103 protein-coding genes, 1 pseudogene and 1 riboswitch (1 of these 105 running past the window's edge) are annotated in these 115,343 nt (G+C 44.1%); of the genes and pseudogenes, 50 read left to right on the top strand and 54 right to left on the bottom strand.

The features are described 5' to 3' along the window. From PL85_RS03975 to pabB, 3 genes are all read right to left on the bottom strand, one after another. Nucleotides 1-1,126 carry the 5' portion of an aromatic amino acid transport family protein gene (locus PL85_RS03975; protein ID WP_064625282.1) on the bottom strand. It extends 128 nt beyond the left edge of the window, so 1,126 of the gene's 1,254 nt are visible here — the first part of the coding sequence; its start codon is at nucleotides 1,124-1,126; its stop codon lies beyond the left edge, outside the window. 299 nt (nucleotides 1,127-1,425) lie between these two features. Next, complete coding sequence (locus tag PL85_RS03970; RefSeq protein WP_064625280.1) at nucleotides 1,426-2,055, bottom strand: CoA pyrophosphatase; 630 nt, start codon at nucleotides 2,053-2,055, stop codon at nucleotides 1,426-1,428. A gap of 65 nt (nucleotides 2,056-2,120) precedes the next feature. Further along, entirely contained in the window at nucleotides 2,121-3,512 is a 1,392-nt protein-coding gene (pabB, locus tag PL85_RS03965; RefSeq protein ID WP_115339823.1) for an aminodeoxychorismate synthase component I, read from the bottom strand. Between the two features lie 176 nt (nucleotides 3,513-3,688). Between pabB and PL85_RS03960 the strand changes: the two genes are divergently transcribed. The 8 genes from PL85_RS03960 (at nucleotide 3,689) to PL85_RS03925 (ending at nucleotide 11,957) form a co-directional block, all read left to right on the top strand. Next, a complete protein-coding gene (locus tag PL85_RS03960; RefSeq protein WP_010320695.1) occupies nucleotides 3,689-5,209 on the top strand; it encodes a fumarate hydratase in 1,521 nt (506 codons plus the stop codon). A gap of 103 nt (nucleotides 5,210-5,312) precedes the next feature. Beyond that, nucleotides 5,313-5,498 (top strand): hypothetical protein, encoded by a 186-nt coding sequence (locus PL85_RS03955; RefSeq protein WP_010320694.1) that lies wholly within the window; start codon nucleotides 5,313-5,315, stop codon nucleotides 5,496-5,498. Nucleotides 5,499-5,643: 145 nt separating this feature from the next. Continuing rightward, nucleotides 5,644-7,023, top strand: coding sequence for a YcjX family GTP-binding protein (locus tag PL85_RS03950; RefSeq protein WP_115339822.1), 1,380 nt, complete (start codon nucleotides 5,644-5,646; stop codon nucleotides 7,021-7,023). Beyond that, nucleotides 7,020-8,045 (top strand): YcjF family protein, encoded by a 1,026-nt coding sequence (locus tag PL85_RS03945; RefSeq protein ID WP_115339821.1) that lies wholly within the window; start codon nucleotides 7,020-7,022, stop codon nucleotides 8,043-8,045. The genes PL85_RS03950 and PL85_RS03945 overlap by 4 nt, the downstream gene beginning before the upstream one ends. A 122-nt stretch (nucleotides 8,046-8,167) precedes the next feature. Continuing rightward, nucleotides 8,168-9,712: a transcriptional regulator TyrR gene (gene tyrR, locus PL85_RS03940; RefSeq protein ID WP_017043611.1), complete on the top strand. Its 1,545-nt coding sequence runs from the start codon at nucleotides 8,168-8,170 to the stop codon at nucleotides 9,710-9,712. Next, nucleotides 9,709-10,290, top strand: a complete 582-nt coding sequence (gene rimJ / locus PL85_RS03935) for a ribosomal protein S5-alanine N-acetyltransferase (RefSeq protein ID WP_017043610.1) — start codon at nucleotides 9,709-9,711, stop codon at nucleotides 10,288-10,290. The genes tyrR and rimJ overlap by 4 nt, the downstream gene beginning before the upstream one ends. 65 nt (nucleotides 10,291-10,355) lie before the next feature. Then, complete coding sequence (locus PL85_RS03930) at nucleotides 10,356-10,829, top strand: DUF2947 domain-containing protein (RefSeq protein ID WP_010320690.1); 474 nt, start codon at nucleotides 10,356-10,358, stop codon at nucleotides 10,827-10,829. Between the two features lie 141 nt (nucleotides 10,830-10,970). Next, nucleotides 10,971-11,957: a GGDEF domain-containing protein gene (locus PL85_RS03925; protein WP_094131948.1), complete on the top strand. Its 987-nt coding sequence runs from the start codon at nucleotides 10,971-10,973 to the stop codon at nucleotides 11,955-11,957. A gap of 10 nt (nucleotides 11,958-11,967) precedes the next feature. Here the strand turns inward: PL85_RS03925 and PL85_RS03920 are convergent, their stop codons facing one another. The 3 genes from PL85_RS03920 to PL85_RS03910 form a co-directional block, all read right to left on the bottom strand. Beyond that, a complete protein-coding gene (locus tag PL85_RS03920) occupies nucleotides 11,968-12,822 on the bottom strand; it encodes an EamA family transporter (protein ID WP_115339820.1) in 855 nt (284 codons plus the stop codon). Between the two features lie 143 nt (nucleotides 12,823-12,965). After that, entirely contained in the window at nucleotides 12,966-14,189 is a 1,224-nt protein-coding gene (gene alr, locus PL85_RS03915; RefSeq protein ID WP_013856786.1) for an alanine racemase, read from the bottom strand. Between the two features lie 54 nt (nucleotides 14,190-14,243). Continuing rightward, on the bottom strand, nucleotides 14,244-15,875 hold the full coding sequence (locus tag PL85_RS03910; protein WP_026027984.1) for a methyl-accepting chemotaxis protein: 1,632 nt from the start codon (nucleotides 15,873-15,875) through the stop codon (nucleotides 14,244-14,246). A gap of 400 nt (nucleotides 15,876-16,275) precedes the next feature. On the opposite strand from PL85_RS03910, the gene PL85_RS03905 reads away from it, so the two are divergent. The 3 genes from PL85_RS03905 to PL85_RS03895 are packed head-to-tail and all read left to right on the top strand — an operon-like array spanning nucleotide 16,276 to nucleotide 19,500. Beyond that, a complete protein-coding gene (locus tag PL85_RS03905; protein ID WP_174223853.1) occupies nucleotides 16,276-17,694 on the top strand; it encodes an SLC13 family permease in 1,419 nt (472 codons plus the stop codon). Between the two features lie 8 nt (nucleotides 17,695-17,702). Then, the gene (locus tag PL85_RS03900; RefSeq protein WP_017044755.1) at nucleotides 17,703-19,040 is read left to right on the top strand and encodes an ATP-binding protein; all 1,338 of its coding nucleotides are present in this window, start codon (nucleotides 17,703-17,705) and stop codon (nucleotides 19,038-19,040) included. Further along, nucleotides 19,027-19,500: a response regulator gene (locus tag PL85_RS03895; RefSeq protein WP_010317964.1), complete on the top strand. Its 474-nt coding sequence runs from the start codon at nucleotides 19,027-19,029 to the stop codon at nucleotides 19,498-19,500. The genes PL85_RS03900 and PL85_RS03895 overlap by 14 nt, the downstream gene beginning before the upstream one ends. Before the next feature lie 50 nt (nucleotides 19,501-19,550). Here PL85_RS03895 and PL85_RS18805 read toward each other — a convergent pair whose 3' ends face one another. After that, a complete protein-coding gene (locus PL85_RS18805; RefSeq protein WP_115339818.1) occupies nucleotides 19,551-19,760 on the bottom strand; it encodes a hypothetical protein in 210 nt (69 codons plus the stop codon). A 279-nt stretch (nucleotides 19,761-20,039) separates the two neighbouring features. Then, a complete protein-coding gene (cspE, locus tag PL85_RS03890) occupies nucleotides 20,040-20,252 on the bottom strand; it encodes a transcription antiterminator/RNA stability regulator CspE (RefSeq protein WP_010317961.1) in 213 nt (70 codons plus the stop codon). 566 nt (nucleotides 20,253-20,818) lie between these two features. Here cspE and PL85_RS03885 point away from each other — a divergent pair. Beyond that, complete coding sequence (locus tag PL85_RS03885; RefSeq protein WP_017044754.1) at nucleotides 20,819-21,913, top strand: NapC/NirT family cytochrome c; 1,095 nt, start codon at nucleotides 20,819-20,821, stop codon at nucleotides 21,911-21,913. Between the two features lie 22 nt (nucleotides 21,914-21,935). Further along, nucleotides 21,936-24,383 carry a trimethylamine-N-oxide reductase 2 gene (locus PL85_RS03880; RefSeq protein ID WP_094149376.1) on the top strand — a complete coding sequence of 816 codons (2,448 nt, stop codon included), beginning with the start codon at nucleotides 21,936-21,938 and terminating at the stop codon, nucleotides 24,381-24,383. A gap of 69 nt (nucleotides 24,384-24,452) precedes the next feature. Here PL85_RS03880 and PL85_RS03875 read toward each other — a convergent pair whose 3' ends face one another. Next, nucleotides 24,453-25,850 carry a DEAD/DEAH box helicase gene (locus tag PL85_RS03875; RefSeq protein ID WP_459559268.1) on the bottom strand — a complete coding sequence of 466 codons (1,398 nt, stop codon included), beginning with the start codon at nucleotides 25,848-25,850 and terminating at the stop codon, nucleotides 24,453-24,455. A gap of 339 nt (nucleotides 25,851-26,189) precedes the next feature. Between PL85_RS03875 and PL85_RS03870 the strand changes: the two genes are divergently transcribed. The 3 genes from PL85_RS03870 (at nucleotide 26,190) to PL85_RS03860 (ending at nucleotide 29,103) form a co-directional block, all read left to right on the top strand. Beyond that, nucleotides 26,190-27,632 (top strand): 6-phospho-beta-glucosidase, encoded by a 1,443-nt coding sequence (locus PL85_RS03870; protein ID WP_115339917.1) that lies wholly within the window; start codon nucleotides 26,190-26,192, stop codon nucleotides 27,630-27,632. Nucleotides 27,633-27,739: 107 nt separating this feature from the next. Further along, nucleotides 27,740-28,744: a LacI family DNA-binding transcriptional regulator gene (locus PL85_RS03865; RefSeq protein ID WP_115339816.1), complete on the top strand. Its 1,005-nt coding sequence runs from the start codon at nucleotides 27,740-27,742 to the stop codon at nucleotides 28,742-28,744. 137 nt (nucleotides 28,745-28,881) lie between these two features. After that, nucleotides 28,882-29,103 (top strand): hypothetical protein, encoded by a 222-nt coding sequence (locus PL85_RS03860; protein ID WP_010319365.1) that lies wholly within the window; start codon nucleotides 28,882-28,884, stop codon nucleotides 29,101-29,103. Nucleotides 29,104-29,234: 131 nt separating this feature from the next. Here PL85_RS03860 and PL85_RS03855 read toward each other — a convergent pair whose 3' ends face one another. Further along, nucleotides 29,235-31,616, bottom strand: coding sequence for a glycoside hydrolase family 2 protein (locus PL85_RS03855; RefSeq protein WP_115339815.1), 2,382 nt, complete (start codon nucleotides 31,614-31,616; stop codon nucleotides 29,235-29,237). Between the two features lie 330 nt (nucleotides 31,617-31,946). Between PL85_RS03855 and PL85_RS03850 the strand changes: the two genes are divergently transcribed. Then, entirely contained in the window at nucleotides 31,947-32,285 is a 339-nt protein-coding gene (locus tag PL85_RS03850) for a YggL 50S ribosome-binding family protein (protein ID WP_026028717.1), read from the top strand. A gap of 109 nt (nucleotides 32,286-32,394) precedes the next feature. Here the strand turns inward: PL85_RS03850 and PL85_RS03845 are convergent, their stop codons facing one another. After that, entirely contained in the window at nucleotides 32,395-33,027 is a 633-nt protein-coding gene (locus PL85_RS03845) for an MSHA operon transcriptional regulator (protein WP_013856799.1), read from the bottom strand. 253 nt (nucleotides 33,028-33,280) lie between these two features. Here PL85_RS03845 and PL85_RS03840 point away from each other — a divergent pair, with 253 nt between their 5' ends. After that, entirely contained in the window at nucleotides 33,281-34,483 is a 1,203-nt protein-coding gene (locus tag PL85_RS03840; protein ID WP_017042476.1) for an iron-containing alcohol dehydrogenase, read from the top strand. 68 nt (nucleotides 34,484-34,551) lie between these two features. On the opposite strand, the gene PL85_RS03835 is transcribed toward PL85_RS03840, so the two are convergent. Genes PL85_RS03835 through PL85_RS03825 form a run of 3 tightly spaced genes read right to left on the bottom strand, consistent with a single transcriptional unit; the run spans nucleotide 34,552 to nucleotide 39,935 of the window. Then, nucleotides 34,552-37,356, bottom strand: a complete 2,805-nt coding sequence (locus PL85_RS03835) for an Hsp70 family protein (RefSeq protein ID WP_115339814.1) — start codon at nucleotides 37,354-37,356, stop codon at nucleotides 34,552-34,554. Nucleotides 37,357-37,404: 48 nt separating this feature from the next. Continuing rightward, nucleotides 37,405-39,303 carry an Hsp70 family protein gene (locus tag PL85_RS03830; protein WP_115339813.1) on the bottom strand — a complete coding sequence of 633 codons (1,899 nt, stop codon included), beginning with the start codon at nucleotides 39,301-39,303 and terminating at the stop codon, nucleotides 37,405-37,407. Beyond that, nucleotides 39,303-39,935, bottom strand: coding sequence for a DUF2760 domain-containing protein (locus tag PL85_RS03825; protein WP_088732478.1), 633 nt, complete (start codon nucleotides 39,933-39,935; stop codon nucleotides 39,303-39,305). Before PL85_RS03825 ends, PL85_RS03830 begins: the two co-directional genes overlap by 1 nt. Before the next feature lie 322 nt (nucleotides 39,936-40,257). Here PL85_RS03825 and PL85_RS03820 point away from each other — a divergent pair, with 322 nt between their 5' ends. Further along, nucleotides 40,258-41,781 carry a sensor domain-containing diguanylate cyclase gene (locus PL85_RS03820; protein ID WP_115339812.1) on the top strand — a complete coding sequence of 508 codons (1,524 nt, stop codon included), beginning with the start codon at nucleotides 40,258-40,260 and terminating at the stop codon, nucleotides 41,779-41,781. A 94-nt stretch (nucleotides 41,782-41,875) separates the two neighbouring features. Beyond that, nucleotides 41,876-42,406, top strand: coding sequence for a 3'-5' exonuclease (locus PL85_RS03815; protein WP_017042481.1), 531 nt, complete (start codon nucleotides 41,876-41,878; stop codon nucleotides 42,404-42,406). A gap of 6 nt (nucleotides 42,407-42,412) precedes the next feature. Here PL85_RS03815 and PL85_RS03810 read toward each other — a convergent pair whose 3' ends face one another. Beyond that, nucleotides 42,413-42,856, bottom strand: coding sequence for a tellurite resistance TerB family protein (locus tag PL85_RS03810; protein ID WP_174223835.1), 444 nt, complete (start codon nucleotides 42,854-42,856; stop codon nucleotides 42,413-42,415). An 84-nt stretch (nucleotides 42,857-42,940) separates the two neighbouring features. After that, complete coding sequence (locus PL85_RS03805; protein WP_017042483.1) at nucleotides 42,941-43,345, bottom strand: VC1380 family protein; 405 nt, start codon at nucleotides 43,343-43,345, stop codon at nucleotides 42,941-42,943. Nucleotides 43,346-43,585: 240 nt separating this feature from the next. On the opposite strand from PL85_RS03805, the gene hrpA reads away from it, so the two are divergent. Together hrpA and PL85_RS03795 are read left to right on the top strand one after the other, a co-directional pair. Then, nucleotides 43,586-47,521, top strand: coding sequence for an ATP-dependent RNA helicase HrpA (hrpA, locus tag PL85_RS03800; RefSeq protein ID WP_115339810.1), 3,936 nt, complete (start codon nucleotides 43,586-43,588; stop codon nucleotides 47,519-47,521). Between the two features lie 103 nt (nucleotides 47,522-47,624). Next, entirely contained in the window at nucleotides 47,625-48,107 is a 483-nt protein-coding gene (locus PL85_RS03795) for a porin family protein (protein ID WP_013856810.1), read from the top strand. Between the two features lie 89 nt (nucleotides 48,108-48,196). On the opposite strand, the gene PL85_RS03790 is transcribed toward PL85_RS03795, so the two are convergent. After that, on the bottom strand, nucleotides 48,197-49,108 hold the full coding sequence (locus PL85_RS03790; RefSeq protein ID WP_115339809.1) for a LysR family transcriptional regulator: 912 nt from the start codon (nucleotides 49,106-49,108) through the stop codon (nucleotides 48,197-48,199). Nucleotides 49,109-49,206: 98 nt separating this feature from the next. Between PL85_RS03790 and PL85_RS03785 the strand changes: the two genes are divergently transcribed. Then, on the top strand, nucleotides 49,207-50,610 hold the full coding sequence (locus tag PL85_RS03785) for an MDR family MFS transporter (RefSeq protein ID WP_115339808.1): 1,404 nt from the start codon (nucleotides 49,207-49,209) through the stop codon (nucleotides 50,608-50,610). Nucleotides 50,611-50,682: 72 nt separating this feature from the next. On the opposite strand, the gene PL85_RS03780 is transcribed toward PL85_RS03785, so the two are convergent. Then, nucleotides 50,683-52,164 (bottom strand): carboxypeptidase M32, encoded by a 1,482-nt coding sequence (locus tag PL85_RS03780; RefSeq protein ID WP_115339807.1) that lies wholly within the window; start codon nucleotides 52,162-52,164, stop codon nucleotides 50,683-50,685. Between the two features lie 220 nt (nucleotides 52,165-52,384). On the opposite strand from PL85_RS03780, the gene PL85_RS03775 reads away from it, so the two are divergent. Continuing rightward, complete coding sequence (locus tag PL85_RS03775; RefSeq protein WP_115339806.1) at nucleotides 52,385-53,023, top strand: LysE family translocator; 639 nt, start codon at nucleotides 52,385-52,387, stop codon at nucleotides 53,021-53,023. A 67-nt stretch (nucleotides 53,024-53,090) separates the two neighbouring features. Here the strand turns inward: PL85_RS03775 and PL85_RS03770 are convergent, their stop codons facing one another. Next, on the bottom strand, nucleotides 53,091-54,470 hold the full coding sequence (locus tag PL85_RS03770) for an alanine/glycine:cation symporter family protein (RefSeq protein WP_115339805.1): 1,380 nt from the start codon (nucleotides 54,468-54,470) through the stop codon (nucleotides 53,091-53,093). Between the two features lie 123 nt (nucleotides 54,471-54,593). Next, nucleotides 54,594-54,687, bottom strand: a riboswitch (glycine riboswitch). A 358-nt stretch (nucleotides 54,688-55,045) separates the two neighbouring features. Between PL85_RS03770 and PL85_RS03765 the strand changes: the two genes are divergently transcribed. Together PL85_RS03765 and PL85_RS03760 are read left to right on the top strand one after the other, a co-directional pair. Next, on the top strand, nucleotides 55,046-55,204 hold the full coding sequence (locus PL85_RS03765; RefSeq protein WP_010319274.1) for a hypothetical protein: 159 nt from the start codon (nucleotides 55,046-55,048) through the stop codon (nucleotides 55,202-55,204). A 19-nt stretch (nucleotides 55,205-55,223) separates the two neighbouring features. Further along, nucleotides 55,224-55,958: a chromosome partitioning protein ParA gene (locus PL85_RS03760; RefSeq protein WP_115339804.1), complete on the top strand. Its 735-nt coding sequence runs from the start codon at nucleotides 55,224-55,226 to the stop codon at nucleotides 55,956-55,958. A gap of 68 nt (nucleotides 55,959-56,026) precedes the next feature. Here the strand turns inward: PL85_RS03760 and PL85_RS03755 are convergent, their stop codons facing one another. Beyond that, nucleotides 56,027-57,133 carry a M20/M25/M40 family metallo-hydrolase gene (locus PL85_RS03755; RefSeq protein WP_115339803.1) on the bottom strand — a complete coding sequence of 369 codons (1,107 nt, stop codon included), beginning with the start codon at nucleotides 57,131-57,133 and terminating at the stop codon, nucleotides 56,027-56,029. A gap of 559 nt (nucleotides 57,134-57,692) precedes the next feature. Between PL85_RS03755 and hppD the strand changes: the two genes are divergently transcribed. The 4 genes from hppD to maiA are packed head-to-tail and all read left to right on the top strand — an operon-like array spanning nucleotide 57,693 to nucleotide 61,568. Continuing rightward, complete coding sequence (gene hppD, locus PL85_RS03750; protein ID WP_013856844.1) at nucleotides 57,693-58,766, top strand: 4-hydroxyphenylpyruvate dioxygenase; 1,074 nt, start codon at nucleotides 57,693-57,695, stop codon at nucleotides 58,764-58,766. Next, nucleotides 58,759-59,889 carry a homogentisate 1,2-dioxygenase gene (locus PL85_RS03745; RefSeq protein ID WP_115339802.1) on the top strand — a complete coding sequence of 377 codons (1,131 nt, stop codon included), beginning with the start codon at nucleotides 58,759-58,761 and terminating at the stop codon, nucleotides 59,887-59,889. The genes hppD and PL85_RS03745 overlap by 8 nt, the downstream gene beginning before the upstream one ends. 18 nt (nucleotides 59,890-59,907) lie before the next feature. Beyond that, nucleotides 59,908-60,921: a fumarylacetoacetate hydrolase family protein gene (locus PL85_RS03740; protein ID WP_115339801.1), complete on the top strand. Its 1,014-nt coding sequence runs from the start codon at nucleotides 59,908-59,910 to the stop codon at nucleotides 60,919-60,921. Then, nucleotides 60,918-61,568 (top strand): maleylacetoacetate isomerase, encoded by a 651-nt coding sequence (maiA, locus tag PL85_RS03735; protein ID WP_115339800.1) that lies wholly within the window; start codon nucleotides 60,918-60,920, stop codon nucleotides 61,566-61,568. The genes PL85_RS03740 and maiA overlap by 4 nt, the downstream gene beginning before the upstream one ends. Nucleotides 61,569-61,608: 40 nt before the next feature. On the opposite strand, the gene PL85_RS03730 is transcribed toward maiA, so the two are convergent. The 3 genes from PL85_RS03730 to PL85_RS03720 form a co-directional block, all read right to left on the bottom strand. Next, nucleotides 61,609-63,120 carry a M28 family metallopeptidase gene (locus tag PL85_RS03730; RefSeq protein ID WP_115339799.1) on the bottom strand — a complete coding sequence of 504 codons (1,512 nt, stop codon included), beginning with the start codon at nucleotides 63,118-63,120 and terminating at the stop codon, nucleotides 61,609-61,611. 189 nt (nucleotides 63,121-63,309) lie between these two features. Next, a complete protein-coding gene (locus PL85_RS03725; protein ID WP_115339798.1) occupies nucleotides 63,310-64,143 on the bottom strand; it encodes a CPBP family intramembrane glutamic endopeptidase in 834 nt (277 codons plus the stop codon). A 118-nt stretch (nucleotides 64,144-64,261) separates the two neighbouring features. Continuing rightward, complete coding sequence (locus PL85_RS03720; RefSeq protein ID WP_115339797.1) at nucleotides 64,262-64,969, bottom strand: glycerophosphoryl diester phosphodiesterase; 708 nt, start codon at nucleotides 64,967-64,969, stop codon at nucleotides 64,262-64,264. A gap of 165 nt (nucleotides 64,970-65,134) precedes the next feature. On the opposite strand from PL85_RS03720, the gene PL85_RS03715 reads away from it, so the two are divergent. From PL85_RS03715 to PL85_RS03675, 9 genes are all read left to right on the top strand, one after another. Then, complete coding sequence (locus PL85_RS03715) at nucleotides 65,135-65,911, top strand: MBL fold metallo-hydrolase (protein ID WP_115339916.1); 777 nt, start codon at nucleotides 65,135-65,137, stop codon at nucleotides 65,909-65,911. A gap of 155 nt (nucleotides 65,912-66,066) precedes the next feature. Next, a complete protein-coding gene (locus PL85_RS03710; protein ID WP_115339796.1) occupies nucleotides 66,067-66,840 on the top strand; it encodes a DUF3450 domain-containing protein in 774 nt (257 codons plus the stop codon). Continuing rightward, a complete protein-coding gene (locus PL85_RS03705) occupies nucleotides 66,837-68,177 on the top strand; it encodes a MotA/TolQ/ExbB proton channel family protein (protein WP_115339795.1) in 1,341 nt (446 codons plus the stop codon). Before PL85_RS03710 ends, PL85_RS03705 begins: the two co-directional genes overlap by 4 nt. Further along, on the top strand, nucleotides 68,177-68,725 hold the full coding sequence (locus PL85_RS03700) for a MotA/TolQ/ExbB proton channel family protein (protein ID WP_017047623.1): 549 nt from the start codon (nucleotides 68,177-68,179) through the stop codon (nucleotides 68,723-68,725). Before PL85_RS03705 ends, PL85_RS03700 begins: the two co-directional genes overlap by 1 nt. Then, the gene (locus PL85_RS03695; protein ID WP_013856855.1) at nucleotides 68,722-69,126 is read left to right on the top strand and encodes an ExbD/TolR family protein; all 405 of its coding nucleotides are present in this window, start codon (nucleotides 68,722-68,724) and stop codon (nucleotides 69,124-69,126) included. Before PL85_RS03700 ends, PL85_RS03695 begins: the two co-directional genes overlap by 4 nt. After that, complete coding sequence (locus PL85_RS03690) at nucleotides 69,126-69,746, top strand: energy transducer TonB (protein ID WP_115339794.1); 621 nt, start codon at nucleotides 69,126-69,128, stop codon at nucleotides 69,744-69,746. The genes PL85_RS03695 and PL85_RS03690 overlap by 1 nt, the downstream gene beginning before the upstream one ends. After that, a complete protein-coding gene (locus tag PL85_RS03685; RefSeq protein WP_115339793.1) occupies nucleotides 69,743-70,927 on the top strand; it encodes a tetratricopeptide repeat protein in 1,185 nt (394 codons plus the stop codon). The genes PL85_RS03690 and PL85_RS03685 overlap by 4 nt, the downstream gene beginning before the upstream one ends. A 158-nt stretch (nucleotides 70,928-71,085) precedes the next feature. Continuing rightward, nucleotides 71,086-71,949 carry a patatin-like phospholipase family protein gene (locus PL85_RS03680; RefSeq protein ID WP_115339792.1) on the top strand — a complete coding sequence of 288 codons (864 nt, stop codon included), beginning with the start codon at nucleotides 71,086-71,088 and terminating at the stop codon, nucleotides 71,947-71,949. Nucleotides 71,950-72,135: 186 nt separating this feature from the next. After that, nucleotides 72,136-72,978 carry a DNA ligase gene (locus PL85_RS03675; RefSeq protein WP_445285853.1) on the top strand — a complete coding sequence of 281 codons (843 nt, stop codon included), beginning with the start codon at nucleotides 72,136-72,138 and terminating at the stop codon, nucleotides 72,976-72,978. A 78-nt stretch (nucleotides 72,979-73,056) separates the two neighbouring features. On the opposite strand, the gene PL85_RS03670 is transcribed toward PL85_RS03675, so the two are convergent. The 3 genes from PL85_RS03670 to PL85_RS03660 form a co-directional block, all read right to left on the bottom strand. After that, nucleotides 73,057-74,427 (bottom strand): MATE family efflux transporter, encoded by a 1,371-nt coding sequence (locus PL85_RS03670; RefSeq protein ID WP_026027236.1) that lies wholly within the window; start codon nucleotides 74,425-74,427, stop codon nucleotides 73,057-73,059. Nucleotides 74,428-74,679: 252 nt separating this feature from the next. Further along, complete coding sequence (locus PL85_RS03665; protein ID WP_010320526.1) at nucleotides 74,680-74,883, bottom strand: CPXCG motif-containing cysteine-rich protein; 204 nt, start codon at nucleotides 74,881-74,883, stop codon at nucleotides 74,680-74,682. Nucleotides 74,884-75,040: 157 nt separating this feature from the next. After that, entirely contained in the window at nucleotides 75,041-75,907 is an 867-nt protein-coding gene (locus tag PL85_RS03660) for a fructosamine kinase family protein (RefSeq protein WP_017042505.1), read from the bottom strand. Nucleotides 75,908-76,311: 404 nt separating this feature from the next. On the opposite strand from PL85_RS03660, the gene PL85_RS03655 reads away from it, so the two are divergent. Then, the gene (locus PL85_RS03655) at nucleotides 76,312-76,653 is read left to right on the top strand and encodes a DUF3802 family protein (protein WP_026027237.1); all 342 of its coding nucleotides are present in this window, start codon (nucleotides 76,312-76,314) and stop codon (nucleotides 76,651-76,653) included. A gap of 11 nt (nucleotides 76,654-76,664) precedes the next feature. Here the strand turns inward: PL85_RS03655 and PL85_RS03650 are convergent, their stop codons facing one another. Next, nucleotides 76,665-77,177 (bottom strand): C40 family peptidase, encoded by a 513-nt coding sequence (locus PL85_RS03650; RefSeq protein WP_019282160.1) that lies wholly within the window; start codon nucleotides 77,175-77,177, stop codon nucleotides 76,665-76,667. 58 nt (nucleotides 77,178-77,235) lie between these two features. On the opposite strand from PL85_RS03650, the gene PL85_RS03645 reads away from it, so the two are divergent. After that, nucleotides 77,236-79,311, top strand: coding sequence for a methyl-accepting chemotaxis protein (locus tag PL85_RS03645; RefSeq protein ID WP_019282161.1), 2,076 nt, complete (start codon nucleotides 77,236-77,238; stop codon nucleotides 79,309-79,311). Nucleotides 79,312-79,348: 37 nt separating this feature from the next. Here the strand turns inward: PL85_RS03645 and PL85_RS03640 are convergent, their stop codons facing one another. After that, the gene (locus PL85_RS03640) at nucleotides 79,349-80,140 is read right to left on the bottom strand and encodes a sterol desaturase family protein (protein WP_096036395.1); all 792 of its coding nucleotides are present in this window, start codon (nucleotides 80,138-80,140) and stop codon (nucleotides 79,349-79,351) included. A gap of 92 nt (nucleotides 80,141-80,232) precedes the next feature. Between PL85_RS03640 and PL85_RS03635 the strand changes: the two genes are divergently transcribed. Both PL85_RS03635 and nagK read left to right on the top strand, forming a co-directional pair. Then, the gene (locus PL85_RS03635) at nucleotides 80,233-80,964 is read left to right on the top strand and encodes a tRNA-uridine aminocarboxypropyltransferase (RefSeq protein ID WP_017042509.1); all 732 of its coding nucleotides are present in this window, start codon (nucleotides 80,233-80,235) and stop codon (nucleotides 80,962-80,964) included. A gap of 156 nt (nucleotides 80,965-81,120) precedes the next feature. Next, complete coding sequence (gene nagK, locus PL85_RS03630) at nucleotides 81,121-82,032, top strand: N-acetylglucosamine kinase (protein ID WP_115339790.1); 912 nt, start codon at nucleotides 81,121-81,123, stop codon at nucleotides 82,030-82,032. A gap of 79 nt (nucleotides 82,033-82,111) precedes the next feature. Here the strand turns inward: nagK and PL85_RS03625 are convergent, their stop codons facing one another. From PL85_RS03625 to PL85_RS03585, 9 genes and pseudogenes are all read right to left on the bottom strand, one after another. Further along, nucleotides 82,112-82,387: a DUF2960 domain-containing protein gene (locus tag PL85_RS03625; protein ID WP_026027239.1), complete on the bottom strand. Its 276-nt coding sequence runs from the start codon at nucleotides 82,385-82,387 to the stop codon at nucleotides 82,112-82,114. A gap of 198 nt (nucleotides 82,388-82,585) precedes the next feature. Next, nucleotides 82,586-83,098: pseudogene (gene mobB, locus PL85_RS03620) on the bottom strand (molybdopterin-guanine dinucleotide biosynthesis protein B); the annotation flags it as partial. Then, nucleotides 83,095-83,682 (bottom strand): molybdenum cofactor guanylyltransferase MobA, encoded by a 588-nt coding sequence (gene mobA, locus PL85_RS03615; RefSeq protein ID WP_174223834.1) that lies wholly within the window; start codon nucleotides 83,680-83,682, stop codon nucleotides 83,095-83,097. The pseudogene mobB and the gene mobA, both read right to left, overlap by 4 nt. Nucleotides 83,683-83,950: 268 nt before the next feature. After that, nucleotides 83,951-85,006, bottom strand: a complete 1,056-nt coding sequence (gene fbpC / locus PL85_RS03610; protein ID WP_017044718.1) for a ferric ABC transporter ATP-binding protein — start codon at nucleotides 85,004-85,006, stop codon at nucleotides 83,951-83,953. A 17-nt stretch (nucleotides 85,007-85,023) separates the two neighbouring features. Next, nucleotides 85,024-87,120 carry an ABC transporter permease gene (locus PL85_RS03605; RefSeq protein WP_029388220.1) on the bottom strand — a complete coding sequence of 699 codons (2,097 nt, stop codon included), beginning with the start codon at nucleotides 87,118-87,120 and terminating at the stop codon, nucleotides 85,024-85,026. Nucleotides 87,121-87,229: 109 nt separating this feature from the next. After that, nucleotides 87,230-88,264: an ABC transporter substrate-binding protein gene (locus tag PL85_RS03600; protein ID WP_013856874.1), complete on the bottom strand. Its 1,035-nt coding sequence runs from the start codon at nucleotides 88,262-88,264 to the stop codon at nucleotides 87,230-87,232. Between the two features lie 124 nt (nucleotides 88,265-88,388). Continuing rightward, nucleotides 88,389-89,720: an MFS transporter family glucose-6-phosphate receptor UhpC gene (gene uhpC / locus PL85_RS03595; RefSeq protein ID WP_115339788.1), complete on the bottom strand. Its 1,332-nt coding sequence runs from the start codon at nucleotides 89,718-89,720 to the stop codon at nucleotides 88,389-88,391. A gap of 87 nt (nucleotides 89,721-89,807) precedes the next feature. After that, on the bottom strand, nucleotides 89,808-91,427 hold the full coding sequence (locus PL85_RS03590; RefSeq protein WP_115339787.1) for an MASE1 domain-containing sensor histidine kinase: 1,620 nt from the start codon (nucleotides 91,425-91,427) through the stop codon (nucleotides 89,808-89,810). An 8-nt stretch (nucleotides 91,428-91,435) separates the two neighbouring features. After that, complete coding sequence (locus tag PL85_RS03585) at nucleotides 91,436-92,071, bottom strand: response regulator (RefSeq protein ID WP_013856877.1); 636 nt, start codon at nucleotides 92,069-92,071, stop codon at nucleotides 91,436-91,438. 236 nt (nucleotides 92,072-92,307) lie between these two features. Between PL85_RS03585 and PL85_RS03580 the strand changes: the two genes are divergently transcribed. The 3 genes from PL85_RS03580 (at nucleotide 92,308) to cobB (ending at nucleotide 96,371) form a co-directional block, all read left to right on the top strand. Next, on the top strand, nucleotides 92,308-93,897 hold the full coding sequence (locus PL85_RS03580) for an ABC-F family ATPase (RefSeq protein WP_017042874.1): 1,590 nt from the start codon (nucleotides 92,308-92,310) through the stop codon (nucleotides 93,895-93,897). Nucleotides 93,898-94,243: 346 nt separating this feature from the next. Next, entirely contained in the window at nucleotides 94,244-95,464 is a 1,221-nt protein-coding gene (locus PL85_RS03575; protein WP_115339786.1) for an ammonium transporter, read from the top strand. Nucleotides 95,465-95,633: 169 nt separating this feature from the next. After that, a complete protein-coding gene (gene cobB, locus PL85_RS03570; RefSeq protein WP_064625196.1) occupies nucleotides 95,634-96,371 on the top strand; it encodes a Sir2 family NAD+-dependent deacetylase in 738 nt (245 codons plus the stop codon). A 31-nt stretch (nucleotides 96,372-96,402) separates the two neighbouring features. On the opposite strand, the gene PL85_RS03565 is transcribed toward cobB, so the two are convergent. The 5 genes from PL85_RS03565 to potA all read right to left on the bottom strand — a co-directional run bounded on the left by PL85_RS03565 (nucleotide 96,403) and on the right by potA (nucleotide 101,454). Continuing rightward, nucleotides 96,403-97,440 carry an extracellular solute-binding protein gene (locus tag PL85_RS03565; RefSeq protein WP_013856881.1) on the bottom strand — a complete coding sequence of 346 codons (1,038 nt, stop codon included), beginning with the start codon at nucleotides 97,438-97,440 and terminating at the stop codon, nucleotides 96,403-96,405. A gap of 125 nt (nucleotides 97,441-97,565) precedes the next feature. Next, nucleotides 97,566-98,600 carry an extracellular solute-binding protein gene (locus tag PL85_RS03560; RefSeq protein WP_026027330.1) on the bottom strand — a complete coding sequence of 345 codons (1,035 nt, stop codon included), beginning with the start codon at nucleotides 98,598-98,600 and terminating at the stop codon, nucleotides 97,566-97,568. Between the two features lie 106 nt (nucleotides 98,601-98,706). Beyond that, the gene (gene potC / locus PL85_RS03555) at nucleotides 98,707-99,477 is read right to left on the bottom strand and encodes a spermidine/putrescine ABC transporter permease PotC (RefSeq protein WP_013856883.1); all 771 of its coding nucleotides are present in this window, start codon (nucleotides 99,475-99,477) and stop codon (nucleotides 98,707-98,709) included. Then, nucleotides 99,477-100,334 (bottom strand): spermidine/putrescine ABC transporter permease PotB, encoded by an 858-nt coding sequence (gene potB / locus PL85_RS03550; RefSeq protein ID WP_174223851.1) that lies wholly within the window; start codon nucleotides 100,332-100,334, stop codon nucleotides 99,477-99,479. The genes potC and potB overlap by 1 nt, the downstream gene beginning before the upstream one ends. Next, complete coding sequence (gene potA / locus PL85_RS03545) at nucleotides 100,318-101,454, bottom strand: spermidine/putrescine ABC transporter ATP-binding protein PotA (RefSeq protein ID WP_010320264.1); 1,137 nt, start codon at nucleotides 101,452-101,454, stop codon at nucleotides 100,318-100,320. Before potA ends, potB begins: the two co-directional genes overlap by 17 nt. A gap of 323 nt (nucleotides 101,455-101,777) precedes the next feature. Here potA and PL85_RS03540 point away from each other — a divergent pair, with 323 nt between their 5' ends. The 3 genes from PL85_RS03540 to PL85_RS03530 are packed head-to-tail and all read left to right on the top strand — an operon-like array spanning nucleotide 101,778 to nucleotide 104,033. After that, complete coding sequence (locus PL85_RS03540) at nucleotides 101,778-102,569, top strand: DUF2189 domain-containing protein (protein ID WP_026028002.1); 792 nt, start codon at nucleotides 101,778-101,780, stop codon at nucleotides 102,567-102,569. After that, entirely contained in the window at nucleotides 102,562-103,368 is an 807-nt protein-coding gene (locus PL85_RS03535; protein WP_017044710.1) for a glucosaminidase domain-containing protein, read from the top strand. The genes PL85_RS03540 and PL85_RS03535 overlap by 8 nt, the downstream gene beginning before the upstream one ends. Nucleotides 103,369-103,370: 2 nt before the next feature. Continuing rightward, the gene (locus tag PL85_RS03530; protein ID WP_115339784.1) at nucleotides 103,371-104,033 is read left to right on the top strand and encodes a DUF2987 domain-containing protein; all 663 of its coding nucleotides are present in this window, start codon (nucleotides 103,371-103,373) and stop codon (nucleotides 104,031-104,033) included. A gap of 66 nt (nucleotides 104,034-104,099) precedes the next feature. Here the strand turns inward: PL85_RS03530 and ttcA are convergent, their stop codons facing one another. The 11 genes from ttcA to ccoN form a co-directional block, all read right to left on the bottom strand. After that, nucleotides 104,100-105,032, bottom strand: a complete 933-nt coding sequence (gene ttcA / locus PL85_RS03525; RefSeq protein WP_013856889.1) for a tRNA 2-thiocytidine(32) synthetase TtcA — start codon at nucleotides 105,030-105,032, stop codon at nucleotides 104,100-104,102. A 142-nt stretch (nucleotides 105,033-105,174) separates the two neighbouring features. Continuing rightward, nucleotides 105,175-106,122 (bottom strand): universal stress protein UspE, encoded by a 948-nt coding sequence (gene uspE, locus PL85_RS03520; RefSeq protein WP_094134124.1) that lies wholly within the window; start codon nucleotides 106,120-106,122, stop codon nucleotides 105,175-105,177. A gap of 127 nt (nucleotides 106,123-106,249) precedes the next feature. Beyond that, complete coding sequence (locus PL85_RS03515) at nucleotides 106,250-107,002, bottom strand: FNR family transcription factor (protein WP_010320258.1); 753 nt, start codon at nucleotides 107,000-107,002, stop codon at nucleotides 106,250-106,252. 88 nt (nucleotides 107,003-107,090) lie between these two features. Beyond that, nucleotides 107,091-107,771, bottom strand: coding sequence for a sulfite exporter TauE/SafE family protein (locus PL85_RS03510; RefSeq protein ID WP_064625189.1), 681 nt, complete (start codon nucleotides 107,769-107,771; stop codon nucleotides 107,091-107,093). Continuing rightward, on the bottom strand, nucleotides 107,768-107,938 hold the full coding sequence (gene ccoS / locus PL85_RS03505) for a cbb3-type cytochrome oxidase assembly protein CcoS (RefSeq protein ID WP_013856892.1): 171 nt from the start codon (nucleotides 107,936-107,938) through the stop codon (nucleotides 107,768-107,770). The genes PL85_RS03510 and ccoS overlap by 4 nt, the downstream gene beginning before the upstream one ends. Continuing rightward, nucleotides 107,939-110,311: a heavy metal translocating P-type ATPase gene (locus PL85_RS03500; RefSeq protein WP_115339783.1), complete on the bottom strand. Its 2,373-nt coding sequence runs from the start codon at nucleotides 110,309-110,311 to the stop codon at nucleotides 107,939-107,941. A gap of 3 nt (nucleotides 110,312-110,314) precedes the next feature. Then, the gene (locus tag PL85_RS03495) at nucleotides 110,315-110,794 is read right to left on the bottom strand and encodes a FixH family protein (RefSeq protein ID WP_017042885.1); all 480 of its coding nucleotides are present in this window, start codon (nucleotides 110,792-110,794) and stop codon (nucleotides 110,315-110,317) included. Between the two features lie 86 nt (nucleotides 110,795-110,880). Next, nucleotides 110,881-111,858, bottom strand: coding sequence for a cytochrome-c oxidase, cbb3-type subunit III (ccoP, locus tag PL85_RS03490; protein ID WP_013856895.1), 978 nt, complete (start codon nucleotides 111,856-111,858; stop codon nucleotides 110,881-110,883). Further along, nucleotides 111,855-112,031 carry a CcoQ/FixQ family Cbb3-type cytochrome c oxidase assembly chaperone gene (locus tag PL85_RS03485; RefSeq protein WP_010320252.1) on the bottom strand — a complete coding sequence of 59 codons (177 nt, stop codon included), beginning with the start codon at nucleotides 112,029-112,031 and terminating at the stop codon, nucleotides 111,855-111,857. Before PL85_RS03485 ends, ccoP begins: the two co-directional genes overlap by 4 nt. Before the next feature lie 9 nt (nucleotides 112,032-112,040). Further along, the gene (gene ccoO, locus PL85_RS03480; protein ID WP_013856896.1) at nucleotides 112,041-112,655 is read right to left on the bottom strand and encodes a cytochrome-c oxidase, cbb3-type subunit II; all 615 of its coding nucleotides are present in this window, start codon (nucleotides 112,653-112,655) and stop codon (nucleotides 112,041-112,043) included. 12 nt (nucleotides 112,656-112,667) lie between these two features. Next, nucleotides 112,668-114,095 carry a cytochrome-c oxidase, cbb3-type subunit I gene (ccoN, locus tag PL85_RS03475; protein ID WP_026027333.1) on the bottom strand — a complete coding sequence of 476 codons (1,428 nt, stop codon included), beginning with the start codon at nucleotides 114,093-114,095 and terminating at the stop codon, nucleotides 112,668-112,670. A gap of 258 nt (nucleotides 114,096-114,353) precedes the next feature. Here ccoN and PL85_RS18800 point away from each other — a divergent pair, with 258 nt between their 5' ends. Continuing rightward, nucleotides 114,354-114,695, top strand: coding sequence for a hypothetical protein (locus PL85_RS18800; RefSeq protein WP_013856898.1), 342 nt, complete (start codon nucleotides 114,354-114,356; stop codon nucleotides 114,693-114,695). A 151-nt stretch (nucleotides 114,696-114,846) separates the two neighbouring features. Here the strand turns inward: PL85_RS18800 and PL85_RS03470 are convergent, their stop codons facing one another. Beyond that, entirely contained in the window at nucleotides 114,847-115,215 is a 369-nt protein-coding gene (locus tag PL85_RS03470; RefSeq protein WP_115339782.1) for a DUF3693 domain-containing protein, read from the bottom strand. Nucleotides 115,216-115,343: the final 128 nt, after the last annotated feature.

The following is a 115,343-nucleotide window of genomic DNA, read 5'->3' as shown; positions in this document are numbered from 1 at the left end:
GGAACAAGATACCAGCAATCATCGGTGCACCCATGGTTTCAATCATGCCTAGAATGCTTGGGTTTACAATCGCTACAATCCAAGTAGTCAACACGATGAAAATCAGTGACATCTTTTCAATCTTGCTTACTGAGCTATTTGAGCGAGATTTAATCAAACCAACTAGGCCTTCATGCGCCCCTAAAAAGTGACCAAAGTAACTAGAGGTAATCGCTGCAAAGGCAACAAGAGGACCCATGTAAGAGATGATTGGTGATTCATGAATGTTTGCTAGATAAGAAAGCACAGAAATGTTTTGCTCTTTTGCTAACGCGAGCTGCTCTGGCGACAGAGACAGCACAACAGAGAACACGAAGAACATCACAAAACCCATCAGCATCATGGCCGCGCCACCAGTGATCATATCTGTTTTCTTTACCGCATTGTCACCGTATTGTAGGCGTTGTTCTTTAGAGAACTGGCTGATGATTGGGCTGTGGTTGAAAGAAAACACGATGATAGGAATAGCAAGCCAAACGATGGTTGGCATGGCAGACCAATCAGGCGCTACTTCCATCATTGAAGTGTTCCAATCTGGGATAAGGTAGAAAGAAAGAGCTAATAAAATGAAAACCAGCGGATACACCATGGCAGACGTCGCTTTTAGCATCAGCTCTTTACCAAATACTACGCCAGCCGTCATTGCCACAATCAGCGCACCAGAAAGTAACCAACGAGGAATCGATTCCATGCCAACTTGGTTAACAAGGAAGGAATCAACGGTGTTTGTGATACCAACGCCGTAGATAAGAACGATAGGGTAGATGGCGAAAAAGTATGCGAACGTAATAAGGTTTGCGCCAGTTTTACCAAAATGCTCTTCTACTGTGTCAGTAATATCAGAATCAACATTTTTTGAAGAAAGAACAAAGCGAGCTAAGCCTTTATGTGCGAACCAAGTCATTGGCGCCGCAATTAGGGCTAACATTACTAATGGCCAAAAACCACCCGCACCAGCTTTAATTGGAAGGAAAAGTACACCGGCACCAACGGCTGTACCAAAAAGTGAAAGACACCAAGTGAAATCTTTATAAGTCCACTTGCTAGAGGATTGTACGGCAGATGCCGACGAAGTTGTTGTGTTCATATTGTATTACTCATTTTTTGGAACAGGAAATAAGTCGAGCGCATTTTGCATAATTTTCTCATTCGAAAACTAGATCTAAATCATGTAACGTTCTGGCTTATTGAATGATATGTCAAAAACCCATTTTTGATCACGAAAATGGCGTGCTACATGTGAGTAATGTTAATGATTTGGATTAGTAAAAGTTATCAATATAATGCTTCGATTAACATTTATTCATGCCAAACGTTTGCTTTTGGACGGGATAAGGAAAAATAATCATCCGTGTTATTTAAACTTATGGTTGAATAGTTTGAATATTAATGAGGTTGAATAACTTGTTTTTGCAAAACATGAATGATCTGCGCTGTCATCCCCCAAATAAAATGATGTTGATAAGGGATGGCGAAAACGCGATGTCGTTGATTTTTTACTTGAAATAATTCGCTATAGAGTTTGTTTCGATCAAACAGGTGGTGGGCGGGAACTTCAAATATTTCGTCCACTTCATTGGTATCAATAATGGCCTTGTAATTGGGGTTGATAAAAGCAAGAAAGGGCGTCACTACAAATTTACTGACGGTAACCAATTCAGGCAGTTGCCCAAAAATAGTAATGTCGTTTGCTAGAATTCCAATTTCTTCTCTTACTTCACGAAGCGCAGTGATCTGCAGCGAGCCATCGACTTCCTCATATTTCCCGCCAGGAAAACTGATTTGTCCCGGATGATGTTTAAGGTTCGCAGCTCTTTTGGTTAATACTACGTTTAGGCCATTTGGCCTCTCAACAAAACCAATTAACACCGAAGCCTTACGCAAGGTTTGAGGAGCAAGGTGTGCCACACGACGGATAGATTCTTCATGATAAGGCTCAGGTTGTTGCAACTGAAAGCGCTGGATAAGCCGATCTTTTGTCAAGGGGGTCGCAGTCTGTACGCTGTTTCTCTTCATTTTCGTTACCTATTCGGATTTTGCGTCTACCTCTTTTTAGCCTAGTTCAATAAACCTTGGAAAGGTTAACGAGATTGTTCGAGCACAGGTAAAATTCGGCTCAGTTTATCCAGTGTCTCCTGATATTCAAGCTCACACTGACTATCGGCAACAATACCGCCACCAGCCCAAACGTGCAGTTGTTGCTTCTCTGCCACCAAAGTTCGGATAGCAATACTGCTGTCCATTATCCCGTGGCGGCTAATATAGCCGATACTGCCACAGTAAGCGCTACGGCGGTGAGGCTCTAACTCCTCAATAATTTCCATTGCACGTACTTTTGGTGCGCCAGTAATTGAGCCTCCGGGGAAGCTGGCTCTTAATAGATCGGCCGCGCAATAGGCAGAATCAAGTTCTGCGCGAATGGTACTCACAAGGTGATGCACGGCAGGAAAACTTTCAATATCGAACAGCTTAGGCACATGTACAGACCCCGGTTTTGCCACACGGCCAACATCGTTTCGTAATAGGTCAACGATCATCAAGTTTTCTGCTTGATCTTTTTCTGCGCAAGCAAGGTCTGCCGCGTTAGCGGCGTCAATGCTGGGGTTATCGCTTCTTGGTCGGGTGCCTTTTATCGGCTTAGTTTCGATAATGTTGTGTTTGACCTGCATAAAACGTTCGGGAGAGACACTCAAAATCGCTGACTTCTCTAAGCGAATAAAAGCCGAAAATGGTGCGCAATTAAACGCTTCCAGTTTTTGATAAGCTTGCCATTCACTGCCTTCATAATGCGCTTGAAAACGCTGTGCAAGGTTGATTTGATAACAATCACCACTGAGCAAATAGTGCTGGATTTGCTCAAATTTCCGTTGGTAGCTCTCTTTACTCATGTTGGATTGCCAATCAGAGCGTAATGCAAAATGGCCGTTGTTTTTTGGATTCTGGGTGTTGAGCCATTGCCATGCCTCATCAATATGATTGCCTACCACATAGGCGGCTTGGTGCAAATGATCAACGACCACAGCCCATTGATAGAGACCAATCGCCATATCAGGTGTGGATAGATCGTGCTCAGCAAGCGTTGGAATTCGTTCTATCTGCCGCCCTAAGTCATAGGCAAAATAACCGAGTGCACCGCCCACGAAAGGAAGGTCTATATCGCTTTGAACATCGGGCAAATACTGCTGCTGCAACTGTTTGAGCAGTTGGAATGGGTCTACCTGAGAATCATAACGAGACTGCGGTTCGCATACCGTCGTTTTATCCCCTTGTGTCACTAAGGTGACCAGTGGTTCAGCGACTAAAATATCAAAACGGCTATCGATATGCGTCTTAGAGGCGGAGCGCAACAGCATAGCCCACGGGCAGTCTTCGATTTTAGAAAACAATTGGTGAGCGAGTTCGACATGGTAAGTCAGTGCGTTAACTTGGATATGATTGAATTCGTTGTTGTTCATTTGCGTAATTTGTGACAAAGAGACCGATCACTGCATGGCGTGTTGAGTAAAGCAAGAGTATCATAAAATGCAAATTAAAAGCTGCTACTTGATTGAATCACATCAATAAGTTGATTTTTTGCTGAGAAGCTTACCGCTTATTGAATGAGGAACACGCAACAGTCAAGGGAAGCATAACAATAACGAGGCACGCAATGACGGTAATTCGCAAGCAGGATGTGATCAGCAGTGTCGCTGACGCTCTTCAATATATCTCTTACTACCACCCTCTGGACTTCATTCAAGCGCTAGAAAAGGCTTATCATCGAGAAGAGAGCCAAGCTGCGAAAGATGCGATCGCACAAATTCTCATTAACTCGCGCATGTCAGCAGAAGGGCATCGACCCATTTGCCAAGATACCGGCATCGTAACCTGTTTTGTTAACATTGGTATGAATGTGCAGTGGGAGTCTGATCTCACGGTGCAAGAAATGATTGATGAAGGAGTTCGTCAAGCGTACACCAATCCAGATAACCCATTGCGCGCTTCTATATTAATGGATCCTGCTGGTAAGCGTATTAATACTAAAGACAATACGCCTGCTGTCGTTCATATCAATATGGTGCCAGGAAATAAAGTCGACATCCAAATCGCAGCCAAAGGCGGCGGCAGTGAGAACAAAACCAAGATGGTAATGCTCAATCCTTCCGATGACATTGCTGAATGGGTAGAAAAAACCGTACCCTTGATGGGGGCGGGTTGGTGTCCTCCGGGTATGCTCGGCATTGGTATTGGCGGCACCGCGGAAAAGGCGGCTGTGCTTGCTAAAGAATCACTGATGGAGCATATCGATATTCAAGAACTGATTGATCGTGGTCCACAAAATGCGGAAGAAGAACTGCGGTTAGATATTTTTAACCGCGTGAACCGTTTAGGCATTGGTGCGCAAGGGCTTGGTGGCTTAACCACCGTTGTGGATGTAAAAATCAAAACAGCGCCGACTCACGCCGCGTCTAAACCTGTTTGTATGATCCCTAACTGTGCGGCGACCCGCCATGTTCACTTTACGCTAGACGGTACGGGCCCTGCTGAACTTACACCACCAAAGCTAGAAGATTGGCCACAAATTGTGTGGGACGCAGGAGCAAGCGCGCGCCGCGTCAACCTTGATGCGGTTACTAAAGAAGAGGTTCAAGAATGGAAAACCGGTGAAACACTGCTTCTTTCCGGTAAGATTTTAACGGGCCGCGATGCCGCACATAAACGACTCCAAGCAATGTTGCAAAATGGCGAAGGGCTGCCTAAAGGCGTCGATCTTAAAGGTAAATTTATCTATTACGTTGGCCCCGTTGATGCGGTGGGTGATGAAGTTGTTGGTCCAGCAGGCCCGACCACATCGACACGTATGGACAAATTTACCGACATGATGCTTGATGAAACGGGCATTATGGGGATGATAGGCAAAGCAGAGCGTGGACCTGCGACGGTGGAGTCAATCAAAAACCACAAAGCGGTCTACTTGATGGCGGTGGGTGGCGCGGCTTACTTAGTGGCGAAAGCGATTAAGAAAGCACGCGTGGTGGCATTCGAAGATTTAGGTATGGAAGCCATTTATGAATTCGAAGTTGAAGACATGCCAGTCACGGTTGCGGTGGACTCGCGTGGCGCGAATGCTCACCAAATAGGCCCAGACACATGGAAAGTGAAGATTGCCGAAGCTCAAAAGAAAGCTTAATCTGATCTCATCGCGTTCTCACGATAACTGCAGCTTAGGCTGCAGTTATCGTCTATAAATCAGTAGATAATTGAAATGCTCATTTGCAAAACTAGGAGGGTAGATGCCTCGTTTTATTAAAATATTACAAATTATTATCGCTATTGTGGTTGGGGTTTTCCTCGGCTATGACCTTATTCTACATGGCATCAGCATCTTCGATGATAAGTACGTCACAATCACCTGCGTGTTATGGGTGATGCTTGAGGCTGCATTGTTTGTGATTTATAAATTAATAGAAGATGATTGAGCCGATGTGAGCGGCTCAACACAGAACAGCGAATTTTTTGGCCAAAAAAGCCTAAGCCTCTGATTCTTGTCAGGGGCTTTTTGTTCATCTCTGATTAAGGTGAATACACATAAAGTAGCGTCATCAAATGAAGTGGAGTGAGTGAATGAAGCACATTCGTCGAGAAATGACTGATTTAATTAACCGTGGATTAGATTCGCACGTTCGAATTGCTGTCACGGGGTTATCGCGAGCGGGGAAAACGGCTTTTATTACCTCATTAGTGAACCAATTACTGCACACCTCTACCCATGATAATTTACCGCTATTTTCCGCAACGCGTGACCGACGCATTGTGGGTGCAAAACGTGTCCCTCAAACTAACTTAATGGTTCCACGCTTTGCTTACGATGAAGCGATGTCACAGTTACACAGCGAACCGCCACATTGGCCTGTGCCCACTCGTGACGTCAGCGAAATTCGCCTAGCGATCAAATACAAACCTAAAAAGCGCAGTAAAAAATTATTTGGTCATACGGCCACACTTTATCTCGATATCATCGACTATCCGGGGGAATGGCTGTTGGATCTGCCTCTGCTCGAAATGACCTATGAACAGTGGTCAGAACAGCAGTTTTCAGCGCTAAGTGAACTACGTTCCTCATTAGCCGAGCCGTGGCTTGAAGGGTTAGCTAAATTTGATGTAACACAAGACGCCAATGAGCAAAAGCTTGCTTCACTGTCGATGCTGTTTACGGAGTATTTGCACGCGTGTAAAAATGCCGGTTTACATTGGGTGCAACCGGGGCGTTTTGTGTTGCCGGGAGAGCTAGAAGGTGCGCCTGTTCTGCAATTTTTCCCATGCCGTAATCCGTACGGTGAAGACAAGCCGGCTCCCAATAGTAATTACAGCATGTTAAAAGCACGCTATGAAGAATACCAAAACAAGGTTGTGAAAGCTTTTTACAAAAATTATTTTGCCACGTTTGATCGGCAGATTGTGTTAGTCGATTGCTTATCTCCACTCAATGATGGCTACGGCTCCTTTTTGGATATGCGTCGTGCGCTTGAGCAGATTATGCATAGCTTTCGTTATGGTCGTAATGGCTTACTCAAGCGTCTGTTTGCACCCAAGATAGACAAAGTGCTGTTTGCCGCAACCAAAGCGGATCATGTCACCCCTGAACAACACCCGCATTTGGTGTCGTTACTGCAGCAGATGGTTCATCCTGCTTGGCAAAGCGCCGCCTATGAGAATATTGAGATGAGTTGCATCAGTATGGCATCGATACAGGCCACACAAGCGGGTTTTATTGATAGCGGTGAGCGCACCATTCCAGCCTTACAAGGTGTGACTCTCGATGGCGAAACCTTGACCATTTTTCCCGGCGATGTGCCGAAAAAGTTACCTAACAAAGAGTATTGGCAGCATCAAGGGTTTGAATTCACCAGTTTTAAACCAAGAGCATTTAGCTGTGATGAACCTTGCCCTCATATCCGTTTAGATAAAGCGTTGGAATATTTAATTGGAGATAAGCTGAAATGAGTGATTTAAAAACCAAGCAAATCTTTAATCAAAAATTAGAACCACAACAGAAGAGTACGCCAGAGCTTACGGCTCAACAGCAGTTTCAAAATAATGAAGCCTTCATTCCAATGCCGATCAGCAATGAAGAGAGTGCTGCGGAAAAAGAGTTGGAGCAAATCATTCGTCCACCACAAGGTCGGAAATGGCGAGCTGCGGCATTAGTTATAAGCTTTGCAGGTTTAATCGGTTGGCAAGCTATCGATTCAGTTATCACGGCGATTCAATCAGCGGACTGGTTAGCATTGGGCTGGGCGGGATTTATTGCTGGTTTGGCATCGTTAGGCTTAAGTACCTTAATCAAAGAGCTGTGGAAGTTACGAGCACTTCGCCATCATTTTAGTATTCAAGAGCAAAGCGAACAGCTTATGCAAACCGACAGCGTTGGTCATGGGCTCGCGTTCTGCCAAGCTCTAGCTAAACAAAGTGGCATAAAAACCGAAAGCCCAGCCTATGATCGTTGGTTAAACAGCGTTAATGCTTCACACAGCGATGCTGAAATACTCGATATGTACGATGCTATGGTGATGAGTGAACAAGATAAACAAGCAACCAAAATCGTCTCACAATATTCAACAGAAGCGGCAGCACTAGTGGCAATTAGCCCTTTAGCCATCGCAGATATGTTGTTAGTGGCATGGCGTAATTTTACTATGATTGATCAACTGGCAAAACTGTATGGAGTGCCATTGGGTTACTGGTCTCGTCTCTCTTTATTTAAGTCAGTATTGGTTAATATGGCAGAGGCAGGTGCCAGCGAACTCGCCATCGACGCCAGTATGGATCTCCTTTCTATGGATTTAGCCGGAAAAGTATCCGCGCGGGCAGGGCAAGGTTTAGGGGTGGGAATATTGACCGCTCGTCTTGGTTTGAAAGCCATGGCACTGCTCAGGCCGATGACATGGCAGCCAGACAGAAAAGTAAAATTAGGGGCGATTCGCAAACAGATCGTCGCAAGAATTGCCGCGCTTACGGTGAAATAAGCAACATTTATCAAATAATATGCCCGAATGTGAACCTCAAAACATGAGATAACTTGACGCCATACAAGGCTTGATAGAAACTACTGTCAACTTTTCCTGACACTTTTTATTAGGATTTTTAAGTGCGTCTTGAAGTCTCTTGTGAAGATAGACTCGGCTTAACCCGAGAACTGCTCGATATTCTTGCATCGAGAAACATTGATTTGCGTGGGATTGAAATCGATGTCATCGGCATTATTTACCTCAACTGCCCTGACATTGATTTTGAAACATTCAGTGAATTGATGGCTGAAATTCGCCGAATTTCTGGCGTAAAAGATGTTCGGAAAATTCAATTCATGCCCATGGAGCGGCATAACACCGAGTTAATTTCATTACTCAACAACGTGCCTGATGCGGTGCTGGCGATTGATCTGAAAGGGTTTGTTGATATGGCAAACTATTCAGCGTTATCGCTGTTTAACAAAACAGAGAAAGAGGTGATAGGGCAGCCGATTTCTGCATTATTACCTTTCTTTAACCTATCACGCTGGCTTGAAGGCAACAAAGCACGACAACGTGAGGAGATCGTGCACGATGGTCTCGATTATCTGATGGAGATGATGCCTGTTTATATTACGGGTGAGTCGAAAGAATCCACCTTGGCGAGTACCATGATGATGATTCGTTCTAAAAGCCCTAGCGGCGTCGTCGATGATGCTTTGCCCTTACACAATAACCTTGGTTTTGAACATTTTGTCGGAGTTTCTAACCGCCATAAAGCGCTCATTAGCCAAGCTAAGAAGCTGTCAATGCTTGATCAACCTTTGCTTATAGAAGGCGAAACCGGAACGGGTAAAGAGATGTTGGCCAAGGCTTGTCATAATCGCTCTCACCGTGCCTCCTTTCCTTTCTTAGTTCTGAGTTGTGCTTCAATGCCGGATGATGTTGCGGAAACGGAGTTGTTTGGTCATGCGCCAGGGTCATTTAATCATCAACAAGGCCATAAAGGTATTTTTGAACAGGCGAATGGCGGCACTGTTTTTCTCGATGAAATCGGGGAGATGAGCCCTCATTTACAAATTAAACTACTGCGCTTCTTGCAAGATGGTACATTCCGCCGCGTTGGTGAGGAGCATGAAGTTCATGTTAATGTTCGTGTGATTGCTTCGACGCGTCACAAGTTGGCAGATTTAGCCGAATCAGGCGCATTTCGTGAAGATCTTTTTTATCGTCTGAATGTGTTAACTCTCCGTATTCCTACTTTGCGTGAGCGGCCTAATGACATTCAACCATTGCTTGAACTATTCGTGGCGAAACACATTAAGAAAATGGGTATGGCCAAACCACTACTAGCGGAAGATTTGGCGGATCAGCTCTCTCATTACCAATGGCCAGGCAACGTACGACAGTTGGACAACATGGTGCTCAGGGCGCTAACGGAGATGTCTGATAATCAGTTAACAGTGGATCTCTTCCATCTGCCACAGCTTGAAACCGTTCATACTGGCAATACCCATGTCAATCTTGATGGCTCATTAGATGACATCATGAAAGAGTATGAATCTCAAATTTTGGAACGTTTATATCAGTCTTTCCCTTCAAGCCGTAAGTTGGCTAAGCGTTTAAACGTATCACACACCTCTATCGCCAATAAGCTACGCGACTACGGAATTAGGAAAAATTGATGCAGTCATGCAGCACCTTGTCCCAAGTGTATGAAGTGGACAATGATATTTTAGTGCGAACCGCAAAACTTGAAGATGCGGAGATGATCGCCGCCTATTTTACGAGTAATCGTGAACATTTACGGCCTTGGGAACCTAAGCGAGAAGCGGCGTTTTTTGAGGCTCACGGGTGGGCACAGCGGCTGATTAAACTTGGTGAGCTGCATAAAATGCAATTAGGCTATTATTTGCTCATCATCGATATTAACAGTGGTGACATGCTTGGCACCATTTCGTTTAGTAACCTCTCACGCTTTCCATTTTATGCTTGTAATCTCGGCTATTCGTTAGCGAAGAATGCACAAGGTAAAGGCATCATGGGCCGTGCATTAAAAATGGCGTGCCACTACATGTTTAAGGTACAAAACCTACACCGTATCATGGCTGGTTATATGCCAATCAACAAACGCAGTGAAGCGGTGTTGATGAAAATGGGCTTTCAGGCCGAAGGTCACGCTAAAAATTATTTGCTCATTGATGGCCAATGGGAAGATCACAACCTAACAGCATTGGTTAATGCTGATTGGCGCCCAAGCTAATGGGTTATCGTTTTAAAAGTAAAGCGGCTATATTCACAAGTCAGCTAAAACATTAAGGAAATTCAATGTCGTATTTGCCTTTGGATCAATACCAAAGAAAATGGATTTTCACTCACCAATCAATGCCAGTTCCTGAGCAAGATCTGGTGCATATTAAACCCATGTCTCAAGCCAGAGCGGCTCAGTTTTGGCTGGAAAATATCAGTGCTCAAAGCCCCGATTCAGAGAGGTTAAGTTCTCAAGATTGGCCTCGCAAAGCAGGCAGTTGGATCAATGAAATCAGTTGGATGAAAGAATGGGAAAGTGACGATGAATCATTACCCGTTGATATTTTGGCCCATATTGATTGGCAAAATGACGTGACCGTTTATTTTTGTTATGAAAAGTACAATATTATCGAAACCCAATGGTCGGTATTTAAAAAATACTGGAAAAATTTCTTATTTTACGATGATGGACCAATCTTATTGGGGCGTCGCCGTGCTCAAGCGTTATGGTTTGGTTCAAATGGTAAAGTCAAATTGGGTAATAGAAAGTAACGAATAAACGAATAAAAAGCAGCCTAGGCTGCTTTTTATTCGTTCTACAGTACTCGAGAGTTATTTAATTGATACAAACTTTATAACATCACGCTATCCATTCTTTCCTATACTGATCATAAGAGATGTTCGGGAGGGCGCATGGACGATAAAATTCTCCAATCTGTTGTTGAAATTACGGGGCAGAAAAATGCGGTGTCATTGGGTTATTGTGTCATCAGCGCTCTAGTCGAGATGTTGCCTCTGAAATCGGCCTGCTTAGAACATTATATTGGACCTCATTCCTATGTCATTGCAAAAGCTACTATCTGTAGCCGTATACCTGGAAAATTTGAAATTAACTGGGAATATGAGGGCGAGACGGTTCCAAGTTATGAACATAACCATTCTGATATCGAGCCCAAAATAGAAGATTTAGGTACAAACGGATACCATTGCATTTACCCTATTGCGATCAACGATAGTTTTTCTGCTAGGTTGTCTCTGATTCTAAAAGTTCCGCCCAAACAATATCGAATGCTCATTGAAGGCTTTGTTAAAATTTACCAAAATTACGTTTTATTATTGCATGAAAATGAGCGTGACAAACTGACAGGGTTGTTGAATCGAAGGACGTTAGAGGATAGGTTGCGCCTTAGCTTTGATGTGCTTCCTGAAACGACGACAGTAGGTTCAGTGATGCCTTGGGTTGCCATCATTGATCTCGACCATTTTAAACGGATCAATGATAATTTTGGCCATCTGATTGGCGATGAAGTTTTGCTCTTGGTGGCTCAGCAAATGCAGAATTTTTTTCTTAATCAAGAACAACTGTTTCGGTTTGGTGGAGAAGAGTTCGTCATTATTTTTCCTGCCAGTGAGTATGAGGTCGTGCTAAACAGAACCGAGAGGTTTAGACAGCACATAGAGCAGTTTCGTTTTCCTCAGGTTCAACATATCACGCTTAGCATTGGTATCTGCTCTATCTCGCCAAGAGAATATCTCTCAACGATTCTAGATAGAGCAGACAAAGCACTCTACTTCGCCAAAAACCACGGCCGCAATCAAGTACAATGTTATGAAGACTTGTTGCGTAGCGGTGTATTCATTGAAAACGAAGAGGGGGACAGTAGTGCCGAACTATTTTGAACGGTTCACCTTATTTCTTCGCCGATAGCGTGCTACCCATTGAGGCAGTGATGATCATCGTAATGGCGATCCATTGCGTTAAGCTTAATTGTTCTTGAAGAATAATTAATCCAGCTAATGCGGCGATGGCGGGCTCTAAGCTCATTAACACACTAAAGTGTTGTGTAGACAAACGCTTTAAAGCCGACATTTCTAGGCAATAAGGTACGGCGCTTGAAAGAATCGCGACAGATAACGCCATAGGCAGTATTGACCACGTAAAAATAGACGCCTCTGATAATACAACGCCGATTGGAAACGCAAACAGGGTCGCAATTGTCATCCCTATCGCAACGGTTGCGCCTCCAGAACCGACACTCCCCGCCCTTTGACCAAACCATATGTAGGCTGCCCAGCATCCGCCGGCCGCTAAAGCCAGTGCAACGCCAATCGGATCAAGTGCATCGACACCCGTTAGATCGGGCAATAAAAAAACAATGCCCAAAATAGCAAGCGCAACCCAAATCAGATCTTTTTTGCGTTTAGATGAGAGAAATGCAATGAGTAATGGCCCAGAAAACTCCAACGCAACCCCAATACCAAGAGGAATTCGTTCAATAGCAAAATAGAACATCAGTTGCATGCCACCTAGGCTTGCTCCGTAAATGATCATTGAGCGCCATTGTGAAAGAGAAAGTCGTAACTGCCATGGGCGAAAAATCATTAACAGTATTAATGCAGAGAGACCAACGCGCAGTGCAATTGTTCCACCTGGGCCAACAATAGGAAATAACTGCTTGGCTAGTGACGCGCCAGATTGAATGGTGGTCATGGCCAAGAGTAGAGTTAACACAGCCAAGAATATAGGGGATTTAATCGGTTGCATGCGCATCCATATGAAATAAAAGGAACGGGCCGATTATGCCTGAAAAATAAAGGGGTTAATAGGAACAACGAGCGGTGAATTAAAAGGGGATACCGTGAGTGCAAAACACTCACGGACCAAAAGATAAATTAAGTGGGCTTGGCTTAGTGGATGTAGAAACGAGGGTTTGCCGTTCCCCAAATCGTATACAGTTCAGGGAATATGAGCTCTGCATTTTCTTCCAGCTCACTGACAGTGATTCGGCCTTGCTTTTGCGCGCCAAACAAGGTGACTTCCTGATTAGGAAGGACGCCTTTCACATCGGTTACGTCAACCAATGTGGTGTTCATTGAGGTTACTCCAACCACCTTTGCTCGTTGACCGTTAATCAATACGTCACCGCGATTGCCCATTTTTCTTGGGTAACCATCTGAATAGCCAACAGGCAGATTTGCCAAAACACTCTCTTTGGTTACGCGGTATGTACTGTCATAGCCAACAGTGCTTCCTTTAGGAAGATGATGCAATGACGCAATACGTGTTTTGAATGAGACGATTGACGGATATTCCGGGTTAGTTGGTAAGTCGCCATATAGGACGCCGCCAGGACGTACCATATCAAGTTGTGCTTCCGGTACATTGAGAGCAGTGTAGGAGTTGGCAACATGCAAAATCAGTTCATCGCGTTTTAGGTTTGCTTGCTGAATCAACCAAGCTGAATTGGTATTAAAACTGGCCAACTTGCTGCGGATTTCGTCTGGGTTGTAATTGGGGAAATGCGTCATTATCCCAACAATTTGTATGCCACTTTGAGTAGCAATCGCAATCGATTCTTGTTTTCCTGCATCGGTTGACATATCGATACCATTGCGTCCCATACCGCCATCATTTAATGCCAAATGTACTCTTATCGTTTTACCTTTTTGCTGGCTTAGCTGAGCGAGTTGCTCAGCTTGTATTTTACTACCGATGAGCTCTTCGATATCTAACTCGACACTTTGTGCGATTTCATCAATGCTCGCAGAGCGAACACGCATCAACTGGCCTTTAAACCCGCTCTCACGTACGGCTCTAGCCTCTGCATTACTGGTAATTGCGATACAAGGGATCCCTTGCGCGAGAATAGTTGGCATTAAACCGCGAATACCGTTGCCGTAAGCATCAGCCTTCATCACGGCGCAAATTTTAGTTTGGCTGTTGATGTGGCTCTTAAACTGCTCAATATTTTGTTTGAATTGGCCAAGATCGATCTCAAGCCAAGTATTGGATTGCTGAATTTCTTGTATAGAAGGCTCACTGACGTTAAGGCTCAAAGGTGCAGAAGTCGCTGAAAAAGAGGGTAAAGCCATGGCAATTGACAGTGTAAGAAAAGAGGCTTTGAAATTCATTCTATCTCCTAGGTAAGTAAAAACAAGAAAGCCCCGTTAGGGGCTGACTCTATTTTAGTTAAGTTTGAAACGCCCCATTGCGTCTTGCAATGTGACCGATAATTGACTGAGTTCGTGGCAAGCTTGCGCCGTTTGTTCTGAACCCTGCGCGACTTCTTGTGAAGCCGTATGGATATTTTCAATGTTGCGGCTTAGTTCATCGGCAACGGAATCTTGTTCACTACAAGCACTGGCGATTTGTGTTCCCATATCCGCAATTTGAGCTACTGAGTTTTCAATTGAAACCATCAATTGCTGCGAGTGGGTTCCTTGAACGACGCAAGAGTCAATGCTGACGCGCGAACGTTCGGTTGCTTCTTTTGCTTCGCCTGCCATGGTTTGTAATTTTTCAATAATGGTTGTGATTTCGCCAGTTGAAGCTTGAGTTCTTCCCGCAAGGGTGCGCACTTCATCGGCAACAACAGCAAAGCCTCGGCCAGATTCACCAGCGCGGGCTGCTTCAATCGCAGCGTTCAGTGCCAATAGGTTTGTTTGCTCAGCGATGTTACGAATAACGTCAAGTACCACGTTAATTTGTGTGGATTGTTGTTCTAAATTTGCAACGGTTTCGCCAGCCTGACCAATAATTGTAGCCACTTGTTGAATGGAGCTCACCATCGCGGCATTGTCTGTCGCACCCTCTTTGGCTTTAGTGTTGGCACTACTTGCTTGTGATGCTGAGTCTTCCGTGTTGCGTGCTACATCGGCCACTGCGGCTTTCATTTGCGTCATCGCTGTTGCGACTTGTGTGATCTGATATTGCTGCTCTTTCATACCTTGAGCTGAGATATTGGAGATTTGACTCATCTCTTCCACAGCACTGCTCAGTTGTGTTACAGCGGAGATGATCTCTTCGATCAGTTGACGTAAATTGTTCTGCATCTTTTGTGAGGCATCGGCAAGTTCACCTAATTCGTCATTGCCAATAGCATTACGATCGATCTGTTTTGCTAAGTTACCTTCTGCAATCGCGTTTGCTTGGTCAACAACCAAACGCAAAGGCCCACAAATTATGCGAGTCAAGAAGAGGGTGATAATGACCATGACGACGATAATGGAAACATTACTGATACTTGATGAAGTGTTCAGTGTGTCAACTGCTTTAAGAATATAGCTTTTGTTGCCATCCATTGCTTTTTGCAAGATGCCAATCAGCGTTTTTATGTCGGCTTCAATTTTCGTGAAAGTTTCAAGCGATTGATTCAGTAGTTTGTGGGCATCGCTTTTATTATTGCTTTCTAAAGCCTGATTAAACTGAGTCACAATGTTTATATAACTATCCCAGTTACTCATCAGTTTTCTAAATGTCTGCTCTTCTTCGCCTGGCCAAACACTTTTACCATACTGTTTTAAACCTGCATCAACCTCTTGTTGTAATTGACGGCTAGTCACTAGGCGTTGTTTCACTTCGTTTATATCATCGGTGAGCAAGGAAGCAAACTGCGTACGACGCCAATAGGAGAGTTTATCTCCCATTGAATCTACGTGTTGTAGTGCAGGCAGTGTATCGTCGGCAAAATTCACCAACTGACTTTTGACTTCTTGGAGTTCGCTATATAAAAACCAAGCGAAGAGGATGTTGATTAAAGCGATGAGGCTAAATGAGCCTGCAATTTTCTGTCTGATGGATAGATTTTTTAAAAACATGAATGAGTTACCTTTGATTGTTTTTGTCAAAAGTCGCTTGAGCGAACAACATCCATTTACCGACAATGTGATCTACATCCTAATTGGTCGCGGATATTATCATGTTATCTATAAATTGACGATACCTATACTATTAAAGTAGCAGATGTTTGATTGTGCAAAGATAAAACGATTAATTTTAATGATGTGAGGGTGGTTGATTATTGGTTTAACACCTAAGAGTGGTGAGAGGATTTGCAAGCGACCCCTCATTCTGAGTATTTGCCTTAGTGGTAATCGTTGTTCATTGATCTAACACCAAACTTTTTGCTGAGTAACTGTAACATAATGGCAACGTTGTTCGAGATTCAAGTACACCTCTAATTATCGTTTCTATGAGTACTCAGGAAGAGTTTATATGGTGCGTCCTTACTTAAAATTTATCATCCCTATTTTAGTTCCATTACTTATTTTATTGTTGCCTATGACCGCTTTCCCTTTTGACGGGATGACCGTAATACAGCAGCGAGTGATTGCCATCTTTTTGCTCGCCGCTCTTTGTTGGGTATTTGAACCGATCCCAATCTATGCCACATCGGTAGTCGTGATCGTGCTAGAGCTCCTAATGGTATCGGATAAAGGTATCTGGTTTATGAGGCTTGCTGAGGGAGAAGCTCATTTTGGTGGCTTGCTAAAACATACTGATATCATGGCGACGTTTGCCAGCCCAATTATTATGTTGTTTTTGGGTGGCTTTTTCTTAGCCATGGCCGCCACTAAGTATCGCTTGGATATCAACCTTGCACGAGTGCTGCTCAAACCATTTGGCCAGAATCCCAAGTATGTCATGTTAGGCTTGATGTTAATTACTGGCATCTTCTCGATGTTTATGTCCAATACCGCAACAACAGCGATGATGCTTTCCATCTTAACGCCAGTCATCGCAGTGTTTGGCCCAAAAGATCCAGGGCGAATTGCTTTTGCTTTGTGTATTCCGGTCGCCGCTAATATTGGCGGTATAGGTACGCCAATAGGTACTCCTCCCAATGCGATCGCATTGAAATATCTGGTCGGTGAAAATTTAATTACCTTTGGTGAATGGATGGCCTTTGGGGTGCCGTTTGTGATCATAATGATGGCACTCGCATGGGTATTGATTAGCGCCATGTTTAAAGCAGAGCAACAAAAAATTGAATTGACCATTAAAGGTAAATTTTTAAAAACACCAAAAGCCATTATTGTGTATGTCACCTTTGCTCTGACCATTCTTCTTTGGTTGATGGGCTCAACCCATGGTATGAACTCTTATACTGTTGCACTGATACCCGTGGCTGTCTTTTCTCTTACTGGCATCATCAACAAAGAAGATCTAAAGAAAATTTCTTGGGATGTGCTGTGGTTAGTGTCTGGTGGTATTGCGCTAGGACTTGCATTAGACAAAACGGGGTTAGCGCAACTAGTGGTGAACAGCATTCCTTTTGCACAGTATTCACCTTACGTTGTTTTATTTGGTGCGGCATTTTTGTGTCTCATTATGGCCAATTTTATGTCACATACCGCCACCGCGAACTTATTAATGCCGATTATGGCCGCGCTTGGTGCTTCAATGACTTCGCTTACTCCATTAGGTGGAGAAATCACGTTGATTCTCGTGGTTACCTTTGCTGCATCACTTGGTATGTCATTACCTATCAGTACACCACCTAATGCGTTGGCGCATGCTACCGGGCACGTTCAAAGTAACCAAATGGCTAAAGTAGGGGTTGTCCTCGGTGTGATAGGGGTGCTGCTCAGTTTTGTTATGGTTTGGTTACTTCATGCGGTTGGTCATATCGGTTAGGTAGCATTATGTCGGATAAAAGACTTGTTGCACTCATTGATCGTTATTTTCGCCATCCTGAACGGATGGTGAAACTGCCTTCGGGAAGTATTGTCATTGAGCAAGAAGGTTATAATGATCGACTCTATTTCGTATGGTCGGGAGAATTGAGTGGCTATTACAACGAAAAAGGCGATAAACCGATAAAAGTTTTTTCAGCCGGTGCAGGTGCTTTTATTGGCGTACACAGTTTTTTTTCTGGTGAATGGATAGCTTCTTCAACAGTGGTGGCTGAATCTACGGTAGAGCTTGCCTGGATCGACCGAACTACGGCCGTCTTAGAAGAAGATCAATATGGACCTTTAACCGCCCAGTTTACCCCCGTTATTGTGAATGAATTATCCCGCCGTCAACGACGCGCAACTCAAGAATCAGTGGCAAAAGAAAAAGCATTAGAAAGGTTATATTCGGCTGAGCAAATGACGACCTTGGGCCAGTTAGCGGCGGGCATTGCCCATGAATTGAACAATGCCATCGGGGTAGTGAGTAGCAAATCTGAGCGATTAGAAGTACTGTTTATGGAGCTGCTCGAAGAGGTTCATCCTGAAGCGAGCCTCTTTTTCGATTTTGGCTTGATGTATGGTCAGAAAGTATCGTCAAACGAAGCTAGAAGGCGAGGTGCTCTTTTCGAAAAGCAATACGCCCTGCCTAAAAATGTGGCAAGAGATTTAGCAAAAGCGGTTCCAGAAGACTACTTATCTTCGCACTGGCTGAAAAATCCACATTTAGCTATCCGTTATTGGCAAATGGGCCGTGACTTGCATGATTTACGTTTGGCCTCTAAACATACTGTTGGCATTGTTAAATCAGTAAAACAACTGGGCCGAACTGAAATTACTCAAGATGAAGAGTTCGATATTAACGATACGATCAATCGAGCATTGGCACTATTACAGAGTGATTTACGACGTGTCAGTGTCCGTATTAGGCCTGCTGCATTACCCTTATTTAAAGGATCTCAGACAGAGCTGGTACAAATTTGGGTAAACATCATCAAAAATGCCTGTGATGCGATGGCTAACATAGCAGAGCCAATGATAGAGATACAAACCAAATTAAGTAAACAACGTATATTGGTAACCATTGCTAATAACGGTCCTGAAATTAACGAAGCCACTAGACGGAAAATATTCCAACCAAGCTTCACCACCAAAAAAGGAGGGTTGTCGTTTGGTTTGGGACTAGGGTTATCAATAGTGAAACGCATTGTTTCTGGGTATGGTGGAAATGTCGTACTCAAAAGTGACAATGAAAGAACAATATTTAGAATTAAATTACCCACGGAGAGCGATTATGGAGAAGCTTAATATCATTTGTGTCGATGATCAAAGGGAAGTATTAAGTGCGATACTGCAAGATCTTCAACCACTCACTTCTTGGCTGAATATTGAAGATTGTGAATCGGCTTATGAAGTATTGGATCTAATGGATGAGTTTGACGAACAAGGTGAGCATATTGCACTGCTGATGTCAGATCATGTGATGCCAGGAAAGACAGGAGTCGAATTATTAACCGAGGTCGCAGCAGATTCCAGATTTAAGAAAACAAAGAAAATTCTGTTAACAGGGCAAGCAACACACACAGATACGATCAATGCGATTAACACTGCAGGTGTAAATAGGTATTTTGAGAAACCATGGAATGCGAAAGAGCTGGTAGATTGTGTTCGCACTTTAGTGACAGAATTCATCTTTGAAGTAGGTTTAGATTATAAAGACTATCACAACGAATTAGATCAGAAAATAGTGCTAGCAAAACTGAGATAAGTGAATAATGCCCAAATAACTTTAACGGCGGCTATTAAAGTGTTTGGGTATTAATCGATGATATTAAAATGGCCAATAAGCTTGTCATCAGCATTCAATATTTGTCCTTGAGAAGATTCTTCATCATAAATAAAATTGAGATGAAGAGTGTCTAAATTGCAATTTATCTGACTTAATATATGACGTGTCAATATGTCACTATTAAGTTGATGAATAGTCGCATTCCAAGAGCAATGTTTAATATGAAAATGAATATTCATAGTGAGCGTAATTTTTGTGTTGCTTTAGATTTAGCAAACCAAAAACGCTTTCTACCAGTTGTACGAGACATAGTAGATCTCCTTTGTAAAAATGAAAATATTACATAGATAGAAATAGGATTGTCAAAACGGTTTATGCAAAAATGGCTGAATGTTCGAACGGGATAAGCAGAGGGAACGGAGCAGAAGTTTGAGCGATAACGTTGATAACTATAATTTATAATCTAGGTAAAAATAAGAGCGCTGGCGTGGTGCCAACGCTCACACATTCATGCGAAATTATTCAGCACGTACGTTAGCAGCTTGAGGACCTTTAGCACCTTGTTCTACAACAAAAGATACTTTTTGGCCTTCTGCTAAAGTTTTGAAACCTTCAGAAGCGATAGCGCGGAAGTGTACGAATACATCTGGACCGCCGTTGCTTTGAGAAATGAAACCAAAACCTTTAGTTTCGTTGAACCATTTTACAGTGCCAGTAGTAGTGTTAGACATGTTATGTCCCTTATAAAAATAAAAAATTTTAAAATACAGGTGTTGCTTTGAGACGAATTATTTAAATGAGACCATGAAACTAGAGGACACTTTGAATTGAATCTGAAAGGGAACTTTGGCTTACTTGTTACATTAATAACCCTGTTCAACAGAGCGGACACATAATCGCATGGTCCTCAATCAAAGTAAAGCATTTATTTTAAAATAATTGAGCATTAGGAATCTGAGCAGGTTATTCGTGATTTTTGTTACTTTTCAAACCATTTTTAGTCAACATTATCAGTGATAAGGCTCTGCCTATCTTTGGGGTTTTTGTCTTTTATTTTTAATATCAATCAGTTATGTTTCATGTGTTTTTAATTTCTATAATTTGTGTGGCTATTTATTTTCTATTTTATCAATTTATAGGAAAGGTGACATAGGTCACGCCTGTTCCTTGTCTAAATTGACTACTGTCAAGTTGACATCCCTCTTTGGGGGTATGATTTCCTTATGGAATACGATGCGCATCACATAAATGCAACGTGTTCTGTCAAAACCACATCCGTTGAGATTTGTGAGGAATAATGAATATTAAAAAAAGAATGATAGTGGGAGTTCTTGCTATTGGGGTGCTGCTCGGTTGGTTAAGCCTTGGAGGGACTCATGTCATCTTAGAAAAAACGTCGAGTACGGAATTTTGTCTCTCTTGTCATACTATGCAAGCACCCTTTCAGGAGTATCAAGGCTCGGTACACTTCAGCAATGCCAAAGGCATCCGCGCAGAATGTGCTGATTGCCATATCCCCACTGATACTATGGATTATTTAGTCACTAAAATCAGGGCGTCCAAAGATATCTATCATGAGTTCATTACCAAGAAGATCAGCACACCTGAAAAGTATGAAGCGCATCGAGCCGAGATGGCTGAAACTGTCTGGGCGCAATTAAAAGCGAACGATTCTGCGACCTGTCGTTCATGTCACAGTGAAGATGCGATGGAGATTTACGACCAAACGGTGCAAGCACAAAAAATGCATCAGTACGGTATCGACAATAATCAAACCTGTATTGATTGCCATAAAGGTGTGGCGCACATGCTTCCTGAAGTCAAAATGGACAGCCAAGCATTAGCCCATTTAGTCGAAGAGGCTAAGTTAACCCCTGTGGGCACTTCTATTGTTTATGCGATGCAATCTACGCCCATTTCTGATTTCGGAACGATCAATCCAGCGACGCCGCTGAAAGTATTGAATGAAAGCGATGGCAAACGCACCGTTGAATTGAGTGGTTATCAGATGCAAGGTGCAGAACAAGTCTTGTATATGGGTGAAGGTAAGCGTGCTGTGATTGCTATGTTAACTGAAGCAGGGCAAAAAGCATTGAGCGTAAAAGAGTATAACGAAGATGCCTACGGAAATCAGTGGCGTCAAGTAACACTTGCCGGGGACATCGACACGCCAGTGTTGGGTAAAATGGATTCGCTTTGGGCATACGCTGAGCAATTGGACAATGTTTACTGTTCAACATGTCATGCCAAAATTCCGAGTAACCATTTTACGGTTAACGCGTGGCCTTCTGTGGCAAAAAGTATGGGGGACCGTACCTCTATTTCCGCAGAGGATCTAGAAATCCTCACGAAATATTTCCAATACAATGCGAAAGATGTTGTTGCCCAATAAAAAATGAAATAAGGATTCAGTGATGACTACTCTCACACGTCGAAGTTTTCTAAAAAGCGCTGGTGCAACTGCAGGTGCGGTCGCTATTTTTTCGGTTAAACCCATGCCAGTTCTCGCTTCCGCACCGCGAGGAGCTGGTGTACTGACTGCTGGGCGTTGGGGCGCTATGCTGGTTGAAGTTAAGGATGGGAAAATTATTTCCTCAAAGAATGCATTGCCGCAAACCGTACCCAATAGTCTACAAACCTCAGCGCCAGATCAAGTGCATACTCAAGCTCGGGTCAAATACCCGATGGTGCGTAAAGGTTTTCTAGCAAATCCCCATATGCCAGATGGTAAACGAGGAGACGATGAGTTCGTCCGCGTTAGTTGGGAAAAAGCGCTGCAATTAATCCACCAACAGCATGCTCGTATTCGCACTGCTTATGGAGCCGAGTCAATTTTTGCGGGCTCTTACGGCTGGCGATCCAGTGGAATTTTACATAAAGCCCAAACCCTACTGCAACGCTATATGAGTATGGCGGGAGGCTATTCGGGTCATTTAGGTGATTATTCTACGGGGGCTGCGCAAGTCATCATGCCTTACGTTGTAGGCTCAATAGAAGTGTATGAACAACAAACAACTTACCCTGTTGTACTTGAAAGTAGTGATGTTGTGGTGCTTTGGGGGCTCAACCCTATTAATACACTGAAAATAGCATGGAGCAGTACCGACGGCGCGGGGCTTGAGTTTTTTAATCAACTCAAACATTCTAAAAAAACCATTATCGCTATCGATCCTATGCGTTCGGAAACCATCGAATTTTTTGGTGAAAACGCTCAGTGGATTGCACCGCATCCTGGTACTGACGTTGCGATGATGTTGGGGATCGCCCACTCACTAGTTGAAAAGGGCCAACATAACCTCGAATTTTTGAATAAATACACCGCTGGTTACGACAAGTTTGAAGCTTATCTGCTAGGTCATTCTGATGGCACGCCAAAGACAGCACAATGGGCTGAGGCAATTTGTGGCGTTCCTGCCAAACAACTAGAGCTATTGGCTGATATTTTTAGCAAAAATAGAACCATGATCATGGCTGGTTGGGGAATCCAACGTCAGCAATATGGTGAACAAAAACACTGGATGCTTGTCACTCTGGCTGCAATGCTAGGGCAGATCGGTTTACCCGGTGGTGGGTTTGGTTTTTCATATCACTATTCCAATGGCGGTAACCCAACGCGAACTGCGGGTGTTTTACCTGCTATATCAGCGGCTATTGATGGTGGTTCATCTGCGGGTAATGATTGGGCCGTTTCTGGAGCAGTAAATAGTTTTCCTGTGGCTCGTATTGTTGAAGCGTTGGAAAACCCATCCGGTCAATATCAACACAACGGGCATGAGAAAACATTTCCTAACATCAAAATGATCTGGTGGGCAGGCGGTGCAAACTTTACTCATCACCAAGATACCAACCGTTTGATTAAAGCGTGGCAAAAGCCGGAACTCATCGTTATCTCTGAGCCTTATTGGACTGCGGCCGCAAAACACGCTGATATTGTACTGCCCATCACGACGTCATTTGAGCGTAATGATCTCACCATGACAGGGGATTATAGCAATCAACATTTAGTGCCGATGAAACAAGCAATTGAGCCTCAATTTGAAGCGCGAAATGATTTTGATGTATTTGCTGATATGGCGGAGCTGTTAAAACCGGGCGGACGTGCAGTGTATACGGAAAATAAATCCGAAATGGAATGGTTGGCTGGTTTCTATAAAGGAGCTCAAGCTATCGGTCGCCAGAATCGGATTGCAATGCCTAACTTCAGCTATTTTTGGAAACAAAATCAGCTCATTGAGATGAAATGGAACGAAGCGAACGCGAAGTTTGTGCGTTATTCCTCTTTCAGAGAGGATCCTATCCTGAACCCTCTTGGTACACCAAGTGGCAAGATTGAGATCTTCTCCAAAACCATCGAAGGCTTCAAATATAGCGATTGCCCGCCACATCCTATGTGGATGCCGCCAACGGAGTGGGTAGGGAATGCTCAAGCCGATGAACTGCAATTGATGACATCGCATGCGGCTCATCGTCTCCATAGCCAGTTAAACTATGCGGCACTACGCGAGCAATATGCGATAGCAAACCGTGAACCGATCTGGATTCATCCAGAAGATGCAAAAGTTCGAGGGATCAAAGATGGCGATCTTGTCCGTGCTTATAATCAACGTGGCCAAGTCTTAGTTGGCGCGCTGATCACGGATGGAATTAAGCAAGGTTCGGTCTGTATTCATGAAGGGGCATGGCCCGATTTTGATAAACCTCATGGTTTATGTAAAAACGGTGGATGCAACGTACTGACCGCTGACATACCTACTTCAAGGTTAGCCAATGGCTGTGCTGGTAACTCTTCAATTGTGAAAATAGAGAAATATATAGGAGAGCCACTTCCTCTAACCGCATTCACACCGCCCAAAGGCGCGTAAAAGCAAAAAGGCCACTAGATGAGAGTGGCCTTTACTTTTTAATCAGAGAGTCGTAGTCAGTGAGTAATATCAGCTCGCCGCGATTTTGTTTGTTCTACGAGGTCTATTTTGTCCAGCCGATCCGCTTCTCGTGGGTTGGTTTGCACTTGGTTTGTTGCTGTTTGAACGAGTGGAATTGGCCGCTTTCGGCTTTCTGTCGTTAGTTTTGGTATTTGCGCTTATGCTGTGACCTTTTGCTACATCACCAGAGCGCTGTCCGTCATTATGTTCTGGTTTGTTCTTTTTCGGCTTTTTCGCTTTAATCGGTTGTAGCGAAGAAGATGCCGGTAATTTGTTCACTGGCGCAAAGCCTTCAACCTCAATTCGTTCTAGTAAATTTTGGGTAAGGCGCTCAATGGCAAACATGTCTTTTGCTTCATCGGCGCAGACCAAAGAGATCGCATTTCCTTCAGCGCCTGCGCGGCCTGTACGGCCAATTCGGTGAACATAATCTTCAGGGACGTTAGGCAATTCAAAGTTTACCACTTGTGGTAATTGGTCAATATCAATGCCGCGAGCGGCAATATCCGTTGCTACTAAAATGCGGATCTCACCACTTTTAAAATTGGCCAATGCCTTAGTACGTGCGCCTTGACTTTTGTTGCCATGAATCGCGGCGGCGCTGATGCCACTGCCTTCAAGTTGTGCGGTTAAGCGATTAGCGCCGTGTTTAGTTCGTGTAAATACCAACGCTTGTTGCCAATTATTTTCTTTGATTAGTTGAATCAATAGCGCTGGTTTTTTCGCTTTATCTACAGGATGCACCCACTGTTTGACGGTTTTGGCGGTACTATTGCGTGGCGTAACCGAAATCTCGACTGGGTTGTTAACTAACCCTTTCGCAAGTTGGCGAATTTCATCAGAGAAAGTGGCCGAAAAGAGTAGGTTTTGACGTTTTGCTGGCAGCAGTGCAAGGATCTTTTTAATGTCACGAATGAAGCCCATGTCTAACATGCGATCCGCTTCGTCTAAGACCAAAATTTCTAATTGGTTAAATTTAATCGCATTTTGGTTGTATAAATCCAGCAGTCGACCCGGTGTCGCGACCAAGATATCTACTCCACGACGCATTTTCATCATCTGTGGGTTAACTTTCACACCGCCAAAAATAACTTCAGAGCGTAGTGGAAGGTTTTGTCCGTAAGTTGCCACGTTGTCGGCAACTTGCGCGGCTAATTCACGTGTAGGCGTCAGAATTAATGCACGCACTTGGTTGGGGCCTACTTTTGGGCCTTTAACTAATAGATCCAAAATGGGCAGGGTAAATCCTGCTGTTTTCCCGGTACCTGTCTGGGCCGCTGCCATCACATCTTTGCCTTCAAGAACGGCTGGAATAGCTTGCGCCTGAATTGGCGATGGTGTTTCGTAACCTTGAGAAGCAACGGCTTTCAGGATGGCATGGGATAAACCCAGAGAGGCAAAACTCATTAAAATGTCTCGATATGTAAATAAGGAAGTGATCCGCATCACGTTGCGGAAAGGCGCAAGCATACAGTAGTCACAGCAAAAGTGCTACGGAATGTCTCTGTTTGCCACTTGTCAGTAACAAATAGTGCGTATTTTCTTCCGAGAACATTAAAATTAACAATTCTAATGTAACCGGTTTCCGAAACCGGTTACATTTTCCCGATAATCGTTTATGATGTCACGCAAAGTAGCAAAGCGATGATGGATTTCTATACCACGTGTCCACATGGCGTGAAATAGCATATTAGATCGACATATAAGGGTACATTGAGTCAGCAAATAAAGACGAGGTAGATGACGATGGCAACGAATGGTTTTCCAAAAGATTTTTTATGGGGTGGGGCTGTAGCAGCACATCAAGTTGAAGGTGGATGGAACCAAGGTGGAAAAGGAGTCAGCATTGTCGATGTGCTCTCAAAAGGAGCGCATGAAGTACCTAGGGTGATGACCTCCGGTGTGGATGCAAATTATTTCTATCCTAATCATGAAGCCGTTGATTTTTATAGTCATTACAAAGGTGACATTGCACTTTTTGCTGAGATGGGTTTTAAATGTTTTAGAACCTCAATTGCTTGGACTCGTATTTTTCCACAAGGTGACGAAGTCTCGCCCAATGAAGCAGGGCTACAATTTTATGATGATCTTTTTGATGAATTGCTGAAATACGGCATTGAGCCAGTTATTACGCTTTCGCATTTTGAGATGCCATTCCACCTTGTACAACAATACGGGGGATGGACAAATCGCAAGCTTGTGGATTTTTTCGTTAACTTTAGCCAAGTGGTGATGGAGCGTTATAAACAGAAAGTGAAATACTGGATTACCTTCAATGAGATCAATAACCAGCGAAATTGGGAATTCCCACTGTTTGGCTACTGTAACTCAGGGGTGATCTTCACTGAACATGACAACCCAGAGCAGGTGATGTACCAAGTCATGCATCACCAATTTATTGCCAGTGCTTTAGTGGTCGATCTCGGTCATAAGATCAACCCTCAATTTCAAATGGGTAGCATGATTCATATGATGCCGCTTTATCCCGCGTCGTGTCGTCCAGAAGATATGATCCGCTCTCAAGAAATGATGAGAGAGAAGTACTTGTTCAGCGATGTGCAAGTTCGTGGCTATTACCCAAGCTATATTTGGCGTGAATGGGAGCGAAAATCGATAACCGTTGATATGCTCGATGGCGATGAAGCGATACTGCGTAAGGGTTGTGCCGACTACCTTGCGATCAGCTATTACATGACGAATATTGTCTCTGATGATCGCAACGCTGAAGGCGAAACAACCAGTTTATTCAAACAAAGTCGCTTAAACCCTTATCTCACCGCGTCTGATTGGGGATGGCAAATTGACCCGGTAGGGCTTCGCTACGCGCTTTCTGAACTGCATGAACGCTACCAGAAACCGATTTTTATTGTCGAAAATGGTTTTGGGGCGATCGATGAAGTCGATGAGCAAGGCCAAGGCCAAGTGCAAGATGATTATCGGATTGAGTATTTACAAGCACATATACGAGAAGTGAAGAATGCCATTGCTATAGACGGCGTTGATGTCATGGGCTACACCCCTTGGGGCTGCATCGATTGTGTGTCGTTCACCACTGGTGAATATAAAAAACGTTACGGTTTCATCTATGTAGACAAACACGATGATGGTTCTGGTTCAATGGCTCGCAGTAAAAAGAAAAGCTTTTACTGGTATCAGTCTGTGATCAAAACCAATGGCGAACAATTATAAACGTAGAATAACAATAATAATTGTTGATTGAGAACGTTCATCCAGCTTAGGAAATTAGGTAACCTCCCTCGGCTTCCAAGAGTCGGGGGTTTTTATTAGGAGTCACCATGGCGACAATCAATGACGTTTGTAAAGCTGCGGGCGTGTCTAAAGCCACCGTATCGCGCGTACTCAATCAAACTGGCCAAGTAAAAGCAAGTACGCGAGAAGCCGTTTTACAAGCCATGTCCACCTTGGGTTATCAACCTAATGTGTTGGCGCAAGCATTAGCCACAAACAGTGCAAATGCGATTGGGCTGATACTTCCTCAGTTTCAAGGGAGTTATTTTGGCAGCTTATTGCATCAAGCAGCACAAGGTGCCGAGCAAGCACGTAAGACCTTACTTGTCATGGACAGTCACGATAATGCGACAGGCGAATTAGCAGCAGTGCGCTCATTGCTCACTCAGCGTTGTGACGCCATCATGCTTTACAGCCGCCATTTGTCGAATCATGAGCTGGCATCATTGCAATCTGATGTTTCAGTGCCACTGATTGTACTCAATCGAACCTTGGAAGAAGTCGGTTTACATAGTTTTGGTTTTGAGCAGCATCAAGCCGCTTCTTTAGCGATTAATCACTTGCTTGAACTTGGCCATCGCCGCATTGCTTGCATCACTAGCCCTTTGGACAGTGATACAGGACAACAGCGATTTGCTGCTTACCAGTCAGGCTTGCAGCAGACTGGTATTAAGCTCAATCAAACGCTCGTTGTTGAAGGTGATAATTCTATGCTGGCGGGTTATGTCGCGGTTCAACGGTTATTAGAACAACAGAGTGAGTTCAGCGCTATTTTTGCCTGTAACGATGATATGGCACTAGGAGCAATGCGCGCACTTTACGAACATGCCATTTTGGTACCTAATCAGGTCTCTGTGATGGGGATTGATGATGAGCCTGCGGCTGCGTATTCGGTGCCCAATCTCTCAACAATATCGCTTCCCATTGAGCAACTGACGAAGGACGCAGTAGCCTTGGCCCTACAATTGGCTGAAGGGAAGGGCTCGGATGATGCCAAGATACATCGCTATCTAGGTAAGCTGGTGCTTCGAGAATCAACGTGCGCACCTTAAGAGGCCTCGCAGATTAATGACTCATTGAAATAATGAGCATTTATTTTAATTAACTGTATAAATCCACAGTTAATTGCTTGACATTATGTCACTCTTTACTAAGCTGTATGTATGCACAGTGAAGTTGGAGGTGAAATATGTTGTGGGAAACGCTAGAACGAGTTAACCGCCTTCGCCAAGAAGCGTTAGCCAACCCAGACTTTGTCCAATCCGCGCAAGACCATGAAGAGACATTGAAGCAGGTCGAGCAATACTTTGAACCAACGAAACGACGCAAGGCAGCAAAACGTGCAAAAACCCTTGCAGATATTTATCAACAGACTGAATTTGGTGAAAATCCATCTGGTGTTCAACATTAGTCAGTGTTTGACATGAGCCAATGTTTAACATGCATTAGCAAAAATGGTTTAGCTTGCAAAGAGCTGCTTGATGCGCAGCTCTTTTTCGTTTCCTTCTTTAAGGCTGAGCGTTTGTCTTTATTCGGCTCAGTTCATTCAGCCAGTTGATAAATAGTACAGTTTAAGTCAGATTTATCGTCTGATCTAAAGGCGATTGTCCGCATTTGGTTGGGGAGCAAAAAGAAGCTGGAGTCAGAAAATTGTAGTACGTTGTCATGTTCTAGGTGAACGTAAAGTGCAGGTCGGTCAGTGGTCAAACAGAGACTGCCCGCACGATATTCACACAATATGCGAGCCGATTTTAAGGGCAAACGTTTTGGTACATCCGGCAGCCAAAAATTATCCCGTTGGCCATCCGTACTGACAAAGTAGATCGCGCCTTTTTCTGGTGTGAAATCCCTTATTGTGTGTTGCCACACGATTTGGTTACTCTCTTGGGGCAGTCGTTCATTGATTGACCAATGCTTTCGCAATTCTCCTTCCCATCCAAACCAATATATGTCACCCACAAGGTATTGCTCACCGGGCGCATCATTAATGGCTCTCAGTGATAGGTGTTTCTCATCTTCAGAAAAACAGGCCAAAAGCGGGTTATAAAACCGTTTGGCGTGATAATGTAATTGCTTCCAGCGTCCAGAATACTCAATGCTTGACCAAGACGCGACGGGCCAGTTGTCATTGAGTTGCCAATATAATATGCCACGGCAAATCGGTGAGGTTGCCCGCCACGCTTCGACAGCCGTTTTAATTGCCATGGCTTGCTGAACTTGGCTCAAATAAAGCATCTGCTGGAAGCCATTCGGGAAACGGAAATAGCGAGTAAACATTTCGGTGATGATGCTATTACCACGACCATTCTTTTGGTGATGTTCAAAATGAGGCGCACTGATATTCCAGTCGCTTGCTGGGATAATTTGCTTCACTTCACTAAATGAAGGCCAAGACTGATAACCGAATTCCGAACAAAACCGTGGGGATATTGAATGGTAAGCGTCAAAGGATTTACCTGAATGCCATACATCCCAAAAATGCATGTCACCTTTATTATCATCATGCCAAGCGTCACCAAAATCTAACTCACCATTGCAAGGTGAGCTTGCCCAAAAGCGGCGATTTGGATCTTGTTCATTGACGAGGATTTCTAAAAAACGATTGAGTCGGTCGTAATTGACTAAGTATTTTTCACGGTTTTCTCGAGATTCTGGATACCAAGTTAGTGAACCAATCACCTCATTATCACCACACCAAATGGCAAGGCAAGCATGGTGCTTCAAACGCTGTATTTGTTGTGTGACTTCTTGCTTTACCTCTTCTAAGAAACTCGGTGTTGAAGGGTATTGCGCGCAGGAAAACATCAGATCTTGCCAGACTAATAATCCGAGTTGGTCGCAAAGTTGATAGAAATGATCGTGTTCATAATCACCTCCTCCCCACACACGAATCATATTCATGTGAGCTTCTTGTGCGGCTCGTAACAGCTGTTGATAACGGGAAAAATTGACTTTGCTTGGCATGGCATCCATTGGTATCCAATTCGCGCCCTTCACTGATATCGAGACCTCATTCACGATAAAGGTCATTTCACTGCCGATGGAATCTTGCTCAGTGCGCAACGTGAGACGTCTTAAGCCAACTTGGCGGCTGATCTGCTGCTGTGCCATGGCAATAGACAGTGTGTATAAATAAGGGTCACCGTAACCGTTTGGCCACCAGAGATGCGGATGGTGGACATCAATATCCACACTGCTTTGGTTGCAAAAAGCCTCACTATCGATCGTAATGGTTTGATCGCCAAAAGTAAGTGTGATGGGGGTTGAGAGCGATTCGCTATGCCGTATTCTCACGTGCAGCGTAACGTGTGTTAAAGCATGCCAAACTTGTTCAATATCCACACCCAGCAGTGAATATTCTTGTACCGTTTTTAATTGCATTGGTGCGAAAACACCACAAACAGCAAGGCATATACCCCAATCCCAGCCACTGTGGCATTGAGGTTTTCGCACTGTGTTCATGTGAGGAAGTTGATTATTCCCTTGCGCCCAAGGAATGGGAAAGGGCAGCTCATCGGCTCTTTGCTTTGCTATCGTAGCGGCAGGTTCAAATCGCCATTCAAAATGATTTACGCCAATTTGCAGATAAGGGCGAATATTAACGGTATAGGTTTGAAAAGCATTATAGCACTGTAGAACCTTCTGTCCGTTGATCCATAGATCAGCAAACGTATCGACCTTATTCAGCTCCAGTAAGTGGTTCGGGCACTGGAGGTCTGCCGCATTTAAAGTGATCGCTTTTGTTAATACCCAATGACATAAACCAGCCCACTGAACTTGAGATTCATTAGATGCATAATAGGGATGAGGGATCAAACCCGCTTGCAGTAATGCATGATACTGGTCGCCGGGCAGTGTCATCGCGATTTTAATCTCGGGATACTCGGGTGAGCTCAATCGCCATTCACCGTTTAAATCAAACATAAATCCACCTCAAAAAATACGATTTACAAGGGCTAAATGAGCTGATTTAACCATGCACTATGAAATAAAAATGTGCATGGGTGGCAGGCTCAAAAGTTGTGCGAAGTTTTTAGATTAAGTTGCGAAGCAGTCAATAATTATGATTTTCTTGACTTTAATTTGACGTCACTAAGCTTGACGAGCGGCTTGTTTTAACTTGTTTTGCCTTGGCACATCTTGAAACAATTTGTTGTGAAAGTGTCCGCTTGTGGCGGTTTATATAAAGAATCATTTTGGAAATGGTGCTGAAAGGTGTATAAATGCCGCATTCAAACAGAGAGAGAAAATATGATGAAAATCGACAAGCTAGAAAATAAAAACCGCCGTATCCGTAAGAAACTGTTTTTAGGTGAATTTGCGATCCTCGGTTTTGAAGTTAGCTGTACAACGTCTATCAAAGACTTTGAACAATACGATCTCTTCGTTGATGAGTTTATTGATTACGTTGATAACATCGGTCTTTGTTTCGGTGGTGGTGGATTAGAGATTTTTGACGGCTTTGTGTGCGCAGCCGATCGCTACCGTTCAGCAACAGAAGAAGATAAAGCGTTGGTTGTAAAATGGTTAGAAAATCGTGCTGAAGTGAGCAAAGTTGTTGCTGGTGAATTAGTGGATGCCAATTACGCTTAATTGCTCTTCTATTCTACGTTATTCAGCCAGTGCTTTTCATTTGCGATGTCTGACAAAAAAGCCGGAGTGAAACCACTCTGGCTTTTTTATTACGCTAAATTTTATTACGTTAAAAATCAGCATGTTTAACAAAGTAAGGATTGTTGAATTTATTGGCGTGACCAACAATCGAAACCACTAAACGGTTCCATAGCGCTTTATCAAAAGGTTCTTTAGGAATGGCAGGATAAAGTGTTTCGACCTCTTCTCTGGCAAAGGCCATAAACTCTTTCTTTTTCCTCTTGTTATACTCTTGGGCGACATTATTGTAGTTGCGGATCCACTCTTTCTTAAAGCGAAGCAAGGCGGGCTCGGCTTTTTCTAAAGGTAGCCGAGAGAGATAAACGCGCTTATATGAGATTTTACGATCAATCATCGTTCGCATACTGGTTTGAATGTAGGTACCGTGCTGCGTAATGGAAATATCGCTCTCATCAAACAGATTCACACACCAGCCCTTAGGCCAAAAGTCAGCCTGTTTATACTGATTATTTCTAGCAGTTAATACTTGATGAAGCACTAAATCAGAAGTGCCTTTAAAGGTTTGCTGCCATGTGGCTATGCGAATTTGCAATGAACCAGGCAAGCGATAGACATTGGTAAACTTATCTTCGTTCATGACTTCTACAGTAATTGGTTGAATAAAATACAATTTTTGAATGCCATTTGAGTGCAGGGAATGCACCTCAAAGACGAAAGCCAAACGACGTGTCGATTATTTTATGACACATAAAATTATGTGCAGAGTACTCAGCTAATGATTTCAATTATAAGTATAAAAAGTGAGCGAGGTGGATTTTACAAGGTTTGCATTAAAATGCGAGCTTAAGTTGGCGTTAAATCTAATAATGATCAGCGATTATTTGCCTTATCTTGCAAAATTTGACTTTCTAGGTAGAGATAACTCGTTGTATTGCCTAGTCTAGCTAATAGAACTTCACAACTCGAGACCAATCATGGAGATCAAGTACCAGCAGTGGCAGCATAAGCTATACATGAAAGTGCTCAAATTGGCCGCAGCGATTCTGCCCATCTCCAAGCCAACCTTGTTTATTGGTAAAGAATCGCTCAAGCAACTCTGTTATTCGGTTTCTTTGATGGGTATTGAACGCGTGCTTGTCGTAACAGACCAAGGCATTGAAAAGCTTGGTTATGTAAAAAAACTAACCTTTGAGTTTGAGCGCGTTGGTGTCAGTTGTGTGGTGTTTAACCATGTATTGCCTGATCCTACTTATGATCAAGTTGAAGCCGGCCTCCATCAGTATCGATTGGAGAAGTGCCAAGGCGTTGTCGCTATTGGTGGCGGCTCTTCAATCGATTGTGCAAAAGTGATCGCCGCTTGTGCTACTAACCGCAAGTCGATCAAACGTTTAGTGGGGTTGTTAAAAGTATGGAAAACACCTGCGCCGCTGTTTGTGATCCCAACCACGGCAGGAACGGGCTCTGAAGTGACCGTCATTGCGGTGGTTTCTGACCCTCAAACTCAGCAAAAAACACCGATTACTGACCCGAAACTTGTGCCACTTATTGCAGCGTTAGATCCGATGCTGATGATGGCCTTGCCTACTCATATTACTGCGCAAACGGGGTTGGATGCACTCACGCATGCAGTGGAAGCCTTTATATCGCGTAATGCTACGCCAGAGACTGATCGCTATGCTATCGCTGCGGTTAAACTGATCCACGATAACTTGGAAAAAGCGGCGTTCTTTGGCCAAAATTTGACGGCGAGACAAAACATGGCACTGGCCTCTTATTACGCTGGACTTGCTTTTACCAAAGCCAGTTTAGGGTATACACATGCCATCGCCCATGCGGTTGGGGCGAAATACCATTTCCCGCATGGCTTAGCGAATGCGGTTGTGTTGCCACATGTATTGGAATACTCCAAAGAGGCGGCGAAAGATAAGCTGGCTAAACTGGCCGACGTACTCAAAATAACCGATCCACATTTGACCGATTCAATGAAAGCGGACGCCTTCATTGGGTATGTGAAAGAGCTCAATCACACACTGCATATCCCTAAACAGTTACAGGGGGTCATGCCAGAGCATATTCCAGAATTGGCCAAACAAGCTTTTCGTGAAGCGTTTTGGAATTATCCTGCGCCAAAATATATGCAGCAAACGGATTGCGAAGCGATTTTTAGGAAATTGTAATCTACATTCAGCATTATTTTTGACCGCTCTCGTCATCACAGCAACGAGAGTGGTCAAATTAGGTCGATTCATTTTTTAAGCAGTATCAACCCACTTGGCAGAGTATCACCGAAAACACGTTTGGATTCTGTGTCAGACAGGTCATGCACTTCATTAACCAAAGTAAACCAAGTTTCTGGAACCTTACTTTGCTTTATCTTGGCTAAAACGAGCTGACGAACATCATTGCTAATATCAAAAAGACGATCTCCTGTCTTGCGGCACATCATTACCGCGGCAAAGGCAATCATCGGTTCTTTTTGCCAGTTTTGATCAAGCAACTTCGGTAACCATTGTTCCACTTGCGCTCTTGGGATGACTGAATGTTGACTACCATACAGTAGCGTCCGAGAGGTTAACCGCCCAACGGCCCACCAGTGTGCTTGTTCACATTGAGTTTGATTAATCGCTTTGTTCAAAAACCACGTTGCAAGTAATACTTTATCTTCCACTTCTAGATGTTCCAGCGAAGCGGCAAGCCGTACCATGGCTTCGTACCCTTTGTCGTGCGCTTCTTGAGCTGATTTTGGATTTTTGATTGCGCTAGGGTGAAGATACTTAGCGATATCCGCTAGAATCGTTTCTTGTTGCTCTTGACTCAGTCCGCCAGCCACACGCCGCCAAAATACCCACCAATCGCTCCAGCCTTGATGATTTTGGAATTGAATACCTTGTTGATACAGATTCCACATCTGTTCCATACGCCAAGGATCAGTTGGATCGCCAAATCCTGGTCGCAGGGCAAATCCAGCCAGACGCAACCAGTTTTTCTCGTGTTGCTCTGAGCGACGTCGACGTTTACGGCCTTGAGAAAATGCATCAAAGAGCGGTCGTAGCGTGGCGAAATCCCATTCATCACGTGGCCCTAAAAGCTTATCTAAATCTTTGCCAAGCGTTTTAATGGCTTGGTTATCAGAGGCTTTTTTATTGCCACTATAAAGGTGTGTGATGAGCGAAATCGCCTCTGACAAGCGAGGATGACGTTGGATTTCACTGTCTGACTCACTGTGCTTGCGAACTTCAAACTCAAGTTGCCATCGGTTTTTTTCGTCCTCAACACTGACACATTCAATCTTGAGCGTGCCGACTTCAGTTAATTGACAAGCCAGTTGAACTTCCACTCGTTGCTTTTGGTTAGCGTGCAATAGAGCATCATCATTTCCTTTTAACGCCGTTATATAAGGAGGCAGTGGCGTAAAAAGCTCATGTTCAACAGCCAATAACAGACCATTTTGAACGCGGCGATCAGCAAACATATCGTGAGTCGAGGTCAGGATGTTGAAGCGTACTGGTTCACCTAACGTCAGTGAAAATCGACGGCTGGTTAAGCGTATCTCTTGTCCTTCTTCGGTGCCTTTAGCCAAGACACACAGAGCATGTCCCGCACTGTTTTTTTCAGGCAGGTGTAAAAAATAAGAGCGTGCCGATCCGCCGCCGATTTTAAGCTGTGCACCTTGGCGAGCTTTACCATACGCGACAGCACCGAGTGCGACTGCCCAATCAGGATGAGGATTATCAAGCAGGGTGATCGGTGAACCGCGCCAATCGGTCAATAATTGAGTGATGCGCTTTGTGATAAGCTCACTATTAAATACGCCGCCATTAAGTAGTAATCCAACTGGAATGGCCGTTGCGTTTGACTCTTGCTTGAGCGCAAGGCGAGAAACGGCTTGGTGTTCAGCTAAAAATTCAGCGATATGTTTACTCACGGCAGGGTCGGCTGCGTAGGGCAAACCGAATTCCACCACTGCACTGCGGCGTTTATTTGGACGTTCTTGTACCGAGCAAAGTGGGAAAAAGCCTTCCAGTGCAATCTCATGCACCTCTTGTTTCGTCAGGGAAATGCTTTTTGCTGCGCCTAATAGCTTTGAACCACTGCCAAGGAGCGTAATTTTTAGCTGCTCTGGGGCTTGGTTTGATAAGAGTTGCTCTTTGACTTGGCGAGTTTGCTGAATTAGTTTGCTCAAACTGGCGGCGGTTAATTTTTTCGAACCGTCAAAGCGTTGCTCAGCTAGATGAGCTAATGCTAAATCAAGGTTGTCACCTCCGAGCATTAAGTGCTCGCCCACGCCAATTCGGTCAAGAGAAAGTTGGTTGTCTGCGCTGTGTTTTGCTTCAATTAAACTGAGGTCTGTCGTACCTCCGCCCACATCACAAACCAAGATCAAAGGGAGTGATTGCAGTTGCTGTGAGGCACAATGGCGGTGACGTGCGTACCAGTTATAGCAAACGGCTTGTGGCTCTTCAAGTAGTACAATTGAACTTAATCCCGCCAGCGTTGCAGCTTCGATGGTGAGCTTACGAGCCGTTTCATCAAATGATGCCGGCACGGTGATAATGACATTTTGATCTTCAAGTCGATGACTTGGATGACGGTGGTTCCATGCTTGCCGGATGTGATTGAGATAACTGGCGCTGGCAATGACAGGGGATACTTTCGCTACATCGTGAGCACCAGCCCACGGTAAGATGGCTTGCTTGCGATCAACCCCTTGATGGGAGAGCCAACTTTTCGCGCTGGATACTTGTCGCCCTTCTACTTTTGCACCTAAATCTCTTGCCCATTGGCCAATAATTATCTCTTTGCTATCGCCCATAACCGGTTCAATTTGCCAAGGGAGCGATAGGGCATCAGGTGCGATCTGCCCGTTGGCTGGGTGATAACGAAATGACGGAAGGAGTGGTTTTCGAACCACTTCACCGGGGCCAATCAATTGGTCGACCTCAAAAAGATGCACGGGTGAGTCTTCTAGCGATTCGGTGATTTCACAAAATGCCACCACAGTATTGGTGGTGCCTAAATCGATACCGACGAGAAAGCGAGGAGAAGACATGGAGGCTCCTGAATTTCAAAAACGGCATCCGAAGATGCCGTGTGGGGATTATTGAGTGACTTGAGGATCTTCACGCACATCGAACTCAACGTGCCATGTTTGGCCGTTGTCTGTCGCAATGGCTTCTAAGTGAAGTGTCCCGAGCTCTGTGATCGTTGAGGCTAAGTGAACCGGAACGACTTCGCCTTGTCGACGTCCTTCAGAAACAGGCAAGGTGACGTGGATCTCGGGCAGCTCTAAAAGTTCTTCTGGAGCCCAATAATCTAAGTGCATGCCAGCTTCGTCATCGCGGCGTATTGTTGAACCAAAGAATTGAAAATGTACAGGCTCACCAATGACCAATCCAAACTCTTGGCTTGGTACGCGGACACTGCTTCCTTCTTCCATGCCAAATGGAGCGACGCACAAGGCTTCCATCGGTGGTGCGATCCCCGGAATGGCAGGCATAGCACTTTCAATACCGACGTAATAACTCGAGGCAATGCCCCCGCGAATACGCACACCTTGTCCACGACGAACTGCGCCGTAATACGCTGCGCCACATGCGACGGCTAAATCAAGGTCTAAGCCTGTTAAGCGCTTCATCTGTGGTGCTCCCACAGTGCTCAACCAAGCATTAATAGTGCTGAGAAGACGGTTTGCTAATAAATCGGATTTTAACACGCCACCGTTTAGTAAGATGGCGGTCGGTTTGATAAAATCCATCTCCGGAGCTTCGCCCATACCGGGCATGCCAGCAAATGGGTTATCATTCAGAGCGGATTTTTCTAGAGCGGATATTTCACCACCCATTGCATGGGCTTGTTTTGCCAAGAACGCGGCGATATGGCGGGTAATTCCAGCGTCTTGCGCGTAGGGAAGGCCCATTTGCGTTAATGCGCCACGTGCTTTTTGTACGGGATGATCTGTGATATTCACTTGTGGGAAAAAACCATCGACCAAGGTTTGTTGCACTTCTTGTTGAGTCAATTCGGTTTTAAGCGTTGTACCGAGCAGTTTTGAACCGCGACTTGGTACCACAATCGGTACGGAATGTAGGGCACTGTCATTCAGAAGCGCCTCTTTGGCATCTCGGCAAGCGTGCGTCATCGCTTGTACTTGCCAAGGGGCTAATTCTTTACCTTCTTGCGCCAATTTCATTTTTAAACGGTAAGCAAGGGCAAGGTCCATGTTGTCGCCGCCAAGTAAAATGTGCTCACCAACCGCAATCCGATTGAGCGTTAAGTTACCAGCGTCTTCAGTCACTTCCACTAAGGATAAATCAGTGGTTCCCCCACCAATATCAACCACGAGAACAATGTCACCCACCTTGACTTCATCGCGCCACGCATCGTGGCTATTATCTATCCAACTGTATAAAGCCGCTTGTGGCTCTTCAAGCAGCGTTAATTGCTCAAAACCAACGTTGCGTGCTGCTTCAGCGGTTAAATCTCGGGCGGCTGGATCAAATGAAGCGGGTACTGTTAACGTGACATCTTGTGTAGCTAAGGGGAAGTCAGGGTGAGCGTGATCCCAAGCGCTTTTTAAATGCTCTAGATAGCACTCAGTGGCTTTTAATGGCGAGATCTTTTCCACTTCATCGCTGCTACCCACGGGTAAAAATGCATCACGTCGATTGATGCCACCATGACATAGCCATGATTTGGCACTGGCGACTAAACGAATCGGTGTCTTACTACCAAGGTTGCGCGCAATGGCACCGACTAAAGCTTTTGGCTCGGACGACCAAGGCAAAACGCGTGCGGCAGGGCTCATCTCATGTTCATGAGGCTGGTATAAAAACGAGCCTAATTGATGACGGCTTTCAACCGTACCGGGCGCGGTAAGTTGAGGGATGCTCATTACTGAAACGCGAGCGTTTTCATCCTGTGTATCAACATAAGAGAGCACGCAATGTGTTGTGCCTAAGTCAATACCAATACTAAATTTTGGCGCTGTCTGTTCCATTACAATTCAACCTCGGCAGGGGCGATGATTGAAGCATCATACTGTTCAGCCAATTTAGGCAAAGTGATAGCTGTTGCTTTCCAGCCTTTATGGACTAAGGTGCCATTAAAGGGTGCTGAACCTGTTACATTACCCGTCAAGCGAACTTCTTGCGGGTTGAAATCGGCTTCAATGGTAATTCGGCTCTCTTCATCTTCGCCGCGAATGGGCGTGAGCTGAATGTAATCTTGTAGGACTTTTTTGCCACCTGCGTGGATCACGCGCGCCGCGGCTCCAACTTCCTCATCTGAAAAAGCGGTGACATCTTCATTTAAGAAGTCAATCAGACGAGCTTCTTGCTGCATTAACGACAAAAGTTGTAGGGCGGAATCGGTTGGCGCTGTCGCTAATTTAGATTCGACTTCAACTACGCGCTCAATCACTTTTTCTACTTCTACGATTTTTTCGACTTCAACAATCGTTTCAACCGGCTTTTCGACTTCGACAATTTTCTCGACAGGTTTTTCAACAACTTTCTCAACGACTTTTGATTTGCGTGATACCACAATGAGAAGTAGCAAAAGGCTTGATGCACTGAGCCCAGCATGCAGCATATCAAAGGTGGTAGGGATCATATTTAAATCGAAGTTCATCACAATTCTCTTTACACAATGAAGTAGGCGTGGGAATTCTCGTGAGCCTACGGTGAATAGACTTAAAAATAGGGGCGCAGCTTACCATATTCAAGGCGAATACAGGATAGAAAGTCCGCATCATCACGTTTAAGCTAAAGTGATTGCTTGCGTTTTGAGCAGTATCAATCATTAATTCTCTATTCTGGTTCAACTTTAAGATTAATTGGTTAATAAATTGGTGACTGGCTATTGATTTACCTACTTTTATAAGAGTAATTTGAGTCCTGAGTCCTGAGTCCTGAGTCCTGAGTCCTGAGTCCTGAGCCACGGAGAGGCTGTTATGTTAGAGAGCGACAAAAAGGTGATCTACCCTTTATGTATTTCAATTATTACCTTAATGATGACAGCGTCAGTCATCTCATTACTCTACATTAATCAAAAGAATCATATTGTCATGTTGTTTGATAGCCACGCTGAACATCAAGCAAGCATATTAGACACGTTGGTTGGAAATGATGTCAGTTTTATTGGTTCGGCTGCCAATTTTTTGCATGCTACCGAGGGGGGTAATGTGCAAGGATTTGACGTTTTTGCCCATGGGGTTATGTCAACATCCTACAGCCTTATCGGTTTGCAATGGTTAGCGAAAGTAACGAAAGATGATGCTGACGAATTTGTAACATTAATGAGGGATCGTTTGCCTCAATTTGAGTTATTTACAGTACCTAAAGCGGGTCAAAAGGTGATTGGATTTTCTGAAGAGAATGAACAACCCGTTTATGTTCTGAGTGATATTTATCCTCAAACCAAAAGTAACCTTGAATTGCTCGGCTTCTATTCGCTACGTCCTCGCTTTCAAAGAATTGCTGCACATATTGAGAGTACGGGGCTACCTGCTATATCCGATAAGGTCCGCCTATTGCAAGATGGCATAGAAGCACACCACAAAAAGGATGGATTATTGGTATATCATCCCGTTTTTAGCTACAACAAACAGGAAATGATTGGTGTGGTAGTGGGTGTTATTCGACTCTCTACTTATTTTGATGGATTGGTGAGCCGCACGGCATCCGATCATCGATTGTATATGAAAGTAACCGATCTCGGATTTGATGCCGAAGATGATCCGATTCTATTCCAAAGCCCAGATTGGGATTCAATCAAAGGCATAGAAATAGAGAAACGCTTATCTCTGCCTAACCGTGATTGGAAAATTGATTTTAAGTTCTCAGAACCAATAGCGAGCAACATACAGTGGATTTTAGTGGCGCTCAGCGTCGGTGGTTTAATTATTTCGATCTTGTTAGGTTATGTTGTCTATTTGTTGATGAGAGAAAAACTTCATCTTAGCGAGATGCTAGAAGAACGTACTGAAGAACTGCGCTTTTTAGCGGACCACGATAGTTTGACTGGGTTGTATAACCGACGTGCATTCGGACGTTTACTGCAAGAGAACGTCTTACAGAAAAAAGCTTTTTCGTTGGTAATGTTTGATGTCGATGATTTTAAACTGATTAATGACAACCATAGCCACATTGCAGGCGATGAGATGCTAATACATATCACAACGGTTATTTCACGTCATATGGGAAATAATGATGTTTTAGCTCGGTTAGGTGGGGACGAATTTTGCATTATTTGTGAATTGTCAGAACTTCAACCTTTGCAGTGTTATTTAGAAACGTTACGAGCGGCTGTTGAATCAACTGGATATGAGTTCATGGATGAGGTGCTGTATTGCACGCTCAGTATTGGGGCGGCGATCAATCATACTTATGATCAAGAGTCTTTATTACATTTGGCAGACAGTAAGTTATACGAAAGTAAAGAAAATGGCCGCAACCGAGTTTCAATCGCCCAATAACTGTCCGAACGAAAGGGCGAGAATCGAGTTTTTGAGAGGAGTCGAGTAAGATAACGTTCTTTGACTACTTATATTTAAAGGATACGCCTGAACAATGAACTATAACCGAGTTGTCTGCTTCGATTTAGAAATGTGCTGCTGGAATGAAAATGGGGTTGGGACAACGGGTGAAATCATTGAAGTGGGTTTAGCTGAAATTGATGTGCAGTTGGGCACGATTGTGAAGCGCGCTCAATATTATGTCAGGCCAGAGCAAGACGAAATTTCGCTGTTTTGTAGTGAGTTAACCGGGATAACTCCGCGTAAAATTGAAAAACAGGGGCGACCACTCGCGGGTGTCATTCAATCAATGGTCAAGAACTTTGGCGGCCCAAACAAGATTTATGTTTCGTGGGGGCGTGATGACCAAATTTTAGCTAAAGAGTGTGAGCAGAAGGGGATCGTTATGCCTTTTAGCGAGTTCATCAACCTAGCAACGCTCTACCGTATTCAGCAGAGAATGAAAGAAAAACGTATTGGTCACCGCGCCGCACAAGAAGTGCAAGGTATTGAGTGGGAAGGGCGACAGCACTCCGCTTATGTTGATGCCTACAACCTTGCGAAATTGGCGTTAACGATGTTGTAATCCGCTCTATTTTTGAGCGGAAAGTTTAGCACGGATAAATTCACTGTGGTCGACATACAATAATTCTGCCGCTTTGCGGATCACCGCCTCTTCGAGTGGGTCTATCTCACCGTCCGCGTGCGCCACTTGCCACATCGCCTTGATAAGTTCATATCGCGTATCTTGCGAGAGCTCGCGTAATTGTGAAGTGAAATCATACAATGAAGCTGACTGTTTGACGCTTTGTTCTGCCCGAATGAGCAGTTCCGTGGTTTCTGTATCATCTAACGCTAATAGTCGTTTAACTAATTGAAACTTAGCGTCATTTTCTCGTGTGTCAATTTGATGATCGGCTCCTGCCACTTCTCTGAGCAAACAAGCAATCGCTAGGTTGGGGTTAGTGTTGGAGCGCTGGCCTAAATCTTCTCCTTCCAAGAGTTGCTTGAATAGCGATGTAATGGCATTAAACATAAAAAAACCTACTGAAAATTTCGAGTCATTATTGTTTAAATAGTGGCGTATTGAGCAAAACACAAGTCAGAATAAAGTGAGATTCTAAATATCACGAGATTCATCTTCATCGTTCTCGTGATAAAAATCATTCGGATCTTGAGGAACGCTAGGGTCTTCTAGTATTTCAATGACTTCTGAACTTGAGTATTCATGCCCCATCAGGAAAAGCGCTAACATGGCATCGGCTTTGGATTTATTGTCCGCTTTTTCTAGCAAAATTTCTTCAAAGCGTCGCCGTATCATGGCAATCTCATGTTCAACAAAACCGCGACCTTCTTCCTCTCCTTCACCTTCCTCGGGCGCATTATCAAACTCCAGAAACAGAAAATGGCCGTCCAATTGTGTGTCAATAAGACGTTCAGGCAACCAAGCCTCACCCATCACCAATTCTGGATCGGTGTTATCGGGTAGGGAATCGAGTATGTGTTTCAGTTCAGATGCTTTCACAGTTTTATCGTTTCAGTAATCATGTCGCTATTGTAGCGGCGATTTTCTTATAAACATAAGAAATCCTGATCCGATTGCCCAATTTTAAATCGCTTAATCATACGAACGATGGCAAAACATACCGGAATCGAGGAGGAAGCGAATAAATGCTCGCCGTTTGTGAAAGGATAACTGATTGCAGGAGCGTTGATTATGCTACAATCCGCTCAGTTTTATGTAATGAAATGAATAGGAAATGCTTTGACCTCGTCACAGCCCAATCAACACAAGTCAATGAACGCTAGCAGCAACAGTGCGGCATCTCTGCGCAATGCATTGAAAGAATGCATGATGCGTGATCGTTTTCGTCTGAGTAAACGCATCTCTGGTGCGAGCAAAATAAAAAATGAGCAAGCCAAACATGCCGTTTTTGATCAAATTGCGCTCGATATTGCTCAGTCAATGATGGTGGCGCAGCAGCGTCTCAACAACCGCGTTACCATCGACTACCCTGATTTATTGCCCGTAAGCCAAAAACGCGATGATATCGCCAAAGCGATTGCTGAAAACCAAGTGGTAATTGTGGCGGGTGAAACAGGGTCAGGCAAAACGACTCAGTTACCCAAAATTTGCGCAGAACTTGGGCGCGGTAAATATGGCCTGATTGGCCATACGCAACCACGTCGTCTTGCTGCGCGTTCGGTCGCGAGCCGAATAGCGCAAGAGATGGAAACAGAACTGGGTGGCTTTGTTGGCTATAAAGTTCGTTTTAACGATCAAATTTCCGAGCAGACTCAGATCAAATTGATGACTGACGGGATATTGTTGGCCGAAATCCAGCATGATCGTTTTCTCAATCAGTACGACACCATCATTATCGATGAAGCGCATGAGCGCAGCTTAAATATCGATTTTATCTTAGGTTATTTGAAAGAACTGCTGCCGCGTCGTCCGGATCTCAAAGTCATCATTACTTCGGCCACCATCGATCCTGAACGCTTCTCTAACCATTTTAGCGGTGCGCCTATCATTGAAGTGTCGGGTCGTACTTATCCGGTCGATACGCGTTATCGACCACTGCTTGGTGAAGAGGACGCAGACCGCGATCAACTTGAAGGTATTTTTGAAGCCGTCGATGAACTCTGTACTGAAGGACTTGGCGATATTCTGATCTTCATGAATGGTGAACGAGAAATTCGTGATACGGCCGATGCGCTCAGTAAACGTAACTTACGTGATACTGAAATTGTGCCGCTTTATGCACGATTATCCGCCGGAGAGCAGAATAAAATCTTTCAGCCCCATATAGGGCGGCGCATTGTTTTAGCCACCAACGTGGCAGAAACATCCCTTACCGTTCCGGGTATCAAATATGTCATCGACCCTGGTACGGCGCGTATCAGCCGTTATAGCTACCGCACCAAAGTCCAACGTTTGCCGATTGAACCAATTTCTCAAGCGAGTGCAAATCAGCGTAAAGGACGTTGTGGCCGTGTTGAAGAAGGGATCTGCATACGCCTCTATTCCGAAGAGGATTTTCTTTCACGCCCAGAATTTACCGATCCGGAAATACTGCGTACCAACTTAGCCTCGGTTATTTTACAAATGACCGCACTTGGGCTGGGTGATATTGAAGCATTCCCGTTTGTGGAAGCGCCGGATAAACGCAACATTCAAGATGGTGTGCGTTTGCTTGAAGAGCTTGGTGCGATTGTTCCTGATACCAATAAAAATGGTCACGACAGCAAAAAGCAGTTGACGGATATGGGGCGCAAATTAGCACGCTTGCCGATTGATCCCCGTTTGGCGCGTATGGTGCTCGAAGCGCCAAAGCTTGGCTGCGTAAAAGAGCTGATGGTGATTGCCGCTGCACTTTCGATTCAAGACCCACGTGAACGCCCATCAGATAAGCAACAAGCCTCAGATGAGAAACATCGCCGATTTTTTGATGAAGAGTCCGATTTCCTGAGCCTAGTGAATTTGTGGAACCACATTCAAACTGAGCAAAAAGCGTTAAGCAGCAGCCAATTTCGTAAGCAGTGTAAACAAGATTACCTCAATTATTTGCGGGTACGCGAATGGCAGGATGTCTACTTCCAAATTCACCAATCGATGCGTGAAATGGATTACAAATTGAACGACGAACCGGGCAATTACCAAAATATCCACAGTGCAATTTTGGTTGGTTTACTGTCGCACATCGGTATCAAAGACCAAGAGAAAAATGAATACCAAGGGGCTCGTAACGCCCGCTTTAATATCTTTCCCGCTTCTGGTCTGTTTAAAAAGCAGCCCAAGTGGGTGATGGTCGCCGAATTGGTGGAAACCTCTAAACTGTGGGGGCGTATTGCAGCTAAAATCCAGCCTGAATGGGTGGAACCGCTGGCACAGCATTTGATTAAGCGTAGCTACAGCGAACCGCATTGGTCAAAAAAACAAGCCGCCGTCATGGCCTATGAAAAAGTGATGTTATATGGCATTCCTATTGTGCCTAAACGTTTGATTAACTACAGCACCATTGACGAGCCACTATGTCGTGAGATTTTCATTCGCAGCGCATTAGTTGAAGGTGATTGGGAAACCAAACATGCGTTTTTCAAGCAAAACCGTCGCTTATTGCTTGAAGTCGAGGAGCTTGAGCATAAATCTCGCCGCCGCGATATTTTGATTGATGATGAACAGCTTTTCGAGTTCTACGATCAGCGAGTCGCAACGGATGTGGTCTCTGGGCGTCATTTTGATGCGTGGTGGCGAAAAGCCAGCAAAGCCACCCCAGATCTACTCAACTTTGAAAAAGAGATGCTATTTAAAGGTGATACTAGCCACATCACTGATTTAGATTATCCCAACTTTTGGCACCAAAACGGTATTAAACTGAAGCTCAGCTATCAATTTGAACCTGGAGTAGATAGTGACGGTGTCACGGTGCATTTGCCATTGCCGATTCTAAATCAAATTGAACCGACAGGGTTTGATTGGCAGATCCCCGGGTTACGTCATGAATTGGTTGTTAGCCTGATCAAGTCGTTGCCTAAAACACTGCGCAAAAACTTTGTACCGGCACCTAACTATGCGGATGCGTTTTTATCTCGTGTCACACCGATGGAATTGCCTTTATTGGATGCGATGGAAAAAGAGTTAAGACGCATGACGGGCGTCGAGGTGAAGCGTGAAGATTGGAAGTTAGAGCAAGTTCCGGATCATTTAAAAATCACTTTTCGCGCGGTGGATCATAAAAATCGCAAACTCAACGAGCATAAAGATTTATATCAGCTGAAAGAGAGTTTGAAAGAGAAAGTACAAGAAACACTATCTCAAGTGGCAGACGATGATATTGAACAGCAAGGTTTGCATACGTGGAGCTTTGGTGAATTACCAAAAGTTTACCAACAAAAGCGCGGCGGTTTCGAGGTTAAAGCCTATCCAGCGTTAGTGGATAGTAAAGAGAGCGTCGAAATTAAGCTTTTTGAGACCGAGCAAGAACAACTCAATGCAATGAAAGCAGGGCAACGGCGTCTGATTTTGCTGAACGTTCCTTCACCGATTAAATATCTGCACACCAATTTACCGAACAAGTCAAAATTGGGGCTCTACTTTAACCCGTATGGCAAAGTACTGGACCTGATTGATGACTGTATTGCTTGTGGGATTGATAAGTTAATTGAACAGCAAGGCGGTTTAGTGTGGGAGCCGGAGCAGTTTGAGGCACTGAAAGAGTTTGTGCGCGCTGAATTGGGCGATACTGTGGTCGATATCGCTCAACAAGTGGAGACGATTCTTACCACGGCATTCAACATTAATAAAAAGCTGAAAGGGAAAATCGATTTTACGATGGCCTTTGCGTTATCGGATATCAAAGCGCAGATCGAAGGTTTGATCTTTAAAGGCTTTGCCACCGAATGCGGCTGGAAGCGTTTGCCGGATATTCTGCGTTACATGCGCGCGATTGAACGTCGGATGGAGAAGTTACCCATTGATCCAAATAAGGATCGTTTGCACATGTTGAAAATTGAAGCGGTAACCAATGATTACAAAGCGCTACTAAACAAGATACCTCGTGGTGCAGAAGTACCTGAAAATGTTAAAGAGATCCGTTGGATGATTGAAGAGCTTCGCGTGAGTTTATTTGCTCAGCAACTTGGCACTCCTTATCCAGTTTCAGATAAACGTATAAAAAATGCGATTGATGCTTGTTAGGTATAAGATTTGCATCTAACCAACAGTTCACTATAATTTGACGCTATGTGGCAATCGGTCGCCGTTTTGAGGCCACTGCCAAATTAAATAAAGAAGGTTCATCATGAAAAAGACTTTAATCGCACTGGCGCTGATCAGTACATCTTCAATGGCGTTTGCTGACTCTTGGATTTATGGCGGCGCATCGGTAGGCCAATCGGATTTGAATGGTAAAAGCGGTACTTCGTACAACATTCATGCCGGTACGGGTATTCTTCCTCTGATTGGCCTCGAAGCGGGTTACACCGACCATGGCAAATTTGAAGTCAGTGCCACGAATGAAATCGCGGCCTCTTCTGTTTATTTTGCGGTAAAGCCAAGCATTGATTTTGGCCCTCTGCATGTGTATGCCAAGGGTGGTTTGCATTCTTGGGATAAAAAATTAAACAGCAATAAAATAGATGATGGTTTTGACATCATGTACGGTGTAGGCGCTGAATACTTCCTGATGGGGCCCATTTCAGTTGGTGCAAGTTACATGAATTACACTCTGGGCGATGACGATATTGGTACGGTTTCATTCAACGCGACCTTCCACTTTCTTTAATCTAGTCACTCAATCGCTTTCAACCACTTCTTGCTCGTTAGTAGCAAGAAGTGGTTTTTTATTTGAGCAGTATGGTGTGGTGTACATTCTCAAGTACGCCAGTAACTGAAAGCAAAGCGCGACCAGTGATTGATGATGTAGTCAATAAATGCCTGAGTTCGCTCAGGAAGAAAACGTCTCTGAGGGTGCAGCAAATAAACATCCGCTCCTTCAATCTGCCAATTAGGCAATAATGGCACTAATCGTTTCTCCTCTAACTCCTTATCAATTAATCCTCTAGGTAACCTTGCAATACCCATATTCATGAATGTGGCTTGCAAAATCGTATCAATTTCCTCAGAGCTAATACGTGCCTGAGGGATAAATTGAAAACGTTCTTTGCTTTGCTGATGTTCAAATATCCACGCTTGTTTGGTATTTAAAGTGAGTAGTGGCAGAGAAAGTAATTGCTCTGGATGTTTTAGCAGCAAAGAGACCGAGTAGTCAGGGCTTGTGCATAACACGGAAGGGTTATTAGCTAGTTTGCGCGCAACCCAATCGGATTGAGGTTGTGGACCAAAACGTAGCGCTATATCAAGGTCGTGCTGGGTATGATAATCCAGCCCTGCACCGACTTGAATACGAATGTTGACTTTAGGATGTTGCTGACAAAATTCCAGTGCTAATGGACTTAGCTGATGCCGAATGGGTAGGATTGGCGCGTTAATGACGATCTCGCCTCTAAACTCTTGTTTGGCTTTTAAAGCTTGTGCTTGTTTATCTTCTATTTGGCTAAATAGGTTGGCATAGGTTTCAAACAAATGCTCGCCTTCTTTCGTTAGTACCACTTCTTTACTGTTTCTGATCAGTAGAATGCTGCCAATATCTTGCTCCAACTGCTGAATTCTGCGGCTCAAAGTGCTGGTGGACAAGGCTTTTTGTTTTGCTGCCAGCGTAAAATTGCCACATTTCACTACCGTTAAAAAGAGTGATAAATCATCAAGTTTCATCATTAATCCCATTTATGCAATAAGCCATCCCATTCTATCCTATTTTAGGATGTGCACTATTACGTTATCGTGTCGGTCGCGCATTCTAATCAAGTTCATATGAGGGGCACATGCCTACCGATTCAACTTATTCGGCTAATCCGAAAATTATTTTTGCCAGCGTTGCTTTAGTCATCGCTTTAGGCTCGCTTGAAAAAAGCATCGTTACCACACCATTGGCTCTTATTGGGCAAGATCTCTCGGCAGGACAAGCATTAACATGGGTGATTACTGCTTATCTATTAGCATCGACCGCTGTATTGCCCGTCTACGGTAAACTGAGCGACTTGTTCGGACGAGTTCGGATGCTAAATGTCAGCATCGTGATCTTTATGTTGGGTTCCGCGCTGTGTACCTTTGCTTTTGATCTACCCAGTTTAATTGGTGCTCGTGTGATTCAAGGGATTGGCGGTGGAGGCTTAATAGCTCTGGCATTTACTGTTATCGCCGATTCAATTCCTGCGCGCGAAGTGGGCAAGTACCAAGGTTATATTTCAGCGGTTTATGCGGTGTCCAGTATTGCAGGGCCACTGCTTGGCGGCTATTTTGCTGACTACCTCAGTTGGCGGTGGGTATTCGGTATTAATTTACCGTTAGGGTTGGTGGCACTTTACATGGTTAACCGCTATTTGAAGCATCTCAATAAACGCAGAGATAGTCGCTTTGATTGGGTGGGAGCAGCGTTACTCATGAGTGCGACGACTTTGCTGCTGTTATTACTTTCTTCACATTCATTTATCCCTACTGGCTGGGGCGCGTTTGCATTACTGGCGTGTTTAGTTGCTTTGGTGGTTGTTGAACGCAGAGTGAGTGATCCTATTTTACCGGCGCGTTTAGCACGTCTTCCGAATTATCTGACCGCGATTGTTCTTATTATGGGGTCGCAAATGCTGATGTTTGCGCTTTTGGTTTATTTGCCGCTGCAGTTTCAGTGGCAAAAAGGACTCACTCCGTCAGAAAGCGGTGCCATTATGGTGATCTTCATGGTCTGTATTACCTCTGGCGCTTATGTGGGTGGGAAGCTCATCGCGAAGTTTGGTCGTTATAAGATGTTAGTGATCGTCGGTTTTGCTTTGGCTATGGCTGCATTGTGGCAAGTTCATTACGATATGTGGGTGAAATTTGCATTGGGTTTTGCGGGTATAGGTATTGGTTTAACCTTACCGGCCTTAGGCGTTGTTGTACAAAGTGTCTTACCCGCACGTGATCGCGGCATTGGCATGTCACTGTTTAATTTTGGACGAGAACTCGGCGGTGCACTCGGTGTTGCGTTCTGTTCCGCGCTCTTTTATCTGAGAGTGCCGAGCGAAGTCATGGTTGCTGAACACGGTGCCGAGCAGGCCGGCGTTTCCACTCAGGCATTATCACAAGGTTTTAGCTTGGTTTATATTGGCATGAGCGTACTAGCGTTACTGGCGATGTTACTGACAGTATGGCGCTTGCGTAAAGATGCATTGATGAAAAGTTCATCATGAATTCCTGCGTGTTATTGAGCGTTAACTAAGTGTAAAAAAAGCAGCGATTTAAGCTGCTTTTTAAGTTTGGCGCTAAAGGTATCTATTCTTTAGGTGGTCTTGGAAATATTGAGCGTTAAGCACATCCCCAGTCGCTTGTTTCACCAATTCATCGGTTGTTAATAGGCTACCTTTTTGCCAAATATTATCGGCAAGCCAAGTAAATATTGGTGATAAATCACCACTGCGAATGGCGGCATCAACATCCACCGTTTTCTTCATCGCAGCCATAAACTGCGCAGCATACATCGCGCCAAGTGTATAACTTGGGAAATAACCGAAAGAGCCATCTGTCCAGTGGATGTCTTGCATACAGCCGTTTTGGTCATTTCCTTGGGTAGAAAGGCCGAGGTAAGCCTGCATTTTGTGATCCCATAGCTCAGGCACATCGGTATGTTTGATATGACCATTGATCAAATCACGTTCAATTTCATAACGTAAAATGACATGCGCTGGATAAGTGAGCTCGTCGGCATCGACACGAATAAAGCCTTTTTCAGCGCGAGTGTAGATCTTCTGGAAATTCGCTTGTGCAAATACTTTATCTTCACTACCTGAAAAATAGCGGGCGGCTAGGGTGGCTAAGTGCTCAATAAAGGGTTCACTGCGGCCCATCTGCATTTCAAAGAAGAGCGATTGAGATTCATGAATACCCATCGAACGCGCTTCTCCTGCTGGTGTACCAGCAAGATGTTTAGGCAAGCCTTGCTCATAACGTGCGTGGCCCGTTTCATGGACAATGCCCATTAGAGACTGAATAAACTCCGACTCATTATAACGAGTGGTGATCCGAACATCGGTTGGAACACCGCCGCAAAAAGGGTGAACGCTTTCATCAAGGCGACCGTGTTTAAAATCAAACTGAAGTAGTTTCATGACTTCTAAGCCTAGCGCCTTTTGCTTTTCAGCAGGGTAATGGCCAGTCGGTATGATGATCTCTTCGGCGCGCTGCTTCTCTATGACTTGATCGATTAACGTTGGCAGCCAAGTTTTAACATCGCTGAAAACAGCGTCCAATGATTGAGTGGTTGTACCCGGTTCGTAAAGATCGAGCATCGCATCATAAGGCGTTAAACCTGTAGCATCAGCGCGGATCTGCGCTTCTTGCTGTGAGAGTGTGACCACCTCAGCCCAGTTTTTCTCAAAACCGACCCAATCATTGTTTTTGCGTTGGGTACGCCAAGCATGTTCACACTTTGAACCAGCAAGAGATTTCGCTTGCACCAAAGCTTCAGGCAGTACGTTTGCCTGCTGCCAGTGGCGTTTGAGTTCACGCAGAGTTGCTTTTTGCTCATCGTCCAATGGCTCATTTTGTGCTTTATCAAACCATTCAGCCAATTGAGGTTGAGTATGTAAACTATGAATATGAACGGACAATTGCGCCATCGCTTCCGAGCGAGCTTGAGCGCCGCCAGCAGGCATTACTGCGGCTTGATCCCAGCCACAAATAGCCGCTAAATGATTGAAATGTGAAGTTTTCTTAGAGTGTTGAACTAATTGATTGAATGCATCCATGGAATTAGCCTTCCGTGACGTAAAAGAGGAGTTAGTGTAGCAACCATTAAGTGTCTAACCAAGGCCATCCAAGTCAATTAAGGTGAAAGAGCGTGACCCAAACCGACAAGGCTGTGAGTATTTCATTATTTTCTTATCCATTGAAAACTGTTAAAGACTTTATAAAAGAGCTCAGGTATAAAAAGGCAAACGATGACATTTCTTTTATACAAGGACGGGTATGTATATCCAAAACGTTGAAGCCTTTCTGATCGCAATTACTATATTAACGCTAACTCCAGGGCTAGATACGGCACTGGTGATTCGTAACACATCACGAGCAGGGTTCACTGACGGCAGCATAACAAGTTTGGGTATTTGCATGGGACTATTTGTGCATGCGACCTTTTCCGCCGTCGGTATTTCGGCGATTTTGGCACAATCGGCAGAGCTGTTTCATGTGGTTAAAATGATTGGTGCGGCGTATTTAATTTGGCTGGGGCTATCCAGCTTAAAAGCGTTGCTGAAAAATAGCCAAGGTATGCAGGTTACGGCCATTTCACACAGTGAATTCACGCTGAAGCGGTCAATGCGTGAAGGTTTTCTTTCCAATGTGTTGAACCCTAAAACGGCGGTATTTTATCTCGCATTTTTGCCACAATTTATTAACCCAGAATATTCTCCGTTGTTGCAATCGCTTTTGATGGCTGCCATTCATTTTGTTATCGCTATGTGTTGGCAGTGCGGTTTAGCGGGCGCATTGAGCTTTGCAAAAAACTTACTCAAGAATGCGTCGTTTATGAAATGGATGGAAGGGACAACAGGTGTTGTGCTCGTTGCGCTTGGGGTGAAATTGCTACTAGAAGATGAAGCGGCTTAAGAAGTTGCTCTTTAGTCACCTAAAGTTGCCGATAAGCACTGCCACATGCTTATCGGCTGGCAAACGATTAATGTTGGGTTTGAGCATCACGCGTAAAAGGTGCTGACTGTTTTTCAAAAAACAGCTTGGTCTCTTCAAGCACAATATGGCGTAATGCGATTAATCCGATCAGATTAGGGATAGCCATTAAACCGTTAACGATATCAGCAATAATCCAAATCATATCAAGGTGCAAGAACGCACCTGATGCCACCAAACCGATAAAAATCAGCTTATAAGGCATCACTGCTTTGGTGCCAAACAAAAACACCACGCAGCGCTCACCGTAATAGTTCCAGCCTAAAATCGTCGTAAAAGCAAAAAACATCAAACCAATAGAGACCATCATAGGGCCTAAAGTTTGCGCATTTAAGCCCACGGCAAATGCATAGGTTGTCATGGCGGCACCAGAAAAATCACTTTGCCATGCTCCAGTTAAAATCAGCGCAAGCCCGGTCATGGTGCAAATAATGATGGTGTCAAAGAAAGTACCAGTCATTGAAATCAACCCTTGTTTTACGCAAGAGTCAGTTTTCGCTGCCGCCGCAGCCATTGGCGCGCTGCCAAGACCAGATTCATTAGAAAATACACCGCGCGCAATCCCTGATTGAATCGCCAGCATGATGCTCGCTCCTAAGAAACCACCGGTCGCGGCTGTGGAAGTGAAAGCAGAAGTGATAACTAAACTGATGGCCGTGAGTAATTGATCGCTGTTGCTGATGATCACACTCAAACACGCAAGGATGTAAAAAAGGGCCATGGCAGGTACCACTTTCCCTGCTACTTTTGCAATTGATTGAATACCACCGACCGTGACAAATGCGACTAACAGCGTTAGAACCACTGCTGATATTTCGCGTGACACACCAAAAGAGATTTCAGTAGCATCTAAAATCGCGTTGACTTGTGGGAATGTACCGATGCCGAAACAAGCGACGCCGATGGCAAATAGGGCGAATAAAACCGCCAAAGTTCGCGAGCCCACGCCATATTGCAGGTAATACATCGGGCCACCAACCATTTGGCCTTTGTCATCCACTTGACGATACTTTACTGCCAGTAAACATTCAGCGTATTTGGTCGCCATACCAAACAGCGCGGCTAACCACATCCAAAATAGCGCGCCTGGCCCACCGAGCTTAATCGCTGTCGCTACGCCAACGATATTACCGGTTCCAATCGTCGCGGAAAGTGCGGTACATAAGGCGGCAAAGCTTGATACATCGCCTTGTTTAGCGGCGTCTTTGTCTTTACTAAACACCATCTTAAGTGCGGTAGGTAAATGTCGAAATTGGATAAGACCGAGACGAAACGTAAAATAGATGCCTGTACCGACCAATAAAATTAAAAGTGGTGGTCCCCAGACAAAGTTGTCTATAGATTCAAGAATAGATTGCAGGTTGTTCATTAGTTCCCCTTAATAAAACGACAGTTAAGGAGAAGAGGGAAAGGGCAGTAATCTGAAAAGATCCCACAAAAAGATCACAGCAGGCCGGTGGTTAAGAAACCACACCTATATATGATTGTAACTTTCCACTCCTCTGTCCTTTTGCCTGAGAGTTTCACCCCAAATAGGGTTTGCTCCTTCGGCGACCGATTAAACGGTTCTCTCCAGAGGTTCCTCCAACTACAGTCCTCGCCAGCTCTCATAAGAGAGAGCATTAGCACCTGAAAGATTTACTTCTTCGGCGAGCCTGTTTACTCATACTTTGAATAAACTAAGGCTACTCTCCTGCAGTCTTCATCGGAACTGATGGTAAGTGTGCTTACCATCAAGGCGAGATATGTTACATAAAGCGTTTTTCAAGACAAGAAAAATTGTGCTTTTGATCTCAATTTACTGCCGTTTGATGGTTTGTTAACCACTATTGAACGTGAATGTAGGATGAGCGGTGAAAACTTTACGCTTGTTGTCGATTGTTCTACTTTTTTCTGACTTATCGCATGTTATAAATGATATACACTACGTTGGAGGATAGGCTTATGACACGACTCATCACCATTATTTTATTGATCGCCATTGCTTTTATTTTTATTCGTTATCGTACCAACGAAAAGTTGCAAAAAGGGGTGGTGGTTTCTTTACTCACTGCTTTTGTCATTTATGCTGCCTCAATTGTGATTACTGAATTAACTCGCTGAGATAGATAGGAGCGAAAGAGTGAACAAACAGACGGACATTGATGCACAAGACGATGTCGTAGTGATTGAAGAACGAGACAAACGCACCTACGTCTACATCGCGTTAGCAGGGGTGTTGGGGTTAGCATTAGGTGGCTTAATCGGTTCAAGTATCACCACGAATAACTGGCAAAAAACATACCATCAGCTAGAAGAAAAATATGAACAGCTCACCCAAGATAAAAGCCAATTAGCTGAAAAAGTGCAATTAAAAGTCGCCAGTGTCGACGCTGAAGTAGCAAATAAACTTCAACAAGCATTAGAAGAGCAACAAAAGCAGTTTCAGCAAGAGCTGGATCAAGCACAGAGCCAATACCAAGCGTTAATGGCAGAAAATAAAGCGCTGCAAGCTAAGCTTAATACACAGGAAAATGCACTAGTGCAAGTTGAGAACAAAAATTCTAAATTAAATCGGCAAGCCGATATGCAAGCAACGATTTTTGAACGTTCACGCGAACTGTTCCAACGTGAATTGAAAATTAAGCAAGAGCTAGAAGCGCTGCAAAAAGAGAAAGAAAGTTTAGTACCTAAGCTAAAAACGCTCAAAATCGATTGTGATGTCTACTTAGAAGGTAAGTCGTGGGATGCAAAATCAGACGCATGTGATAAGCAAGATGAAGCGAATTCAAGAATTAGCCAAATCGATCAGATGATCCAAGTTCACCGCATGGATTTAGAACAAATCAAAGCGTTAACGGAAAATATAGGTTTATAATTTATACAAATCCCACCAATGTTTCTTTAGCAGGCCTCGCGAAAATGAGGCCTGTTTTATCGTAAGGCTTATTCGGTCAAATACGTTGTTAGGAATTCTGCAATCTTCACCATATCATTGATCGCAATATACTCTTCGGTGGTGTGAACTTTCGCCATGCCCGTTGACAAATTGACGGTCACTAATCCTTTTTCGTTAAAGTTGTTTGCATCACTGCCTCCACCAGTACGTTTGGTTTTTGGTGCAATCCCAACCGATTCAAAGCTCTTTTTGATCGCAGCGATATGCGGATGCTCTTCATCCAATACAAAGGCGTTGTAAGCACGAGTAGATTCAATCTCAACCTGCGCGCCATGCTTGTGCGCCGCGGCCTGAAAGGTTGACACCATATGTTCAACTTGTAGGCTCAACTTATCATCATTCAATGAGCGGGCTTCAGCGACAATTCTAAGATCAGGCATGACGATATTCGTTGCGCCACCGCCATGAACAAGGCCGATATTCGCCGTGGTTTCCTCATCAATACGCAGCAATTTCATTTGGGTAATCGCATCGGCTGCGACGGCGATAGCGCTGATACCTTCTTCAGGAGCAAGGCCTGCGTGTGCGGGTTTGCCTTTGATATTAACGATGATTTTTTGCTGTCCTGGGGCGGCTTTAACAATGGTTCCTATTGGACCACCAGTGTCGAGCACAATCGCCTTAGCCGATTGAATATGAGACATATCAAAGTGTTTGGAGCCTTGTAGCCCGCCTTCTTCATGGACGGTGAATGCGATTTCAATGGTTTTATGAGGTTGTTTTTGCGCTTTAATCGTTCGGATCGCCTCCATAATGGCCGCAATACCCGATTTGTCATCGCCGCCTAAAATGGTTTCACCGTTAGAGCGAATGACGCCATTTTCAATGACGGGTGTGATACCAATCCCCGGTTTGACGGTATCCATGTGACAGCTCAGTACGACACTGTCATCGAGTTGTCCTGCTAGGCGAGCATAAAGGTTAAAGCCATTGGAAACATGTTCAGGTACGGGCAGTTTTTGGACTGAAAAACCAAGCTCACCCAATTGTTCAGACAGCGTTTCTGCAATCTGTTTTTCGTTACCCGATTCGCTGTCAATTTGAATTAGTTGCAGAAAGTGCTCAACCAAGCGCTGTTCATTTATCATGGTCATTTTGTTATCTCGTAGGAAACAGAAGCCATACCATATCGCGTGTGGATGACGCGATGTTCTGCGATAAATCAAAGAAGCACGACAAAACAACCGAATTTTTCGCTTATATATAGCTAATGACTATTGTTTTAAACTTAATGATTCACCTGTGTTGGCCTAATGTTTTGTTCGTGTAGCTCGACATATAAAAATCATGTGCGCCTAACACCTCGCCCGATTGTGTGTTTTTTGCCAGAGGTAGCGTCGGCTTTTAATAAATGTAGCTAAAATGTTACGCCGTGCTATTTATCTTACTGAGCAACTGGTTATGATTGACTTGTGATTAACGTGGTCAATTAAGAAAAAGTTATTAATATTCAGTCAAATAAAAACAATTTATCTCTGTAAAATTCGCTAATTTGCTATCCTACTGCTCATTAATAGATTTGTGTAACATTTTTATTACATTAACACTGTTTGTTCTCTGCTAAACCGTTTTTCGTTATAGGGTTCATTTTTGCTGAAAATTACGCCATGTTCGCAATACTCAACACAAACGTTAACAAAAAAGGAGCGCGAGATGACCTCAACATTTAACCCATTGGGAACAGACGGTTTTGAATTTGTGGAGTACACCGCGGCTGATCCCGCTGGAATCGCGCAGTTAAAAGAGCTGTTTACTTCTCTTGGCTTTGCTGAGATAGCCAAGCACCGCTCAAAAGAGGCGTGGTTATATCGTCAAGGGGATATCAATTTTATCGTTAACTCTCAACCCCATAGCCAAGCTGCAGCGTTTGCCAAAGTGCATGGACCTTCAGTGTGTGGGATGGCGTTTCGCGTTCATGATGCATCTGTCGCCATGCAGCATGTGCAGGCAAATGGCGGGCGAGAATACAAAACACAAATTGGCCCAATGGAACTGAGCATTCCTGCGATTTATGGAATTGGCGATAGCTTGCTTTATTTTGTCGATCGTTATGGTAGCCAGAGCATTTATGATGTGGATTTCAAGTTCTATGCCGATGCTAATCAACGAATGACCGACGCCAATGTTGGCTTGTTCGAAATTGACCACTTAACGCATAACGTCAAACAAGGCCACATGGACATTTGGTCTGGCTTTTATGAGCGGATTGGTAACTTCCGTGAAATTCGCTATTTTGATATTGAAGGGAAGCTAACTGGGTTAGTTAGCCGCGCAATGACAGCGCCTTGCGGCAAAATTCGCATCCCAATCAATGAATCGTCTGACGATAAATCACAAATAGAAGAGTTTATTCGTGAATACAATGGTGAGGGGATCCAACACATCGCTTTATCCACTGATGATATCTACCAGACGGTACGTACTCTGCGCGAGCGAGGGATGGATTTCATGCCGACACCGGATACTTACTACGAAAAAGTCAGTGATCGAGTTGAAGGGCATCAAGAAGATGTTGATCAGTTAAAAGCGCTGCGGATCCTGATTGATGGTGCACCGATGAAAGATGGAATTTTGCTGCAAATATTTACTCAAACCGTCATTGGCCCAGTCTTTTTTGAGATCATTCAACGCAAAGGCAATGAAGGGTTCGGGGAAGGTAATTTCAAAGCGTTATTTGAGTCGATTGAAGAAGATCAAATTCGACGAGGAGTACTCAGCGATGCATAAATGGATCACATTTCCTCATCGAGAAGGGGTATGTTCAAACCAAGCTCATGCCGACTTCCCGCAACAGGCCATCTATGAAAGAGAAGCAGGACGCAGTGGCTTTTTTGGCCCTGCGGCCCATTTCCATCACCAACATGCACCGACTGGGTGGAGTGAATGGCAAGGTGAGTTAAGGCCGAGAGCCTTTAATTTTAATTTGATCGAGCAAGCCAAACAAAGTTCACCGTGGAGCGTGCCGCACCTATTGCATAATGCACAATGTAAAGTACGAGTATGGAAGCTGGCTCAAGCGATGGATCATTTAGTGCGTAACGCCGATGGTGATGAGTTACTTTTTATTCATCAAGGAAGCGCTGATTTTTATTGCGATTACGGACACTTGAGCGTTTCACAAGGGGATTATGTGTTGATCCCGCGCTCAACCAATTGGCGGCTGGAGCCAAGTGAGCCGATGTTCATTCTAATGATAGAGAATACGGATGCGGCGTATGCTTTGCCAGAAAAAGGGCTAGTAGGGAACCACGCCATATTCGATCCTGCGGTTTTGCAAGTCCCGTCGATTAATCCAGAGTTTAAAGCGCAGTATTCAGAAAAGACCACCCAAGTTCATTTAAAACGTCATGAGAAAATCAGCGTCATTACTTATCCATTTAACCCATTGGATGCAGTAGGTTGGCACGGTGATCTTTCTGTGGTGAAACTCAACTGGCGAGACATTCGGCCGTTGATGTCGCATCGCTATCATTTGCCGCCCTCCGCTCACACAACGTTTGTTGGCCAAGGTTTTGTGGTCTGCACCTTTGTGCCTCGGCCGATTGAGAGTGACCCCGGCGCTTTAAAGGTTCCGTTTTATCATAACAATGATGATTACGATGAAGTGCTCTTCTACCATGCGGGTGATTTCTTTAGCCGCGATAATATTGAAGCTGGCATGGTCACTTTTCATCCTGCCGGGTTTACCCATGGCCCACATCCGAAAGCGTTCCAAGCTGGGCAAGAGTATAAGAAAAAATTTACCGATGAAGTGGCAGTGATGATTGATACGCGGCATGCATTACACTTTAGTGAGGCGGCGCAGCAGGTTGAAAATCAACAGTACGTCTACAGTTGGAAGAGCGAATAAGAATAAGGAAGTGACATCATGAAGTTAGCTACGCTAAAAAACGGCACAAGAGATGGTTTATTGGTCGTGGTCAGCCATGACTTATCAAAATGCGTTGCTGTGCCTGAGATTGCCGAGCATTTACAGCAAGCCTTAGACCGTTGGCAGGAAACCGCACCGATGCTCAGCAAAATTTACACGGCGCTGAATGAAGGCGAATTGCTGCAAGAGATGCTGTTTGATCAAACCTTGTGTCATTCGCCGCTGCCTAGAGCGTATCAATGGGCCGACGGTTCTGCTTACGTTAACCATGTCGAGTTAGTACGAAAAGCACGAGGTGCGGAGATCCCTGAAAGCTTCTGGAGTGATCCGTTAATGTATCAAGGTGGTTCGGATGCTTTTCTTGGACCGCGTGATGATATTCAAATGCAAGATGAAGCATGGGGAATTGATTTTGAAGCCGAAGTGGCTGTGATCACCGATGATGTCAGAATGGGTGCAACCCCAAGTGAAGCGGCGCAAGCGATTCGATTGGTGATGTTGGTAAATGATGTATCGCTGCGTGGTTTGATCCCTCAAGAGCTTGCTAAAGGATTTGGTTTTTTTCAATCCAAACCGTCTTCAGCATTCTCTCCTGTCGCTGTGACACCCGATGAACTAGGCTGCCATTGGGACGGCGGAAAACTCAACCTGCCATTGCTATCAACCTATAACAATAAACCATTTGGTTGCCCCAATGCTGGCGTGGACATGACGTTTGAATTCCCACAGTTAATTGCTCACGCAACAAAAACGCGCCCCTTGTGCGCGGGCACTATTATTGGCTCTGGCACGGTTTCTAATAAACAGGGAACCGATTTTGGCAGTGCGATTGCTGAAGGAGGTGTCGGTTATTCATGCATTGCAGAAGTGCGGATGATTGAAACCATTCGGGACGGTAAACCAAGCACCGAATTTATGAAGTTTGGTGACAGGATAACGTTAGAAATGCGTGATGATAAAGGGAACAGCTTGTTTGGTTTAATCGATCAACGCGTGGTGAAAGGGTCATGAGTGGCCTCAAGTTATATGGGTATTGGCGCTCTTCAGCCGCTTACCGAGTACGCATCGCACTTCACCTCAAGGCGCTCGATTACCAGTCGATTGCTATCCATTTAGTTAAGGAGGGCGGAGTGCAACATTCAGCCGAGTTTAGCGCTCTCAACCCGAGTGAGTTAATTCCGGTACTGGAAGATAACGGGTATTGCATTACTCAGTCGTTAACCATCATCGAATATTTGGATGACCAATATCCCCAAGTACGTTTGGTTCCGCTATCAGGTAAAGAGAAATATCAGGTTAAAGCACTGGCGCAAGACATTGCTATTGATATTCATCCACTGAACAATCTACGAGTTTTACAATATTTAACGCGTGAACTGGCCGTGGATGAAAGTCAAAAAGGAGACTGGTATCGGCATTGGATAGCTATCGGTTTTCATGCTTTGGAAAAGAAATTGGCGACAGTATCAGGGGAGTACTGTGTTGGTGATCAACTGAGCTTAGTGGATGTTTGTTTAGTACCACAAGTGTATAACGCGGAGCGCTTTAATCTTGATATGGCGCAGTTTCCGATCATCAAACGAATCATTGCTGAGCTTCGTGCTCATCCTGCGTTTATTGCCGCCGCACCAGAAAACCAGCCCGATGCTGAGAGTTAATCGATTAGCCAGCCTTGCGGCTGGCTTTTCTTTGCGCTGTTTATTGAGCATTTGCCACTAAACTTGCATTGCTGTAATTGTTGTATCCATGCAGCAAAATAGAATAGCGGCCCGGTTGAGCATTGGAGAACTGACACGTTTCATTATTGCCACTGCGATAAGGACGGCAGTCGTATTGCTGTAGATCAGCATCAGTTTGATACTTAACGTATAAATCGGCATCGCCGCTTCCCCCTGACAATACAATACTCAAGTTGCCCGCTTCCTGCAGTTCGAATTGATACCAGGTTTTGCTATTTCTGCTGGCCGATAAACCGTCCACAGGTACGCCATTTTTCAGTTGATTGCTCGGTGTAGGCGGTGTTGAGGCGTTACCCATTTCAACCACATAAGCCAATCCAAGTTTAGTAAATTTCACCGCATGAAATCCTGTTGGGTCGGAATTTTGCAGAGTGTCTTGCGGGCTATGAATATTAGGGTTGTAATCATTAAATTTGGATTCAAAAGGCATCGCAGCTGGGTAACCAACCGCATGCCAAGAGGCATGATCAGAGCAGGCATAGCCACAGGTATCAAATCCATAGGTTAATGACGGTAAATATTCATCCAATAGTTGTGTCAAATACTGGGTAAAATTACTGTCAGTATAATCGGTTATGAAGACAATATCTTCGCGTGAACCTTGGTAGTTAGTCATGTCTAACTGCATCACAGACATTACTTTTTTACCTTCGGCTTTAAAACGATTGGCTAAGTCTTGTGAACCTCGAAGGCCCACTTCTTCGGCAGCGTAAGCCATAAAAGCGATGCTGCGTTTAGGACGAAAATTTTGCTCAGACAACAAACGAATGATTTCTGTCACGCCCGCGATACCTGATGCATCGTCATCCGCACCCGGCGCAATGCTACTTTCGTTGGTTCGAGAGCCAAGTGTCGAGTCTAAATGCCCGCCAATCACCACCCATTCGTCAGGTTTTTCAGAGCCTGTAATTGTGAGCATTACCGATTTCTGGTTGTAGCCTGAATGTGTGATTTGTTCCACTTTGCTTGCGGGCAGTGACGCAGAGAGTGAGCGCCAATGATCTGCAATCCAATTCGATGCTTGAGCACCAGTCGAGGTGGTATAAAAGCGATTTTTAAACTGGGTTAAGGTGGTGATGGTACTGGTGATTTGTTGCGCTGATACTGATGGCAACCAAGCATTAACGCTGGTTTGCTGAGTTATTTCTGGTGCACTGAAAGTGTTTAGATTCAGCGGCATTGCGCTGACACTCATCGCACTTTGTGCAGAAGGGTGGACCATATAACCACCACATCGCTGATGATTTTCGTGCATTTCATGTGAAAGCGTCGCTAACTCGCTTACTGGTACTTGCCCAACCCATACTGATGTTTGATTGATAAGATTTTCAGGTAATAGGCTTTGGGCTCCAGAGCGAAGCGCCGTTTGCGTCGCGTCACCACCAATGGAAATCCACACCTTTTCTTCTGCATAAGCGGTACTGAAACAGCCTGCTAGCGCAATCGCCAATAACGTTTGTTTCTGGTTCATTCTCTCCTCCCTGGAGTATTATTATCAACATGATGTTGACCATAAACCCTAGGCCAAAAATAGGAATAATGAGAACAATTCGTTTTATACTCAGTTGTTCATAACGGTTGTCACTAAACTATCAATAAGGTATTTCATCGACTGAAAAAAAGAAAAAAGCCAGCGAAAACTTCAGCTGGCTTAAAGGTTTTAACGCTGTACCCATACTGGATAAGTGAAGAAAATAAGGTGGGAAAAATTAAAGAGAAAGTGGAAGAGTACAGCCGTCCATAAACGCCCGCTTAGATGATAGATCGCGCCGTAGCCAATACCAGCTAATGTGGCAAATAGTACCAAAGTCACGCCGCCAGAAAAATGCGCAAGACCAAATAGGGTACTAGCGAGCGCAATACCGAGCCATAGACCGAATTTTTCACTAACGGCTTTTTGTAAATAGCCCCGGAAAAATGCTTCTTCCACCACACAGGTTAAAAGCAAATTATTGAGAGCAAAGAGCCACCACCAAGTCGGTAAAGATAACTCGGGCTTAATCGCCCCAAGCGCCCATGCGACAAAAAGCAAAGCAAAAAGAGGAATCGACACTTTACCGATCGCGGCCCAACAAATGGTTTGATGGTTGCCAAGGAGTGGCGGCCAAGCGAGTAGCAAAGCAAAAAATACCATAGGTTTATCTAGGTTCAAGTAGAGACGAAAGGGGGAACTATTGGCACCAGCAACCACATTATCCAGCACTTTAGGGTTATTAAAACCAGGAATAGCATGCAGCAGCAGTGCAATTGCCCATAATAGCAACGCACCATGAGCAAACCATTTCCAGCGGCCTTTCAGTTGTGGGATGTAATAAGCACCACATAATCCAATGGCGACATACAGCAGGGCCATTACCGATAATCGGTCTGTGAACCATCCGCCCACTAACGACAGTGCTAGCAAGGTGAATGCTGGACGTAACTGCTTTTGAAAACTGAAGATAACGGCAAAAAGCAGCGGGATCCAAATCCATAATGATGAGTCAAGTATCATAGAGAGTACCTTAGGAAATCATCCATATTATTGAGTGATGACAGAGTGGAAGAGTGGCGCATTATGAAGAATCATTCTCAATAAAGAGATTCTACCAGTCAGCTAAACGCTTGCAGGCTTACAAAAAGCACTGTGGATCGTCACTAAAAATGGCGTCAACTGAGTTGAGATGTTTGAATTTTTTCGGATTATTCACCGTGTAGCACCAAATTTGGTAACCCGCTTGATGTAACTCGGCAATGTGCTTTGCACTGATCCATTGATAGTTAAGGTTACAGCCAAAGGCGTCAATTTCGGCTAACACTTGCTTATCTTTACGCGTTAATCGCTCGCTCAAAACCGCCAATTTATAACCCGGACAATGCTGATAAAGCTCGCGCATGATAGCGTGGCTAAAACTGGAGAGAACAATCTGTTCATTTGGTAATCCACATTGATCCAGTTGCGCTTTAAGCTGAGCAGCGACTTGAGCAACATCGTGTTTATCCACTTTGACTTCAATGTTTAAACCAAGGCTGTGCTGCTTTGCGAGTGTCAGCAACGTCTCTAATGTCATGATGGGTTCGCCTGCAAATTGAGGATCAAACCAACCGCCAAAATCGAACTGTTGTAATTGCTCAAGCGTGTAAGAATCAATGCGCCCTTTACCATTACTGCAACGATTAATGGTGTGATCGTGGCAAACAACCAATATGTGATCTTGAGTCGGTTGCACATCCACTTCAACCCACTTTAGGCCTAAATCAATAGCGGCTTGCACACTCACTTGCGTATTTTCAGGGTAATGGCCGGCCACTCCGCGGTGGCCAATAATCATAGGCTTCATAGCGTTATCTCCACACAATTAAAACCGGCTCAGCATAGCGCGCGCCTTCTATTTTGTCTTCAAATTGATGGAAATGAGAGACGACGCGCTTTGGACATCACTTTCGCTAATGCTATGCTTATCCAACATCAGGCAGGAGGTCTGATCTGTCAAGTAGGGATAACGGTGAAGCTACATACGATCAAAGGCTATATTCAGAATATGTATCTGGCTGAATATCCAGAACGATTATTACTGCTAGACGGTGCAAGTCGAGCAGACATTCCTACGTTGCAGCACTTCATTGAGAATGAACTGAACCGTCCTTTTTCTCATCTTCATACCGTTGTGGTAACTCACATGCATCCAGATCACGCTGGGGCGGCTCATCAATTGCGTGCATTAACGGGTTGTAAAATTATCTCTGCCAATAAAGATCATGATTGGTATTGTGGTTTGGACGGATTTTGTATGCATCTAGCCGATCTTGCGCTTGCGCGTTGGATGGCGAATCGTCTAGGCCGCCCGCGGCAGAATTTATGGTATCCACGTGTCTTAAAGCCTGACATTAAGCTCAACGATGGCGACACTATTCCTCATTTTAACGAATGGCAAATCTTAGAAACCCCAGGGCATACCGACAGAGATTTGTCTGTCTACCATGCACAACAAGGCATTGTGTATGTTGCCGATTTAATGGTTGAAGTGAAAAAGCAGTTGATTGCCCCTTTTCCGATTTTCCATCCCAATCAATATCGCCAGTCACTTGAACGGATCTTCAAGCTCAACCCAGAAACACTGCTTCTTGCACACGGCAAAGAGGGGCGTTTGAGCGAAAAAACCTACCAACACCTGCTAAATACCGCACCTATACGACCCATCACACATTGGCGAGTGGTCAAAATAAAAGTCAAAAGTTTAATGAAGTCTGTTTGGCAATTTGGGGTCAGCAAAGGTAAATAAAGGGTAGGTGGCTTTAAAACTCATCAGCAAAGAGTGTTCGCCGCATACTGTGGTTGTTTGCACCGGAAAAAATCGTTAGAATGCGATCCTTGATGATAATGAGAGCTTTTATCAACAAGGTGATAACACTTCGTTGAAGGTAATGAATAACGTCTATGAATCTTTTAAAAATCAGCTTGTCCTTGGTGGCGACTACCAGTTTGTTCGCAGTAAATGCTTCTACACTCAGTGACGCGAATGCCATCCAAAATAAAACCAATTCGGCTTCAGTCGCCAGCCAACAGAACATCAATCACAGTTCTCAATCAGCGTTGCTGATGCAAGCTGATATCGATCAGTTAAAAGAAGAAGTGAAAAATCTCACTATTTATCGTAATCACTTGGCATCGCTGGTGGAAAACCAGAATCAGGAAGCGCAAAGTCTATCGTCACAAATTGATGAGATAAAACTGACTCGCCAAGGCATCGTTCCTTTGATGTATCAGATGATCGACGGGCTACGTACCCTAATCGAAAACGACAAACCATTAAAGCGCGAAACGCGTTTAGAGCGTTTAGAAAAGCTGGAATCGATGATGGTGCGAGCGGATGTCAGCGATGCTGAAAAATACCGCCGTATTCTTGAAGCGTACCAAATCGAAATTGACTACGGCACTAAACTGGGTGTTTATCAAGGCGCAGTGGTGCTCAATGAAAACAAAACCATTGAAGCTGACATTTTATACGTTGGCCGTTTATCGCTGGTGGCTCGTAGCTTAAATGGCAAACAGTATTGGAACTGGAGCCAACATTCGCACCAATGGACCGATGTCGATAGTGGGCTATATGCCGATTTAGATACCGCTTTCAAAATGGCCAACAATTTAATCACACCGAACTTAATGACGGTTCCTGTTTCACTTGAGTTAGTAGAGGAGCAAAGCAAATGAAGATGGTTTTCTCTCTCTCATCACTCTGTTTAACACTATTGGCTTTCAACAGCTTTGCTTCTACGGAATTAGTCAGCAACGCCAAAGTGGAAAACAAACAGCAGCAGCAGCACAATATCGAACGCGAAGCGGATTTTAAACAAACCGAACAGCAGCTACGCCGCGCCAAAGCAGAGCTAGAAGCTCAGCGCCAAGATTTACAAGCGCAAGCGGATAAGCTAAACACGCAATTCAGTAATAATGAAAACCGACTAGCACGTTTAGAAGAGCAGCTTCGCTTAGAAACAGGAAGCCTTGGAGAGCTGTTTGGTGTGGTACGCCAAAATGCCAAAGCATTAAGCAGTGAATTGGAATCTTCCATCACTGCGGTTGATCGCCATCAGTATACATCGCGGGTACAAGAAATTGTCGCCGCAAAATCTTTACCCTCGATGCCGCAGCTGACGGGGTTATGGCACAGCTATGTTGAACAGATCATCGCCAGTGGTGAGCTAAGCCGCGTTCAGATCGCATTTATCAATGGTGACGGTGTCACGAAAAATGTGGCCGCTTATCGTATTGGAACCTTTGGTTTGGTGACAGAGCAAGGTTATGTCAAATGGAACGGGGATAAACAAGCCGCCACCGCTTATTTGAAACAACCGGACAATGGGCCTATTTTCTCTGGCCTAAATACGGGAGAAATCGAAAGCTTAGTGGTCGATCCTTCGCGTGGCATCATGCTTGAACAGCTAGCCCTTACGCCAACGTTAGCCGAACGGCTACAAATGGGTGGTGCGGTCGGTAACATCATTTTGGTACTGCTTGGTATTGGTTTAATCATCGCTTTCTATCGCGGCTTCGCATTGGTGATGACTCACCACAAGATCAAAGCGCAGCTTAAAGATGTACAGAAAATTGGTAATAACCCATTGGGGCGTGTACTCAGCGTCTATAACAAAGAGCAAAATCGCAGCGTAGAAGCGTTGGAGCTGCGCTTGCTGGAAGCGGTGGTCGATGAACAAGCGCATTTGGAAAAAGGCTTATCGATGCTGAAGTTATTAGCTGCGATTGCGCCGATGCTTGGGCTATTGGGTACGGTGACCGGCATGATTGAAACCTTCCAAGTGATCACACAATTTGGTAACGGTGATCCAAAAGTAATGGCGGGCGGTATTTCAATGGCCTTGGTGACTACCGTTCTGGGTTTAGTCTCTGCGATTCCACTATTATTAGCTCATAATATCTTAAGCTCTCAAGCCGAAAATATTCGCTCTATTTTAGAAAAACAGGGGATTGGCCTCGTTGCTGCGCAAGCAGAGCAAGAATGCCAAGCTTCAATGAGGAATGCGGCGTAATGAACAGCGTATTGCCAAGCGCACTGCTCAGCAATGACTGGCTAACAACCTTGCAGCAGTTTATGCAGCAAGGGGGTATCGTCTTATGGTGGCTAGCTGGGGTGGTGGCGCTTTATTGGTTGTTGATCATCGAACGCGTACTGTTTGTGGTGTTGAGCTTTCCTAAATATCGAAAAGGGTGGTTAGAACAATGGCATCAACGCACGGAACATCATTCATGGTATGCCCATGCGATTCGCGAAGGTTGGCTTGGTGAAGCACAGCAGATGCTGCGCCACAACCTTAACATGATCAAACTGCTCGTCACACTTTGCCCAATGTTAGGGCTGCTCGGCACAGTCACCGGAATGATCTCTGTGTTTGATGTGATGGCAAATCAAGGCAGTAGCGATCCTAAATTGATGGCATCTGGCATTTCATTGGCCACATTACCGACAATGGCCGGAATGGTTGCGGCCCTTGCGGGCATGTTTGTGCATGCTCGTCTTGCAAAAAAGTGTCATCTACTTGAATTAAAATTAGAAAAATCGTTAAGGAGTTTGCGATGAGATTAGGCAGACGCCAACCAAGAAATGATGAGGCGCAGATAGACTTAACATCGATGCTCGACATCGTCTTTATCATGCTGATTTTTTTCATTGTCACCAGCTCATTTGTTCGTGAATCAGGTGTTGAGGTTAACCGTCCTCAAGCTTCTCACGCGGTGAGTCAGAAAGATGCGGGTATTTTTGTCGCTATCAATGCATCCAATGATATTTACATCGACAAACGCTTGATTGATGTTGAACGTGTAGAGGCCACCCTAGAACATCTGCTACTCGAACAACCAGATGCGGCGTTAGTGATTCAAGCGGATGAACATGCTTATAACGGTACGGTTGTTAAAGTGATGGATGCGGCCAAAGGGGCCGGAGTGAAAAATATCGCATTGGCGGCGGAGAAGCGTTAATGGGACGTTTACTGCTTGCTTTGCCAATTGCAGGAGCGATTTCGCTGGCGTTGTTCAGTTTTATGGCGTGGATGGTGGATAACGGTAACCAACGCGCTGTAAAACCAACTCAAGCACTGCGATTTAACATGGTGATGATGGAACAAGAACACGATTTACAGCGTCGCCAACGTAGCGTTCCGGAACCTTTAAAGTTGCCTGAGCCGCCACCGCAAGCACAAGTGACACAGTCAAAAACTACCGCTACGGCCGCTACATCACTCACTAGTTTACCAGCTTTGGGTTTGGATACCGCGCTTAATGGGGTGGCGATTAGCGCACCAACTTTTGGTGATTTCGGTTCAAACCAGCAAGCAATGCCGTTATATCGTATCGAGCCTGTTTATCCAAGCCGAGCCCTAAAGCGAGGTGTAGAAGGTTTCGTTACATTAAGCTTTACCATTGATACAACAGGAAAAGCCGTCGACATCAATGTCGTCGATGCCAATCCTAAACGTATGTTTGAGCGTGAAGCGATGCAAGCGCTGAAAAAATGGAAGTATCAACCTCAGATTGTCGACGGTAAAGCCATTGAGCAGCCGGGACAAACCGTGACTGTGGAGTTTAAAATCGCCAAATGATGAAACGTATGTTGATTGGCTTATCACTTGTTATCGGCTCGCTCTCTTTAAATGCGAGCGAATTAAGTGCGACAACAGTCCTGAAAGTGCAAAAAGCACAGCAATTTGCATTAGAAGAGAACCTCACTCAAGCCATTGAGGTACTGAGCAGTGTTGAAACGTCACGTCTTTACGATAAAGCATTTGTCGCCCGAATGCTTGGTGTGTTTTATTGGCAAAGTGGTCAGCCCAAAGCGGCTATCAAACAGATCAAGTACGCTGTAGAGAGTGGAGAGCTGCAAGATGAGCAGGCATGGACCACCGAACGTATGCTGGCTGATCTGTATGTTAATGAACAACAATTTGAACAGGCGTTACCGCACTACTACCAATTATTGAAATCCGTTCCGCCTTCACAAAAAGTAGACGATCTGTGGTTGCGTATCGCACAGACCCACTACCAAATTGCACAATGGAAAAAAGTGCTGCATGCGTTGGATAAATACCAAACCGTGACACCACTTAATACTAAAAACCCACTGTCACTTAAATTAGGTGCGCAGCTTCAGCTAGAACAATGGAAGGCGGCCATTCCAACTTTAGAAAAACTGATCATGCTGGAGCCTGACCAAGCCAGTTGGTGGCGACAGTTGGTCGGTTTACATCTGCGTTTAGATCAGCGTCGTCAAGCATTAAACAGTCTAGCGTTAGCCAAATTACAAGGTGTGGAATTAACCGATAAGGATAAACACTTGCTCGCGCAGTTGTATGCGCAAAATGGCATTCCAGAACGTGCGGCGCAAGTTCTGCAAACATTATCTGATGCTGATCAAGACTTAACTTTACTGAAAGAGCAAGCCACTTACTGGCAGCAAGCCAAAGAGTGGCAAGCCGCGATCAGAACGTGGACAAAAGCAGCTGAACAGGATGAGCAATATTATTGGCAAGTGGCGCTGCTGTACAACCAGCAAGGGCAATTTAAAGAAGCGTTACAGGCGTTGGATAAAGTCACCACGCGCGAGAAAAAAGCCGATGTCGCGTTAGCGCGAGTTCATGCGCTGTACAAACTCAATCAACTCGATAATGCTCTATACCAAGCCAAGCAAGCTGAAAACCTAAATCCATCAAGCCATGCCAAAGGATGGATCAAATTCCTTTCTCGTTTACAAAAAGTTCAGCAAGCGCAAACTGCTAATATCTGATCATAGCGCCTCATCTGGCCCGATGATGAGGCGTCTGACCTTTTACGATTTTTGAATCGTCATTATCAAGACTGACATTGGTTCGGTTTTGCCTATCTTAGTGATAAAGAGAACCTATTATTGTCTTTCTGATTTTTTCCGTACCATAACGTTTAACGATGAAGTACAGAGAGAGAATCATGATGAAAGCGTTAGTGGTTGAAGGTGGTGCGATGCGCGGCATTTTTGCCAGTGGAGTCTTGGATAGTTTTTTACAACATCAGCATAACCCATTTGATTTTGTATTAGGTGTTTCAGCTGGAGCTTCAAACTTAATCGGCTACCTTGCGCAGCAACCGAGACGCAGTTATCACGTTGTAACTCAGCTTGCCACCGACCGTCTTTTTTTTAACCCAATTCGCTTTATTAAGGGGGGAAATCTCGTCGATGTGCGTTGGCTAATTGATGAGTCCAACCGACGTTATCCGATTGATGAAGACAAACTGTTTAACTCAGTCCCTTTCTTTGCCGTTGCAACCAATATCGAAACGGGTAAAGTCGATTATTATCGAGTGACTCAAGAAAACTTGAGCACGGCCATTGAGGCAACATCCGCGCTACCGATAGTTTATAAGCACACGCCTTGTTTCCATGGTGGTTGCTACACTGATGGAGGGGTTGCTGACTCGATCCCTGTTAAAGAAGCGTATCGCCGTGGAGCACGAGATATTACGGTTGTTTTATCACATCCACTTAGCTATATCATGTCGCCCCCTAAAAGTAAGTGGATGATGAAAAAACTTTTTTCACGCCATCCAAATATGGCTAAATCAATGCTATTTCGTGCGAAACATTACAACCAATCACTTGAATTTATTCGTAACCCACCTTCTGATGCCATCATTCGAGTAATCGCGCCACCTGAAGGGTTTCCCGTAAAGAGATTGACGATGAAGTTACCTTTGCTCAACATAGGCTATGACATGGGCTTAAAAGCAGGGCAAAATCATTTGGAGTGGCTTGAATACACACATGCAGCCTAAAAACGCTTAGGTTTTAAAGGCTGATAAAACACTATCTACATGTCGTAACTGTCTATGTAATAAGCTGTTTTTTAGAGATGATTGAGTATGAATTTCATCGCAATTTATCTTGTTTATGGTTTTCATATGAGTGGCACGTGCTAAGTATGTACCACATTTTGATTGATCGAGCCTGATGGCATGCAACTGAAACTATCGCTACTCTCCATCGCTTTATTGAACACAATTCCTGTCACTGCAACGGAAAACTCTCAGATGTTTATTCCGGTCACAGCAGCCAATAGTTACCAACATGGCATTGATGTTGCTGAGTACTGGAAAAGTGAAAAACTGGATGGAATTCGCGCCGTCTGGAATGGACAATATCTTCATACGCGTAATGGTAATAAGATAAATGCGCCTGCTTGGTTTACTGCACCATTACCTAATAAAGCATTAGAAGGAGAGCTTTGGGCTGGACGAGGTCAATTTCATCACGTTCAACAAACGGTATTGGATACCATACCAACCGATGAAGCGTGGCAAAGCATCCGCTTTATGCTGTTTGATATGCCCGAAGCGATCGGTGACTACCAAAAGCGATACCGCAATCTCATCCACTTATCCTCACTCATGAATGCTCCGCACATTACCTATATTGAACATTCACCAATTCACTCAGAAAAAGAGCTGCTTGGGTATTTAGACAACGTAAGTGATGGGCAGGGTGAAGGGGTGATGCTGCGAAAAATTAATGCCCATTACCAAGCCGGCCGCAGTAACGATTTACTTAAGCTTAAAAAACACCAAGATGCTGAAGCTACGGTCATTGGTTATAAACTGGGTTCTGGCAAATATCAAGGTATGATGGGATCAGTGCTAGTGCGCTTAGAAAACGGTGTTGAGTTCTATATCGGCAGCGGTTTTTCTGATGAGATCAGAAATAATCCGCCAAAGATCGGATCCATTATTACTTTTCGTTTTAATGATCTCACTGCAGAAGGAAAACCAAGATTTGCACGTTTTATGAGAGAAAGGCCAGCAATATAAATAAGGCCAGACAATGTCTGACCTTATTATTTCATCGCAACGCCTTTTCGCCACGTTGAAATTCAGAGAATCAAGCTGTTATTTCGATGCAAAATCGAGTTGCACGCTATCGGCTTGTTGATGCATCCAGTGTAAGCGGATACCCAGCATTAAAGCAGCAGAAGATAAGCCAACGATAAATCCTATCCAGAACCCACTGGCACCCATAGGTTCGACAATGAAATCTGTCATTGCTAATACATAGCCCGTTGGCAAGCCAATCATCCAATAAGCGATAAAGGTACGATTAAAAATAGCCGTCATGTCTTTATAACCACGTAGCGCTCCTGCTGCAACGACTTGAATCGCATCCATACATTGATAAATAGCCGCAAAAATAAGCAACTGCATCGCCATGGCTACAACGGCTTGGTTTTCCGTATAAAGCAAAGCCACATATTCACGAAATAGAACCGTTAACGTCGCCGTGATAATTGCAGTAGATAAACCGACTAACAAGCCAACCTGTGAAGCGATGGTTGCCCCTTCAATATTTTTTTCGCCCAGCTTATGGCCAACACGGATGCTCACTGCCGCACCGATACTCATCGGTAACATAAAAATTAATGATGAGAAATTCAAAGCGACTTGGTGAGCCGCCACCACCAATGAACCGAGTGGAGCGACCAGCAATGCGACCACAGCAAATAGAGTAACTTCAAAAAATATCGCTGCCGCCACAGGAAAACCAAGCTTGAATAAGCGAATTTGCGCTTTCAATTGTGGTTTATGGAATTCACCAAAGATATTAATGTGCGCCATGCGTTTAGAAGTGACGACATAAAACAGCAGCATAAAAAACATCAACCAATAGACAATTGCCGTCGCCACACCACAACCCACACCGCCTAGCTCTGGTGCGCCAAATTTTCCGTATACGAAAATCCAGTTAAGTGGAATGTTAACTAATAAGCCCGCGAAACCAATCACCATAGCGGGTTTCGTCAGTGAGATACCATCCGTGAAACTGCGCAATGCTTGAAATAGTAAATAAGAAGGTACGGCAAACATCACGGCGTACATGTACCCGTTAGTTTTTTCAGCCATCAACGGCTCAATATCCATCCACCCCAAAATCCATTGAGTTTGAAAAAGAACACCAATAATGGGAATAGAGACAAACAACGCTAGCGCTGCGCCTTGCTGTATTTCAAAAGGAATTTTCTTTTGCCGCCCTGAACCATTGAGTTGTGCCACAACGGGAACCAACGCCATTAACAACCCAACACCAAACAGAATCGAAGGTAGCCAAATACTTGCCGCGATCGATACCGCAGCCATATCAATCGCACTCACACCACCAGCCATGACAGTATCTACAAAGCCCATTCCAGTTTGAGCAATAGAGGCAATCAACACAGGTGTTGCCAATTTGATTAAATTTGAAGCTTCTTGTTTATAACGATGCACAAATATCTCCAGAGGAAGGACAAGCAAAAATCGCGACCAATAATCAACTTATCGCGTAGGCATGGATGATAAAGAAATGTCACACTAAGCTCCATGAAAAACTGATGAAATTACCTAATGTTTATTGGGAAGGTTGCTCGTCGCGCTATATGCGGTGAAATCTATTTCAGACAAAGCTTGATTAGGCTAGATAGGAGGGCTTGGCGTGTTGCACGTAACCATTAAGAAGAGCGCTTGCCAAGCGCTCACTTTTTAAAAGATTTGTTCATCATCGGCATCAACAAACAACTCTATTTTGTCTAAACGTTCATCGACCATCATATTGAGATGAATCGCATGGCAACAGGCGGGGCAATCGTCATAAAACTCTTGGCTACCATTTGATGCATCTAGGGTGATCCGAATGGAATGACCGCAGTGAGGGCAGTTGACCATTCTTTCCGTATAATTTTTCATATCTCTTTCCTTACATCCTTGGAGATACCTTAATACTAAGTCGCTAAGTTCCTTTAAGCGGTAAATTAAGTTCAAACTTTGAATTGGCCCATAAAACAACAAAAGAGCCATTTATTAAGGCTCATTTGTTGTCTATACAGCTCGGTTGTTTACACCGTTAAAAGGAGAGGATTTTCTTGATCAAACTTTCCGCTTCGACCAGATAGTGGCCACCAAATTGATTGTAGTGATTGAGGACATGATAGAGGTTATAAATATTCTTACGTTCCACATAGTCCAAACTCAAAGGTAAGATACTCTCATAGCCTTGGTAAAACTCAGGTTGAAAACCTTCAAATAACTCTGTCATTGCGATATCGCATTCACGATCACCCCAATAACAGGCGGGATCGTAGCAAATTGGACCAAATACAGAGTTTGCCACATTCCCGTGCCACAAATCTCCATGCAGCAGAGATGGGCGAGGGCTATGGTTAGCTAAGCGAGATTGGACAACATCGACCAACTCGCTGATATTGAACAACTCAATTCCTTTTTCACGCAACAATTGCAATTGCCAGCCGATACGTTGTTCTGCAAAAAAACGACCCCATTTTTTGTCCCACGGATTTGGCTGCAAAGTGGAACCAATATAATTGTCTGCATCAAACCCATACTCTTTTTGTTCTCCCCATTGATGCAGTTTGGCCAGTTGTACACCGAACTCATAGCTGTTCGTCGCGTTATCTAGGGGTTTGGTTGGTAGATAGTTTAGAACAATGAAAGCATGATTTTTACTGGTTCCAATCATCACTAGCTCGGGAACCTGTACTGTTGACGTTTCACGAAGCGAACGTAGGTTTTCACCCTCAATCTCAAACTTAGCTAAGAAGTCTCGTGTGTTCACTTTAACAAAATAGCGTTGCTCGCCATCGCTGATCATGTAGCAATCACTAATGTCACCACCGCTGACTTTTTCTTTTTCAACAGGGTTAAATTCAAACATGAGCGTATCGGATAACTGCTGAATGAGAGTTTGCCACATAACGACCTCTGCCTTGATTTACTTAATAATTCGTAGTTTAGGTCATGGTTACGAATATTTCAGAAGTGCGTGACACATAATTTAGCCACTTTCCTTTTGAGGGAGCACCAATGCTCATAAATGTGATTAAGTGCAAGAATTTGCAGATACGAATACAGAAATAGTATTAAAAATAACGCTATATTTTTCATAAGTTGATCTTGCTTAGGTGCTAGTAACCCAATTTATAGGATGGCGTATCCTACTTTGAGGAAAATAAATGCTCGTGAAATAGATGCTTATCAAGAAATCGCGGGAAATTTGAACGTCTAAACTATCAAATCTGTGAAAATGGGCTGACATGGCTTAGTATTATTGAAGGTACAGTGATTACTAGCAATTTAGCGGTAAAGCGGAGAATTAAAGTGGTTGTAGAAACCGATGGTTATTTGGCTCTGATAGAGCATCTCTCTTTTAATATGGATGTGTTCACATCAGGCGGAGATATTGGCGCTGAAAGTGTAGAAGATGTTGTGACCGACATGGTTTCAAGCAACATCATGGCTATTTTTGAACAAAACCCTGAGCTACATTCCAGTGTTCGATTCCAGTTGCTCAAAGAAGCCGATTCTGTAGTGGAAGATCTTGGTGAAGTATTGGCGGGTGTTTGGAGTAAACCTGCGACCAACGAACAGATCCTTTTTCTTGATGAATACATCGCCTTAGTGAAGAATCTGTTCGATACTGCCGTTGCGAAGTACGACTAATTGAAGTATGACTAATCAGAGTTAGGCGGGCTTATAATCCGCCTAAATTGCCAGAATTTAGAAGCCCAATAGGGGTTATCGATTCTTGAGATCATCACACCTTTAGACGTAGAGGCATGCATGAATTTTTTGTCTCCTAGATAGACTCCAACATGATTGCTCGTCCTTGATGTTTTAAAAAAGACCAAATCCCCGCGCTGCGCATTTTGATAATTTACCTCAAACCCCGTTTGACTCTGTGAGCGTGTGGTTCGTGGTAGAGGGATCTGCCATACATCTTTAAACGCTATTTGCACAAATGCTGAGCAGTCGACTCCGTTCAACGTTTCACCACCTAATCGGTACGGCACTCCTTGCCAGCGCTGAAAAACCGTGCCTAATCCATCGTCTTTATCTTGAACAATTGACAGAATCTCTTCTTGAGTAACATAAGTAGGGCCAAAATTGGACGAAATAGGCGATCCTACGCAACCCGTTAGCACACTAGTTATTGATAATGCGAAGAGTATTGGACTTTTAATCATTTATCATCCCAATGAAATGTAACTGAAACATTTTTGAAATATTGCATTCCTACTATGGTTGAGCCTTAACACATTCTCTAATCACTTAGTTGCATTTATCATGAATTCCTCAATAAATAATCGACATTCACTGTCGTTGATTCAAACCATCAGTGCCATTTTCATCACGATGACGTTACTGGTGGTCCTTTTATCCATCACCAGTTTAAAAAGCATCGATAAGGTAGGGCTACAGTTTTCTGGATTGTCTGAACAAACACTACCTTTGGCATTAAATAATGCAAGGTTGACGCAAAATATATTAGAACAAGTACAATCTCTCGGAGATGGCATTCGCACAACGGAATCGGCAGAATTAGAAGCGGTAAACCAGCAATTAAGCCACTTAAACCAGCAAACGGACCAACTTACTGACCAGCTTTTCTCCATCGCTACTCGTATCGGTAACGCGATTACTCAAGATCATCAAGTGTCGTTACGCAGCAAAAGTGCGGCTTTTCAGCAGCTCACCTATTCTATTTTATCAACGCAGGCCTCTTTGCTTGAACAGCAGAATGCTATCGATAACGCCGCCACCGCGTTTCGTTACGGATTAAGCTCCATTGGACCGGAGATGAACCGGATCAGTTCATTTCTCGCATTAGATAACCCGGAATCGATGGATGCGGCTAACCGCTTTATTGCCAGTGCAAGTTCGATGGAAAGTACCTTCTTACTGTTAATGATGCAAAGCGATCCTGAACAGGCCAAAGTGCAATTTAAGGAAATCCGTAATCGCATGGCAGGAATTGAGCTAGCCTTTGATGATTTCAAAGAGTGGCATCCTGATGTTATGGAGTTTGCAAGCCTGACGGCACCTTATGAAATGGTTAAAGCGGGTTTTGTTGAGCATGGCATTTTAGCACTGATCTTAAATAAAATTGAGCAAGCACAGCAGCAGCGACAAGAAATGGCACAAGCTGCGCAGCTAGCCAAAGACACGGTAGCACTGCTAAATACGATTTCTGCCACCGCAAGTGAGTTGATCAAACATAGTGAGAACGTGGTTCATGACGCAATGCTAATGGTTAAGCAAGTACAATATACTGGCGGCATTATTCTGGTCGCTTTGGTTTTACTTGCATGGCTAGGGTTACGCCACTGGCTAAAGCTGGGGCTGAATAACTTATTGGCCAAGCTTGCATTATTAACTCAACACGATTTTTCTCAACCCGCTCGCTTGATTGGCCCGAGTGAATTTAAAGAAGTTGCTCTACAACTAAACCAAGTTATTGAATCAACAAAATATTCAATTTCTACCGTAACGCGCAATTGTGAAGTGCTCTACCAAAATGCCGAAACCAGTCACGATGCAGCCGATAAATCCAACCGCAGTTTAGCCGCACAAAATGATTCGTTGGTTAACATGGTTTCCACAGTGAGTGAGTTGGAATCGGCGATTCGGAATATCGCGCTTGTGACCAGTGAATCTTATGAAGAATCAGTGGCTGCCAGCCAGTTTTCTACGCAAGGGGTGAAAGTTGTGGAACAAAACCGTGTTCGCTTGGAATCTCTTGAAAATACACTGCATTTAAACGATGAAGCAATGCACGAGCTTGACCAGCGCGTGAAGAAAATTCGCGAGATGGTGGATATGATCAGCGGTATTGCTGACAGCACCAACTTACTGGCGTTGAACGCCGCGATTGAAGCAGCAAGAGCTGGCGAACAAGGGCGTGGTTTTGCGGTTGTAGCCGATGAAGTACGCAAATTAGCCAGCGATACATCACAGCAAACCACCAATATCCGGGACATGATGAATGAACTCACCAATGCAACGCAGCGCTCTCGTCAAGCGGTATCGGATTCGCGCCAAGAGATGAGTAATGCGCTGCAATCGAGTCAAGAAGTCAAAACAACATTTGAGCAGATAGAAAAAGCAGTGGAACAGATTCGTGCTCGAGTTGAGCAGATAAGCGTTGCAACAGAAGAGCAAGAGCGAGCGACGGCCGATGTAAGCCAATCTATCAGCCAAGTTTCATCGCAAGGTGAGCAAACTAAATTACAGCTTGAAGCCATGGTCGAAAGTTCAGAGCAGGTGGCTGAAGTTGCGGGTGAACAGCAGGCTATGTTGCATAAATATACGCTCAACTAGCTTATCCAGCGCGGATTTCTGTATTTTCATGACGTTGTCACTTTTTTCTAAATGGTTGGGTAAGCATTTTATCCAACCACTGCTCACGCTTCTCTCGAAAGAGTGGTAGGCCGATAATGACCTGCTTATGGCCCAATTCTGGCTGCGCACGATAAGTACGAAATAGCCGATCCCAACATGACAAGAAAAAACCAAAATTGGAGTGAGTTTCTCGCACAATGACTGAATGATGCACCCGATGCATGTCAGGTGTCACCACCAACCAACGAAGCCAACGGTCCATTTTCAACGGTAATTTGGCGTTACTGTGGTTAAACATCGCGCTCGCATTAAGCACAACCTCAAATATCAATACCGCGAATGGGCTGACACCCAACATGATCACGCAAGTGATTTTGATCCACAAAGAGAGAATCATTTCGAATGAGTGAAACCGCGAGCCAGTGGTCACATCAATATCTTGATCAGCGTGGTGCATGCGATGTAAACGCCATAACCAAGGAGAGAAGTGAAAAAGCACATGCTGGGCGTAAATCACGCCATCAAGAATAATAACTGACAGCGCAATTTCAGCCACTTGTGGCAAATCCACCCAATTAAAAAGGCCAATCGAGTCTTGCTGCGCCCAATAAGCCGCTTCAATGGCTAACACAGGCATCAATAGCGATAAGCACACGCTATTTAAACCAACCAAACCTAAATTATTCAGCCAGCGAGTGGCTTTACTTTGGGTGAGTGTTTTACGTGGGCAAGACCATTCCCACAGCGCACAAAGCATAAATACAGCAAAAAATACGCTCAAACGGATCAATTCAGGGTTCAGGTTCATGCTTAATGGCTCATCTTCAATGGTCTTGTGCTAGGAATCTGCTTGTACTGTAAGTACAATCGGCAGCACTTTCCAGCTTGCCGCCCTGATTTATGAGAATCCACGCATTTAACCATTTGTTCCAACATCGCTTAGCGTTATCGACCAAACCTTTTCAAGCTCGTGGTGCGAAAGTTGAACGTTGCGCCTATTGTCAGGTCGCCACGCAATACTGCTTATGTGGTCATCAACCGGATATGGATACGGATATCGCAGTATTACTGCTGGTTTCTGAAAATGAAGTATTTAAACCCAGTAATACTGGTCGACTAATTGCCGATGTGATTAAAGAAACTTACGTTTATCAGTGGAACCGCACCGAACCTCACGCGGAAATGCTAGCACTGTTGAATAACCCCGCCTATCAACCAGTCGTCATTTTTCCCGAAGAGTATGTGGATGAAAAGCCTCGAGTAATGCAAAGCCCTCCCAGCGCGCACGATAAACGCAAACCACTGTTGATATTGCTTGATGGAAGCTGGCGCGAGGCAAGACGAATGTTTCGTAAATCACCTTATTTGGATGCGCTTCCGGTGATGTCTATCGCACCTAAAAGCGTATCGCAATATATGATGCGTAAATCTGATAATGAGCAGCATCTATCAACGGCTGAAGTGGCGTCGTTGGTATTGGCTGAAGTGGGTGAGCATCAAGCCTCTCTGCTATTAAGCCAATGGTTTGAAGTGTTTCGAGAAAGTTACTTGCTGAGCAAAACCCGCCTAAAGCATGATTTGAGCAGGCCAGTCTTGAAACGTTTCATCGACCAGCAGCAAAGCGAGACGTGACTCTAAAGTTGATCGATTCGGTGATGAGTAATTGTTCAATCGAACCTATAGACCAGATAAATTGGTACTCGGTCACGGATTGTAGGCTGAGCTCTGTGGATAATGCCCAAAGTTTTATTTTTAGCTCATTGATGAGCAAATTTTAGGAGAGATTGCATGTACTACGGCTTTGATGTCGGTGGCACTAAAATTGAGTTTGGTGCGTTTAATGAGAAGTTAGAACGCGTAGCAACGGAGCGCGTTCCTACCCCAACAAACGACTACAATCTGCTAGTTGAAACCATTGCGCAGTTGGTGAGTAAATATGACGCGCAATTGGGTGTGGAAGGCAAAATAGGCCTTGGCCTACCGGGTATGGAAGATGCTGATGATGCTACGGTATTAACCGTCAACGTTCCTGCTGCAAAAGGCAAGCCGTTACGCGCTGATTTAGAAGCAAAAATTGGCCGCAGCGTGAAGATTGAAAACGATGCAAACTGCTTTGCGCTTTCTGAAGCATGGGACGATGAGCTGAAAAATGAGCCTTCGGTTATAGGCCTAATTCTCGGCACAGGTTTTGGTGGCGGCCTTATCTATGAAGGGAAAGTGTTCTCTGGCCGTAACCACGTCGCGGGGGAGTTTGGTCATATGCGTCTGCCTCTTGATGCATGGTTACATCTTGGCGATAACGCGCCGATGCTCGGCTGTGGTTGTGGCAAGAAAGGATGCTTAGACAGTTATCTCTCTGGCCGCGGTTTTGAGCTATTGTACGAGCACTATTATGGCGAGCACAAAAAAGCGATTGATATCATTCACGCCAATGAAGCAGGTGAAGCGAAAGCCGTTGAGCATGTTGAGCGCTTTATGGAACTACTTGCCATCTGTTTTGCCAACATTTTCACAGCCAATGACCCACACGTTGTTGCACTCGGTGGCGGTTTATCAAACTTTGAATTGATCTACCAAGAGATGCCTAAACGCGTACCGAAATACCTGCTTTCTGTCGCGAAATGTCCGAAGATCATCAAAGCAAAACATGGTGATTCAGGCGGCGTACGTGGTGCGGCTTTCCTTAATATCAAATCATAAAATCAAACAAAAAGGGCCTATAATCAAACGGGCCCTTTTTTATATCAGTCAAAAGTTAACTCTTTAACCTAAGTTCTGTTTATTTGGTGTTAGCGCCTTTTTTACCCACACCTACGTTTTCTTTTTGTTGCAGTGTTAGCTTGCTAAAACCTAACTTTTTAAAGTGGTTATCGCGGTAATTGCGTACCGCTTTTGCGTCAGAAATCATTTCCAGCTGCTGTTCCATTTTTAAAAAATCAGTAATATCAATACCTTCTGCTTCGGCTACTGCTTCTTGAATGTTGTGATGCTTTTCGTAAGAAAAAGTCAGCGTTTTATCTTCATTTTTGTAAGTGTACAAAATGGTGCGAGCCATGATCATCTCTCTAAAATCGTCATTCCCAATTTCGGGAAAATAAACAAAGGCTGATCGCTTACTATCAACCAATTGAAAATGGGGGCGTTGGCAGCGCTGAAACATGACTAACCAACATGTAATGAGCTAGATTTTGCCTTTAAGTGGGATAATTGTCACGCTTTCACCACCGAAATAGCGCAGGATATTTCATTTACAACGCTGTACATATTCAATCACAAACGCCGCTATTGCATCGAGATCATTGATGTTCATCTGTGGTAAAGCACTTTTCACAACTTCATCCGCGGCGATAGCGATGATATTTTCATCATTTGGATATAGCCAAGGTTTACCTACTTCAGCACGGTGCAATTCAATTTTTGGAAAGGTGAGGTTTTTACACCCTTCAACTAAAATTACGTCGAGTTTATCGCAATCAAAGCGAGACAAAAGATATTCGAAATCGGGTTCGGCTTCTGGCGTCTCAGTCATCATGGCATGACGATAGCGCGATGCAACTAACATCTGGCTTGCCCCCGCTTTACGCAGCCGATGGCTATCTTTACCTGGTTTATCAATATCAAAATCGTGGTGCGCGTGCTTAAGTACGCCTAATGTTAGGCCTGCTGCCCTTAACTTGGGCAATAAGGCTTCAAGCAGGGTCGTTTTTCCTGTGCCAGAGTAGGCCGCAAAGCCAAGCAAAGGGCATGAAGGCGCTTGATATTTCATGATGTCAAAGTTCCAAATTGTGCCAGATCTTGAGGCGTGTTGAGGTTCAAAAAGCAGTTTGGCGAGTCGCTAAAGTCAACGTAATCTGTGTGGCATTCTTGATAAAAACGGGTGATTTTTCTCTCGCCACGTTCTAAAAATGCAGTCAGTGTTGGCTGCACACGTCGGTGAATAAGGGTGAATACGGGTTGAGCGAAGTGACCATCATGGGCGACTAAAATATCATGCGAGTCTTGAGCTGCATGGCAAAAACGCGCAACAAGATCGTCATTGATCAACGGGCAATCGCAAGGGACAAATCCTACCCAATCGGTTTGTGCATGGGCTAACCCTGCCTGAATTCCAGCGAGTGGCCCAGGGTAATCAGCCATAGTATCGGAAATGACAGGCGCAAACTGACGATACTGTGCATGGTTACGATTAGCGTTAATCGTCAGGCTAGTAGATTGCGGCTTAAGCTTATTCATGACATGTTGAATCAAAGGTTGGCCATTGAGTTCAATCAGCCCTTTGTCTTGTCCACCCATACGGCTGGCTTGCCCACCCGCTAAAATAACCCAACTTGTTTGTGTGGGAAGTAACATGAAATGTCTCTTAATTGTGCGATGAGAAGAGCGCCGTACAGACAAGTTAAACTCATTGATTGAGCATCACTCGCCCATTTTTAGTGGCGACAAACCAAGGTAAGGATGATAACGCAACTCATGCCTTGGTGCTAACTGGCTGATGATTATAACCAATCTCACTTGTGCGGGTGGATCTTTTTCATTGCTCTCGTTAAGTTGTTCATTGCTCTCACTAAGACACAAACGCCTCCATTAGTTTGGAGGCGGTTGGTCAAGCTAGGCAGTATTAAGCATCTTCAGGTAGTAGGAATAACCCCACGGGGTTGATCGTCAGGTAAGGGTGATCAGCGTAACTGGGGTCAAACTGTGACGAGTTGAGTTGCAGTAACAGCTCTTTGTTGTGCCATTTAACCAACACTTCATACATCGACCCCATGTAAGCAATACTGGTAATTTGACACTGTTGGCAGGCATCACCGTCCGCGCAGAGCAAAATAGCTTCTGGTCGAACACCAATTTGATAATTTCCCGCAGGCAAAGCCGTGACACTGTCATCATTAGCGGGGATCTTATAGCCATTGATGATCAAATATTCACCATCATATTGACCCTCAAAAATATTGGCTTCGCCCATGAAGTTGGCCATAAACATTGAGGTTGGGTGCTTATACAGTTGAGTTGGTGACCCTTGCTGCATGATGTCGCCATCTTTCATCACAATCACAGTATCAGAAACGGCAAAGGCCTCCGCCTGATCGTGCGTCACATACAAAGAGGTGATATTAAAACGCTGCTGCAACTCTCGAATAGTTTCACGCATGCTGCGTCTTAAATTGGCGTCCAAGTTACTGAGCGGCTCATCGAATAGCAATACCTTAGGCTTAAGCACCAACGCGCGAGCGAGCGCTACTCGCTGTTGCTGACCTCCTGAAATTTGGTCAACGTAACGTTCCCCAAAGCCTTCTAAATCAACCAATTTCAAGGCTTCATCCACTCGCTGTTTCACTTCATCTTTACTCAAGCCAATCATTCTTAGGCCATAACCTACGTTGTCATGTAAAGAAAGGTGAGGAAACAGAGCGTAAGATTGAAACACCATGCAGATGTCACGTTGCTGGATGGAGGTGCTCGTGACATCTTCACCATCAATAAAAATTTGGCCACTGGTTGGTTTTTCAAGCCCTGCGACCAAACGCAGCACGGTTGTTTTTCCACATCCTGAAGGGCCGAGCAGTGTTACAAGGCTGCCTTTTTTGATTTCTAAATCCAAATTACCAATGACGGTTTTATCGCCAAAACGCTTGCAGACATTCTTTAAAACAACAAAGTTTTCATTTTCCATGGTGATATCTCCAATGGTTATTCTTGGTTATTGGCTTTAGAACGAGAAACACGTGCCTCGCCAACGATAAAATCAAAAATTAAAATAATAGCCAACATCACAACAATCAAAATCGAGCCATATGCGATCGCAACGCCATACTCACCATCTTCTACACGATTCAGGATGTAAGACGTTGCCACCCGTGTTTCTGGTGTCACCAAGAAAATAATGGCGCTGACGGTCGTCATTGCTCGAACAAAGCTGTAAATCAGTGTTGAGAGAATTGCTGGTCGTAATAACGGTAACAGAATATGAGTAATGGTTTTAAAGGAGTTAGCCCGCAAACTGAGTGACGCTTCATCGAGCGATTTATCAAGCTGGCCTAGCCCTGCAATACCTGCGCGAATGCCTACTGGCACGTTACGCATCACCATGGAAATCACAACAATGGCCGCGGTACCGGTGAGGTAAATAGGCGCATCATTAAATGCAAGAATGTAAGATACCCCCGCAACCGTGCCCGGAACGGCGAAGCAAAGCATGGTTGCAAACTCAATCACTTTCTTACCGTAAAATTGCTGACGGACAACGATATACGCAATCAACAGACCAAAGAAGGCGGTCAATGGCGCTGCAACGCCGGCATAAATCATCGTCGTGATGAGTGATGGCCAAGCACCTTCACTCATTCCCATGCCAAACAGATGAATATAGTTTTTAAGCGTTAAGCTGTAATCCACACCCCAGTTCACGGTGAAGCTGCCGAAGATGATGCTGCCATAAAGCAAGATGTTAAATGCCATCCAAAAATAGAGCAGTGCCGAAACCGTATGTTTAAGTAAGGTAGGCAGCGCTTGCACATCGCCACGATATGATTTGCCGGAAATGGTGACGTATGAACGCTTTCCTATCCACAGATATTGGACAACAAAGATCGCCAACGAAAATAGCAACAAGACGGCCCCAAGTGTGCTGGCGGAAGCGTAATCTAATTGAGCTCCTGCGATGTAGAAGTAAATCTGAGTGGCTAACACATCGAAACTGCCCCCAAGTACAAGCGGGTTACTGAAGTCGGCCAGTGATTGGACAAAGATGATTAAGAAACTGTTGGCCAAAGCAGGCTTGAGCAATGGCATGACAATTTTAAAAAAAGTTTGATAACGATTAGCACGCAGCGTGTAGGACGCCTCTTCCAATGATGGATGTAGGGATTTCATCGCGCCATCTAAAATCATGAATGACATAGGAGCAAAGGCAAGCACTTGTGCCATCCAAATGCCTGTAAAACCATACAGCCAGTTTGTCTGTTGTAACCCAAACCAATCCACCATGAGTTCGGTGATATAACCGGAGCGCCCAAGCATTAAAGTCACCCCAAGCCCAACGACAAAAGGGGGAGTCACAATGGGAAGAATAGAAAAAATTCGCGCAATGAAAGCGGAGCGAGTGGCAATGCGTGTGGTATAGATAGCAAAGATCAAACCAAAGAAAGTGGCACCTATACCCACAGATACGCCAAGCAGTACGGAGTTCCAAACAATTTGTATGATCTGCGCTCGGCTCAAAATTTCAATGAATTGCCACGCAACAAAGTTCCCCATTTCATCTTGGAACATCGGTACAAAGATGGCGATACTCGGAAAGATAATAAAAATCGTGATCAAGAGAACAATCGAGATCAGAGCACCAATCACGAAGCTGTCACCGCCCAAAAACTCAAGACGAGCCAATGCCAATGTCATGACAGCACTTAAGGCAATAAATAGTGCAATGGTTGAATAACCTAAACCTTGCTGGGTATACCAAGAGCTGACCAACACGAAAAACATGCATGCCGCTGAATAACCGATATCAAAATAGTGACGGTGTTTGGCGTACTTATTACCTGCATAGCAAGGGCGAATGAGAAGTACACCCGGAAGCGCAAACCATAACCAAGAAATATTGGCACGGCTCCAACCCATAGCGGCATAAAACTCTTGCGATGTTGAATCAAACACTCCGTAATCAAGTGCAAAAGAGGGCAACAGCACAAACGCACACAATAACGTCAGGATCCAATAAAAAATCGGGTCCCTATGCGAGGTTTTTAGCGGCCGATGTGGTGCAGTGCCTGCTGTAAATTCATTCATTTTTCTGTACCAAAGTTATTTGTAGCCACACGGTGATAAGCCTGGTATTGGCTTTATAAAAAGGGCAGTAGGCACTGCCCATCGAGGCTAAGACAAGGGAATGCGTTGGCTATTCGCCCATTTTTACAACATTAACCCACTTATTAATCAATCGCTTACGTTCATCAGAGGATCCATAGGTATCCATGTCATAATCGATCAAGGTTAACTTTTTAGGGTCGAGGGCGTTGGGGGATTGTTCCGCTTGAGTGTTAGTTAAAATTTGGAAAGATTGACCTTCTTTCCATGCCAGCTCTTGTCCTTCTTTTGACATGACCCAGTCAACAAACCGTTTCGCGTTATCAAGGTTACGCGACCCTTTGATAATGCTCACACCACCAATTTCATAACCTGTACCTTCACAAGGCGAAATCAGCTCCAGCGGTGCTCCTTTCGATTGTTCGAGTGAGTAGTCATGCAAAAAACCAATACCAATCGCAATTTCACCACGCGCTGAGTTACGTGAAGGGGTAACACCTGATTTGGTGTATTGAGAGACGTTTTTGTCGAGTGCTTTGAAATAATCAAAGGCTTTATCTTCATCCCAAAGTTGAATGAAGGTGGCTAATGCGGTATAGGCAGTCCCCGAACTTTGTGGGTCAGAGATTTGAATCTCTCCTTTGTATTCAGGTTTGGTTAAATCATTCCAGCAGCGCGGGATCGGTAATCCTTTTTCAGCCAAACGTTGAGTATTCACCCCAAAACCTAAAATACCCATATAAACGGCCGAAGAGTAGTTCCCTTTGCGTTTCGCTGGATCTTTAAATCCATCCATAATGAATTCAAGCTGCGGGGATTGGTAAGCGTGTAAGAGATCCATTTCACCCGCCTGTGATTGAGGATCCAACGTGCCGCCATACCAAACATCCGCGCGTGGGTTCTTCTTCTCTGCTTCGATTTTGGCCAGCGTGCTGCCAGAGCCATTGCGAACAAAAGAGGTTTTTACGTCATATTTATCAGAAAATGCTTTAGTCGCTGTCTCGCACATGGCGTTAGTGGCACTGCAATAAACCACGAGTCGGCCTTCAGCAAATGCTTGAGGCGCGGCAAGCGAAGCACCGAGAATGCAGGTAGCAAGTACACTGCGAGGTAATCTATCTTTCATGTCTGTTTCCTCTTGTTATTTTCATTACTTAACGTAGACGTAGGGCAGCGTTAAGTTTCATCACATTCCTGTGATTTCGTTTTTGCTGCATGACACAGCGAAATCAGAACAACGTGAGGAAAGGTTATGATATAGTGACGGCATTCCCTGCACGCTGTTGCGCTTTTAAAAAGGGCAAAATCAGTAATCCAATCAGTGCGGCTGAGAGGGTAATGACACTGAAAAATCCTTCCCAACTAAATTGTTCAATAATGACAGCCAATGGGTAACTGGCTAACGCTGCACCAAGATAGCCAAATAAGCCGACAAAACCGGTCGCGGTTCCAGCCGCATCCTTGTGCGAACATTCAGCGGCGGCCATTCCTATCATCATTTGCGGACCAAAAATAAAAAATCCGATGGAAAAGAAGCAGCCCGACAACACCACAAAGTTGTCAATCGGTGTTAGCCATAACGCGGCCACTGAAATGAAAATACCTAGCGCAAAAATCAAGTTCATCGGCGCTCGATTGCCTTTAAAAAATTTGTCCGAGCCCCAACCACCAAATAGCGATCCTAAAAATCCTCCGACTTCAAACATCGATACGGCAGCGTTGGCCGAAAAAAGCTCATAACCATGTCGTTCAGTGAGGTATAAATTACCCCAATCATTTAGCGCGATACGCACCACATACACCAGTAGATAGGAGCTACATAACAGCCAAACGTACTTATTCCCTAGAACGTAACGACTTAAAATTTGGCGAAATGGAAGACCTTTACCCTCAGACTCATGGCGCTTTTCTAATTCATCGTTACGCCACTCACCCACTGGGGGTAACCCTAACGTTATGGGCTTATCTTGCATGCGAAAGCAGAGCACTAAACCAACGATGATCGCCAAGCAACCCGGTGCAATAAATCCGTACCGCCAACCAAAAGTCACAGCGATAAAACCAATGCTGATCGGAATGAGCGCGCCACTTAAATTGTGGCAAGTGTTCCAGATAGACCACCAAAACCCACGTTCAGATCGGGAATACCAGGTGGTGAGCAATTTAGCGCACGGCGGCCATCCCCAACCTTGGAAAAAAGCGTTCAATGTCCAAAGCACGGTAAATGCGGCTAGGGAAGAGCTCAAACCAAACAGCACATTAATCACACCCGTTGCAACCAGCCCCAAACCCATGAAGTAACTCGGTTTTGATTGGTCGCTGACCATGCCAGAAACAAACTTTGACAAACCGTAGGTCATGTAAAAGAGCGTACCAAGCAGACCCACATCGGAATGTTCAAGCCCGAGATCAGTGAGCATCGCAGGCATGGCAAAATTGAGACTTTTGCGTGTGAAATAAAACACCCCATAGCCGACGTACATCGATAACATTAAATGCAAGCGCCAGTAACGATAAGTTGCATCAATGTCCTGTGGTTCTATAGGTGCTGATGTCGGTTTTGAAATCAGAAAACCCAGCATGCTATGTTTCTCCCTAGTGCTAAGAGATGGTATCGGAGTGATTCACCAAATGAATGAGACAAAGTTATAAGTGACTAGGAAATTTTCCTAGTTTGTTGATATTGTGAGCGGTTTTGTGGGCAAGTTAACAGTTATGCGCGTCCCAAGTGGTATTTGGCTACGCTGCGATTCAATTAAAAATGTGCCACCCAGTGCGCTGACGCGTTCTTCGATGCCGAGTAAGCCTTGGCCTTTGCTGCGCCAATTGGAAGCTAAACCAATGCCATTATCACGCAGCTCGACACTGAACATGTCACCGGGAACAAGGCTTAATTGCACGGCTGATGCTTGTGCATGTTTGCACACGTTATTAAGCAGCTCTTGAATAATTCGATACAGTGTAACGGCCGTAATGTCATCTAAACGCTCTGCAAAAATTCCGAAATTCAGACGAAAATCGACGTGTCGTTCCGCAAATTTCATTTCACTTGCAAGCTGCCGAATTGCGCTCTCAAGCCCCAATTCATCAAGCGCATGAGGGCGAAGCTCGGTTAATAATTGACGTGTCGATGAGTGAATTCGTAGCGCGAGCGTGTTGATCGTCTCAGCGATGTTGGTTTGTTTTTCATTTTGTGCTAAGCGACTAGCGAGCATGGATTGGATCTGTATCGCGGTGATATTTTGGCCAATTTCATCATGCAGTTCGCGTGCAACTGATTTTCGGATTTGCTCTTCAACCTTGACTAATTGCCGAGCCAGTTGCTGTTTGTTCGCGAGTTCGATTGCTAGCTTTTGGTTAATTTTAGCTAAGCGTTGCGCCAAGAAATATTGACGGCTAATCGCAATACCAAGCCCTAAACCAACAAAAGCCTGCGTCGCTATAAAACTTTGGAGTTCAATATCGGATTCAAATGAACCTGTCATTTGCCGTGCCGTAGCAAGCAAAATACTGTTCATTAGACTAGCCAATACGCCGCCTTGCCAACCGTATTTATAAGCCATAAAAATATTGGGAAGCAGGAAAATGAGCAGGGCGATCGGTTTGAGCTGCTCTAGCAAGGTTAACTCCGCGATCAATCCGCCACTAAAAAAAAGCAAACACCATAGCAACGCAGAGGGGCGAAGTGTTACGTCCTGATGAATAAGATCGGGTGACAGTGGTCTCCAGATCTGCTGATGTAGATAATCGTACAGGAGAAATAAGAACGGAGTGAGCAGTATACCGCCGGTCAGAGCTGAAACGGTCGCTTGTGCCACGTAATGCAGTTCGAGGTTGAGCGGTTTGACCAACAGCAAAACCGAGCTTCCACATAAGATGCCGTAAACGACCGTCAACCCGGTAAGCGCCAATAGTTTTTTCCAATAAACGTGCAGTGATGTCCAGAGAGATTGAAAGGCAATCGCCAGCCAATAAGCGATCAATGCAAACAGCAGTAATAGATATTCATGAGCAGCGATAGCCAACACATGCCCAAGTGACACCACTATAGCCATTTCGCATAAAGTGATCCCAAGCCAAAAACGACGCGGTGCAAGAGCGAGTGTAGCCAGCTTTAAGCCTGTGGGCAAAAACAGACCAGCCAGCAATAAATCAGGAGTTAAATAGCGGCTGATGTTCCATAAACAAAACCAACCAATTGAATACAAAACACATGCAAATGCATAGCTAAAGCCAGAGGAGAGAGACAACCGAGGTAAAGCTTCAGAAAATCGATGATGAAAATGCATAGTCGCTTCTATAACGTCTCGTTAACCAACAGTTGGTGAGTAATAGCAAAGCGGATGAGATCCACATTGTTGGTAAGCCCCAGTTTGCTTAAAATATTTGCCCGATGCACGTGAATCGTTTTGTGGCTAATTGATAAATCGTAACCAATCTCTTTGACGTCTTTGCCTAAAATCAGGTGATCAAACACCTCTCTTTCGCGTTTAGTTAACCCTTCAAGGACAGATGGCGTACCTGAAGCATTGCTTAGGTTAATTAAGGCATCGGCACACAAATAGCGATCACCATTAGCCACGGTACGAATGGCGCTCACTAACTCTCCAGGCCCACAACGTTTTGATAAATAACCACAAGCGCCAGCTTCTAACGCTTTACTGACAAAGGACGCTGAATCATAAATAGAGAGAATGATGGCTTTAAAGTCCGGCTGAGCGCGGCGCAGTTTCTCTAACAACACAAGCCCACTTTCGTCGGGCATTGAAATGTCGATAACTGCCACATCGATAGAAGCGTTCACCAGCGCACGAAATGCTTCGCGCGCGCTACCATACTCACTGTGGACATGAATGTCTGGTTCAACCGATAACAGTTGTGCAAAACCAGAGCGAACCATGAGGTGGTCATCCACCAAAGCAACTGAAATCATACGGGTATCCTATAGGTTTGCAGTGATAGTCGCAGATGTATCAATAAGTATCAAAAACCAGCGCAGGGGATGTGATTGCTCTCTCGAAACTTATGATCAGTGGCAGGTAGGCATTAAATGAGCGAGTTACTCGCACTACGAGGGCAGTGAAACAAAAACATCGCTTGCAGTTCGAGCCTTGAACAAGTAACGTTGCGCAGTTTTTTATACAATTCACATTTATTAAGGTACTGGTTTTGATCTCCACCGCGAATATCACTCAACAATTTGGCGCAAAGCCTCTGTTTGAAAACATTTCCGTTAAGTTTGGCGAAGGTAATCGCTATGGCCTGATTGGCGCTAACGGTTGTGGTAAGTCAACATTTATGAAGATTCTAAGCGGAGAGCTTGAACCTTCGAGTGGTAACGTTAGCTATGATCCTAACGAACGCGTGGCGAAACTGAATCAGGATCAATTCGCTTACGAAGAGTTCACGGTTATCGACACGGTAATCATGGGCCACAAAGAGTTGTGGAAAGTTAAACAAGAACGTGACCGTATCTATTCTCTGCCTGAAATGACCGAAGAAGATGGCATGAAGGTTGCGGATCTCGAAACTGAATTCGCGGAAATGGACGGCTACATGGCCGAGTCTAAAGCCGGTGAATTGTTGCTTGCAGTGGGCATTCCTCTTGAACAGCACTTTGGTTTGATGAGCGAAGTGGCACCAGGTTGGAAACTGCGTGTGCTATTGGCGCAAGTTTTGTTTGCTGAACCACACATCATGCTGCTTGACGAACCAACCAACAACTTGGATATGGATACCATTCGCTGGCTAGAAGATACGCTAAACCAACGTAACTGCACCATGATCATCATCTCGCACGACCGTCACTTCTTAAACAGCGTATGTACACATATGGCTGACTTGGATTATGGTGAACTACGTCTTTACGCGGGTAACTATGACGAGTACATGACAGCGGCATCGCAAGCGCGTGCTCGTCTGCTCTCTGATAATGCCAAGAAGAAAGCACAGATTGCTGAACTGCAAACTTTCGTTGCACGCTTTTCTGCGAACGCATCTAAAGCGAAGCAAGCGACGTCACGAGCTAAGCAGATTGACAAGATCCAATTGGACGAAGTTAAAGCGTCTAGCCGCCAAAACCCTTTCATTCGTTTTGAACAATCGAAAGAGTTGTTCCGTAACGCGTTAGAAGTTGAAAACCTTAGCCAAGGTTTTGAAAACGATCTGTTCAGTAACTTCAACGCCATTTTTGAAGTGGGCGAACGCGTAGCGATCATTGGTGAAAACGGCGTCGGTAAAACGACACTGCTTAACACCTTAGCGGGTGTACTTGAGCCTCGTAGCGGCAGCTATAAATGGTCTGAAAACGCGAACATTGGTTACTACGCTCAAGATCACGCGCACGATTTTGCCGAAGATATGAACCTGTTTGACTGGATGAGCCAATGGCGTCAAGAAGGGGATGACGAGCAAGTGATCCGCAGCTTCTTAGGGCGCATGTTGTTTGGCCAAGATGACATCAAGAAATCCGTTAAGGTCATCTCTGGTGGTGAACAAGGTCGTATGTTGCTTGGTAAACTAATGATGCATAAGCCAAACATGCTGTTGATGGATGAGCCAACCAACCACATGGACATGGAATCGATCGAATCACTCAACACGGCTTTGGAGAACTACAAAGGGACTCTGTTCTTCGTATCTCACGACCGCGTATTTGTGGACTCACTGGCAACGCGCATCATTGAAATCCGTGATAACAAACTGACCGATTTCAAAGGCACTTATGCTGAATTCTTGAAATCTCGTGGCGTAAACTAATCCACAGTTTACTCTTAAGAAAAGGCTTCCTGCGGGAGGCCTTTTTAATGCCTGCAATCTGGAACGAGCCAAAAAATAGAGTGCATTAAAATGGAGCGCACGTTCCAATTTGGTGCGCTTTTTATGAATGCGTTTATTCTTCCATCATGCAACAACTCCCTTGATATTTATATAATTCACTCTATTTCAATAAATTATTTGATATTGAAAAGTTATTGATTCATTTGTTTATTTTGGAATGTATTTTGCTTTAAGGCTGTTCAATACCAATAACTCACTATATTGGTGAGAAAATAATCAAGTAGCACAGGATTGGTGCACAACATTTCAATGGAGAATCACTAAGATGACTCAAACCGTAAGTCAGGTTCAAGGTACCGTACAAGCCCTGACTCAAAGTTCTGATACGCTATTTTTGCTGCTCGGTGCAATCATGGTGTTTTTAATGCACGCCGGATTTGCCTTTCTTGAGGTGGGGACAGTGCGTAAAAAGAACCAAGTGAACGCGCTGGTAAAAATTCTCGCCGATTTCGGTATTTCTACGATCGCCTATTTTTTTATCGGTTATTGGATAGCCTACGGCGCTCATTTCTTTGCTGATGCACAAACCCTTGCCCAAGGGAACGGCTATCATCTAGTTAAGTTCTTTTTTCTATTGACGTTTGCCGCCGCTATTCCTGCTATCGTTTCTGGAGGCATTGCCGAGCGCGCTCGGTTTTACCCCATTCTCATTGCTACTTTTTTCACAGTTGGGTTTGTTTATCCGCTGTTTGAGGGAATGATTTGGAATGGCAATTATGGCGTGCAAAGCTGGTTTGAAGCTCAATTCGGTGCTGCTTTTCACGATTTCGCTGGTTCGGTGGTCGTGCATGCGGTCGGAGGATGGATTGCACTCACCGCTGTCATGTTTCTAGGAATGCGTAAGGGAAGAGTACGTGCAGGAAAGCACACCAACTTTGCTCCATCCAACATTCCGTTCCTAGCACTGGGCGCGTGGATCCTTTGTGTGGGCTGGTTTGGTTTTAACGTCATGTCAGCGCAAACATTAAATGGAATTAGTGGATTAGTCGCGATGAACTCTTTAATGGCCATGACTGGTGGTATTTTAGCAGCGTTAATTGTCGGAAAAAATGACCCTGGCTTTATCCACAATGGTCCTCTAGCGGGATTAGTCGCGGTGTGTGCAGGATCGGACTTGATGCACCCACTGGGTGCCTTAGTGACGGGAGTAGTTGCGGGTGCTTTATTTGTTTGGTTGTTCACTCAACTGCAAAACCGAACGAGAATAGACGATGTATTAGGTGTATGGCCATTACATGGTGTTTGTGGTGCATGGGGCGGGATTGCCGCTGGGATTTTTGGCCAATCATCACTCGGCGGCCTAGGTGGTGTCAGCCTCGCCGTTCAACTACTAGGAACCTCATTGGGTATTTCAGTGGCAGTATTAGGCGCTGCAATCGTTTATGGCTCTCTCAATGTATTGACTGGATTGCGTTTATCTGAAGAAGACGAATTTAACGGCGCGGATTTGGCTATCCATAAAATCTCCGCCATTAACGAAGATTGATTACATATAGACCGAAGTCGCGGGGTACTTCGGTCTATTTCGTAGCTCGGTTTATGTCACAGAAAATAAGCAATCAATGGCTATTTTATACTATGGTCTAACCCTCAAAACTACTGTTGTTATTGCATCGGTGCTAAGCTAGCAAAAAAGCGTGCAATAAGGACATAGTATGAATTTCCCTTACAAGAATATCGTGATCCTCACGGGGGCAGGCATTTCAGCGGAATCAGGCATCAAAACATTTCGTGCTCAAGATGGGTTATGGGAAAACCATAAAATAGAGGATGTCGCGACCCCTGAAGGTTTCGCACGTGATCCCGATCTCGTACAGGATTTCTATAATCAGCGTCGTCGAAAACTCCAATCTGAATCAATACAACCTAATGCCGCCCACATCGCGCTTGGTAAATTAGAGCAAGAGCTAGAGGGAAACGTAACGATTATTACGCAGAATATTGATAACCTTCATGAGCGGGGTGGTAGCAAACAGGTGATTCATATGCACGGTGAGCTGCTTAAAGCACGCTGCAGCGTTTCTAACCAAGTAATAGAGCATAAAGACGACATTATGAGCGGAGAGCTTTGTCATTGCTGTCAAATTCCAGCTCAAATGCGACCTCATATTGTTTGGTTTGGCGAAATGCCACTACGCATGGGCGATATTTATTCAGCACTCGAGACGGCTGATCTTTTTATCTCTATCGGTACATCGGGCGTTGTTTATCCTGCTGCAGGCTTTGTTCATGATGCCAGAATGCATGGCGCGCACACCATTGAGATCAACTTAGAACCGAGTGCCGTTGAAAGTGAGTTTGAGGAGAAACGCTACGGTAAAGCCAGTATTGAAGTTCCGCGGTTAGTGGAAGAGATATTAGGGTTAGAAATGCCAAAAAAGAAACACGCCTAGAGTAGGCGTGTTATCTAAACATTGAATATGATCAATTATTTACTTTGAGCTTCTGGAAGTATTCGTCGTACAACACATTCGCTTCTCCCACCTCATCTTGCCAAAACCCGCTGTCCATCACAGATTGTGGAGGGAAGATATTAGGATCATTGGCGAAAGATTTGGGTAACAGTGAATAGGCTGTTTTAACGGGAGTTGGGTAGCCAATTTCTAATGCGATTTTTGCTGCATTCTCAGGGCGCAATAAGAAATCAATCATCTTATGAGCCGCATCAACGTTTTTGGCCCCGGCCGGAATGGATATGCTGTCCATCCAGAAAATCGCGCCTTTTTCTGGCCAAATAATGTCAATTGAAGCGCCTTCTTGGCGGGCCATATACGCCGAGCCATTCCATAACATACCTAAAGAAACTTCACCCGCTAAAAAAGGGTTTGCCGGAAAGTCGGAGTTGAACACTAACACGTTTGGAATCAGTTTTTTAAGCTCTTCATAGGCCGCTTTAATTTCGTCAGGATCCGTCGTATTAGGTGAGTAACCAAGCTTACTCAGTGCAATATGGAACACTTCACGAGCATCGTCCATCATCATCAACTGACCTTCCCATTTGGCATCCCATAAGTCGCCCCAGTTTTTGATCAGTGATTTATCAAGCATATCGGTATTAATACCAATCCCCGTTGCGCCCCAGATATAAGGGATAGAAAATTTGTTGTTTGGGTCGAACGATTTATTGAGATAGTTAGAATCCAGATCAGCAAAATGAGAAAGCTTAGCGTGGTCAATCTCCTGCAACATGCCTTCTTTACGCATTTTAGAAACAAAGTAGGTGGATGGCACGACAAGATCGTAGCCGGAACCTTGAGTCTTTAACTTGGCATACATGCTTTCATTAGACTCATAGGTTGAGTAAATGACTTTAATTCCTGTCTCTTTGGTGAAATCTTCGAGAACGTCGTGGGGGATATATTCAGACCAGTTGTAAAAATAAAGCTCTTGATCTGCAGCCATTGCAGGCGTAGTGAATAGAGTTGCTGCGCAAATAGCGCCAGCATACAGTGTGCTTTTCATTACGTTTCCATTTTAGTCGGTGCCAAAGCTTAACTAGGCAAGGGTGCGTGATACGAAAGTGCAAAGTATACCAGTTTTAACGAAAATAGGCAGCTAGTGCTGCCTATTTCATACTTTTTGCGGAATTATTGACCCGCTTTTAACTTCATAAAGTAATCTTCATACTGCACAGTTTTTTCACCAACGGCAGATTGCCATTCAACACGATCTAAATCATCTTGAGATGGGAAAAGAGCAGGGCTGTCTTTAAATTTCTCATTAGACGCTTTCACGCCAGTTAAATAACCCGTGTCGCGAGAAATTTGTTCTGCAATTTCTGGACGTAGCAAGAAGTCGATCATCATATGTGCGGCTTCTACGTTTTTGGCACCAGAACTGATAGCAAAGTTGTCAACCCAACCGATACCGCCTTCTTTAGGGAAAACAAGCTTAATTGGCAAGCCTTCTTTTTGCGCAGCTGCTGCAGAGCCATTCCACAGCATACCTAAGCCAACTTCACCAGAGAGGTAAGGAGCGGCAGGGTTATCTGAGTTAAATACCAATACATTAGGCATTAGTTTTTGCAGCTCAGCGTAGGCCTCATCAATTTGCTTTTCATCCGTAGTGTTACCTGAGTAACCTAACTTACGAAGGGCAATGTGGAATACCTCACGAGTATCATCCATCAACATTAGCTGGCCTTTCAACTCTGGGTTCCATAGGTCACCCCAGCTTTGGAAATCATTGGGATCATACATATCGGTATTAACCGCAAGCCCAGTGATAGCAACCACGTGTGGAATTGAATAATCATTATTTGGATCGTAAGGTTTATTCAAATAGTTGTTATCAAGGTTTTTAAAGTTGCTTAATTTGGACTTATCAATCTTTTGTAACATACCTTCATCGCGCATTTTAGAAACGAAGTAGGTGGATGGAACAACAAGATCATAACCTTGGTTGTGAGTTTTTAGCTTTGCATACAGGGTTTCATTCGATTCATAAGTTGAATAAATGACCTTGATGCCGGTCTCTTTCGTAAACTGCTCTAGAAGACCACTGTTAATGTACGGCCCCCAGTTCATGAATACTAGTTCCTTGTTTTCATCCGCTGTTACTGCTCCAGAGAACAAAGAAAGCGCACATGCACTACCAGCTAATAGAGTAGCCCATTTTTTCATTGACGTTAGCTCCAAACCAAACGTTGCCTATTTTTAGGCGTTAGATAGAAAAACAGAATGACGATTTGTCATTCTGTTTCGCGTAATGTATTACAAGATGTCGATTCTACTTCACTTTTTCCCTTGCTAACAACTGTGATGTGATTACTAGAGCCAATGAGACAACTAACATCACGGTCGCCAGAGCGTTAACTTCTGGGGAAATGCCAACTTTAACCATAGAATAAATCTTCAATGGTAAAATCTCGTAAGTAGGGCCGGTTACAAACGAGCTAATGATCACATCATCTAATGACAGTGTGAAACTCAGCAACCAACCAGCCGCAACTGCCGGTTTCGCTAATGGCAAAATGATTTTGGTCAAAATCACCCATTCGCCAGCACCGAGATCTTTGGCAGCTTCGAGCATCTTTACATCAAATCCGTTGAGGCGACTGTAAACAGTCACAACAACGAAAGGTAAGCAGAATGTAATGTGTGCAATCAACAAAGTAAGAAAACCTAGCTGAGCACCTAACACTAAGAATAGCGCAAGTAGCGAAATTGCCATGACAATATCTGGGGACATCATCACAACAAACAACATACCATTAACTGCACGTTTACCTTTAAATTGATAACGAAAAAGAGCTACAGCAGTTAAACTGCCAATCAGCGTCGCTGCTGTGGCTGAAAAAACCGCTACATTCAGCGAGTGCCATGCGGCCTGAACTAAGCTGTCGTTTGCAACTAGCGCGTGGTACCACTTAGTAGTGAAACCGCCCCATTTAATACCAAATTTGTTGTCATTAAATGAATTTACAATCAGCACTATGATCGGTAGGTATAGAAATACATACACTAAACTCATAAAGCTAAATCTAACTGTTTTGCCCATTAGTCTAGCTCCACTTTCTTATTCAATAACTTACCAGCACGATAGTATGCATAAAGCATTACAGCCATCGCCAGAGTCAAGGCAATGCTGGTCGCGGCGCCAAATGGCCAATCACGAGCATTCAATACTTGGCTCTTAATCACGTTACCAATCAGCAGGTTTTTCGCGCCACCGAGTAAGTCAGCAATATAGAACATACCTAATGCTGGCAGTAACACCAACAAGCAGCCCCCGATGATACCCGGCATGGTCAATGGCAATACTACCTTCAGCAAAGTTTGAAGCTTATTTGCCCCTAGATCTCGCGCGGCTTCAATGTAGGTATCGTCCAATTTTTCAATAGCAGCATAGAGCGGAAGAATCATAAAAGGCAGCAAGATGTAAACCAAGCCAATCATTACCGCTGTCTCGGTGTACATAATACGCAGTGGTTTGTCTATGATGTCTAAAGCCATTAAAGCTTGGTTTAGGATGCCTTGCGTACCCAGCACTATTTTTAATCCGTAGGTACGGATAAGAGAGTTCGTCCAAAAAGGAACAATCACCAAAAACAGCATAATTGGACGCCATTTTTGTGGCATTTTTGCGACAATGTAAGCAAATGGATAACCAATAACCAAGCAGAGAAGGGTAGCCACAATTGCCATATAGAAAGAGTGCATGAGCACTTTGGCGTAAAGTGGATCCAATAAGCGTGTATAGTTATCAAGCGTGAAGGTCATTTCAATTAAGTTGGCTTCATCGCGAGTCAAAAAGCTAGTACCAATGATCATAACGTTAGGGATTAGCACAAACAGCACTAACCACCCAACAATCAATGTGATAATAGCATTTTGAAGATTAAGCTTCTTGCTCATCATCGAGTACTACCTCCCAGCTTTCAACCCAAGTGATAGCGACTTTCTGACCGAGAGAATGGTCCACATCAGGATCATCTTCGTTAAAGAATTCGCTAACCGTCACGCGCATGCCTGATTCTTCCAATTCGACTACAGATTCTAGAGTCATGCCTTTGTAGGTACGTTCTGTCACGTGTCCAACAATGCCTTTTTCTTCTGACTCTTTAATCTCTTCGATGCGAAGATCTTCAGGACGCAGCAAAACTTGTAGTTTGTGTCCGGGTTGTACATTTTGATCGTGGTAAACCACCGCTTCAACACCTTCGATATGTGCACGAATACGCTTATCGTCAATTCGTTCGATCGTTTCAGCATTAAATACGTTGATCTCACCGATGAAGCGGGCAACAAATAGGTTTTTAGGGTCTTCGTAAATTTCACGTGGAGAGCCATCTTGCTCAATTTTCCCTTCACGCATAACAATAATGCGATCCGACATTGATAAAGCTTCTTCTTGATCGTGTGTAACGAAGATAAAGGTGATCCCAAGCTGACGTTGAAGCTGCTTAAGCTCCATTTGCATCTGCTTACGAAGTTTATAGTCAAGCGCGGATAAAGATTCGTCTAGCAACAGAACCTTAGGTTTATTAACAACGGCACGCGCGATCGCGATACGTTGTTGTTGACCACCAGAAAGTTGACTTGGTTTACGCTGGGCCATCGCGTCGAGACGTACCATCCGCAGTGCTTCCATCACACGGGGTTCAATGTCCGCCGTTGGCACTTTTTGCATACGCAAACCAAACGCGACATTTTCAAATACTGTCATATGTGGGAAAAGTGCATAGCTTTGAAAGACGGTGTTAACGTGTCTCTGTTCAGCAGGAACTTTTGTAACATCTTGATTATCAAGAGTAATTGAACCTTGATCTGCGGTTTCAAAACCTGCAATCATTCTTAGTACTGTTGTTTTACCACAGCCAGAAGGACCAAGTATCGTTAAGAATTCGCCATGATTAACATCAAGGTTTAGGTTGCCAATGATTTCCTTACCATCGAAACTTTTACTGATACCAGAAAGACGAACTACTGGTTTTCCTACTGATTTTTTTACGTTCAACGTCTGTTTTTCTCCCACCTTGGTCTATAGGGATGCCTATCTTACGACCTGTCGCTATACACAATTGAGGCGCGCATCATAATCACCAAAAGAGTGAATTCAAAGCGTTTTCTTATATTGATACAGAAAAAGTTTTGTAGGTAGCAGTAAAGATTGATTACCATACAGAACTAACTAACTAACTGTTCAATGCTTTCAAGTGGTTAATTATCAACCAAACACATAATAATGCAAGATCAGTTTAGGCTTCTGATTTTGGACTAGAGTGTATTGCAGTATAATGACAATAACTTTGTGACCCAAATACAGGCAACTTGCTTTTCCGTTGCCTAGGACATTTTATGAATAATGATATTGAAAAAGATTTCAATTTAGGCGGTAGTGTAGAGCATGCGCTCAAGGGAGATTACGAGCTAAAAGTCAACGCCGTGCTCAAAGAGGCATGGGATTGTACGATCAAGCAATTTATCTCCTTTTCTCCTTCCATCGTGATTCTTTTATTTGTGCAGCTTGCGATCTTCTATATTGCTTTAAAATTGCAACTGGGTGATCCATCACTAATCTTGGATGCGTTAGAAACACCAGAAGCTTTCACAGGCAATATTGTACAAGCTATTTTTGTGGCTAATTTTAGCTATGAGGTCGTTAGTGCACCTATTTATGCTGGCGTGAGCTTAATGGCGATGAGTCATGTCGCTGGGTTAAGAACACAGCCAAGACATATAGGTAAGGGATTACAGTTCACCATCCCAGTGATTTTAGCAACGCTATTCAGCTTATTACTGCAAGGTGTAGCAGGAATGATTTTCCCATTGCTATCAATGTATTTGAGTATTGCGTTTAGCCAATCCATCTTATTGATCTGCGAAAAACGGGTTCCACCTATGCAATCACTGCTATTATCCTTACGCGCAGTAAATAAAAAAATCGTTCCTATTGCCGTGATTTATTCCGTGATCATGCTGATGTTCGTTGCCGCCGCGCTCTTTTATGGGATAGGTTTCATTTTTGTATTACCTTTCTTCTTCCATGCTAAAGGGATTATTTATCGCAATATGTTCGGCATCAAACTAAAGATCATAGCGACTAATCAATCCGACAATAATCCAAATTCTCAGGTGTTCAATGCGTAAAATAATCTTACTTACCGCCATCTCGCTCGTGGTTGTGAGCTGCAGCGTTTATTACGTCAAGCAAACCTCAACTGAGACGACTTACAAAAGCGACATTCCATCTTTGCAAGGTGCTAGAGCTGTTGGAAAAGCGCCTGACTTCTCAGCCATCGATGATGTGAATGAGAAAAAGCATGCTTTTTTTTCTTTCTTAAAACCAGGGATAGCTTGGGAAAATTTACGTGTTTTGCGAGAGCGTGAAATATTAGAGAGGATTGCACAACATCATCTAAGCAATCAGATAGCCAAAAGTGACTATAGTGAGGCGCAAAAACTCTCTAAGCGATATGAAGTACCGATTCCTGCGGAAGGCATCACTAGCGCCTGGTTAGAAAACATGCTGCATAGAGTTGACATTTTACCCGAAGCGTTAGTCTTGACCCAGGCAGCGAATGAATCAGCTTGGGGAACCTCTCGCTTTGCAACTGAAGGAAACAACTATTTCGGTCAATGGTGTTACAGTGTAGGGTGTGGGTTGGTACCTTTGCAACGAGTGGAAGGTATGACTCACGAAGTGGCGAGTTTTGGTTCTGTTCAAGAGTCAATCCACGGTTACTTCATGAATGTTAACCGCAACTCCGCTTATCATGATTTACGAGAGATTCGTTTTCGATTAAGAAAAAATAATGCCGATTTATTGAGTGCTGACAGTGCCATGGAGATGACCAATGGCTTACTGAAATACTCAGAGCGCGGAGAAGCTTATGTGCAAGATCTTCAATCTATGATGCGTCACAATCAGCCTTTCTGGACAGAATAATAATGAAAAAAAGAACGCTTACCTTATTACTGACAACGTTATGCTTTGCTAACGCATTTCCCGTTAACGCTCAAGAGTATATGTTTACATACTCCAAGTTGTTTTCAACAATGAAAAATAACGTGAAAGAAGAGTACCCCAATGTCAAAGTCGCTTATTATTTCCTTAATGCCAATACCAAGCAGCTCTGCCCAATAGAGAAGGCTTGGATGGAAAAAGAAAAGCACTATGAAGCGTTGAAAGTCAGTAGCAACCACGAACTACTACTTCCTTTAGACGATCATTTACGGCAAGCGAATCCGTTAGTGTTTGTCGATACTCCTCAAGATATGCGTTGTGACTTTTCGACTGTTGTTATGGCAAAAGAGCAGTTCAAAGAAGAAATATCTTACCAGCAGGTCGCCATCTTATTACCTCAGATGCAAGAATTACTGGAAGAGCTCGGCGGGATGTTTGCGAGTTGGTTCACACCCGATGTTTCTGGTGTCACACTCGAATTTGCCAATAATTTGAATTCGGTCATTCAGTTGAGTAACGGCGAAACCATTAACATAGAAAATGGCAAAGCCCAAGTGGATCTCAGTCAACTGGGTGAAGGTGGATCGATGCAGTTACCACAAGAAACGGTTCGCGTGTTACCTTATCTTCCCAAAGCGAAACATTAGACATGTTGGGCTAATATCAATAGGGCTGCATTCGCAGCCCTTACTCGTTTTATCTTTGTAGGAATATCAAAGATTGGTGACATCCAACTTCAAACTAGGATCAAACTCCATCACGCTATCCTCATCTTCGAGCGCTAGGATTGGCATCTCTTCTTTATCAAAACCAATGTCGCCGCCATTAATAACGCCTGAATCACGGTTAATCGACTTAAAGTCAAACAACTTGAAATCAGCCAAATGGCTAGGCACTACATTTTGCATTGCACTAAACATGGTCTCGATGCGCCCAGGGAACTGTTTATCCCAGCCATTTAGCATTTGCTTAATGTTTTGACGTTGCATGTTTGGCTGAGAGCCACATAGATTACATGGAATAATCGGATACTCTCGCATGTTCGCATATTTGATAATGTCTTTTTCACGACAGTAGGCTAGAGGGCGAATTACCACATGTTCACCGTTATCAGACACAAGTTTAGGTGGCATTCCTTTGATCTTTCCACCATAAAACATGTTCAAAAATAGCGTTTCTAGAATGTCGTCACGGTGATGGCCTAACGCAATTTTCGTCGCACCGAGTTCTTTGGCTGTACGATACAAAATGCCGCGGCGTAAGCGTGAACAAAGTGAGCAGGTGGTTTTCCCTTCAGGGATCTTATCTTGAACAATAGAATACGTGTCTTCTTCGACAATTTTATATTCAACGCCTAGCTGCTCTAAGTACTGCGGCAGAATGTGTTCAGGAAATCCGGGCTGTTTTTGATCAAGATTCACGGCAATAAGCTCAAAGCTAACAGGGGCACTTTTCTGAAGGCTCATTAGAATATCCAGCATGGTAAAGCTATCTTTACCGCCAGAAAGACATACCATAATACGGTCGCCATCTTCAATCATATTAAAGTCAGCAATGGCTTGACCCGTATTACGACGGATACGCTTCTGAAGTTTATTGAAATTATATTGTTGAGCTTTGGTGCGCTCTTGAATTTGCTCAGTCATCAGTGTCTGGTCTTTAATCTTTAAAACAAAATAGAGTGCGTATGATACGGATAAATAGCGCAGATGCCAGATCTAACAAGTAAGGAAGATAAAAAATCCCCCTCGCCTATGACAAGGGGGATCGATGATAGATCAGACCATTTTAAATAGAGGTTTTAGGATCTAAAGGGCTTACGTAGCCATGCGGCTTTAATGCTAAAACATCACAGTTAATTTTATCAATGACTTGTTCTGCCGTGTTGCCAATAAATACCGCAGATAACCCTGTACGTCCCGTCGTACCAAGAATAACCATCGCCGCATTGAGCTTTTCAGCTGCTTGAGGAATAACGTCTTCAGGCAAGCCTTGTTCTACAAGTGTTTGCGATTCATCTATACCATGCTTTTGTCGCAATGCTTTCATTGCCATCAAATGGTGACCACGAACAGCATCAGTGTAGGTCATTGGATCAAACTCGGGCAACTCAATGGTAATATTCGCAGGCGTAATAGGGTATGAATTCACAAGATAAGGCGTCGCACCTAAACGAGTGGTGAGGCTTTTTAGTTGTTCAACCATGCAATCATTTAAATCAATATGAGCCGGATTTTCTGACCCCACATGTACCGAAGCGATTATATTCGCATTCTGTGGCCAATCTGAATTTTTAACCAATAGCACTGGAGTTGGGCATTTACGCAATAAGTGCCAATCTGTCGGTGTAAAAATAACGGATTCCAGGACATCATGCTTGCGCGTCCCTTTGATCAGAATGTCATGTTCTCCGTAAAATATCTCAGCAATAATCGCTTCATAAGGGCGGTTATGCCACACCACTTTTACTTCAAATTGAATCGAACTATCAATATACGATTCAGCTACTTTCCTCATCCATTGCTCGCGCTGATGGATAACACCACGTCGCATAGCATCACGTTCATCAACAGAGAGCATCGACGTCATGTCATAAGAGAAATCATAAATAGATAGAAAAAATGTAATGTGGCTAGAAGACGTGCTTTGCTGCGCTAACTGTATGGCTCTGGCAAGGGCGGGTTGTTCATCGTGGTTGATGTCAGCAACCACCAGAATCTTGCTATAAATACTCATATCGACTCCTTAATTATGGAGGAGGGCGTTAGAGTTACTTTAGCTCATAACCAGCGAGAATTTTAGAAAAAAAGAGAGTTTTTAACAGAAGTATGACGTAGCTCATTTAAGAGCTACCTCATTGAAGTTACTTAGTTTCTTTAGATACGCCTGCCAGTTCCATCAGTTGGTCATGGTCAAGGATTGTGATGTATTTGCCTTTAACGCTAAGGATTTCAGACTTCTGAAAACGGCCGAGTAGACGACTGATCGTTTCAACAGTGAGACCAAGGTAGTTACCGATATCACCGCGAGTCATTGTCAGACGAAACTCTCTAGGGCTAAAGCCGCGCTGAGAGAAACGAGTCGACAAGTTATAAAGAAAAGCCGCCAATCTTTCTTCTGCATTCTTTTTAGATAGCAGAAGAATCATCTCTTGGTCGCCCTTAATTTCATTACTCATCAAGCGCATAATTTGTTGACGTAACTTAGGCATTTTACCCGAAAGATCATCAAGAATTTCGTAGGGTATTTCGCATACCATTGATGTTTCTAGAGCCTGAGCAAAGCTAGGATGAGAATCATCAGTGATCGCGTCAAAACCAACTAAATCACCCGCTAAATGAAACGCAGTGATTTGTTCATCACCTTGCTCAGTAATGGTATAACTTTTAATTGTACCTGAGCGAATAGCGTAGAGAGACTTAAGGTCGTCACCAGCTTTAAATAGCTCTTGGCCCTTTTGGATAGGTTTTTTACGCTCAATAATTTGATCAAGTTGATCAAGTTCAGATTCATTGAGAGTAAAAGGAATACAAAGCTGGCTAATGCTGCAATCTTGACAGTGAATTGCACAACCACCAGATTGAATGCGCTTTGCCGCTGGCTTATCAGAAATCATAACAACCTTTCACTTTTTGATGTACATCAATATTTTAGCACCCATTACCCCTAAAGGATAGCGAAAAAAGATGACATAAATCAGACAGCTACCACGTAGATGATAAAATACTCACTGCTCCATAACCCGTGTATAGACCATAGAGTATGATAAAAATCGCAGCAAAATGACGAAATATGAGTGATTGTTGAATGTTCTTCAAACGAGTCGCGCCATAACCAACAAGAAGCATCGCAGGTAAGGTTCCCAGACCAAAAGAGGCCATAACCAATGCCCCTGACAGTGCACTACCGGACACCACAGACCAAGTCAGTACCGAGTAAACTAGCCCACAAGGTAACCACCCCCAGATAAACCCAAAAGGGAGAGCGAACCACGTTTTCCTCAGCGGGAGCAATGATTGCCCAAAAGGCGAAATAAAACTCCAGATTTTTTGCCCAACCTTCTCCAGCTTCAACAGACCAAACCACCAACGCCCAACATACAATCCAAGTACAATCATTAGGCCTGCCGCAATGAGCCGCAACCAAATCAACGCATGATTAAGTGTAGAGAATTCGGATAGCGAGGCGGCGAGGCCTCCTAATAAACCGCCAAACAGCATATAGCTGGCAATACGCCCAAGGTTGTAAAAAACAAGCAGTATTGGGAGTCGATCACTGCGCTTTTCACCTAAGGTCAAAAGAGAAGCAATCCCGCCACACATTCCCATACAGTGGCCAGCTCCAAGTAAACCGATAAAGAAAGCACCAATCCAATCTGCGGTCATTTTTTCTCTTCTTTTGATGAGGTAAGTTCATCTTCATCAAACAAAATATTGTGTCCTTGGCGTTCTAAATCTTCAAACTGTTCGCTCTTTACTGCCCATAAAAAGATGATGACGGCGATCGTAACCAAAACGATCGCTATGGGGATCAATATATAAAGACTTTCCATCTACTTATCCCTCTTTTTGAGTAGTCGAAGAGAATTAGATACCACAATAATCGAACTCGCCGACATGCCCACAACGGCAATGTAAGGAGCAACCAGCCCCGCAACGGCGAGTGGCAAAACAATAATATTGTATCCAAGTGACCACGCTAAATTTTCCCGAATGATTTTGCGAGCTTTTAACGCTAAGCTTCTGGCTTCCAATAATCTGTCGAGTTTATCACCAAGTAAAACCATATCTGCGGATGCTTTTGCGACATCGGTTCCACCACCCATAGCGACTGATAAGTGCGCACCAGCAAGCGTTGGCGCATCATTAATGCCATCGCCAATCATCATGGTGATATCATCATCTGGTAACGACTTTAAGTAACTCAGTTTATCTTCTGGTTTGGCATTCGATACGACAATATCGATGTCCATTTCGGCGGCCACACTTTGTGCATTAAGTTGAGAGTCACCCGTTAATAGCGTGATCTTAATTCCTTCCTGATGGAAACGATCGATAAATTGTTTCGCTTCACTACGGATAGGATCGCGGTACGTGAAGGTCGCAATGTGTTGCCCGTTGAGCGACAGATAAATCCGATTTGCTCGATCGTCACTGATGTCGTTCAAAACAAATTCGGCGCTGCCGATACGAACATCGCCGCCTAAATATTTACCTTGAATACCAGACCCAATCATATTCTGCACATGCTCAACACGAAACTCGTCATTACGATATTGCGCAAACGCTCTGGCAATGGGGTGATTGGCATGATGCTCCAAAGCAGCGGCTAGCGCCAAACAATGGTTTTCGTCTATATCACCATGCAACTCAACGTCACTAATTTCGATATCACCACGGGTCAACGTTCCCGTTTTATCAATAATCAAATGGTTAACTTTACAAAGTGTTTCAAAGACATGGTTTTTTCTCAATAAAATACCAAAGTCACCCATTCGTGATGTAGCGCAAGTGATGGCTGTAGGGGTGGCAAGAGAAAGCGCGCACGGGCAGGTTGCCACCAAGACCGCTAACATGATCCAAAATGCATCTTCAGGTTTTGTCTGGTGCCAATAAAACCAAGTGGCTGCTGCAATAATCAAAATTACAGCCACAAAATATCTCGCGACAATATCAGCAATTTCTGCAATCTTAGGCTTAGACATTTGAGCTTCATCTTGCAGTCTAACAATATTGGAAATAACGGAATCCGCTTTAGATGCAGTGACTTCCAACTCGAAAGACTCATCGCCATTTAATGTACCAGCAAAAACAGCATCACCGACTGTTTTGACAACGGGTACTGATTCACCGGTCAACATTGATTCATTAATATGAATACGCCCATTCAACACTCGACCATCAGCAGGGACGTGTTCTCCAGGCAACACGCGAATTCGATCACCAAGAGCTAGAGTTTTTACAGGCACTTGACGGCCATCCAACGTAGTTGCAACCGCAGGGATCAATTTCAGTAAATTGCCGCTAGCCGCCGCGGCTTTTCTACGCGCCCGCATCTCTAAAAATCGTCCAATCAGTAAGAAAAAGGTAAACATTGAAATGGATTCAAAAAAGACTTCGCCTTGTTCGGTCACTGTCGCTATCAGACTAGCAACATACGCAAAAATAAGAGCGATAGAAACAGGGACATCCATACCTAATGTTCTGCCTCTAATGCTTCGCCAAGCATTGAGGTAAAAGGGAAGGGCAGAGTATAAAAGTACGGGGGTTGCAAAGATCAAGCTAACCCAACGAAAATAATTGCGAAACTCAGAATCAAGATCACCGAAGACCTCAAGATAGAGCGCCACAGCAAGCATCATCACTTGCATGGTGGCTAGACCTGCAATACCCAAGCGATAAAGATATTGCTTCATTGATTGATGGTAGGCTGCCTCATGTGCGTCTGCTTCAAAAGGGGCAGCCTTATAACCTAATTTATGAATAGTGGAGAGTAATTCACTGAGTCGTGTTTGTGTCTTATCCCAACTGAGTAAAGCACGGTTGGTAGTGGTATTGACCCTTATCGAAATTACCCCATTTTTATGAGAGAGTTGTTTTTCAATTAACCAAGCACAAGCCGCACAGGAAACACCTTCTAACGATAACGTCACTTCGGACGTTTCGTTGTCGTTACGAACGAACTCTGCTTGTACATCATCATTATCATAATGAATGAGTGCTTTGAGCTGCTCTGGCACAAGCTCCACTTTATCTGCAGTGGTCGTTCGGTATTGGTAATAAGATACTAGGCCACTCTCTACAATGGTTTTAGCCACGGTTTCACAACCGGGACAACACATATCTCTGCTTTTACCTAGAATATCAACTTTATAATCCGTGTTGGCTGGTACATCTTCACCACAGTGGTAACACGCTTTGCACATAGTTTAATTCATTAATTGAGTAGAAGTTGGCATTGGAAACGTTACTCGACCTTGAATTAACCACTCCTCATTGTGAGGAGTGAGTTCGATGAACCAAGGGCCTTGTAACGGGGCAGGCAGGGTAATGCGATATATACCTTGTGCATCCGATGCGACAAGTTGTGTGAAATCACGGTCTGGCAGTGTCCGATGAGCAAACATCATTTTAATCGCGGGGTAGTGTTCAAGCTCACCTTTATTAAATTTGAAGATAATATCATTACCCTCAGAGTAGACTTCCGAGCTGAGCTTTAATGCTTTCGCTTCGTTAATTTTTGATAGGTCAATATTAATGCCTTTGCCTTTTTTGTAGTAATCCTCTGTCACCAATGACACTGAATTCTGAGAAAAGACGATAACCGTTGCAATCGTCCATATCACCACAGTTAACGGTAAGATGATCAGAAACCACGGCCAGAATTGTTTATACCAAGGAGTTACCATAAAAAAGTTCTCAACAACAAAATAAAGAAGGCTTATTAAAAAGAGAAGAAAGACAGCCCTAATAAAGAGCTGCCTTTGTTGTGCAATTAGTTCTCTGTATTGCTTAAACTCCACACGTAAGCAGCAACCAGTTGAACTTTATCTTCACCGAGAATGTCATTCCAAGCAGGCATAACACCTGATCGGCCATGCATGACCGTTTGAGTAACATCGGCTCTTGAGTCACCAAATAACCAATCGTTATCAGTAAGATCAGGTGCTCCAAACGCAGGGTTACCTTTACCATCCGTACCATGACAAGCGGCGCAAACGACGAAGCGAGCTTTACCTGCTTCCGCTTCTCGAACGTTCACAGAACGCCCAGAAAGGCTTAGGGTATAACTCACCACTTCCTTCACACCTTGCTCACCGAGGACATCTTTCCAAGCTGGCATTTGTCCAATACGACCATGTCGGATAGTGGTCACAATCGCTTCTGGTTCACCACCATATAACCAAGCATTATCGGTTAGATTCGGAAAGCCTTTTTGACCACGAGCGTCAGAACCATGACACTGAGAGCAGTTTTGTAAGAATAAACGCTGACCAACCTTCAATGCATCAGAATCTGCTGCAATTTCAGGAATAGGGCGTAAATCTGAACCGCCGCCAGTATAAGCTAAGCGTTTAAATGCTTCACCAAAGTAGGTATTTGCGTCATCTAACTCTTTTGCATACTGCACTAACACTTTATTGTTTTGCGCATTTGCAATCGAGGCTTTGGACTCATCAAGAGAGCGAATGGTTTGATCTGAACTTTGCCAACCAAGTACACCTTTAAAACTACCTAACCCGGGATAAAGGGTCAGATAGATAGCGGCAAAAATAAACGTACTAATAAAAAGATAGGTCCACCATTTAGGCAAAGGGTTGTTGAGCTCACGAATACCATCGTATTCATGGCCCATATCCGAGCCTTCTTCCACTCCCATTTTGTCTTTTAAACACCAAACGAGCAGAATCGCACAGCCCAGCAAAGTTCCCACCGTAATGATGATGACCCATAGACTCCAAAATGTCGTCATTGTTTAGTCACTCCTTGTTCCTTAGAGGATTTGGGCTGTTCATCGGCAAAAATGAGGTTAGCCGCTTCATCGAAACGAGCTTTACGGTTTTTGCCATAGGCCCACCACACTACGCCTATAAAACAGACGAACAGCACTATGGTCCAAATACTGTGAATAGTACCGATATCCATAACTACCCCTTACTTCATTGCGTGACCAAGAGATTGAAGATAAGAAATGATTGCATCCATTTCTGATTTCCCTTCGACATCTTTTGCTGCATTCGCGATTTGTTCATCGGTATACGGCACACCAAACTGATTACGGAATAATTCAAGTTTGCTTTGCGTAAGCTTGCCGTCCAACACATTTTTTGCTAGCCAAGGAAAACCGGGCATGTTTGATTCAGGAACTAGTTCGCGAGGATTAGTCAAGTGAACTCGATGCCATTCATCAGAATAACGACCACCAACACGAGCCAAATCAGGCCCAGTCCGCTTCGAACCCCACACAAATGGATGCTCCCAAACACTTTCACCAGCCACCGAATAATGACCATAACGCTCCGTTTCGGAACGGAATGGGCGAATCATTTGGCTATGGCAAACGTTGCAACCTTCGCGAATATAGATATCGCGGCCTTCAAGTTGCAGCGCAGTGTAGGGCTTAAGATTTTCAACAGGCTCAGTAGTTTGCTTTTGGAAAATCAATGGCGTGATTTCAACCAAGGCTCCCCAACTGATGGCAAAAATAATGAAAATAGCCAGTAAACCGACATTACGTTCGATGATTTCATGGCGATTATTAGAACTCATTCTTTCATCTCCTTATGCCGGTTGAGGAATAGCTTTTAAGCTATTATCTGGTGCAAAAACCGTTTTATACGTGTTGTAAGCCATCAGGAACATACCTGCTAAGAAGATAAATCCACCAATGAATCGAACGGTATAGAATGGGTAAGAGGCTTGGACAGACTCAACAAAACTGTACGTTAACGTACCGTCAGAGTTAACAGCACGCCACATCAAGCCCTGCATAACACCTGAAATCCACATCGCAACGATGTAGAGCACCGTACCAATAGTCGCTAACCAGAAGTGAGCATTAATCAGACCAACAGAGTACATACGTTCTTGGTTAAATAAGCGAGGGATTAAATGGTATACCGAACCAATCGACACCATTGCAACCCAGCCTAGAGCTCCAGAATGCACGTGACCAATGGTCCAGTCGGTGTAGTGTGACAGTGCGTTAACTGTCTTAATCGACATCATTGGTCCTTCAAACGTAGACATTCCGTAGAATGACAATGAAACGATGAGGAATCGTAAGATTGGGTCATAGCGCAGTTTATGCCAAGCACCAGATAACGTCATGATCCCGTTGATCATCCCGCCCCATGAAGGAGCAAACAACACCAACGACATCACCATGCCAAGTGACTGAGTCCAGTCAGGCAGAGCAGTGTAGTGTAAATGGTGCGGACCAGCCCAAATGTAAAGAGAGATCAAAGCCCAAAAGTGAACAATCGATAAACGGTATGAATAAACAGGGCGTTCAGCTTGTTTTGGTACAAAGTAATACATCATACCAAGGAAGCCGGCAGTAAGCAGGAAACCCACCGCATTATGACCGTACCACCACTGAACCATAGCATCCACCGCCCCAGCGTAAACTGAATACGATTTACCCATAGAAACAGGGATTGCCATGCTATTTACAATATGTAATACAGCAACAGTAAGGATAAAAGCTCCGAAGAACCAGTTTGCCACATAGATATGTGCCGTCTTACGTTTGACGAGTGTTCCAAAAAACACTATCGCATAAGATACCCATACAAGAGCAATGGCGATATCAATTGGCCATTCTAATTCCGCGTATTCTTTACCGGAGGTATAACCCAAAGGTAAAGTTATTGCTGCAGATAAAATAATGGCTTGCCATCCCCAAAAGGTGAAGGGCACAAGAGGACCACCAAATAGACGAGTTTGACAAGTACGCTGAACAACATAATAAGATGTTGCAAAGAGGGCACTTGTACCAAACGCAAAAATAACCGCATTAGTATGCAGAGGACGTAAGCGACTGTACGTCAACCACGGCGTATCAAAGTTTAGCTGTGGCCAAACTAATTGAGCGGCAATCAAAACACCTACAGCCATACCAACAATACCCCAGAGAATAGTCACTAAGGTAAATTGCCGAACAACTGTATAGTTGTAGTTTTGTTCAAGCTGCTTTTCTTGGCTCATTTGCATGCTTCCAATTTCTAATTAACTACACTTTACTTCCAACACGACACATGTCGTAATGCCCCCCAAATCCACAATAGAAATACTGCTTTATCAGAACGTTACTATCTATTGCTGACTTTAAAAAAAAGTGGCATTTTCAACCGTCAACTATACTGCAATTAACAATTCAATGACAGAGTAGTAACCTTACAGTTGTTCAGGATTTGGCCTTTTATTTCAAAACTTTGAAGTTTGTTACACGAGGAAGGAAGCATCATGGCTTCAGAAAAGCTTACAAAACACAGGTTTGCTCAAATACTAATCACATTACTCATTCTTTTGGTCGCTTTTTTCTGGAGGACTTTTTCTTATCAAAACGTCGACATGACGAGCTGCACTCCAACGCCAAATTGTTCTGTATTTGTAAATGAACAGGAAATTATAGTGATTAAAGATGATAAAAACCCAAATCAATACATAATTGGGCCACGAATTCCTGAACTAGAAATACATACAAATGGAACACTTATTCAACATTCCGACCACTGGATAATCCAACCAAATTCACCCAATAAACCTATAACTTTCAAGATAATTGGAAAAAGATCCTCGATATAAACTCTTACTAAATAATAACTAGAATGAAATCTTCGATTATCAGACTAGTTATTAGGTATTTTATGGTAAATACTGATTATGTTTAATGTCATGAGGATAGATAGAAAAGAGGAAGGAAATATTCATACGCTAAAATATAATCATTTTCAATTTAACATAAGATATATAATGCGCACTGTAATACTGCTTCTTTAGGCGTGCTAATCGCTAACGCCAATGCTCCGCAACCCATTGATATTGTTCTTAATCCTAGCCCGTTATACTTTTTTGTTATGTTCGCCCAAGCTTGTTTCGCTTCGTACGTTTTTGCTTTATCTGCCGCTAAATATACCAATACAGTTTCTTTCTCTGCTCCAATTTCATTTGCAATAAAAATTGCCTCTGATTCAGTGAGATAGCGAATTCCTTTCCTTACGTTACTTAGCTTTTGAGGTGATAAGTTCAAATCATGCGCTATTTGCTTATCTTGTATGTATCTTTTAGCGTCTTTATAGGCGTCTAGCAGCTCGTTGGCATACATTTTCAATCACTCCTGCTGTCTGTTTATTTCTCAATTCTAGCTTACTAATACTGTTTTTTGCATATTTACAATCCTGCTTTATGGAAACTACACTATCCAAAATTCGATATTAGGCCGCTCTGGTCGCT

This window comes from Vibrio anguillarum, assembly GCF_001989995.2.
Lineage (GTDB): Bacteria > Pseudomonadota > Gammaproteobacteria > Enterobacterales > Vibrionaceae > Vibrio > Vibrio anguillarum.
The sequence above is the reverse complement of the archived record's forward strand: the minus strand, read 5'-3'. Positions and strand labels throughout refer to the sequence as shown.

Bases quoted from the DNA above. Each gene is read 5' to 3' on its own strand.
- PL85_RS03970 (WP_064625280.1), bottom strand. From the start codon at position 2,055: ATGAAGAGAAACAGCGTACAGACTGCGACCCCCTTGACAAAAGATCGG.
- PL85_RS03960 (WP_010320695.1), top strand. From the start codon at position 3,689: ATGACGGTAATTCGCAAGCAGGATGTGATCAGCAGTGTCGCTGACGCT.
- PL85_RS03955 (WP_010320694.1), top strand. From the start codon at position 5,313: ATGCCTCGTTTTATTAAAATATTACAAATTATTATCGCTATTGTGGTT.
- PL85_RS03950 (WP_115339822.1), top strand. From the start codon at position 5,644: ATGAAGCACATTCGTCGAGAAATGACTGATTTAATTAACCGTGGATTA.
- PL85_RS03945 (WP_115339821.1), top strand. From the start codon at position 7,020: ATGAGTGATTTAAAAACCAAGCAAATCTTTAATCAAAAATTAGAACCA.
- PL85_RS03930 (WP_010320690.1), top strand. From the start codon at position 10,356: ATGTCGTATTTGCCTTTGGATCAATACCAAAGAAAATGGATTTTCACT.
- PL85_RS03925 (WP_094131948.1), top strand. From the start codon at position 10,971: ATGGACGATAAAATTCTCCAATCTGTTGTTGAAATTACGGGGCAGAAA.
- PL85_RS03920 (WP_115339820.1), bottom strand. From the start codon at position 12,822: ATGCAACCGATTAAATCCCCTATATTCTTGGCTGTGTTAACTCTACTC.
- alr (WP_013856786.1), bottom strand. From the start codon at position 14,189: ATGAATTTCAAAGCCTCTTTTCTTACACTGTCAATTGCCATGGCTTTA.
- PL85_RS03910 (WP_026027984.1), bottom strand. From the start codon at position 15,875: ATGTTTTTAAAAAATCTATCCATCAGACAGAAAATTGCAGGCTCATTT.
- PL85_RS03900 (WP_017044755.1), top strand. From the start codon at position 17,703: ATGTCGGATAAAAGACTTGTTGCACTCATTGATCGTTATTTTCGCCAT.
- PL85_RS03895 (WP_010317964.1), top strand. From the start codon at position 19,027: ATGGAGAAGCTTAATATCATTTGTGTCGATGATCAAAGGGAAGTATTA.
- PL85_RS18805 (WP_115339818.1), bottom strand. From the start codon at position 19,760: ATGAATATTCATTTTCATATTAAACATTGCTCTTGGAATGCGACTATT.
- cspE (WP_010317961.1), bottom strand. From the start codon at position 20,252: ATGTCTAACACTACTACTGGCACTGTAAAATGGTTCAACGAAACTAAA.
- PL85_RS03885 (WP_017044754.1), top strand. From the start codon at position 20,819: ATGAATATTAAAAAAAGAATGATAGTGGGAGTTCTTGCTATTGGGGTG.
- PL85_RS03880 (WP_094149376.1), top strand. From the start codon at position 21,936: ATGACTACTCTCACACGTCGAAGTTTTCTAAAAAGCGCTGGTGCAACT.
- PL85_RS03875 (WP_459559268.1), bottom strand. From the start codon at position 25,850: ATGAGTTTTGCCTCTCTGGGTTTATCCCATGCCATCCTGAAAGCCGTT.
- PL85_RS03870 (WP_115339917.1), top strand. From the start codon at position 26,190: ATGGCAACGAATGGTTTTCCAAAAGATTTTTTATGGGGTGGGGCTGTA.
- PL85_RS03865 (WP_115339816.1), top strand. From the start codon at position 27,740: ATGGCGACAATCAATGACGTTTGTAAAGCTGCGGGCGTGTCTAAAGCC.
- PL85_RS03860 (WP_010319365.1), top strand. From the start codon at position 28,882: ATGTTGTGGGAAACGCTAGAACGAGTTAACCGCCTTCGCCAAGAAGCG.
- PL85_RS03855 (WP_115339815.1), bottom strand. From the start codon at position 31,616: ATGTTTGATTTAAACGGTGAATGGCGATTGAGCTCACCCGAGTATCCC.
- PL85_RS03850 (WP_026028717.1), top strand. From the start codon at position 31,947: ATGAAAATCGACAAGCTAGAAAATAAAAACCGCCGTATCCGTAAGAAA.
- PL85_RS03840 (WP_017042476.1), top strand. From the start codon at position 33,281: ATGGAGATCAAGTACCAGCAGTGGCAGCATAAGCTATACATGAAAGTG.
- PL85_RS03835 (WP_115339814.1), bottom strand. From the start codon at position 37,356: ATGTCTTCTCCTCGCTTTCTCGTCGGTATCGATTTAGGCACCACCAAT.
- PL85_RS03830 (WP_115339813.1), bottom strand. From the start codon at position 39,303: ATGGAACAGACAGCGCCAAAATTTAGTATTGGTATTGACTTAGGCACA.
- PL85_RS03825 (WP_088732478.1), bottom strand. From the start codon at position 39,935: ATGAACTTCGATTTAAATATGATCCCTACCACCTTTGATATGCTGCAT.
- PL85_RS03820 (WP_115339812.1), top strand. From the start codon at position 40,258: ATGTTAGAGAGCGACAAAAAGGTGATCTACCCTTTATGTATTTCAATT.
- PL85_RS03815 (WP_017042481.1), top strand. From the start codon at position 41,876: ATGAACTATAACCGAGTTGTCTGCTTCGATTTAGAAATGTGCTGCTGG.
- PL85_RS03810 (WP_174223835.1), bottom strand. From the start codon at position 42,856: ATGTTTAATGCCATTACATCGCTATTCAAGCAACTCTTGGAAGGAGAA.
- PL85_RS03795 (WP_013856810.1), top strand. From the start codon at position 47,625: ATGAAAAAGACTTTAATCGCACTGGCGCTGATCAGTACATCTTCAATG.
- PL85_RS03790 (WP_115339809.1), bottom strand. From the start codon at position 49,108: ATGGGATTAATGATGAAACTTGATGATTTATCACTCTTTTTAACGGTA.
- PL85_RS03785 (WP_115339808.1), top strand. From the start codon at position 49,207: ATGCCTACCGATTCAACTTATTCGGCTAATCCGAAAATTATTTTTGCC.
- PL85_RS03780 (WP_115339807.1), bottom strand. From the start codon at position 52,164: ATGGATGCATTCAATCAATTAGTTCAACACTCTAAGAAAACTTCACAT.
- PL85_RS03775 (WP_115339806.1), top strand. From the start codon at position 52,385: ATGTATATCCAAAACGTTGAAGCCTTTCTGATCGCAATTACTATATTA.
- PL85_RS03770 (WP_115339805.1), bottom strand. From the start codon at position 54,470: ATGAACAACCTGCAATCTATTCTTGAATCTATAGACAACTTTGTCTGG.
- PL85_RS03765 (WP_010319274.1), top strand. From the start codon at position 55,046: ATGACACGACTCATCACCATTATTTTATTGATCGCCATTGCTTTTATT.
- PL85_RS03755 (WP_115339803.1), bottom strand. From the start codon at position 57,133: ATGACCATGATAAATGAACAGCGCTTGGTTGAGCACTTTCTGCAACTA.
- hppD (WP_013856844.1), top strand. From the start codon at position 57,693: ATGACCTCAACATTTAACCCATTGGGAACAGACGGTTTTGAATTTGTG.
- PL85_RS03745 (WP_115339802.1), top strand. From the start codon at position 58,759: ATGCATAAATGGATCACATTTCCTCATCGAGAAGGGGTATGTTCAAAC.
- PL85_RS03740 (WP_115339801.1), top strand. From the start codon at position 59,908: ATGAAGTTAGCTACGCTAAAAAACGGCACAAGAGATGGTTTATTGGTC.
- maiA (WP_115339800.1), top strand. From the start codon at position 60,918: ATGAGTGGCCTCAAGTTATATGGGTATTGGCGCTCTTCAGCCGCTTAC.
- PL85_RS03730 (WP_115339799.1), bottom strand. From the start codon at position 63,120: ATGAACCAGAAACAAACGTTATTGGCGATTGCGCTAGCAGGCTGTTTC.
- PL85_RS03725 (WP_115339798.1), bottom strand. From the start codon at position 64,143: ATGATACTTGACTCATCATTATGGATTTGGATCCCGCTGCTTTTTGCC.
- PL85_RS03720 (WP_115339797.1), bottom strand. From the start codon at position 64,969: ATGAAGCCTATGATTATTGGCCACCGCGGAGTGGCCGGCCATTACCCT.
- PL85_RS03710 (WP_115339796.1), top strand. From the start codon at position 66,067: ATGAATCTTTTAAAAATCAGCTTGTCCTTGGTGGCGACTACCAGTTTG.
- PL85_RS03705 (WP_115339795.1), top strand. From the start codon at position 66,837: ATGAAGATGGTTTTCTCTCTCTCATCACTCTGTTTAACACTATTGGCT.
- PL85_RS03700 (WP_017047623.1), top strand. From the start codon at position 68,177: ATGAACAGCGTATTGCCAAGCGCACTGCTCAGCAATGACTGGCTAACA.
- PL85_RS03695 (WP_013856855.1), top strand. From the start codon at position 68,722: ATGAGATTAGGCAGACGCCAACCAAGAAATGATGAGGCGCAGATAGAC.
- PL85_RS03690 (WP_115339794.1), top strand. From the start codon at position 69,126: ATGGGACGTTTACTGCTTGCTTTGCCAATTGCAGGAGCGATTTCGCTG.
- PL85_RS03685 (WP_115339793.1), top strand. From the start codon at position 69,743: ATGATGAAACGTATGTTGATTGGCTTATCACTTGTTATCGGCTCGCTC.
- PL85_RS03680 (WP_115339792.1), top strand. From the start codon at position 71,086: ATGAAGTACAGAGAGAGAATCATGATGAAAGCGTTAGTGGTTGAAGGT.
- PL85_RS03665 (WP_010320526.1), bottom strand. From the start codon at position 74,883: ATGAAAAATTATACGGAAAGAATGGTCAACTGCCCTCACTGCGGTCAT.
- PL85_RS03660 (WP_017042505.1), bottom strand. From the start codon at position 75,907: ATGTGGCAAACTCTCATTCAGCAGTTATCCGATACGCTCATGTTTGAA.
- PL85_RS03650 (WP_019282160.1), bottom strand. From the start codon at position 77,177: ATGATTAAAAGTCCAATACTCTTCGCATTATCAATAACTAGTGTGCTA.
- PL85_RS03640 (WP_096036395.1), bottom strand. From the start codon at position 80,140: ATGAACCTGAACCCTGAATTGATCCGTTTGAGCGTATTTTTTGCTGTA.
- PL85_RS03635 (WP_017042509.1), top strand. From the start codon at position 80,233: ATGAGAATCCACGCATTTAACCATTTGTTCCAACATCGCTTAGCGTTA.
- nagK (WP_115339790.1), top strand. From the start codon at position 81,121: ATGTACTACGGCTTTGATGTCGGTGGCACTAAAATTGAGTTTGGTGCG.
- PL85_RS03625 (WP_026027239.1), bottom strand. From the start codon at position 82,387: ATGGCTCGCACCATTTTGTACACTTACAAAAATGAAGATAAAACGCTG.
- mobA (WP_174223834.1), bottom strand. From the start codon at position 83,682: ATGTTACTTCCCACACAAACAAGTTGGGTTATTTTAGCGGGTGGGCAA.
- fbpC (WP_017044718.1), bottom strand. From the start codon at position 85,006: ATGGAAAATGAAAACTTTGTTGTTTTAAAGAATGTCTGCAAGCGTTTT.
- PL85_RS03605 (WP_029388220.1), bottom strand. From the start codon at position 87,120: ATGAATGAATTTACAGCAGGCACTGCACCACATCGGCCGCTAAAAACC.
- PL85_RS03600 (WP_013856874.1), bottom strand. From the start codon at position 88,264: ATGAAAGATAGATTACCTCGCAGTGTACTTGCTACCTGCATTCTCGGT.
- uhpC (WP_115339788.1), bottom strand. From the start codon at position 89,720: ATGCTGGGTTTTCTGATTTCAAAACCGACATCAGCACCTATAGAACCA.
- PL85_RS03590 (WP_115339787.1), bottom strand. From the start codon at position 91,427: ATGCATTTTCATCATCGATTTTCTGAAGCTTTACCTCGGTTGTCTCTC.
- PL85_RS03585 (WP_013856877.1), bottom strand. From the start codon at position 92,071: ATGATTTCAGTTGCTTTGGTGGATGACCACCTCATGGTTCGCTCTGGT.
- PL85_RS03575 (WP_115339786.1), top strand. From the start codon at position 94,244: ATGACTCAAACCGTAAGTCAGGTTCAAGGTACCGTACAAGCCCTGACT.
- cobB (WP_064625196.1), top strand. From the start codon at position 95,634: ATGAATTTCCCTTACAAGAATATCGTGATCCTCACGGGGGCAGGCATT.
- PL85_RS03565 (WP_013856881.1), bottom strand. From the start codon at position 97,440: ATGAAAAGCACACTGTATGCTGGCGCTATTTGCGCAGCAACTCTATTC.
- PL85_RS03560 (WP_026027330.1), bottom strand. From the start codon at position 98,600: ATGAAAAAATGGGCTACTCTATTAGCTGGTAGTGCATGTGCGCTTTCT.
- potC (WP_013856883.1), bottom strand. From the start codon at position 99,477: ATGGGCAAAACAGTTAGATTTAGCTTTATGAGTTTAGTGTATGTATTT.
- potB (WP_174223851.1), bottom strand. From the start codon at position 100,334: ATGAGCAAGAAGCTTAATCTTCAAAATGCTATTATCACATTGATTGTT.
- PL85_RS03540 (WP_026028002.1), top strand. From the start codon at position 101,778: ATGAATAATGATATTGAAAAAGATTTCAATTTAGGCGGTAGTGTAGAG.
- PL85_RS03535 (WP_017044710.1), top strand. From the start codon at position 102,562: ATGCGTAAAATAATCTTACTTACCGCCATCTCGCTCGTGGTTGTGAGC.
- PL85_RS03530 (WP_115339784.1), top strand. From the start codon at position 103,371: ATGAAAAAAAGAACGCTTACCTTATTACTGACAACGTTATGCTTTGCT.
- ttcA (WP_013856889.1), bottom strand. From the start codon at position 105,032: ATGACTGAGCAAATTCAAGAGCGCACCAAAGCTCAACAATATAATTTC.
- uspE (WP_094134124.1), bottom strand. From the start codon at position 106,122: ATGAGTATTTATAGCAAGATTCTGGTGGTTGCTGACATCAACCACGAT.
- PL85_RS03515 (WP_010320258.1), bottom strand. From the start codon at position 107,002: ATGATTTCTGATAAGCCAGCGGCAAAGCGCATTCAATCTGGTGGTTGT.
- PL85_RS03510 (WP_064625189.1), bottom strand. From the start codon at position 107,771: ATGACCGCAGATTGGATTGGTGCTTTCTTTATCGGTTTACTTGGAGCT.
- ccoS (WP_013856892.1), bottom strand. From the start codon at position 107,938: ATGGAAAGTCTTTATATATTGATCCCCATAGCGATCGTTTTGGTTACG.
- PL85_RS03500 (WP_115339783.1), bottom strand. From the start codon at position 110,311: ATGTGCAAAGCGTGTTACCACTGTGGTGAAGATGTACCAGCCAACACG.
- PL85_RS03495 (WP_017042885.1), bottom strand. From the start codon at position 110,794: ATGGTAACTCCTTGGTATAAACAATTCTGGCCGTGGTTTCTGATCATC.
- ccoP (WP_013856895.1), bottom strand. From the start codon at position 111,858: ATGACGACATTTTGGAGTCTATGGGTCATCATCATTACGGTGGGAACT.
- PL85_RS03485 (WP_010320252.1), bottom strand. From the start codon at position 112,031: ATGGATATCGGTACTATTCACAGTATTTGGACCATAGTGCTGTTCGTC.
- ccoO (WP_013856896.1), bottom strand. From the start codon at position 112,655: ATGAGTTCTAATAATCGCCATGAAATCATCGAACGTAATGTCGGTTTA.
- ccoN (WP_026027333.1), bottom strand. From the start codon at position 114,095: ATGAGCCAAGAAAAGCAGCTTGAACAAAACTACAACTATACAGTTGTT.
- PL85_RS18800 (WP_013856898.1), top strand. From the start codon at position 114,354: ATGGCTTCAGAAAAGCTTACAAAACACAGGTTTGCTCAAATACTAATC.
- PL85_RS03470 (WP_115339782.1), bottom strand. From the start codon at position 115,215: ATGTATGCCAACGAGCTGCTAGACGCCTATAAAGACGCTAAAAGATAC.